General features: G+C 41.1%; 130 protein-coding genes, 2 riboswitches and 1 other annotated feature (2 of these 133 cut by a window edge). Of the genes, 104 read left to right on the top strand and 26 right to left on the bottom strand.

Features of this window, described 5'->3' with window-relative positions; all coding sequences use genetic code 11:
* From NSQ64_RS12815 to NSQ64_RS12800, 4 genes are all read left to right on the top strand, one after another.
* Positions 1–935 carry the 3' portion of a thiamine pyrophosphate-dependent dehydrogenase E1 component subunit alpha gene (locus tag NSQ64_RS12815; RefSeq protein WP_039165916.1) on the top strand. 58 nt of this gene lie to the left of the window's left edge, so 935 of the gene's 993 nt are visible here — the last part of the coding sequence; its start codon lies beyond the left edge, outside the window; its stop codon occupies positions 933–935.
* Between the two features lie 12 nt (positions 936–947).
* Positions 948–1931, top strand: a complete 984-nt coding sequence (locus NSQ64_RS12810; RefSeq protein WP_007501148.1) for an alpha-ketoacid dehydrogenase subunit beta — start codon at positions 948–950, stop codon at positions 1929–1931.
* Between the two features lie 19 nt (positions 1932–1950).
* Positions 1951–3207, top strand: a complete 1257-nt coding sequence (locus NSQ64_RS12805) for a dihydrolipoamide acetyltransferase family protein (protein ID WP_341016832.1) — start codon at positions 1951–1953, stop codon at positions 3205–3207.
* Positions 3208–3275: 68 nt separating this feature from the next.
* Positions 3276–3569, top strand: a complete 294-nt coding sequence (locus tag NSQ64_RS12800; RefSeq protein WP_008342236.1) for a YesK family protein — start codon at positions 3276–3278, stop codon at positions 3567–3569.
* A 13-nt stretch (positions 3570–3582) separates the two neighbouring features.
* Here NSQ64_RS12800 and NSQ64_RS12795 read toward each other — a convergent pair whose 3' ends face one another.
* Positions 3583–4476: a YegS/Rv2252/BmrU family lipid kinase gene (locus NSQ64_RS12795; protein ID WP_024718893.1), complete on the bottom strand. Its 894-nt coding sequence runs from the start codon at positions 4474–4476 to the stop codon at positions 3583–3585.
* Positions 4477–4643: 167 nt separating this feature from the next.
* Between NSQ64_RS12795 and NSQ64_RS12790 the strand changes: the two genes are divergently transcribed.
* The 6 genes from NSQ64_RS12790 to NSQ64_RS12765 all read left to right on the top strand — a co-directional run bounded on the left by NSQ64_RS12790 (position 4644) and on the right by NSQ64_RS12765 (position 9158).
* A complete protein-coding gene (locus NSQ64_RS12790; RefSeq protein WP_024718894.1) occupies positions 4644–5081 on the top strand; it encodes a BrxA/BrxB family bacilliredoxin in 438 nt (145 codons plus the stop codon).
* A gap of 196 nt (positions 5082–5277) precedes the next feature.
* Positions 5278–6045, top strand: coding sequence for a transporter substrate-binding domain-containing protein (locus tag NSQ64_RS12785; RefSeq protein WP_171465565.1), 768 nt, complete (start codon positions 5278–5280; stop codon positions 6043–6045).
* A 117-nt stretch (positions 6046–6162) separates the two neighbouring features.
* The gene (locus tag NSQ64_RS12780) at positions 6163–6816 is read left to right on the top strand and encodes an amino acid ABC transporter permease (RefSeq protein WP_081105433.1); all 654 of its coding nucleotides are present in this window, start codon (positions 6163–6165) and stop codon (positions 6814–6816) included.
* Positions 6809–7531 carry an amino acid ABC transporter ATP-binding protein gene (locus tag NSQ64_RS12775; protein WP_008342240.1) on the top strand — a complete coding sequence of 241 codons (723 nt, stop codon included), beginning with the start codon at positions 6809–6811 and terminating at the stop codon, positions 7529–7531. The genes NSQ64_RS12780 and NSQ64_RS12775 overlap by 8 nt, the downstream gene beginning before the upstream one ends.
* A 111-nt stretch (positions 7532–7642) precedes the next feature.
* Complete coding sequence (locus NSQ64_RS12770; RefSeq protein ID WP_024718896.1) at positions 7643–8596, top strand: aromatic acid exporter family protein; 954 nt, start codon at positions 7643–7645, stop codon at positions 8594–8596.
* A 52-nt stretch (positions 8597–8648) separates the two neighbouring features.
* A complete protein-coding gene (locus NSQ64_RS12765) occupies positions 8649–9158 on the top strand; it encodes a L,D-transpeptidase (protein ID WP_008342241.1) in 510 nt (169 codons plus the stop codon).
* Between the two features lie 39 nt (positions 9159–9197).
* Here NSQ64_RS12765 and prli42 read toward each other — a convergent pair whose 3' ends face one another.
* The gene (gene prli42 / locus NSQ64_RS12760; protein ID WP_017357951.1) at positions 9198–9290 is read right to left on the bottom strand and encodes a stressosome-associated protein Prli42; all 93 of its coding nucleotides are present in this window, start codon (positions 9288–9290) and stop codon (positions 9198–9200) included.
* Between the two features lie 101 nt (positions 9291–9391).
* On the opposite strand from prli42, the gene mce reads away from it, so the two are divergent.
* The 4 genes from mce to NSQ64_RS12740 are packed head-to-tail and all read left to right on the top strand — an operon-like array spanning position 9392 to position 12887.
* Entirely contained in the window at positions 9392–9814 is a 423-nt protein-coding gene (mce, locus tag NSQ64_RS12755) for a methylmalonyl-CoA epimerase (RefSeq protein WP_217967007.1), read from the top strand.
* Positions 9807–11270: an acyl-CoA carboxylase subunit beta gene (locus tag NSQ64_RS12750; protein ID WP_341016820.1), complete on the top strand. Its 1464-nt coding sequence runs from the start codon at positions 9807–9809 to the stop codon at positions 11268–11270. Before mce ends, NSQ64_RS12750 begins: the two co-directional genes overlap by 8 nt.
* Positions 11271–11286: 16 nt before the next feature.
* Complete coding sequence (locus NSQ64_RS12745) at positions 11287–12408, top strand: tripeptidase T (protein WP_035390776.1); 1122 nt, start codon at positions 11287–11289, stop codon at positions 12406–12408.
* A 14-nt stretch (positions 12409–12422) separates the two neighbouring features.
* Positions 12423–12887, top strand: coding sequence for a chemotaxis protein CheW (locus NSQ64_RS12740; RefSeq protein WP_008342245.1), 465 nt, complete (start codon positions 12423–12425; stop codon positions 12885–12887).
* A gap of 126 nt (positions 12888–13013) precedes the next feature.
* On the opposite strand, the gene NSQ64_RS12735 is transcribed toward NSQ64_RS12740, so the two are convergent.
* The gene (locus tag NSQ64_RS12735) at positions 13014–13832 is read right to left on the bottom strand and encodes a membrane protein insertase YidC (protein ID WP_024718902.1); all 819 of its coding nucleotides are present in this window, start codon (positions 13830–13832) and stop codon (positions 13014–13016) included.
* Positions 13833–13857: 25 nt separating this feature from the next.
* Positions 13858–14139 carry a hypothetical protein gene (locus NSQ64_RS12730; RefSeq protein WP_341016817.1) on the bottom strand — a complete coding sequence of 94 codons (282 nt, stop codon included), beginning with the start codon at positions 14137–14139 and terminating at the stop codon, positions 13858–13860.
* 120 nt (positions 14140–14259) lie between these two features.
* Here NSQ64_RS12730 and NSQ64_RS12725 point away from each other — a divergent pair, with 120 nt between their 5' ends.
* From NSQ64_RS12725 to NSQ64_RS12710, 4 genes are all read left to right on the top strand, one after another.
* Positions 14260–15516 carry a DNA polymerase IV gene (locus NSQ64_RS12725; RefSeq protein ID WP_007501120.1) on the top strand — a complete coding sequence of 419 codons (1257 nt, stop codon included), beginning with the start codon at positions 14260–14262 and terminating at the stop codon, positions 15514–15516.
* 98 nt (positions 15517–15614) lie between these two features.
* On the top strand, positions 15615–17024 hold the full coding sequence (gene gndA / locus NSQ64_RS12720; RefSeq protein ID WP_099496597.1) for an NADP-dependent phosphogluconate dehydrogenase: 1410 nt from the start codon (positions 15615–15617) through the stop codon (positions 17022–17024).
* 255 nt (positions 17025–17279) lie between these two features.
* Complete coding sequence (locus NSQ64_RS12715; protein WP_201297802.1) at positions 17280–18125, top strand: GRP family sugar transporter; 846 nt, start codon at positions 17280–17282, stop codon at positions 18123–18125.
* A 13-nt stretch (positions 18126–18138) separates the two neighbouring features.
* Positions 18139–18924, top strand: coding sequence for an SDR family oxidoreductase (locus tag NSQ64_RS12710; RefSeq protein WP_041091776.1), 786 nt, complete (start codon positions 18139–18141; stop codon positions 18922–18924).
* A gap of 125 nt (positions 18925–19049) precedes the next feature.
* On the opposite strand, the gene NSQ64_RS12705 is transcribed toward NSQ64_RS12710, so the two are convergent.
* Entirely contained in the window at positions 19050–20039 is a 990-nt protein-coding gene (locus tag NSQ64_RS12705; protein WP_341016812.1) for a hypothetical protein, read from the bottom strand.
* Positions 20040–20463: 424 nt separating this feature from the next.
* Here NSQ64_RS12705 and NSQ64_RS12700 point away from each other — a divergent pair, with 424 nt between their 5' ends.
* The 5 genes from NSQ64_RS12700 (at position 20464) to NSQ64_RS12680 (ending at position 24769) form a co-directional block, all read left to right on the top strand.
* Entirely contained in the window at positions 20464–20775 is a 312-nt protein-coding gene (locus NSQ64_RS12700) for a PTS sugar transporter subunit IIB (protein ID WP_008342261.1), read from the top strand.
* A 3-nt stretch (positions 20776–20778) separates the two neighbouring features.
* On the top strand, positions 20779–21111 hold the full coding sequence (locus NSQ64_RS12695) for a PTS lactose/cellobiose transporter subunit IIA (RefSeq protein WP_017357943.1): 333 nt from the start codon (positions 20779–20781) through the stop codon (positions 21109–21111).
* 25 nt (positions 21112–21136) lie between these two features.
* Positions 21137–22483 (top strand): PTS cellobiose transporter subunit IIC, encoded by a 1347-nt coding sequence (gene celB, locus NSQ64_RS12690; protein ID WP_039165893.1) that lies wholly within the window; start codon positions 21137–21139, stop codon positions 22481–22483.
* Positions 22467–23873, top strand: a complete 1407-nt coding sequence (locus tag NSQ64_RS12685; RefSeq protein WP_039165890.1) for a glycoside hydrolase family 1 protein — start codon at positions 22467–22469, stop codon at positions 23871–23873. Before celB ends, NSQ64_RS12685 begins: the two co-directional genes overlap by 17 nt.
* 173 nt (positions 23874–24046) lie before the next feature.
* Positions 24047–24769, top strand: coding sequence for a GntR family transcriptional regulator (locus NSQ64_RS12680; RefSeq protein WP_008342268.1), 723 nt, complete (start codon positions 24047–24049; stop codon positions 24767–24769).
* A gap of 50 nt (positions 24770–24819) precedes the next feature.
* Here NSQ64_RS12680 and zwf read toward each other — a convergent pair whose 3' ends face one another.
* The gene (gene zwf / locus NSQ64_RS12675) at positions 24820–26295 is read right to left on the bottom strand and encodes a glucose-6-phosphate dehydrogenase (RefSeq protein WP_008342269.1); all 1476 of its coding nucleotides are present in this window, start codon (positions 26293–26295) and stop codon (positions 24820–24822) included.
* Between the two features lie 222 nt (positions 26296–26517).
* Here zwf and rnz point away from each other — a divergent pair, with 222 nt between their 5' ends.
* Together rnz and NSQ64_RS12665 are read left to right on the top strand one after the other, a co-directional pair.
* Entirely contained in the window at positions 26518–27447 is a 930-nt protein-coding gene (gene rnz, locus NSQ64_RS12670; protein ID WP_039165882.1) for a ribonuclease Z, read from the top strand.
* A 139-nt stretch (positions 27448–27586) separates the two neighbouring features.
* Positions 27587–28894 carry an aminotransferase class I/II-fold pyridoxal phosphate-dependent enzyme gene (locus tag NSQ64_RS12665; protein WP_039165881.1) on the top strand — a complete coding sequence of 436 codons (1308 nt, stop codon included), beginning with the start codon at positions 27587–27589 and terminating at the stop codon, positions 28892–28894.
* Between the two features lie 44 nt (positions 28895–28938).
* On the opposite strand, the gene NSQ64_RS12660 is transcribed toward NSQ64_RS12665, so the two are convergent.
* Together NSQ64_RS12660 and namA are read right to left on the bottom strand one after the other, a co-directional pair.
* Positions 28939–29703, bottom strand: coding sequence for an alpha/beta fold hydrolase (locus NSQ64_RS12660; protein ID WP_041091946.1), 765 nt, complete (start codon positions 29701–29703; stop codon positions 28939–28941).
* A gap of 119 nt (positions 29704–29822) precedes the next feature.
* The gene (gene namA / locus NSQ64_RS12655; RefSeq protein ID WP_024718910.1) at positions 29823–30839 is read right to left on the bottom strand and encodes an NADPH dehydrogenase NamA; all 1017 of its coding nucleotides are present in this window, start codon (positions 30837–30839) and stop codon (positions 29823–29825) included.
* Positions 30840–30979: 140 nt separating this feature from the next.
* Here namA and NSQ64_RS12650 point away from each other — a divergent pair, with 140 nt between their 5' ends.
* From NSQ64_RS12650 to NSQ64_RS12630, 5 genes are all read left to right on the top strand, one after another.
* Positions 30980–32593: a M20/M25/M40 family metallo-hydrolase gene (locus NSQ64_RS12650; RefSeq protein ID WP_341016803.1), complete on the top strand. Its 1614-nt coding sequence runs from the start codon at positions 30980–30982 to the stop codon at positions 32591–32593.
* 368 nt (positions 32594–32961) lie between these two features.
* Complete coding sequence (locus tag NSQ64_RS12645; RefSeq protein WP_041506990.1) at positions 32962–34311, top strand: coproporphyrinogen-III oxidase family protein; 1350 nt, start codon at positions 32962–32964, stop codon at positions 34309–34311.
* Positions 34311–35567 (top strand): MFS transporter, encoded by a 1257-nt coding sequence (locus NSQ64_RS12640; protein WP_017367550.1) that lies wholly within the window; start codon positions 34311–34313, stop codon positions 35565–35567. The genes NSQ64_RS12645 and NSQ64_RS12640 overlap by 1 nt, the downstream gene beginning before the upstream one ends.
* Positions 35536–36075: a DinB family protein gene (locus tag NSQ64_RS12635; RefSeq protein ID WP_017367549.1), complete on the top strand. Its 540-nt coding sequence runs from the start codon at positions 35536–35538 to the stop codon at positions 36073–36075. The genes NSQ64_RS12640 and NSQ64_RS12635 overlap by 32 nt, the downstream gene beginning before the upstream one ends.
* Positions 36076–36089: 14 nt before the next feature.
* Positions 36090–36233, top strand: a complete 144-nt coding sequence (locus NSQ64_RS12630; RefSeq protein WP_017367548.1) for a hypothetical protein — start codon at positions 36090–36092, stop codon at positions 36231–36233.
* 51 nt (positions 36234–36284) lie between these two features.
* On the opposite strand, the gene proC is transcribed toward NSQ64_RS12630, so the two are convergent.
* On the bottom strand, positions 36285–37112 hold the full coding sequence (proC, locus tag NSQ64_RS12625; RefSeq protein WP_024718913.1) for a pyrroline-5-carboxylate reductase: 828 nt from the start codon (positions 37110–37112) through the stop codon (positions 36285–36287).
* A 41-nt stretch (positions 37113–37153) separates the two neighbouring features.
* Positions 37154–37365, bottom strand: a binding site (T-box leader).
* Between the two features lie 169 nt (positions 37366–37534).
* On the opposite strand from proC, the gene NSQ64_RS12620 reads away from it, so the two are divergent.
* Together NSQ64_RS12620 and NSQ64_RS12615 are read left to right on the top strand one after the other, a co-directional pair.
* The gene (locus NSQ64_RS12620; RefSeq protein WP_341016799.1) at positions 37535–38497 is read left to right on the top strand and encodes an MBL fold metallo-hydrolase; all 963 of its coding nucleotides are present in this window, start codon (positions 37535–37537) and stop codon (positions 38495–38497) included.
* Positions 38498–39274 (top strand): SDR family NAD(P)-dependent oxidoreductase, encoded by a 777-nt coding sequence (locus tag NSQ64_RS12615; protein ID WP_058336677.1) that lies wholly within the window; start codon positions 38498–38500, stop codon positions 39272–39274.
* 16 nt (positions 39275–39290) lie between these two features.
* Here the strand turns inward: NSQ64_RS12615 and NSQ64_RS12610 are convergent, their stop codons facing one another.
* On the bottom strand, positions 39291–39713 hold the full coding sequence (locus NSQ64_RS12610) for a VOC family protein (RefSeq protein ID WP_253718723.1): 423 nt from the start codon (positions 39711–39713) through the stop codon (positions 39291–39293).
* Between the two features lie 8 nt (positions 39714–39721).
* Complete coding sequence (locus tag NSQ64_RS12605) at positions 39722–41050, bottom strand: CoA-disulfide reductase (protein WP_341016793.1); 1329 nt, start codon at positions 41048–41050, stop codon at positions 39722–39724.
* Positions 41051–41239: 189 nt separating this feature from the next.
* Between NSQ64_RS12605 and coaA the strand changes: the two genes are divergently transcribed.
* Positions 41240–42199 carry a type I pantothenate kinase gene (coaA, locus tag NSQ64_RS12600; RefSeq protein ID WP_008342294.1) on the top strand — a complete coding sequence of 320 codons (960 nt, stop codon included), beginning with the start codon at positions 41240–41242 and terminating at the stop codon, positions 42197–42199.
* 50 nt (positions 42200–42249) lie between these two features.
* Here the strand turns inward: coaA and NSQ64_RS12595 are convergent.
* The 5 genes from NSQ64_RS12595 to NSQ64_RS12575 all read right to left on the bottom strand — a co-directional run bounded on the left by NSQ64_RS12595 (position 42250) and on the right by NSQ64_RS12575 (position 47322).
* Positions 42250–43601, bottom strand: a protein-coding gene (locus NSQ64_RS12595; RefSeq protein WP_268356789.1) for an IS3 family transposase whose coding sequence is annotated in 2 segments (ribosomal slippage) — positions 42250–43157 and positions 43157–43601 — 1353 coding nt in all. Because the reading frame shifts where the segments join, the coding sequence is not laid out codon by codon here.
* Positions 43602–43671: 70 nt separating this feature from the next.
* Positions 43672–44907 carry an MDR family MFS transporter gene (locus tag NSQ64_RS12590; RefSeq protein WP_008343828.1) on the bottom strand — a complete coding sequence of 412 codons (1236 nt, stop codon included), beginning with the start codon at positions 44905–44907 and terminating at the stop codon, positions 43672–43674.
* Between the two features lie 231 nt (positions 44908–45138).
* On the bottom strand, positions 45139–45483 hold the full coding sequence (locus NSQ64_RS12585; RefSeq protein WP_017367544.1) for a YolD-like family protein: 345 nt from the start codon (positions 45481–45483) through the stop codon (positions 45139–45141).
* 15 nt (positions 45484–45498) lie between these two features.
* Entirely contained in the window at positions 45499–46731 is a 1233-nt protein-coding gene (locus NSQ64_RS12580) for a DNA polymerase IV (protein WP_341016790.1), read from the bottom strand.
* Between the two features lie 141 nt (positions 46732–46872).
* Positions 46873–47322 carry a YfmQ family protein gene (locus NSQ64_RS12575; RefSeq protein ID WP_024718948.1) on the bottom strand — a complete coding sequence of 150 codons (450 nt, stop codon included), beginning with the start codon at positions 47320–47322 and terminating at the stop codon, positions 46873–46875.
* 282 nt (positions 47323–47604) lie between these two features.
* Here NSQ64_RS12575 and NSQ64_RS12570 point away from each other — a divergent pair, with 282 nt between their 5' ends.
* Both NSQ64_RS12570 and NSQ64_RS12565 read left to right on the top strand, forming a co-directional pair.
* Positions 47605–48084 (top strand): GNAT family N-acetyltransferase, encoded by a 480-nt coding sequence (locus NSQ64_RS12570; RefSeq protein WP_007501073.1) that lies wholly within the window; start codon positions 47605–47607, stop codon positions 48082–48084.
* Positions 48081–49055 (top strand): GNAT family N-acetyltransferase, encoded by a 975-nt coding sequence (locus NSQ64_RS12565; RefSeq protein ID WP_341016784.1) that lies wholly within the window; start codon positions 48081–48083, stop codon positions 49053–49055. The genes NSQ64_RS12570 and NSQ64_RS12565 overlap by 4 nt, the downstream gene beginning before the upstream one ends.
* A gap of 17 nt (positions 49056–49072) precedes the next feature.
* On the opposite strand, the gene NSQ64_RS12560 is transcribed toward NSQ64_RS12565, so the two are convergent.
* Complete coding sequence (locus tag NSQ64_RS12560) at positions 49073–49780, bottom strand: expansin EXLX1 family cellulose-binding protein (protein ID WP_286108388.1); 708 nt, start codon at positions 49778–49780, stop codon at positions 49073–49075.
* 212 nt (positions 49781–49992) lie between these two features.
* On the opposite strand from NSQ64_RS12560, the gene NSQ64_RS12555 reads away from it, so the two are divergent.
* The 3 genes from NSQ64_RS12555 (at position 49993) to NSQ64_RS12545 (ending at position 52134) form a co-directional block, all read left to right on the top strand.
* Positions 49993–50319, top strand: coding sequence for an iron-sulfur cluster biosynthesis family protein (locus NSQ64_RS12555; RefSeq protein ID WP_039165847.1), 327 nt, complete (start codon positions 49993–49995; stop codon positions 50317–50319).
* 12 nt (positions 50320–50331) lie between these two features.
* The gene (locus NSQ64_RS12550) at positions 50332–50571 is read left to right on the top strand and encodes a YqkC family protein (RefSeq protein ID WP_008343836.1); all 240 of its coding nucleotides are present in this window, start codon (positions 50332–50334) and stop codon (positions 50569–50571) included.
* A gap of 300 nt (positions 50572–50871) precedes the next feature.
* Complete coding sequence (locus NSQ64_RS12545; protein ID WP_268382865.1) at positions 50872–52134, top strand: response regulator aspartate phosphatase; 1263 nt, start codon at positions 50872–50874, stop codon at positions 52132–52134.
* 24 nt (positions 52135–52158) lie between these two features.
* Here NSQ64_RS12545 and NSQ64_RS12540 read toward each other — a convergent pair whose 3' ends face one another.
* Positions 52159–53088 (bottom strand): alpha/beta hydrolase, encoded by a 930-nt coding sequence (locus tag NSQ64_RS12540; RefSeq protein WP_268382863.1) that lies wholly within the window; start codon positions 53086–53088, stop codon positions 52159–52161.
* 119 nt (positions 53089–53207) lie between these two features.
* Here NSQ64_RS12540 and NSQ64_RS12535 point away from each other — a divergent pair, with 119 nt between their 5' ends.
* Positions 53208–53432, top strand: a complete 225-nt coding sequence (locus NSQ64_RS12535; RefSeq protein ID WP_100325350.1) for a YqkE family protein — start codon at positions 53208–53210, stop codon at positions 53430–53432.
* Between the two features lie 298 nt (positions 53433–53730).
* A complete protein-coding gene (locus NSQ64_RS12530) occupies positions 53731–54018 on the top strand; it encodes an LCI fold-containing protein (protein WP_057079335.1) in 288 nt (95 codons plus the stop codon).
* Positions 54019–54206: 188 nt separating this feature from the next.
* Here NSQ64_RS12530 and NSQ64_RS12525 read toward each other — a convergent pair whose 3' ends face one another.
* Entirely contained in the window at positions 54207–55133 is a 927-nt protein-coding gene (locus NSQ64_RS12525) for an aldo/keto reductase (RefSeq protein ID WP_008343842.1), read from the bottom strand.
* 168 nt (positions 55134–55301) lie between these two features.
* On the opposite strand from NSQ64_RS12525, the gene NSQ64_RS12520 reads away from it, so the two are divergent.
* The 23 genes from NSQ64_RS12520 (at position 55302) to lysA (ending at position 73461) form a co-directional block, all read left to right on the top strand.
* On the top strand, positions 55302–55859 hold the full coding sequence (locus tag NSQ64_RS12520) for an NUDIX hydrolase (protein WP_024718940.1): 558 nt from the start codon (positions 55302–55304) through the stop codon (positions 55857–55859).
* Positions 55856–57037 (top strand): TIGR00375 family protein, encoded by a 1182-nt coding sequence (locus NSQ64_RS12515; protein WP_341016773.1) that lies wholly within the window; start codon positions 55856–55858, stop codon positions 57035–57037. The genes NSQ64_RS12520 and NSQ64_RS12515 overlap by 4 nt, the downstream gene beginning before the upstream one ends.
* Positions 57024–57476, top strand: a complete 453-nt coding sequence (locus NSQ64_RS12510) for a GNAT family N-acetyltransferase (RefSeq protein WP_115139288.1) — start codon at positions 57024–57026, stop codon at positions 57474–57476. The genes NSQ64_RS12515 and NSQ64_RS12510 overlap by 14 nt, the downstream gene beginning before the upstream one ends.
* A 267-nt stretch (positions 57477–57743) precedes the next feature.
* The gene (locus NSQ64_RS12505; RefSeq protein ID WP_024718937.1) at positions 57744–57965 is read left to right on the top strand and encodes a hypothetical protein; all 222 of its coding nucleotides are present in this window, start codon (positions 57744–57746) and stop codon (positions 57963–57965) included.
* A gap of 111 nt (positions 57966–58076) precedes the next feature.
* Positions 58077–59207, top strand: coding sequence for a S8 family peptidase (locus tag NSQ64_RS12500; RefSeq protein WP_024718936.1), 1131 nt, complete (start codon positions 58077–58079; stop codon positions 59205–59207).
* 115 nt (positions 59208–59322) lie between these two features.
* Positions 59323–59967 (top strand): stage II sporulation protein M, encoded by a 645-nt coding sequence (gene spoIIM, locus NSQ64_RS12495; protein WP_017367532.1) that lies wholly within the window; start codon positions 59323–59325, stop codon positions 59965–59967.
* A 121-nt stretch (positions 59968–60088) separates the two neighbouring features.
* On the top strand, positions 60089–60541 hold the full coding sequence (gene fur / locus NSQ64_RS12490) for a ferric iron uptake transcriptional regulator (RefSeq protein WP_003215577.1): 453 nt from the start codon (positions 60089–60091) through the stop codon (positions 60539–60541).
* Positions 60542–60658: 117 nt separating this feature from the next.
* The gene (locus NSQ64_RS12485) at positions 60659–60886 is read left to right on the top strand and encodes a YqzK family protein (RefSeq protein WP_024718934.1); all 228 of its coding nucleotides are present in this window, start codon (positions 60659–60661) and stop codon (positions 60884–60886) included.
* A 6-nt stretch (positions 60887–60892) separates the two neighbouring features.
* Positions 60893–61783: a site-specific tyrosine recombinase XerD gene (xerD, locus tag NSQ64_RS12480; RefSeq protein ID WP_007501057.1), complete on the top strand. Its 891-nt coding sequence runs from the start codon at positions 60893–60895 to the stop codon at positions 61781–61783.
* Positions 61784–61936: 153 nt separating this feature from the next.
* The gene (gene deoB, locus NSQ64_RS12475) at positions 61937–63121 is read left to right on the top strand and encodes a phosphopentomutase (protein WP_025207568.1); all 1185 of its coding nucleotides are present in this window, start codon (positions 61937–61939) and stop codon (positions 63119–63121) included.
* An 11-nt stretch (positions 63122–63132) separates the two neighbouring features.
* The gene (locus NSQ64_RS12470) at positions 63133–63945 is read left to right on the top strand and encodes a purine-nucleoside phosphorylase (RefSeq protein ID WP_268382858.1); all 813 of its coding nucleotides are present in this window, start codon (positions 63133–63135) and stop codon (positions 63943–63945) included.
* Between the two features lie 158 nt (positions 63946–64103).
* Positions 64104–65258 carry a D-alanyl-D-alanine carboxypeptidase family protein gene (locus NSQ64_RS12465; protein WP_396484708.1) on the top strand — a complete coding sequence of 385 codons (1155 nt, stop codon included), beginning with the start codon at positions 64104–64106 and terminating at the stop codon, positions 65256–65258.
* A 157-nt stretch (positions 65259–65415) separates the two neighbouring features.
* A complete protein-coding gene (spoIIAA, locus tag NSQ64_RS12460) occupies positions 65416–65769 on the top strand; it encodes an anti-sigma F factor antagonist (protein ID WP_008344431.1) in 354 nt (117 codons plus the stop codon).
* Positions 65766–66206: an anti-sigma F factor gene (gene spoIIAB, locus NSQ64_RS12455; RefSeq protein ID WP_007501052.1), complete on the top strand. Its 441-nt coding sequence runs from the start codon at positions 65766–65768 to the stop codon at positions 66204–66206. Before spoIIAA ends, spoIIAB begins: the two co-directional genes overlap by 4 nt.
* A gap of 12 nt (positions 66207–66218) precedes the next feature.
* Positions 66219–66986, top strand: a complete 768-nt coding sequence (gene sigF, locus NSQ64_RS12450) for an RNA polymerase sporulation sigma factor SigF (protein WP_007501051.1) — start codon at positions 66219–66221, stop codon at positions 66984–66986.
* Between the two features lie 114 nt (positions 66987–67100).
* Positions 67101–67721, top strand: coding sequence for a stage V sporulation protein AA (locus NSQ64_RS12445; RefSeq protein ID WP_024718931.1), 621 nt, complete (start codon positions 67101–67103; stop codon positions 67719–67721).
* Entirely contained in the window at positions 67711–68127 is a 417-nt protein-coding gene (locus NSQ64_RS12440) for a stage V sporulation protein AB (protein WP_007501049.1), read from the top strand. The genes NSQ64_RS12445 and NSQ64_RS12440 overlap by 11 nt, the downstream gene beginning before the upstream one ends.
* A gap of 20 nt (positions 68128–68147) precedes the next feature.
* The gene (gene spoVAC, locus NSQ64_RS12435) at positions 68148–68600 is read left to right on the top strand and encodes a stage V sporulation protein AC (protein WP_024718929.1); all 453 of its coding nucleotides are present in this window, start codon (positions 68148–68150) and stop codon (positions 68598–68600) included.
* A 12-nt stretch (positions 68601–68612) separates the two neighbouring features.
* Positions 68613–69629, top strand: coding sequence for a stage V sporulation protein AD (gene spoVAD / locus NSQ64_RS12430; RefSeq protein WP_341016763.1), 1017 nt, complete (start codon positions 68613–68615; stop codon positions 69627–69629).
* Positions 69629–69979 (top strand): stage V sporulation protein AE, encoded by a 351-nt coding sequence (spoVAE, locus tag NSQ64_RS12425; protein WP_007501045.1) that lies wholly within the window; start codon positions 69629–69631, stop codon positions 69977–69979. The genes spoVAD and spoVAE overlap by 1 nt, the downstream gene beginning before the upstream one ends.
* A 6-nt stretch (positions 69980–69985) precedes the next feature.
* Positions 69986–70594 carry a stage V sporulation protein AE gene (locus NSQ64_RS12420; protein ID WP_007501044.1) on the top strand — a complete coding sequence of 203 codons (609 nt, stop codon included), beginning with the start codon at positions 69986–69988 and terminating at the stop codon, positions 70592–70594.
* Entirely contained in the window at positions 70548–72020 is a 1473-nt protein-coding gene (locus tag NSQ64_RS12415) for a spore germination protein (protein WP_007501043.1), read from the top strand. The genes NSQ64_RS12420 and NSQ64_RS12415 overlap by 47 nt, the downstream gene beginning before the upstream one ends.
* 115 nt (positions 72021–72135) lie before the next feature.
* Positions 72136–73461 (top strand): diaminopimelate decarboxylase, encoded by a 1326-nt coding sequence (gene lysA / locus NSQ64_RS12410; RefSeq protein WP_061419519.1) that lies wholly within the window; start codon positions 72136–72138, stop codon positions 73459–73461.
* 40 nt (positions 73462–73501) lie between these two features.
* Here lysA and NSQ64_RS12405 read toward each other — a convergent pair whose 3' ends face one another.
* Positions 73502–74386, bottom strand: coding sequence for a DUF1002 domain-containing protein (locus NSQ64_RS12405; RefSeq protein ID WP_008344446.1), 885 nt, complete (start codon positions 74384–74386; stop codon positions 73502–73504).
* Between the two features lie 321 nt (positions 74387–74707).
* Here NSQ64_RS12405 and NSQ64_RS12400 point away from each other — a divergent pair, with 321 nt between their 5' ends.
* Positions 74708–75145: a peptidylprolyl isomerase gene (locus tag NSQ64_RS12400; protein WP_007501040.1), complete on the top strand. Its 438-nt coding sequence runs from the start codon at positions 74708–74710 to the stop codon at positions 75143–75145.
* Between the two features lie 30 nt (positions 75146–75175).
* On the opposite strand, the gene NSQ64_RS12395 is transcribed toward NSQ64_RS12400, so the two are convergent.
* Positions 75176–76435, bottom strand: coding sequence for an MFS transporter (locus tag NSQ64_RS12395; RefSeq protein ID WP_341016758.1), 1260 nt, complete (start codon positions 76433–76435; stop codon positions 75176–75178).
* Between the two features lie 251 nt (positions 76436–76686).
* Here NSQ64_RS12395 and NSQ64_RS12390 point away from each other — a divergent pair, with 251 nt between their 5' ends.
* From NSQ64_RS12390 to NSQ64_RS12360, 7 genes are all read left to right on the top strand, one after another.
* Positions 76687–77268, top strand: coding sequence for a TetR/AcrR family transcriptional regulator (locus NSQ64_RS12390; protein ID WP_341016756.1), 582 nt, complete (start codon positions 76687–76689; stop codon positions 77266–77268).
* Between the two features lie 200 nt (positions 77269–77468).
* Entirely contained in the window at positions 77469–77705 is a 237-nt protein-coding gene (locus NSQ64_RS12385; protein ID WP_017359788.1) for a DUF2164 domain-containing protein, read from the top strand.
* 234 nt (positions 77706–77939) lie between these two features.
* A complete protein-coding gene (locus NSQ64_RS12380; protein WP_008344451.1) occupies positions 77940–78284 on the top strand; it encodes a hypothetical protein in 345 nt (114 codons plus the stop codon).
* Between the two features lie 113 nt (positions 78285–78397).
* Positions 78398–78539, top strand: a riboswitch (FMN riboswitch).
* Positions 78540–78791: 252 nt separating this feature from the next.
* Positions 78792–79442, top strand: coding sequence for a riboflavin synthase (ribE, locus tag NSQ64_RS12375; RefSeq protein WP_341016754.1), 651 nt, complete (start codon positions 78792–78794; stop codon positions 79440–79442).
* Positions 79443–79453: 11 nt separating this feature from the next.
* A complete protein-coding gene (gene ribB / locus NSQ64_RS12370; protein ID WP_017359786.1) occupies positions 79454–80077 on the top strand; it encodes a 3,4-dihydroxy-2-butanone-4-phosphate synthase in 624 nt (207 codons plus the stop codon).
* A gap of 26 nt (positions 80078–80103) precedes the next feature.
* Entirely contained in the window at positions 80104–80568 is a 465-nt protein-coding gene (ribH, locus tag NSQ64_RS12365; protein WP_007501031.1) for a 6,7-dimethyl-8-ribityllumazine synthase, read from the top strand.
* Between the two features lie 113 nt (positions 80569–80681).
* A complete protein-coding gene (locus tag NSQ64_RS12360) occupies positions 80682–81035 on the top strand; it encodes a GNAT family N-acetyltransferase (RefSeq protein ID WP_017359785.1) in 354 nt (117 codons plus the stop codon).
* 24 nt (positions 81036–81059) lie between these two features.
* Here the strand turns inward: NSQ64_RS12360 and NSQ64_RS12355 are convergent, their stop codons facing one another.
* Both NSQ64_RS12355 and NSQ64_RS12350 read right to left on the bottom strand, forming a co-directional pair.
* On the bottom strand, positions 81060–81584 hold the full coding sequence (locus tag NSQ64_RS12355) for a DUF309 domain-containing protein (protein ID WP_024718923.1): 525 nt from the start codon (positions 81582–81584) through the stop codon (positions 81060–81062).
* A gap of 88 nt (positions 81585–81672) precedes the next feature.
* Positions 81673–81765: a YjcZ family sporulation protein gene (locus NSQ64_RS12350; protein WP_008359694.1), complete on the bottom strand. Its 93-nt coding sequence runs from the start codon at positions 81763–81765 to the stop codon at positions 81673–81675.
* Positions 81766–81975: 210 nt separating this feature from the next.
* Here NSQ64_RS12350 and NSQ64_RS12345 point away from each other — a divergent pair, with 210 nt between their 5' ends.
* From NSQ64_RS12345 to NSQ64_RS12275, 15 genes are all read left to right on the top strand, one after another.
* The gene (locus tag NSQ64_RS12345) at positions 81976–82734 is read left to right on the top strand and encodes a segregation/condensation protein A (protein ID WP_268382848.1); all 759 of its coding nucleotides are present in this window, start codon (positions 81976–81978) and stop codon (positions 82732–82734) included.
* Complete coding sequence (scpB, locus tag NSQ64_RS12340; protein WP_008344462.1) at positions 82724–83317, top strand: SMC-Scp complex subunit ScpB; 594 nt, start codon at positions 82724–82726, stop codon at positions 83315–83317. The genes NSQ64_RS12345 and scpB overlap by 11 nt, the downstream gene beginning before the upstream one ends.
* A 113-nt stretch (positions 83318–83430) precedes the next feature.
* Entirely contained in the window at positions 83431–83910 is a 480-nt protein-coding gene (locus tag NSQ64_RS12335; RefSeq protein ID WP_024718922.1) for a YpuI family protein, read from the top strand.
* Positions 83911–84020: 110 nt separating this feature from the next.
* A complete protein-coding gene (locus NSQ64_RS12330; RefSeq protein WP_017367523.1) occupies positions 84021–85172 on the top strand; it encodes a D-alanyl-D-alanine carboxypeptidase family protein in 1152 nt (383 codons plus the stop codon).
* Positions 85160–85747: a nucleoside recognition domain-containing protein gene (locus NSQ64_RS12325; RefSeq protein WP_007501015.1), complete on the top strand. Its 588-nt coding sequence runs from the start codon at positions 85160–85162 to the stop codon at positions 85745–85747. The genes NSQ64_RS12330 and NSQ64_RS12325 overlap by 13 nt, the downstream gene beginning before the upstream one ends.
* A 4-nt stretch (positions 85748–85751) precedes the next feature.
* Complete coding sequence (locus NSQ64_RS12320; RefSeq protein WP_017359781.1) at positions 85752–86288, top strand: spore maturation protein; 537 nt, start codon at positions 85752–85754, stop codon at positions 86286–86288.
* 134 nt (positions 86289–86422) lie between these two features.
* On the top strand, positions 86423–87157 hold the full coding sequence (gene rluB, locus NSQ64_RS12315; RefSeq protein WP_341016748.1) for a 23S rRNA pseudouridine(2605) synthase RluB: 735 nt from the start codon (positions 86423–86425) through the stop codon (positions 87155–87157).
* A 90-nt stretch (positions 87158–87247) separates the two neighbouring features.
* Positions 87248–87778 carry a thiol-disulfide oxidoreductase ResA gene (gene resA, locus NSQ64_RS12310; RefSeq protein ID WP_159145787.1) on the top strand — a complete coding sequence of 177 codons (531 nt, stop codon included), beginning with the start codon at positions 87248–87250 and terminating at the stop codon, positions 87776–87778.
* Position 87779: 1 nt separating this feature from the next.
* Positions 87780–89459 (top strand): cytochrome c biogenesis protein ResB, encoded by a 1680-nt coding sequence (resB, locus tag NSQ64_RS12305; RefSeq protein WP_268382845.1) that lies wholly within the window; start codon positions 87780–87782, stop codon positions 89457–89459.
* Positions 89443–90621, top strand: a complete 1179-nt coding sequence (gene ccsB / locus NSQ64_RS12300; protein ID WP_017359778.1) for a c-type cytochrome biogenesis protein CcsB — start codon at positions 89443–89445, stop codon at positions 90619–90621. The genes resB and ccsB overlap by 17 nt, the downstream gene beginning before the upstream one ends.
* Positions 90622–90707: 86 nt before the next feature.
* Positions 90708–91430, top strand: coding sequence for a response regulator transcription factor (locus NSQ64_RS12295; RefSeq protein WP_003215596.1), 723 nt, complete (start codon positions 90708–90710; stop codon positions 91428–91430).
* Positions 91427–93208 carry an ATP-binding protein gene (locus tag NSQ64_RS12290; protein WP_096881584.1) on the top strand — a complete coding sequence of 594 codons (1782 nt, stop codon included), beginning with the start codon at positions 91427–91429 and terminating at the stop codon, positions 93206–93208. Before NSQ64_RS12295 ends, NSQ64_RS12290 begins: the two co-directional genes overlap by 4 nt.
* A gap of 202 nt (positions 93209–93410) precedes the next feature.
* Entirely contained in the window at positions 93411–93971 is a 561-nt protein-coding gene (gene sigX / locus NSQ64_RS12285) for an RNA polymerase sigma factor SigX (RefSeq protein ID WP_007501006.1), read from the top strand.
* A complete protein-coding gene (locus NSQ64_RS12280) occupies positions 93931–95037 on the top strand; it encodes a sigma X negative regulator (protein WP_268373048.1) in 1107 nt (368 codons plus the stop codon). Before sigX ends, NSQ64_RS12280 begins: the two co-directional genes overlap by 41 nt.
* Positions 95038–95137: 100 nt before the next feature.
* Positions 95138–95785, top strand: a complete 648-nt coding sequence (locus NSQ64_RS12275; protein WP_268382842.1) for a M23 family metallopeptidase — start codon at positions 95138–95140, stop codon at positions 95783–95785.
* A 32-nt stretch (positions 95786–95817) separates the two neighbouring features.
* On the opposite strand, the gene serA is transcribed toward NSQ64_RS12275, so the two are convergent.
* Complete coding sequence (gene serA, locus NSQ64_RS12270) at positions 95818–97392, bottom strand: phosphoglycerate dehydrogenase (protein WP_268382840.1); 1575 nt, start codon at positions 97390–97392, stop codon at positions 95818–95820.
* 287 nt (positions 97393–97679) lie between these two features.
* Positions 97680–97812, top strand: a riboswitch (FMN riboswitch).
* 149 nt (positions 97813–97961) lie between these two features.
* On the opposite strand from serA, the gene NSQ64_RS12265 reads away from it, so the two are divergent.
* A complete protein-coding gene (locus NSQ64_RS12265) occupies positions 97962–98543 on the top strand; it encodes an ECF transporter S component (protein WP_008344490.1) in 582 nt (193 codons plus the stop codon).
* 34 nt (positions 98544–98577) lie between these two features.
* On the opposite strand, the gene NSQ64_RS12260 is transcribed toward NSQ64_RS12265, so the two are convergent.
* Complete coding sequence (locus tag NSQ64_RS12260) at positions 98578–98826, bottom strand: ferredoxin (RefSeq protein ID WP_008344492.1); 249 nt, start codon at positions 98824–98826, stop codon at positions 98578–98580.
* 268 nt (positions 98827–99094) lie between these two features.
* On the opposite strand from NSQ64_RS12260, the gene NSQ64_RS12255 reads away from it, so the two are divergent.
* From NSQ64_RS12255 to fni, 17 genes are all read left to right on the top strand, one after another.
* Positions 99095–100147, top strand: coding sequence for a helix-turn-helix domain-containing protein (locus NSQ64_RS12255; RefSeq protein WP_041091652.1), 1053 nt, complete (start codon positions 99095–99097; stop codon positions 100145–100147).
* A complete protein-coding gene (locus NSQ64_RS12250; protein ID WP_058336694.1) occupies positions 100140–101648 on the top strand; it encodes a RecQ family ATP-dependent DNA helicase in 1509 nt (502 codons plus the stop codon). The genes NSQ64_RS12255 and NSQ64_RS12250 overlap by 8 nt, the downstream gene beginning before the upstream one ends.
* A complete protein-coding gene (locus NSQ64_RS12245) occupies positions 101645–102286 on the top strand; it encodes a CPBP family intramembrane glutamic endopeptidase (RefSeq protein WP_017359770.1) in 642 nt (213 codons plus the stop codon). The genes NSQ64_RS12250 and NSQ64_RS12245 overlap by 4 nt, the downstream gene beginning before the upstream one ends.
* Complete coding sequence (locus NSQ64_RS12240; protein ID WP_017367515.1) at positions 102231–102992, top strand: LysM peptidoglycan-binding domain-containing protein; 762 nt, start codon at positions 102231–102233, stop codon at positions 102990–102992. The genes NSQ64_RS12245 and NSQ64_RS12240 overlap by 56 nt, the downstream gene beginning before the upstream one ends.
* A 64-nt stretch (positions 102993–103056) precedes the next feature.
* Positions 103057–103509 (top strand): DUF2663 family protein, encoded by a 453-nt coding sequence (locus tag NSQ64_RS12235; protein ID WP_007500988.1) that lies wholly within the window; start codon positions 103057–103059, stop codon positions 103507–103509.
* A gap of 87 nt (positions 103510–103596) precedes the next feature.
* Positions 103597–104385, top strand: a complete 789-nt coding sequence (locus NSQ64_RS12230) for a metallophosphoesterase (RefSeq protein ID WP_144679406.1) — start codon at positions 103597–103599, stop codon at positions 104383–104385.
* A 164-nt stretch (positions 104386–104549) separates the two neighbouring features.
* The gene (locus NSQ64_RS12225) at positions 104550–105128 is read left to right on the top strand and encodes a genetic competence negative regulator (protein ID WP_007500984.1); all 579 of its coding nucleotides are present in this window, start codon (positions 104550–104552) and stop codon (positions 105126–105128) included.
* A 196-nt stretch (positions 105129–105324) separates the two neighbouring features.
* Entirely contained in the window at positions 105325–106599 is a 1275-nt protein-coding gene (locus NSQ64_RS12220) for a Glu/Leu/Phe/Val family dehydrogenase (protein WP_007500982.1), read from the top strand.
* A 124-nt stretch (positions 106600–106723) separates the two neighbouring features.
* The gene (locus NSQ64_RS12215) at positions 106724–107695 is read left to right on the top strand and encodes a YpdA family putative bacillithiol disulfide reductase (protein WP_039165767.1); all 972 of its coding nucleotides are present in this window, start codon (positions 106724–106726) and stop codon (positions 107693–107695) included.
* 155 nt (positions 107696–107850) lie between these two features.
* Positions 107851–108507: a glutamic-type intramembrane protease PrsW gene (prsW, locus tag NSQ64_RS12210; RefSeq protein WP_008344507.1), complete on the top strand. Its 657-nt coding sequence runs from the start codon at positions 107851–107853 to the stop codon at positions 108505–108507.
* Between the two features lie 132 nt (positions 108508–108639).
* Positions 108640–109551: a spore cortex-lytic enzyme gene (gene sleB, locus NSQ64_RS12205; protein ID WP_008344509.1), complete on the top strand. Its 912-nt coding sequence runs from the start codon at positions 108640–108642 to the stop codon at positions 109549–109551.
* Positions 109552–109567: 16 nt separating this feature from the next.
* Positions 109568–110917: a germination protein YpeB gene (ypeB, locus tag NSQ64_RS12200; RefSeq protein ID WP_008344510.1), complete on the top strand. Its 1350-nt coding sequence runs from the start codon at positions 109568–109570 to the stop codon at positions 110915–110917.
* Positions 110918–111019: 102 nt separating this feature from the next.
* On the top strand, positions 111020–111667 hold the full coding sequence (locus tag NSQ64_RS12195) for a flagellar brake protein (RefSeq protein WP_007500975.1): 648 nt from the start codon (positions 111020–111022) through the stop codon (positions 111665–111667).
* Between the two features lie 63 nt (positions 111668–111730).
* Positions 111731–111913 (top strand): YpfB family protein, encoded by a 183-nt coding sequence (locus tag NSQ64_RS12190; protein ID WP_008344514.1) that lies wholly within the window; start codon positions 111731–111733, stop codon positions 111911–111913.
* A 71-nt stretch (positions 111914–111984) separates the two neighbouring features.
* A complete protein-coding gene (cmk, locus tag NSQ64_RS12185) occupies positions 111985–112662 on the top strand; it encodes a (d)CMP kinase (RefSeq protein WP_017359766.1) in 678 nt (225 codons plus the stop codon).
* 223 nt (positions 112663–112885) lie between these two features.
* Positions 112886–114037 carry a 30S ribosomal protein S1 gene (gene rpsA / locus NSQ64_RS12180; RefSeq protein WP_008344519.1) on the top strand — a complete coding sequence of 384 codons (1152 nt, stop codon included), beginning with the start codon at positions 112886–112888 and terminating at the stop codon, positions 114035–114037.
* A 14-nt stretch (positions 114038–114051) separates the two neighbouring features.
* Positions 114052–115119, top strand: coding sequence for a type 2 isopentenyl-diphosphate Delta-isomerase (gene fni / locus NSQ64_RS12175; RefSeq protein ID WP_341016729.1), 1068 nt, complete (start codon positions 114052–114054; stop codon positions 115117–115119).
* Between the two features lie 176 nt (positions 115120–115295).
* Here fni and NSQ64_RS12170 read toward each other — a convergent pair whose 3' ends face one another.
* A protein-coding gene (locus NSQ64_RS12170) for a YpzI family protein (RefSeq protein ID WP_008344525.1) crosses the window boundary here: on the bottom strand, positions 115296–115343 show its final stretch. Its footprint extends 84 nt past the window's final position; the window shows 48 of its 132 coding nt (coding positions 85–132); its start codon lies beyond the right edge, outside the window — the gene reads right to left on this strand; its stop codon occupies positions 115296–115298.

Raw genomic sequence — 115343 nt, 5'->3', positions numbered from 1 at the left:
ATAGAACCATGCTTTTAGCAAGAAAAATTGATGAACGGATGTGGCTTTTAAACCGTTCTGGAAAAATTCCATTCGTCATCTCTTGTCAAGGACAGGAAGCGCAGCAAGTCGGTGCCGCTTTTGCCCTCAATAGGGAAGAGGATTACGTTTTACCTTATTACCGTGATATGGGGGTTGTCCTTGCATTCGGGATGACGGCGAAAGATTTAATGATGTCTGGTTTTGCGAAAAAAGACGATCCAAGCTCAGGCGGGAGACAGATGCCAGGTCATTTTGGGCAAAGGTCAAACCGAATTGTGACTGGATCATCACCTGTGACAACACAGGTTCCTCATGCGGTTGGAATCGCACTTGCCGGGCGTCTAGAGCAAAAGAATTTTGTTAGCTTTGTCACGTTCGGTGAAGGCTCTTCAAACCAAGGAGACTTCCACGAAGGCGCCAACTTTGCTGCGGTGCATAAGCTGCCAGTTATTTTCATGTGTGAAAACAATAAGTATGCGATTTCTGTCCCGTATGACAAACAAGTGGCATGTGAGCGTATTTCAGATCGTGCAATAGGGTACGGAATGCCTGGTGTGACGGTTGATGGAAATGATCCGCTTGAAGTGTATGCAGCGGTCAAAGAAGCGAGAGACCGTGCGGCAAGAGGCGAAGGCCCAACATTGATCGAAACCATTTCTTACCGGTTAACTGCGCATTCAAGTGATGACGATGATTCTAGCTATCGAGAAAAAGAAGAAGTGCTCGAAGCAAGAAAGAAAGATCCGCTCATTCAATATGAAACGTACTTAATCGAAGGAAATGTCATGACTTCTGAAATGAAAGAAGAGATGACAAAAGAAATCATGCAAATCGTAAACGAAGCCACTGATGAAGCGGAAAACGCAGCTTATGCCGATGCAGAAAGCGCACTTCGTTACGTGTATGCGGAGTAAGGGGGAAGAAAAATGCCTGTTATGTCATATATAGACGCTATCACATTAGCGATGAAAGAAGAAATGGAGCGAGATCCGAAAGTGTTTGTGCTCGGAGAGGATGTCGGGAAAAAAGGCGGCGTATTTAAAGCAACAGCGGGTCTTTACGAGCAATTTGGAGAAGCGCGCGTCATGGATACACCTCTTGCCGAATCAGCGATTGCAGGTGTAGGTATTGGGGCTGCTATGTATGGAATGCGTCCGATCGCGGAGATGCAATTTGCGGATTTTATTATGCCAGCCATCAACCAAATCATTTCAGAGGCTGCAAAAATTAGATATCGTTCCAATAATGATTGGAGCTGCCCAATGGTCATTCGTGCTCCTTACGGGGGCGGCGTACACGGGGCGCTTTATCATTCACAATCGGTCGAAGCCATTTTTGCCAATCAGCCAGGCTTAAAGATTGTGATGCCTTCTACACCTTATGATGTCAAAGGGTTGTTAAAAGCCGCAGTGCGTGATCCAGATCCTGTATTGTTCTTTGAACACAAACGTGCATACCGTCTCATTAAAGGAGAAGTGCCTGAAGAGGATTATACGCTCCCTATTGGAAAAGCGGATGTGAAACGAGAAGGCGATGACATTACGGTCATTACATATGGCCTTTGTGTTCATTTTGCCCTCCAAGCAGCAGAGCGCCTTGCGAAGGACGGAATTTCTGCTCATATTCTCGATTTACGTACGGTGTACCCGCTTGATCAAGAAGCGATTATTGAAGCGGCATCAAAAACAGGGAAAGTACTCTTGTTAACAGAAGATACAAAAGAAGGAAGCATCATGAGTGAAGTAGCTGCCATCATTTCAGAGCACTGCTTGTTTGATTTAGATGCGCCAATTAAACGTCTAGCAGGACCTGATATCCCTGCAATGCCTTATGCACCGACAATGGAGAAATTCTTCATGGTTAATCCGGATAAGGTAGAAGCTGAAATGAGAGAACTAGCGGCGTTTTAAGAAAGAGGAGGGTTTCAAAGTGGCAACTGAACAAATGAAAATGCCTCAGCTTGGTGAAAGTGTAACAGAAGGAACCATTAGCAAATGGCTCGTTTCACCTGGCGATCATGTGAATAAATACGATCCGATTGCGGAAGTCATGACAGATAAAGTAAATGCAGAGGTTCCATCATCCTTTACAGGAACAATCACTAAACTAGCGGCTGCAGAGGGTGATACACTTCAAGTAGGAGAAGTGTTTTGTGAAATTGAAGTAGAAGGCAGTGCGCAGCAGAGTGCGAAAGCAGAAGAGGCGCCTGCGCAAGATGAAGCACCAGAACCTGACCAAACAAATGTGGATCAGAGTCAAAAGAAACGATACTCTCCGGCAGTCCTGCGTTTAGCAGATGAACACGGAATTGATTTAACGGCTGTTCGAGGAACGGGAGCTGGCGGCAGAATCACAAGAAAAGATTTGCTGAAGCTTATCGAAAGTGGAGGCGTAAAAGAAGCGGCAGCACCTGTGAGTGAAGGTACGGGTCAAACAGAACCTACGCAACCGTCACAAGCAAAAGCGGCTCCTTCCATCTCTTCAATGCCTGGAGATGTTGAACTGCCGGTCACGCCGATTAGACAGGCGATTGCCGCAAACATGCTAAGAAGCAAGCATGAAATTCCACATGCCTGGACGATGATGGAAGTGGATGTGACAAACCTTGTGACAAGAAGAAATCAGCTAAAAGATCAATTCAAAGCAAAAGAAGGCTTTAATTTGACGTTTTTTGCATTCTTTGTCAAAGCAGTGGCTCAGGCCTTAAAGGAATTCCCTGAAATGAACAGCATGTGGGCTGGTGATAAAATTGTTCAAAAGAAAGCGATCAATGTCTCCATTGCTGTTGCGACAGATGACGCTCTTTTTGTCCCAGTGATTAAAGATGCGGATGAGAAAACGATTAAGGGAATCGCCAAAGAAATTCATGAACTTGCTTTCAAGGTCAGACAAGGCAAACTGAAGCAAAGTGACATGGAAGGCGGCACTTTCACTGTGAACAACACAGGCTCATTTGGTTCGGTTCAATCAATGGGGATTATTAACTATCCGCAAGCAGCCATTTTACAAGTAGAATCTATTGTAAAGCGCCCGATGATTGTAAATGGTATGATTGCCGCAAGAGATATGGTGAATCTTTGTCTTTCATTAGATCATAGAGTACTCGATGGTCTTGTATGCGGTAGATTCCTGCAAAGAATTAAACAAATTCTTGAAGGCATTGACGAAGAGACGTCCGTCTATTAAGCTCATTTATATGTCCCCTTCTCACAATGAGAGGGGGATTTCCATATCAATCAGAAAGGAGCGATGAGATGTCTGGACTAGATTTTTTTGCTTTTCTTACGATCGGTCTGATGTTTATCACAGCCATTGCGTTCGCTTTTCTTCGGTATATTTCCAAATCACGCAATCATCCTGAACGCTTACTACTCATCATATCGATCGTTTCAATCATTCAAATCGCCTATTGCTTGTTGATGATAGGAGGATTTAAAGGAGTCGCCAATAGTTTATTAGGCATTTCCCTTCTGATAGGTACACTGCTAGGGTATGCACTTGAATATTTATACAGACGTTATATCAAAAAAACGCCCGCATCGAAATGATGCAGGCGCTTTTTTATTCTGGTGGAACAATAAAGGTCAAATGCTGTTTTAATACTTCAAGGGAAGAAGGAGCGGTCATGTATACTTCACCATCTGTATCTGCATCCATTTCCTCTTTAGTATGAATATGAATGCGGGATGCTTGTATAAGAGACAGGTCACCTTTAAAATCTTCTAGCTCTTCGCGGTTCATTGAAAAAATCTCTTTTAAAGCAGAGAAACTCGTATTTCTGCAAATTAAAATTTCGGCTTTTCCATCATCAATTGAAGCATTTGGCAGATCTAATTTATTTGTACCGATAAAGTGCCCATTCATGACAAGGACAATCACAGCTTCTTCTTCCCAGTTTTCCTCTTCAGTTTCAATGCGTACGTAGAAAGGTTCTGTCTGCTGAAGGGTTCGAAGAGCGCTCGTGAAGTAGCTGATTTTTCCGAGGACAGCTTTTTCTTTATCATTAATATTGTTTGAGGTATCTGCGATGAGACCAATCCCCCAAAAATTTAAAAGGTATCGATCCTCTGCTTTGATTAAATCGACCTTTTTTTCAGTGCCATCTATCACCATTTGAGCGGCCTTTGGCATCTGCTGAGGGATGCCAAGCGTTCTAGAAAAGTCATTGCACGTCCCGCCAGGTAAGATCGCTACAGTCGGCCTTTTTTCTAAACCGCCAATTCCATTCATACATTCATGGACGGTTCCGTCTCCGCCGAGTATAATCAGCAATTCAACCGACTCATCCATTTCACGGCAGAAATGATAGGCATCATTCGGCTGTTTTGTAGGCTTAAGGATGAGTTCATCAATATGTAAAGAAAGAAGAGGCACTGTTTGACCTAGTGTTTTTTCCATGTTTTTTTGTCCAGCATTTCCGTTATAAATGAGTATCGCTTTTTTGAATTGTGCCATCACGCAGTTCTCCCTTTCATCACTTTACTATCACTTTTCCCCAATTCCACAGGTCATAAACGACGTTTGAAAAAAGTGAAGGGGGCGAAACAAGACATTTGCCCGCCGGCGTTTTCCTTGATATGATGTAGTTAAAATGGTTTGGTACGTAGAAGGAGTGGACGGTTATGAATATTGATTTTAATTTATTTATGAATGATATTGTGAAACAAGCACGAGAAGAGATTAAACAGGCAGGTTATACGGAACTGACAACAGCTGAAGAAGTCGATGAAGCGCTGACGAAAAAAGGAACGACACTTGTCATGGTGAATTCAGTGTGCGGCTGTGCAGGCGGTATTGCTAGACCAGCGGCTGGTTATTCTGTTCATTACGATAAGCGTCCAGATCAATTGCTCACAGTGTTTGCTGGACAGGACAAAGAAGCAACCGCAAGAGCACGTGAATACTTTGAAGGCTTCCCGCCATCTTCACCATCATTTGCTCTATTAAAAGACGGAAAAATCATGAAAATGGTCGAACGTCACGAAATCGAAGGACATGAACCGATGGAAGTGGTGTCAAAACTTCAAGCCGCTTTCGATGAGTATTGCGAAGAAGTGTAACATGTTACTTTTGAATGAATCATTTAGAGGCAGTCCGGTCTTTTGATCGGTCTGTTTTTTTGTTTTATATGACATACGAATCAAAATAATTTTAGCAAAATACTATTGCATATCAAAAAGAAAGTGTTTAAAATACATTATAGTGAATAAATATTCAAATCTACTCATGATTTTAAATACTAGGAGGCATTATCATATGAAAAAGTGGTTATTATTACTTATGACAGCTGGTCTTGCAGCTGCATTAGCAGCATGCGGAACTTCTTCTAATAATTCAAACGCATCAGGAGACGACAAAACACTCATTATGGCGACTTCAGCAGATTATCCACCATTTGAATCAAAAGACGGTGATAAAATTATCGGTTTTGATGTCGACCTTGCTACAGCTCTAGCGAAAAAGAACGGCTATAAGCTAGAAATTCAAGATATGGACTTTGCAAGCCTCGTGTCAGCTCTTAAAACAAATAAAGCTGATATTGTGCTTGCAGGCATGACACCAGATGAAAAGCGAAAAAAACAAGTAGACTTCTCTGACATTTATTACAATGCTAAAAACATGGTTGTGACGAAGAAAAATAGTGGTATTAGTACGGAGAAAGATTTAAAAGATAAAACTGTGGGAGTTCAACTAGGTTCTATTCAACAAGATGAAGCAAATGGAATGCAAAAGAAATATAATTTGAAGGTAGAAGATCGTAATAAAATCGCCGATATCATTCAAGAGATCAAGGCAGGCCGTTTTGATGCAGCTATTATTGAAGATAAAGTAGCAGCAGGATATTTAAAGAAAGAGAAAGACTTTCAAGCTTTTGACCTTAGTGGGTCAACAAATAATGGTTCAGCCATTGCATTCAAGAAAAATAGCGACTTAACAGCGAAATTTAATAAATCATTAAAAGAAATGAAAGATAATGGTGAACTTGATAAATTAATTAAAAAATGGTTTGCTGATGAAAAGTAAGTTAGGAAAAGGATCAGCGTCATTCATGAAAATCAAGTAGAAAAAGCGCTGAAAAGTTCAACTCGTGTTGAACTTTTTTCCTGTTTTGTATGAAGGCAAAAAAAGGAGAATATCATGATGGATTTTAAAGAAGTAATACCTCAGATGCCCTTTATTTTAGAAGGTCTTAAAGTAACGCTTTCTATTGTTGTGGTATCACTGTTCCTTGGTTTTATTTTAGGGATCTTATTAACGCTCTGTAAAATTAGTGTATTTAAGCCGCTTATCTGGCTTGCCGATTTTTATACGTCAATCTTCCGAGGCACACCGCTTGTGCTTCAGCTTTTGATTATTTATTTTGGTCTTCCCCAGCTGCTCGGCTTTCAAATTGATCAATACTGGGCTGCTGTAGCCGCCTTTTCACTAAACTCGGCGGCGTACGTTTCTGAGATCATTCGTGCGGGTATTAATGCCATTGATAAAGGGCAAAAAGAAGCGGCCGTTGCTTTAGGTATTCCGTATGCTAAAATGATGAAGGACTTATTGCTTCCGCAAGCATTCAAAAATATTTCCCCAGCACTAGTGAACGAAACGATTACACTGACAAAAGAATCAGCGATTGTCACAGTCATTGGACTTGGCGATGTCATGAGACGAGCCTATCAAGCAGGTGCCGTCACCTATAACTATCTTGAACCGCTTATTTTTGCGGGTCTCATCTATTATGTCATCGTGCTTATTCTTACCTTCGTCGGCAAATCGGTGGAAAGGAAGTTAAAATCAAATGATTAAAATAGAGAAACTCACAAAATCTTTCGGTAAAAATGAAGTGTTGAAAGGGATTGATACCACGATTAAAGAAGGCGAAGTGGTAGCTGTCATCGGGCCCTCTGGTTCAGGAAAATCAACATTTCTTCGCTGTATTAACTTACTTGAAAAACCGACTTCTGGAGTGATTACGATTCAGGGGACGGAAATTACCAATCCAAAAACAAATGCACTAAAAGTGCGCGAGAATATTGGTATGGTATTTCAGCATTTTCATTTATTCCCGCACAAAACAGTGCTAGAAAATATTACGTATGCGCCAATGAATGTAAAGAACCAATCGAAGGAAGACAGCATCAAGCAGGCAGAGGATCTTTTAAAAAAGGTCGGACTTTTAGAGAAAAAAGATGATTATCCGAACCGGCTGTCAGGTGGCCAAAAGCAGCGTGTCGCCATTGCACGTGCCCTTGCGATGACACCAGACATCATGCTTTTTGACGAGCCGACGTCTGCTCTTGATCCAGAAATGGTAAAGGAAGTATTAGAGGTCATGAAAGAGCTCGCTCAATCTGGGATGACGCTGATGATCGTCACACATGAAATGGGATTTGCAAAAGAAGTAGCAGACCGTGTGATCTTTATGGATGATGGGAAAATTGTAGAGGATGCAAATCCTGTAGAATTCTTTGAATCTCCGTCTTCACAGCGTGCTCAAGATTTCTTGCAAAAAATATTATAATGAAAAAAACGAGGGGGAGACTTAACATCTCCTTCTTTTTTTGATTATAATGGGGAAAGTAAAAAAAGTTCATCATTTCACAAAAGTAGACAGAAAAGAGTGAATCACATCATGTTTAAAATCGGCTACCGAACGCTGAAAACAGCATTAGGAACAGCTCTAGCCATTTATATTGCACAAATGCTTGGTCTGCAAAACTATTCAGCTGCCGGCATTATTACGATCCTTTGTATTCAGGTGACGAAAAAAAGGTCACTCCTCGCATCTGGGGCCCGCTTTGCCGCATGCAGTCTTGCCATCTTATTTTCTTATTTGTTTTTTGATCTAATTGGGTATCACCCTTTCGTCATTGGACTGATGCTGCTCGTCTTTATTCCAACAACGGTCTTACTTCGGATTAAAGAAGGGATTGTCACAAGTTCAGTGATTATCCTTCATTTGTATATGTCTGGAGGCATTACGCTTCAACTCATCTGGAATGAGCTTTTACTTATCACCATTGGTGTAGGGGTCGCACTCATTATGAACCTGTATATGCCTAGCGTTGATAAAAAGCTGAAACAATACAGTGAACAAATTGAGGCGAATTTTGCGAAAATCTTTGAAGAAATCGAGCAATATTTAATGACCGGAAAACAAGACTGGACAGGAAAAGAAATTCCAGAGACGCATCAATTGATTAAAGAAGCGAAAGCTCTTGCATACCGTGATGTTGAAAATCATGTCTTAAGACATGAAAATCTGTATTATCATTATTTCAACATGAGACAAAAGCAATTTGAAATCATTGAGCGGGTGCTTCCGAAAATTACGTCCATATCTGTTACAACGGAGCATGGGCAAATCATTGCAGAATATATTAGAGATTTACGAGAACATATTCACCCAGGGAACACGGCGCATAAGTTCTTAAGACGCCTGATTGATATGAAAGAAGAGTTTGATGCACTGCCGCTTCCGCAAACACGTGAAGAATTTGAGGCTAGAGCCGCACTCTTTCATTTTCTCGGAGAAATGGAACAATATTTGGTGCTGAAAAGTTATTTTAAAGGGATGAAAGAATAAAGACGCATGAGTTCCTCCTTCATTGGTCAATCTAATGAAAAAGGAGGAGCCTATGCGTCTTTTATTTTATACTGTGCTGACCATGTCCCTTTCACCCATCTGGCCGCTCGGGCAAAACCCGCTTCCAGGAGATCCGTATGTCATTATTAATAAACAAACGAACGAGCTTGCGTATATTGATCATGGGAAAATTCAAAAAGTCTACCCGGCTTCTACTGGCAAAACAGCTGATTTAACGCCAGAAGGTGAATTTACGATTATGATCAAAGCGAAAGATCCTTATTACAGAAGAAAAAATATTGAAGGTGGCGCGAAGAATAACCCACTCGGCCGAAGGTGGATTGGATTTGATGCGCGAGGAACCGACGGGAGAACCTATGGCATTCATGGAACAAGTGATGAGACATCGATAGGGAAATTTATCACGGCAGGCTGTGTACGTCTTCATAATCAAGATGTAGAACGGCTATTTGATCAGCTTCCAGTTGGTACAAAGGTATGGATCACGACATCAAGCGATGCATTTGAAAAGCTGGCCAAAGACAAACAGGCCATTCGTTAAATAAACGAATCACCTACTTGTCTGCTTTTTTTCAACACTTTATAAAAAGGCTGCCGCTCCTGCTAAAAGTGAAGAAATCAACAGTAAGCTAATCATGAGCAATACCATAAATTTCATGAATTTCTGAGACATATCGCACCCCTATAATCAAATGTTTTTGCGACGAGCGCACCTTTCTTTATTCTAGCTCGTTTTTACGCAGGCGACAAGTGATGTACAAAGGAAGTGAACGGATGAATCAAATCGATCATATAGCCATTGCCGTTTTTTCTATTCAAAAAACAGCACGTACGTTCTCTAGGCTGTTTAACTGGGAATTTTCAGACATAGAAGTACTTCCGAATCAAGGGGTCAAAGTATCTTTTGCTTCCCTAGGTGATCTGCACATTGAGTTGATTGAACCGATGTCAAATCACAGCACATTACATACCTTTTTAATAAAAAGAGGAGAGGGGCTTCATCATATTGCATTAAAGTCAGGTGACATTCAGGCTGATCTCAGTCAACTTGACGAGCTCGGTGTACAGCTCATTCAAAAGGGCGCACAAAATGGTGCGAACGGAAAGCGCATTGCGTTTATTTCACCAAAAGAAACGTCAGGTGTGCTAATTGAATTGTGTGAGCCTTTGAAAGGAGAGAAACAGGAAGATGCATGAATCGTTCAATGACTTGTCTGAATGGCGCCAGAAAGCTTTAAGGGGCGGCGGTGAAAAACGAGCAGCGGCTCACCGAAACAAAGGAAAGCTGACTGTTCGTCAGCGGCTTCATGAACTTCTTGATGAAGGCAGCTTTATGGAAATCCAGTCATTTGCTAAAGGCTGCCGCTCAGAACATTTAGGGGATGGCGTTGTCACTGGGACGGGACTGATTCATGGGAGACAAGTAGGCGTTTATGCACAAGATGCGACCGTGTACGGGGGTTCGCTAGGGGACATGCATGCGAAAAAAATAGCGGCTTTAATGGATTTGGCTGCTAAAAATCAAATGCCTGTTATCGGTCTAAAAGACTCAGGTGGTGCGAGAATTCAAGAGGGTGTGGTATCATTAGAGGGATACGGTCAGATTTTTAAACGGAATGTGCTGTACTCTGGTCAAATTCCGCAAATATCCGTTATTTTAGGCTCCTGTGCGGGAGGTGCAGTATATTCACCTGCATTGACGGATTTTGTATTCATGACGGAGCAAACAGCTCATATGTTTTTAACTGGTCCGAAAGTGATAGGAAAAGCAACAGGAGAGACGGTCTGTCCTGACCGGCTTGGAGGTGCAGCAGTTCAGCATCAAACAAGCGGGAATGTGCACTATACAGGGAAAGATGAGAGAGACGTGTTAAAAGCAGTTCGAACGCTTTTAACGTACATACCAACGAAACGACGGCCTGTCATTCATCGTAAGGTGCAAAAGCATGATGCGAGCGATCTTGGGAACATCTTGCCAAAGGAGCCATCACGTACTTATGATGTCAAACAAGTGGTGACAGCGATCACCGACCACGGCTCATTTTTTGAAACGCAGCGTTGTTTCTCCAAAAATATCGTCACAGGTTTTGCCAGATTACAAGGGTCTTCCATTGGTCTTGTAGCCAATCAGCCTAAGGTGCTGGCAGGAAGCCTTGACCTCAATGCTGCTGATAAAGCGGCTCGGTTTATTCGATTTTGCGATGCGTTTCATATTCCCATTTTAACCCTTGTGGACGTTCCTGGTTTTTTGCCAGGTGAGAAAGCTGAGCATGCAGGCATTATCCGCCACGGCGCAAAGCTTCTGTATGCGTACGCTGAGGCGACTGTTCCAAAGATCACTGTGATTTTGAGAAAGGCGTTTGGCGGTGCATACGTTGCGATGAATAGTAAGGGCTTAGGTGCTGACTTTGTGTATGCATGGCCAGAGGCAGAAATTGATGTCATGGGAAAATCGTTTGCAGACGAAATTGTTCATCCTGCTTTGCGTGAGGTGGACAATGAACCTAGTGTCATGAAGGCAGCACAATTAGGATTAATCGACGATATTTTAATGCCAGATGAAACGAGAGAGCGGCTCATTCGCTCATTTGACCTGCTTCGCAGTAAGGAAGAAGATAGACCGTTAAAAAAGCATGGAAACATGCCGCTATAAGAGGAGGAACATCATCATGATCAATGAGAAACGCTTATTAGACGAATTTTTAGAACTTGTTCAAATCGATTCAGAAACGAAACATGAAGAAAAAATTGTTGAAGTCCTAAAAGAGAAATTTACTGGTTTAGGGCTTAATGTAGTTGAAGATGATTCAAAAGAGACAACCGGCCATGGAGCAGGCAATCTTATTTGCACACTTGAAGGGAATCAAGAGGCAGATACGATTTATTTTACTTCTCATATGGATACAGTTGTACCAGGTAATGGTGTTAAGCCAGTCATTGAAGACGGCTATGTCAAGACAGATGGCACAACCATTCTTGGTGCTGACGATAAAACAGGGCTTGCCGCGATGTTTGAAGCAATCCGTGTCCTAAAAGAGAAAAATGTACCGCATGGCAAGATTGAATTTGTCATTACAGCTGGTGAAGAATCAGGACTTGTAGGAGCAAAAGCGTTAGATCCGAAACTGATGACAGCAAAATATGGTTATGCCCTTGATTCAGATGGCAAGGTCGGCACCATTATCGTGGCTGCGCCAACACAGGCGAAAGTACGTGCAACCATTTACGGAAAAACAGCTCACGCAGGCGTGGCACCTGAAAAAGGCGTCTCTGCGATTACGATTGCATCAAAAGCGATCGCGAGCATGCCGCTTGGCCGTATTGATGAAGAAACAACGGCGAATATCGGCCGCTTTGAAGGCGGAACACAAACGAATATTGTCTGTGATCAAGTGGATATTTTGGCAGAGGCACGTTCTTTAGAACCGGCAAAAATGGAAGCGCAAGTAGCGAAAATGAAAGAAGCCTTTGAAAAAACCGCTAAAGAAATGGGCGGAAGTGCCGATGTACAAATTGACATCATGTATCCAGGCTTTAAATTCTCACACGGCGATCAAGTCGTTGAAGTGGCGAAAAAAGCGGCTGCGAAAATTGGCCGTCCTTCAGAACTACAGACAAGCGGGGGAGGCAGTGATGCAAACGTCATTGCTGGAAACGGCATCCCGACCGTCAACCTAGCTGTTGGATATGAAGATATTCATACGAAAAATGAGAAAATGCCGATTGAAGAATTAGTCAAGACAGCTGAAATGGTTCTCGCCATTATCGAAGAAACGACAAATCCATCGTAAAGGCAGGAGACTCTGTGAGCACGCAAAAGATCATTATTTTCCAAGTGGGACAAGAGGATTTTGGTATCAGCGTAGAACATATACGCTCAATTGAGAAGGTCCCTTATTTACAAGAAGTATCGAACCTTCCAAAAGAGATTAAAGGACTCATGTCGTTAAGAGGAGAGGTCATTCCAGTCAGTGACACAGGTGTCATGCTGCACGGAAAACCTCTGGATGTAACCGAACAGTCTAAGGTTCTACTATTTGAATTAAACGATCAAATGATTGGCTGCCTTGTTTCTGATGCAAAAGATATCATAGATATCGAGCTAAGTGAGATCAAGCCATTTCATATGAACACAAAAGCATCTGAATATTTCTTCGGCGTCGTTGAGAGAGAGAACAAGATGATTTTACAAGTGGACCCTAATAAGTTTCTAGGGAAAATTGAGGATCTTGATCAATTGCCTGAGCGATTGAAAGAGGAATTAGCATAAACAAAGGCCCCTTATCCATGGATAAGGGGTCATTTTGCGTGCCGGAGCTCACGCATCTTTTATTTGTTGCGCTCTACAGAAGACAAATAAAGCCTCCTTACCATGTTCGGGTAAGGGGGCAATCATTTATTCAGCTGCTGGGTTAATTGAATCGTTTGCCGCAGCTTTTGTTTTTGATTTTTGGTACATCACATTTAATATAATCGTTTGAATGGTGAGTAAAAGTCCGCTTGTCATCCAATATAAAGGAAGAGCAGCGGGAGCATTAATTGATAGAAACAGCATCATGACTGGGAAAATCATGCCCATGATTTTTGCTTGTTTCAGTGCAGCTTCTGTTTGGGTGCCTGATTGCTTTGCGAATTTTTGTGTGACATAAAATTGCAAGAAATACATGGCCCCTGCAAAGATCGCCACCAAAAGATCAGTTTGTCCTAAGTTAAACCATAAGAACGAATGTGTTGCGATCTCAGGTGTTGAGCGGATTGCCGAGTAAAAGCCAAGAACAATTGGGATTTGAATCAGCATCGGCAGACAGCCCATTGCCAGCGGGTTCACATTGTTGTCTTTATATACTTTCATCATTTCCATTTGCAGTTCTTTTTGTTTTTCAGGTTCTTTTGTTTTTTTCAATTTGCTTTGTATTTGGTCAATCTGAGGCTTAACGAGTGCCATTTTCTCTTGCATCACTCTCTGCTTTTTAAATTGGTTTGCAAAAAGCGGGAAAATAAGCAGCCGGACAATCAATGTTACGAACATAATAGATAAACCGTAGTCATCATGGAAAAAGTTCGCAAGCCAGATAATCAACTCAGAAAAAGGCTGAACAAAATAATGATGGAAAAACCCATCAGAGCTTGTATTTGTTTGCGCACTTGCAGCAAATGCAGGTGACGCTACCATCATAAAAAATAAAGTCGTACAAATTGTCAATAAACGTTTCAATTCGTTTCCTCCTCAATAATAAAATCTAATAAGAGAGAGGAAGCGAATGGTCTTCATCATCATTTGATGATCTTTTCATTCGAATGACTTTACTAATCCAAGTTGTAATGCGATCATATATGATAAACAGAAAGTCTGTTCGATTCAAACAAGATGCATCCAACTCTTCTAAACGATGTCCTCCGAGGTGCTCGTTCATTCGGCAGTCTTTTAATAAGAAAGCAATACCGATGGCGGTCAGCGCTGGAAGAATAATCGTAAAGAATTCAACAAGGAAAAAGACTTCATTGAATATATCAATAATCATGATTATCACATCCATTTCATTACTCACAGTGTACTATACACCATATGAAATGTCTAATGGAACAAACAGGTGAAATTACGGTGAAGTGAAGGAAAGTAGATCACCTAAGGAGGCAAGCAAATGGCTGATTCTCAAAAGAAGGGGCGAATCATTTTTCATATTGATATGAATAGTTTTTATGCATCGGTAGAAATGGCGTATGATCCTTCTTTGAGAGGGAAACCTTTAGCCATTAGCGGAAATGCAAAAGAGCGCAAAGGGATTGTTGTGACCTGCAGCTACGAGGCAAGAGCACTCGGGGTGAAGCCGCCGATGCCACTCTGGGAAGCGAAGCGGCTATGTCCGGGACTGATTGTGCGTACACCCAACTTCGACCGGTACCGCAGCTCCTCACAAGAAATGTTTACCATACTAAGAGAATATAGTGACTTAGTTGAACCCGTTTCAATTGACGAAGGCTATATTGATTTAACCGATACACCTTATGCTGAGCATGCCGTGAAAACCGCTCATGATATTCAAACGAGGCTCGTAGAAGAGCTCATGCTTCCTTCGAGTATTGGCATTGCACCAAATAAATTTCTAGCGAAGATGGCGTCTAATTGGAAAAAGCCAATGGGCATTACCATTTTGCGTAAACGAGATGTCCCGACAATGCTCTGGCCGCTCCCTGCAGGTGACATGCATGGGGTTGGACAGAAAACGGCAGATAAGCTGAAAACCATCGGAATTCATACAATTGAAGATTTAGCGAAAGCGAATGAATATGCGCTGAAAGAGTTATTAGGCATCAATGGACCGAGGTTAAAGCAAAAGGCAAACGGAGAGCATGACGGCATTGTCGATCCAGAAAGAATATACGAATTTAAATCTGTCGGCAATTCTTCCACTCTTCCTCACGATTCTGATGATACAGATGAACTCGTCTCATTAATAGAGAAACTGTCGCAATCGGTGAGTGCCAGATTACGAAGAAAAGAAGTGATGGCAAACCGGCTGCTCATTATGATTCGGTATGCAAGCTGGAAAAATATCACACGGAGCGTCACACTCACGAATCCTACTGATCGAAAGGAAGATCTATTTGAGGCGGCAAAGCAGCTATTCCTAAAGCATTGGAATGACCAGCCAGTAAGACTTTTAGGCGTGACGGGGACCGATCTTGTGGAACGAAAATCAGCCGTCAAGCAGCTTGATTTATTCTCTTATACAGAAGATGCAAAAGACGAACCGCTCCAATCTCTTTTAGACGGACTGAAAGAAAAATACGGTAAACCACTCATTCAAAGAGGAGTGACCATTAAGGAAAAAGAGAGCAAAACAAGTGGTACAAGTTTTAATAAAGACTTTTTTCAGGACGAAAGAGGAAATGACTAGCCTGAAAACTTGATAAAAGAGGTGATGTTGTGGTAATTTCAAAGGGTACATCATTTCAGCAGTAATCAATATAGTGTGTTAGAAGGGACGTCAGAATTATGTCAAAACAACAAATCGGTGTCGTTGGACTAGCCGTTATGGGGAAAAACCTTGCCCTAAATATTGAAAGCCGCGGTTTCTCCGTGTCCGTTTATAACAGATCTAGCAGCAAAACAGAAGAGTTTCTTCAAGAATCACAAGGGAAAAACGTTGTAGGCACATACAGCATTGAAGAATTTGTTCAATCGCTTGAAACGCCGCGTAAAATTCTTTTAATGGTAAAAGCAGGCGCAGCAACAGATGCAACCATTCAATCATTACTTCCTCACCTAGAGAAAGGTGACATTTTAATTGATGGTGGAAATACATATTACAAGGATACACAAAGACGTAACCAAGAGCTTGCGGAAAGTGGTATTCACTTCATTGGTACAGGTGTTTCTGGCGGTGAAGAAGGCGCACTTAAAGGTCCTTCTATCATGCCTGGCGGTCAAAAAGAAGCGCACGAGCTAGTGAAACCAATTTTAGAAGCCATCTCTGCGAAAGTAGATGGTGAGCCTTGTACAACGTATATCGGTCCAGATGGAGCAGGACATTATGTCAAAATGGTTCATAACGGTATCGAGTACGGAGATATGCAATTGATCTCTGAATCATACTTTATCTTGAAGCATGTCGCTGGTTTATCAGCAGATGAGCTTCATGAAGTATTCTCAGAGTGGAATAAAGGCGAACTTGACAGCTACTTAATCGAAATCACAGCTGACATTTTCACAAAAGTGGATGAGGAAACGAACCAGCCGCTAGTAGATGTCATCTTAGATAAAGCTGGCCAAAAAGGAACTGGAAAATGGACAAGCCAAAGCTCACTTGATTTAGGTGTCCCGCTTCCAATCATTACGGAGTCTGTTTTCGCTCGTTTTATTTCTGCGATGAAAGATGAGCGTGTGGAAGCAAGTCAATTAATTCAAGGGCCTGAGCCAACTCAATCAGCTGAAGATAAACAAGCATTAATCGAAGCTGTTAGAAAAGCTCTCTTCATGAGTAAAATCTGCTCATATGCACAAGGTTTTGCGCAAATGAAAGCAGCGTCTGATGAGTATAACTGGGATTTGAAATACGGTGAAATTGCGATGATCTTCCGTGGTGGATGTATCATTCGTGCAGCCTTCCTGCAGCAAATCAAAGAAGCATATGACCGTAACCCTGAATTGAAAAACCTATTGCTTGATCCTTACTTCAAGGATATCGTAGAAAGCTATCAATCATCACTTCGTAAAGTGATTTCACTTGCAGTAGAACAAGGTGTTCCTGTTCCTTCATTCTCAAGTGCACTAGCTTACTTTGATAGCTATCGTACAGCTGTCCTTCCAGCTAACTTAATTCAAGCACAGCGTGACTACTTCGGCGCACATACGTATGAGCGCACAGATAAAGAAGGCGTCTTCCATACTGAATGGATGAAATAAGTATAAAACCTCAAAGACCTTACCTTTGGTAAGGTCTTAGATTGTTGACAAAGGGCTAAAATGAACTTGATTTTAGCCCTTTGTCTTCTTTTTAGCGTGATAGAAAACCTTTGCAGGACTGACACCGAATGCGAGGGTTTGTCTACACGCTGTGACCTTACCTTTGGTAAGGTCTTTTTTGTGTTTATATCTATTCGGCTAAAAATCCGAAAAAGAGGGATGCTAAGTAAAAAAGAACAGAAAGTAGGGATAGAAGTGGGCATTTTATATGCACTTCTCCCAGCGATATTTTGGGGAAGTATTGTTCTCATCAGTGTCAAACTTGGCGGGAATGCCTATCAGCAAACACTCGGCATTACCCTCGGCGCTTTTTTGTTTTCAATCGGCGCCTATTTGATCAAAATGCCGGAACTGACACCGCTTATTTTTGCGGTTTCCGTTATCTCTGGGATCTTTTGGAGTATTGGGCAAATGAATCAGCTTTCAAGTGTCGCCTTTCTAGGGGTGTCAAAGGCTGTTCCTTTATCAACGGGTATGCAGCTTGTGAGCACGACATTATTTGGTGTCATCGTTTTCAAAGAATGGCAAACCATGACGGTCATACTTATTGGTTCTTGTGCCATTTTATTTATTATTGCTGGCGTTGTCATGACATCCCTCGGTCAAAGAAAGAGTGGCGGGAACGAAGGCGGCAATTTTAAAAAGGGAATCATCATTTTGCTCATCTCAACCGTAGGCTACGTCGGATATGTCGTCATTTTAAGATGGTTTCATATAGATGGCTGGTCTGCGCTCGTTCCGCAATCTGTCGGCATGCTGCTTTCATCGTTAGCGATTAGTCTAAAGCAAGACCCGTTTAGCAAATATACGTTCAGAAATATCATTGCTGGTCTTGTGTGGTCGACAGGAAATCTAGGACTTCTTTTGGCGATTCCACTCATTGGCGTAGCAGTAAGTTTTTCCATGTCTCAAACAGGAATTGTCATCTCGACTTTAGGCGGTATTTATTTATTAAAAGAGAAAGCATCAAAAACAAGCTTTGTCATTGCAGGCTGCTTGATGATTATCGCAGGCGGTGTGCTACTAGGTTTTACAAAATAGGAGGTTTAAGCGAATGTATCCAGATTTGGAAGGAAAAACAGTTCTCATCACAGGAGCAGGTACAGGGATAGGTCAGGCGATGGCACGCCGGTTTGGACAAGAAAAAGCCAATGTAGTGATCAATTATTTCTCAGATAAAGAAAACCCGGACGACACGATTGCTGAGATTCAAAAAAGTGGCGGACAGGCTGTCAAAATTCAAGGGGATGTTTCAAAAGAAGAGGATATGAAGGCGATGATTGATCAAGCTGTCAATACATATGGCAGTCTTGATGTCATGATCAATAATGCAGGAATTGAAAATGAAGTTCCTTCAACTGAAATGACGCTAGATAACTGGAACAAAGTGATGTCCACCAATTTAACAGGTATGTTTTTAGGATGCCGTGATGCATTAAAGTATATGACAGAACACGGGATCGAGGGGTCGATTATTAATATGTCGTCGGTCCATCAGCAAATTCCGTGGCCTCATTTTGTCCATTATGCAGCAAGTAAAGGAGGCGCCAAGCTTTTGACGGAAACGCTGGCACTAGAATATGCCCCTAAAAAAATTCGCGTAAACAGCATTGCACCAGGCGCAATTGATACCCCGATCAATGCCGAAAAATTTGATGATCCAGCATTGAAAAAGGGCGTCATTGAGCTGATACCGATTGGTTATATCGGAAAACCGGAAGAAGTGGCAGCATGTGCTGTCTGGCTTGCATCAAAAGAGGCGAGCTATGTGACAGGGTTGACGTTATATGTAGACGGCGGTATGACCAAGTACCCTGGATTCCAAGCAGGAAAAGGATAATCGTGATGATCACGGGCTGGGCCCAGAGGACAACACAACATCAAATTATGATCTAGTATGTGCATGTGAAGACTAGTGAAAAGCGTGTGTATAAACATTCACACGCTTTTATCCGTTTATACGCCTTATTCAAATATGGCTTCTTTGTTCTTCACGATGATGCCTACTTTCGTTTTGACACGAGGAACGCCATCTTTTTGAAGATAATCATATAAAATAGGTTCTATTTCATTTATATCTGTACGAAGTATTTTAGGAGATAACTCCTCGATAAATGGATCGTTTTTAACTGCTAGACAGTTCGCCATTGTATCGAGTGCAATTAAACTGAAAGGTCTTCCTTTGTTTAGCCATGATTTCATTCTGAGCCATGTTGGAAAGCATGCTGATGCCAACCTGCCCCAACTGTCGTTAAAAGAGGAGCAATGAGACTCCATCCAATCAAGTATGTGATGTGAACGGAAACGAAATAGGCTGGAGAGAGCCGTCATTGGCAATTCCTTTTCACTTACACATTTCAATTGATCAAAAATACGTCTCATTCCTTCCTCGGCTGGTAAACTACTGGCTGCTGCCCAAGAAAGCGGATGAAAAAATTTATCGGCATCATTCTCCCAAAGCTCTCTTACCCAATCCGAAGCTGTAGTACCTAAAACATCAGCTGCGATCTCCAGCATTCTTGATTTAACTTCATGATTTTCCGTTCCATAAAATCTAGATTTTACAGACATCAAAATTTTTTGTGTATCGTGTTTTTTCAGGGCATTGATGACATCGTATTGAAGAAACCATCTTGTGATTGAGAAATCTAATAAAGACTCCAAATCGTGTTGAAGCGCTTGTAATGTGGGTATTTTCTCTTCTGCTGTGACCAATACATCTTCTTCTGGCTGACAAGCCTCTCCGTCTTCTTCATAAAAATCATCGTGCAATAAAAATTTCTTTGGAGAGTGGATGATCGCTAAGTGATACCATTCAATTGGACGTAAAGAATAGGTTAAGAGCCGCCTGTGACAATCATTGCATAAACGATAAGGCTGAGCTGGTTCATCAGAAGTTTTTACAACATCAATCTCATTTCTTTTACAGGCTTCACACAAATGAGTGACTGCCATGATATCGACTCCCTTTGATTGCAAAGATATGAATAGATTCGAAAAGTAGCAGCAAAAGACGTTTACCTATCTATCAAATTGAGTGGGAATAGAATCTGTTTCCATCTCGGGGCAGTTACTTCTCATGATTTATGGGTTTTTGAATGAGCTAAGTCATTAGCACTTATTTTAACAAAGTTCTCAAAGACTGTCTTCTGAAGAAGAAGCTACTTTATGGTTCATTCGGAGAGTATTTTTTAAAAGAAAAGGGGTCTCGTTCATATCTGGATGAGATCTCTTTCGTTCTGAAAGCTTGTTATGAAAAATGATACGGTCATTTATAAAATAAAATACATACATATAAAATTAAATGTCTAGACATTTAAAAATAAAAATATATAATATTAACTGGAAGCGCTTTTATTACAACAATGGGGTGAGAGAAATGAAACGTATTTTATTAGCATGCAGTTCAGGTATGTCTACGAGTTTACTAGTCACAAAGATGAAGGCACATGCTGAGTCTATAGGGGAGGAAGCAGAGATTTGGGCAGTCGGACAAGACCAAGCGAGAAAAGAAATGGCACATGCCGATGTTGTATTAATTGGACCGCAAATGAGCTTTTTAAAAGGGGATCTTCAAAAAGAAGCTCAAAAATATGGGATTGAAGTAGAGGTCATCGATATGCAGGCGTATGGGCTAGCAGATGGACAAAAAGCGTATGAACAAGCGGTTTCATTGATGGGGGAATCTTAAAGGATGGAAAAGAAAACGCTCGAAGGACTCACGGAAGAACAAATCAGTTTTCAATTGATCTTACACAGCGGAAATGCACGAAGCAAATTGCTTCAATCTCTTAAACAATTTAGAGAAGGTCATGAAACAGTAGCATCTGACCTTCTCAAAGAAGCGGAAGATGACTTGCGGAATGCACATGATATCCATTTTCAGATGGTACAGCAAGAGGCAAGCGGAGAAACGATTTCATTCTCCTTGCTGCTCATGCATGCCGAAGATCATTTCATGTCAACGATGACAATAAAAGAGCTTGTGGGAGAGCTCTTACCGATATTGCAATCACTGAAACAATAAAGGGTGTAAACAAGGGGGGAAACCAATGTTTGATAAAATAAGTGCGATTTTGGTTCCGATTGCTGGGAGATTGAACAACAATCGCTATCTAGGGGTATTAAGGGATGCCTTTATGCTTGCGTTCCCATTAACAATTTTTGGTTCCATCATGGTCGTATTAATGAATTTGCCATTTTTAGATAAGATCATGAGTCAAACAGCACTGGAAGGTGTTCAGTCTGCACTGAATATTGCACCTAGTGCGACCATCAGCATTATGAGTGTGTTTGTTGTATTTGGGATTGGCTACTATTTATCGAAAAGCTATGATGTGGAAGCTGTCTTTGGCGGTGTGATCGCTTTAGCCTCTTTCCTGCTCCTTACGCCATTTTTACTAGAACAAGAGGGCGGTGCATCCATTGCAGGCGTCATCCCAGTCGATCGTTTAGGCGCAAAGGGAATGTTCCTTGGAATGATCACAGGCTTTTTGTCAGCTGAAATTTATCGCTATTTTGTCCAAAAGAAATTTGTCATCAATATGCCGCAAGGGGTTCCGCCAGCTGTTTCTAAGTCTTTTGCTGCACTTATCCCGGCTACTTTGACACTTACAACCTTTTTACTGATCAATATCATCATTACACAAGGGTTCAAAACCAACATGCATGACTTGATTTACAATGCGATTCAGGCGCCGCTTGTCGGACTTGGGAGCGGTATCATTCCGACCTTGATCGCTATTTTCTTTATACAAATTCTTTGGTTCTTTGGGCTCCACGGCCAAATTATTATCAACTCTGTCATGGACCCGATTTGGAATACATTGTCCATTCAAAATCTAGAAAGCTACACAAAAACAGGTGAGGTTCCGAACATCATCAGCAAGCAGTTTATCGAAATCTATACAGTGGGTATGGGTGGAACCGGTATGACGCTAGCTGTTGTGTTTACGATTTTAATTTTTCTTAAAAGTAAGCAATTGAAACAAGTAGCAAAGCTCGGCTTAGGACCAGGTTTATTTAACGTCAATGAACCCATTATCTTCGGTTTACCGATTGTGATGAACCCGCTTATTCTCATTCCATGGATTTTGGCGCCAATGGTGATTACTTGTATTTCTTATTTTGCGATGGCCGCAGGTATTGTGCCGCCTCCGACAGGCGTGAATATTCCTTGGACAGTCCCGATCTTTATTAGCGGAGTCATGGCAACAAATTCATTAGCGGGCGGTCTGCTTCAGCTGTTTAATTTAATGATTGTGTTTGTCATTTGGTTCCCGTTCCTAAAATTTATTGATCGTATGAATGTGAAAAATGAAAAAATAGTCCCGACAGAAAAAACGAAACAAACAAACATCAAAGGTGAAGGAGACTCAATACATGTCGATGGAAACTAACAGTCAATCATATACATTTCCAGAAGGTTTCTGGTGGGGATCTTCTGCCTCTGCTACGCAAACAGAAGGCAGTTATCCAGGAGATGGAAAGGGACCGAACATTTGGGATCACTGGTTTGAAAAAGAGCCGAATCGTTTTTTTCAGGGCGTCGGTCCAGGTGTAACCTCGCAATTTTATCGTAAATACAAAGAGGATATCCGCCTCATGAAGGAGATTGGGCACAACTCGTTTCGTCTATCTATTTCATGGTCACGCCTTTTACCTGAGGGAAAAGGGGCTGTTAATGAAGAAGCTGTAGCTTTTTACAATGATGTGATCAATGAACTGATAGCGAGTGACATTGAACCGTTTGTGAACTTGTATCATTTTGATATGCCAATGGCGTTGCAGGAGACGGGAGGATGGGTAAACAGGCAGGTTGTAGACGATTATGTCAGCTATGCGACATTGTGTTTTCAGCTATTTGGCGACCGGGTGAAAAAATGGTTTACCCATAATGAGCCGATTGTCCCTGTAGAGGGTGGATATATGTATAGCTTCCATTATCCAAACGAAGTTGATTTCCAAAAGGCAGTGCAAGTTGGATTTCATGAGATTTTATCAAATGCTAAGGCCATTGCGGCTTATAAAGAGATGAAGCAGGATGGGAAAATAGGCATTATCCTGAACCTTACTCCTTCGTATCCACGAAGCCAGAATCCGCGGGATGTCGAAGCAGCTGAGATGGCTGACGCCTTCTTTAACCGGTCCTTCCTAGATCCAGCAGTGAAAGGACATTTCCCTGAGAAGCTAGTGGACGTGTTAAAGAAAGAAGGATTGATGCCGGCTATGGAGGAAGGAGACCTTGAACTCATTCAAGAGAACACGATCGACCTTCTCGGCATCAACTATTATCAGCCAAGAAGAGTGAAAGCAAAGGAACATATGCCTCACCCTGATGCACCATTTATGCCAGATCATTATTTCGATTCTTTTGAAATGCCTGGCAGAAAAATGAATGTGTACCGCGGCTGGGAAATCTATGAAAAGGGTATTTACGATATATTGAAAAAAGTCCAGACAGACTATGGGAATATTGAATGCTTTATTTCTGAAAATGGAATGGGTGTTGAAGGAGAAGAGCGGTTTCAGGATGAAGAAGGAATGATTCATGACGATTACCGCATTGATTTTATTTCTGAGCATCTTAAATGGGTGCATCAAGCCATTCAAGAAGGAAGTCATGTAAAAGGCTATCATCTGTGGACGTTTATGGATAATTGGTCATGGTCGAATGCCTATAAAAATCGCTATGGATTTGTCTCAGTGGACCTTGAGGAAGACGGGAAACGTACCATCAAAAAAAGTGGCTACTGGTTTCAATCGGTTTCAGAGAATAATGGTTTCTAATCAAGATACTTGCTCTTTCCTTGAAAAGGGCAAGTATTTTTCTTATGTAAAGATGAAAGGGTTGAAATGAAAGTGGCGAACCTTTTAAGCGCACTAGGCTTAGTGTAGAATGAGAGGAAGGCTAGAAAGCGCTATAATAGGATATGAAAAAACAAGTCAGTTGGTGGTGTGAGATGACAAAGTACGAACTCATTTCAGAAGAAATTAGAAAAAGAATAGGAACAGCATATTATCCAGAAGATCAACCCATTCCAGATGAAAACTCGCTTGCCGCTGAATTTAAATGCAGCAGAATGACGATGAAGCGTGCGCTCGATCTTTTAGTGGCGGAAGGTCTGCTCTTTAGAAAAAGAGGTCATGGCACATTTATTGTGAAGGCAGCACTAAATCAAGGTGCGATCAACGTATCAGGTCATGAAAATAAAGGGTTCACGAAAGTGATGGCAGATAAAAACGTGACGAGCCAAATCATTCGCTTTGATGTGCATTTTCCAAGTGAAGAGGTGGCAGCTCATTTATCCATTGACTCAAGCACACCTGTCTATGACATTATTCGGCTCCGTTTGGTAGAAGAAGAGCCATATGTATTAGAAAAAACCTTTATGCCTGTCAATGTCATTAAAGGAATAGATGAAGAGGTTTTATTGGGTTCCATCTATAGCTACATTACAAACACACTGCAATTAAAAGTAGCAGGAGCGCACAAAAAAATTAGAGCGGCTAAATCAGATCAGCTTGATCAGCAATATTTAGGCTGTGACCCTACGGATCCGGTGCTAGAAGTGGAGCAGGTGGCTTATTTAAACACAGGCCGTCCGTTTGAATATTCCTTTAGCCATCATCGCTATGATAAATTTGATTTTTCAACGGTTGAAATTACGAAAACACGACTTTAAAAAAAGAGCAGAACCCCCTCAATCGGGAGACTGCTCTTTTTTTGTTGATTTTATATATTCCACCAGTGATATCCATCTTTTTCAAGAAGCTGATCTGCTTCTTTTGGTCCCATAGAACCAGCAGGATAATTTGGTTTTAACGTTTTGGTTTCAGCCCATTTTTCTGAAATTGGATCAACAAAGTTCCAAGACAGTGCTACTTCATCCCAGTGGGCAAAGTTTGTTGCGTCACCTAGCAAACAGTCATGAATTAGCTTTTCATACGCTTCTGGTGTATTCATGATGTCGTTGTAATTTGTTTGATAGTCAAGCTTAATTGGTTTAGCATACGTTCCGCCATCAAGCTTGCGAGCATTCAGGTGAAGGGTGATGCCTTCGTCTGGCTGAATGTGAATCACCAGTAAGTTTGGATGCATGGAATTCCCGTTTCCGTAGTACAGGTTCATCGGAATGTCTTTAAATTGCACCACGATTTGAGTGGATTTCTTTTCTAGACGTTTTCCTGTACGAATGTAAAATGGTACCCCGGCCCATCTGAAGTTATCGATGAGAAGTTTTCCTGCAACGAATGTTTCTGTGTTGGAGTTTGGGTCCACATTTTGCTCTTCAAGATAGGAAGGAACCATATTGCCATCAATCGTTCCTGCATCATACTGTCCGCGGACAAAGAATTGATCCACTTCATCTTTCGAGAATGGACGAAGCGCACGTAATGCTTTCCGTTTTTCGCTACGGATTTCCTCTGTATTGAGCTTAATCGGTGGCTCCATGGCTAGTAGTGCAACCATTTGAAGCATATGGTTTTGTACCATATCTCTCAGTGCACCAGAACTCTCGTAATATCTCGCACGGTCTTCGACACCTAATGATTCACTCGATGTGATTTGAATGTTTGAGATATAGCGGTTTGTCCAAAGCGGTTCAAAGATCGCATTCGCAAAACGAATTACCTCAATGTTTTGCACCATCTGTTTACCAAGATAGTGGTCAATACGATAAATTTGATCCTCTGTAAATGCATCTCGGATCTCTTCATTTAATGTTTTGGCACTAGGCAGGTCATGACCAAACGGTTTTTCAATAACAAGTCGAGACCATCCAGTCGTTTCTGATACGCCTTCACTTTTTAAAAACTTCGCAATGGTTCCGAAGAATTCTGGTGCCATCGCTAAATAGAACATCCGGTTATTCGGGATACTGTATGTATCTTCAAGACCAGAAAGAAGCGTGTTCAGTGCTTGATAGGAAGCAGGGCTTGAGACATCAAAATCATGGTAATAGAAATGAGAAATAAATTCCTCTGCTTTTGCTTCTGCATCATCAGAAGAGACCGACTCTTTTACCACAGCTCTTAGGTCTTCATGAGACCAAGGGCGACGTCCAACACCTACAACGGCGAATTGATCTCCAAGCTTTCCGCTATGATAAAGTCTATGTATAGAAGGGTAGAGCTTGCGTTTTGCAAGGTCTCCTGTTGCGCCAAAAATGACAATGACTGCTTTTGGATAGTTAGTTTCTGTATTCACGAAAAGTACCTCACTTTATTCGTAGCATTGTTGTAAAAACCGAGAATGTATGTACATTTTCTTTATTTTAAAGGTTCATTGTTCGTAAAGCAAACATTTGATTCGACTTTTTCTGCCCGAGTTTGACTTTTTTCAAAAATTCCGCTGAATTCACATTTATCCTGTCTTCATGTATTCTATATGAATGAAGAGATTGTATACCGGCTGTAGGAGGAAATCGTAATGGAACTGCTCTTTTTAGGAACAGGTGCAGGCATTCCTGCAAAAACAAGAAACGTCACTTGCACTGCGCTGAAGCTTTTAGAAGAGAGAAAAGCCGTGTGGCTTTTTGATTGCGGAGAAGCGACGCAGCATCAAATATTACATACAACGATTAAACCAAGAAAAATTGAGAAGATCTTTATCACGCATATGCACGGTGATCATGTATATGGTCTCCCGGGTCTGCTTGGCAGCAGGTCCTTTCAAGGCGGAGAGGATGAATTGACGATATATGGTCCAAGCGGCATTAAAGCTTTTGTAAACGCGGCACTTTCAGCGACACAAACGCATTTGACTTATCCGCTGCATATCATAGAAATAGAGGAAGGGATCGTTTTTGAAGATGAGACCTTTCAAGTAGAAGCAAGACGAGTGTCTCATGGGATCCCAGCTTACGGTTATCGGGTCGTGGAAAAAGATGTACCAGGCGCACTAAAAGCCGAAGACCTAAAAAAAATCGGTGTAAAACCTGGACCTTTGTATCAGAAGTTGAAAAATGGGGAAACCGTTACACTCGAAGATGGAAGAATGATTGATGGAACCGATTATTTGGAACCCCCTAAAAAAGGGAGAATCGTTGCATTTTCAGGAGATACCCGTTTGTGCGAGAATATAACAAGGCTTGCCAAGAATGCGGATGTGTTAGTCCATGAAGCAACATTTGGGAAAGAAGATGCAGAACTAGCCTATAATTATTATCACAGTACGACAGAACAGGCAGCAAAAACAGCGCAGGAAGCAGGCGCAAAAAGACTGATTTTGACCCATATTAGTGCACGGTACCAAGGGGAAGAGTCACTGAAACAATTACTCAAAGAAGCCCGCGATATATTCCCGCTGACTGAAGCTGCACATGATTTCTTTTCTTTTCCTATTGACCGTACCCTGTAAAAATTGGATGAATCGTCAAAAAAAGTTGTGTGATTTTTTTGATATTTATGATGACGCTCTTTTTCAGGTAGTGGTAAAATGGTGAAGAAAAAACAAATGACGAATTACACTATGAAGAATACGGGAGGCACAATCAAAGATGAGCGGTTTTACAGCGTTAAGTGAAGCAGAATTAAATGACCTATATGCAGCACGACAAAAAGAATATGAAACGTACAAAAGTAAAAACTTACACTTAGACATGTCTAGAGGGAAACCTTCACCAAAACAGCTCGATTTATCTATGGGCATGCTCGATGTCGTGACATCAAAGGATGCAATGACAGCTGAGGATGGTACAGATGTGCGAAACTATGGCGGCTTGACAGGCCTTCCTGAAACAAAGAAATTTTTTGCAAGTGTGCTCAATCTGAAGCCAGAACAAATCATCATTGGCGGTAATTCTAGTCTGAATATGATGCATGACACAATTGCACGTGCTATGACTCACGGCGTATATGGCAGCAAAACACCTTGGGGAGAGCTTCCAAAGGTAAAATTCCTTGCACCAAGCCCAGGATATGATCGTCATTTTGCCATTTGTGAGCATTTTAACATAGAGATGATTACGGTAGATATGAAGTCGGATGGACCTGACATGGATCAGGTGGAAAAATTGGTTGCAGAAGATGAAGCCATCAAAGGGATTTGGTGTGTACCGAAATATAGTAACCCTGACGGCATTACGTATTCAGATGAGGTTGTTGACCGTCTTGCTTCTATGCAGACAAAAGCAGACGACTTCCGTATTTTTTGGGATGATGCCTATGCAGTCCACCATCTAACAGATACGCCTGATACGTTAAAAGATATTTTTCAAGCAGTAGACAAAGCAGGACATGCAAACCGTGTGTTTATGTTCGCCTCTACTTCTAAAATTACGTTCCCAGGCTCAGGTGTTGCACTAATGGCATCTAGTCAGGACAACGTCAGCTTTATTCAAAAACAGCTATCAGTTCAAACCATTGGGCCAGATAAAATCAATCAATTAAGACACCTTCGTTTCTTCAAGAATCCAGAAGGATTGAAGGAACATATGAAAAAGCATGCAGCGATTATTAAGCCGAAATTTGACCTCGTTCTTTCGATCCTTGATGAAAAGCTTGGTGGAACAGGCATCGCTGAGTGGCACAAACCAAATGGCGGATATTTTATTAGCTTAAATACACTCGATCATTGTGCAAAAGCTGTTGTGCAAAAAGCGAAAGAAGCCGGTGTGACACTAACAGGTGCAGGGGCGACATATCCTTATGGAAACGATCCGCTTGATCGTAACATCCGTATTGCGCCAACGTTCCCAACACTTGAAGAACTAGAGCAGGCGATTGACATCTTTACGTTATGTGTTCAGCTTGTCAGCATTGAAAAGTTGCTGTCTGAGAAAAGTCAATCAGCACCAACGGTATAATGAAAAAACTCCTTGACTGATGTCCGGTCAAGGAGTTTTTGTTTTTAGTTAGCTGTTTGATAATAAGAGACAGGCTGTTTTGCTGCACACCACACATCATAAATCGCAAGCTGCACAATATGTGGTTCATCGTGATGAATATAGTGCGAGCTGTTCTGCGCCTGAATCCATCCGCTTTGGGATGACAATGTGAGCATTCGTTTATGAAGCCTGAGCCAAGCTTCATGTGCTGGATGAAACAAGCGGCTTTTGCCTGATGAAATGACAAGAAGGGGCATCATCCCATAATGCGTTTGCTCCTCTTTGATCGTACGCAGCATTTGCTCAAAGTCCTCATGTGTACATTCTGCTGTGAACTGCGCCATATATGAAGTGCGTTCTTCCTTTGATAAGAGCGGCAGAATGACCTGCTCTTGCTCCTCACTTGCTGGGTCTAGAAGGACCATACCGATAACATCTTCTTTTCTGCGGCTTGCCCATAAGCGGCTGACAAGAGAGCCAAATGAGTGCGCCACAATGAGAAATGGCGGCTGAATATTGGCTTGATGTAAGAGTGTATCTAAATCATCCGCAAGATCATGCAAAGTTCTTCCTTCTTTGCTTTCACTGCTTTTTCCATTACCTAAACGGTCATATAAGAAAACACCAAGCTCTGGGTCAATATCACGAGCGATATTCGCCCACGTATCGCCTGAAATTCCATATCCTGCTTCAAAAATAATGGTGGCTTGCTTTTTTCCTTGACGATGCCTTGTATAAAAGTGATGTCCATCTATATGATACGTTCTTTCAATCAATGCCGAGTTCATTCTTCCATCTCCTCTAAGTGGTTCTTTAGCTAAAAGACGGCACAAAAGGCAAAGATGTTTCTCTTAAAAACAAAAAAGATGCCTATTTCAAAAAATAGACACCTTTTTGCTTAAAGATGTTACCAAGCGCGATCGTATTGGCGCGGGCTTTCGATGGATGTACGAAGCTCTTTAGCGGCTGTTTTTGGGAAATACGGATCCCGTAAAAATTCTCTGCCGATAAAGATCAAGTCAGCACGCTGATTTTGTAAAATTTCTTCGGCCTGTACACCAGATGTGATCATACCAACAGCGGCTGTTTGGATGCCGGCACCTTCTCTTATTTTCTCAGCAAAGGTGACTTGGTAGCCGGGGAATGTTTTAATACTGGCTTGCACCACAGCGCCTGAGCTCACATCAATTAGATCGACTCCTTGCTCTTTCAGCCATGCGGCAATGCCAATATAATCTGCAATATCTAGTCCCTTTGTTGTGTAATCAGAAGCGGATACACGGACAAATAATGGTCCATCCCACACTTCATTGACTGCATCAACAACTTCTCTCAAGAAGCGATAACGATTTTCTGGTGAACCGCCATATTCATCTGTCCGGTGATTGGCAAGCGGTGAGAGAAATTCGTTAATCAAATAGCCATGCGCACCATGAATCTCAATGATGTCAAATCCAGCTTTCTTGGCGCGGACAGCGGCATCTTGAAACGCCTGAACTGTGTCTTTTATTTGATCGATAGACATCTCAAGAGGTGTTTTAGATTGCTCGTCAAATGGAATGCTGGATGGAGCAAGAATGTCACCATCTAGCTCAGCCTTGCGTCCTGCATGGGCTAGCTGGATGGCCGTTTTTGTTCCGTACGCTTTGATTTGTTCGTTTAATGAGGCAAACCCTTCAATGTGCTCATCACTCCAAATTCCGAGGTCCTGATCACTAATTCTTCCCTCAGGTGAAACAGCACTTGCCTCGACCATAATTAATCCGGCCTGACCTTGCGCACGGGAAATATAATGTGCAAAGTGGAAAGGCTGTAATTTTCCATCACGGTCATAGGATGAATACATACACATCGGGGACATGACGATGCGGTTTTTGAGTGTGACACCTTTTAATGTCCAAGGTGAAAAAAGCTTTGTTTCCAATTACCTTCGCCTCCTCATAGAATGGTATAGCCGATTATAACAGTCATTCAAACATTCGTCATAAAAGGTGCTCAAATCATATAGCTTTTGAACATGATTTTGTATAATGAAAGATATGGACATCAAAGGGGGATAAACGGATGAAATGGCAAACGGAAAGTGAACTAAAGGAGCTACTCACAGCTCTGATGCAGTATGAAAGCATATCTGGTACAACGGGAGAAGTCGCATTAGCGGAATATTTATATTACTTGCTGAGGGAGCGGCCATATTTTGAGCAGCATCCTGATCACTTGGCTTTGCATCCAATGAAAGATGGCCGGTATTTTTTAACGGCACTTGTCAAACGAAGTACGCTGCCACGTACTGTTTTACTCCTCAGCCATTTTGATGTCGTCGATACAGAGGATTACGGAGAATTTCAAAATATGGCGTGTAAGCCCGAAGAGTTAATGGCGTCCTTTTCTCAAAAAAGTGCACTTCTTCCAAAAAGGGCAAGAGAGGATTTAGCTTCAGGTGACTGGCTGTTTGGACGAGGGTCCATGGATATGAAAGCAGGCCTGACTGTCCAGCTTTCCATGCTGGAAAGAGCGATGGCGGGCAGGTTTGAAGGAAATATTCTGCTCGTCACAGTGCCAGATGAAGAAGTGAATTCACAGGGAATGCTGGAGGCTGTTCCGAAACTAAAGGAAATCAAGGAGACGTATGACCTTGAGTATACCGCGTGTTTAAACAGTGAGCCGATGTTTGAAAAGTATCCCGGGGATGCGCACCAATACATCTATACAGGTAGTATAGGGAAGGTACTTGCGGGATTTTTCTGCAAAGGAATTGAAACACATGTAGGTGAGCCCTTCTCAGGATTAAATGCAAATTTTATGGTATCTGAATTAAACAGGCTGTTAGAACTGAATAGTGATTATTGTGAGGAAGTAGATGGTGAAGTGACACCGCCTCCGACCAATTTGATGCAAAAGGATTTGAAAGAAGCTTACTCTGTTCAAACGCCTCATACGGCTGTTTCTTTATTTAATGTGCTGATGATGAACCGCTCTAGTGAAGAGCTTCACGGCCTCCTCTATGAAACTGCGAAACAAGCAGCAGCCCAAATCGAAGCTAATCTCAAACAGAAAACGGCTGCATTTCAACGCTTTAAACATTTTACACCCATCGATACAAACATCACGGTGTTAACGTATCATGAGCTGTACGAAAAAGCTGCTGAACGATCCGGCAAGCAGGAGGTCGAGCGAATTGTCAACTACGCCTTTGCCAACCGGGGTGAGCTTGGGGATCGTGATTTTTCAACCAAAATTGTATCGGAACTGACGACCCTTTGTAAGGAAGATGGAGCACTGATTGTGTTGTTTTATAGTCCGCCATTTTACCCATCAGTTTCTTCAACAAACGATCTGCATATTCAAACGACCTTAAAGAAGATTCAAAGAGAAGCAAAAGAGATCTATGGAATCGAAGTAGAAGAAGTCAAATATTTTCCTGGTTTATCTGATTTAAGCTACTTACAGCTTGAAAATCAAGATATAGCCGATTATACAGCCAACATGCCGCTATACCAAAAAGGCTACTCGTTACCACAAGGAGAAAAAGAAGCTCTTAACGTTCCTGTCATCAACGTTGGTCCATTAGGAAAGGATGCGCACAAATGGACAGAACGGCTGCATGTCCCATTCTCTTTTGGCGTTTTGCCGTCGCTCTTAGAATCAACAATTCATTCGTTATTAGAGAAAGAGTAAGCATATGTGGTGATAAGCCCTATCGTGATGATAGGGCTTTTAGTTGTGAATATATATTCTTTTTATTCTTCATTATGCCAGAAGTTATAGATGGAAATGGCAATGTAAAACGATAGAACTAACAAAAAATAGTTAAAATGATTGAAATATTCAGAAAAGTCTATTATAATCAATTATGTAATTAAATTACAATTATCCTAATTGTAAGGAGGTGATTTAAATGAAACGTAACGAATGGATTGCGATCTAAAAAATTACCGAATACTTACAAAACAGTGTGTACCGCAGAGAAGCGAATGATTTAGCTTCTCTGTGAATTTGTATAAGGACTAAAAATAGATGAGAGTTGGGTGAGAGAATTGTCAAATATGAAAAATTATTATGAAGAGCATCCGCCTTTATGGAATTTTCTTTATCCGTTTTTTGGTCAATCTAGCCAAGAAGGAGCACAATCTCGTGTGACAGAATTCATCCAAAAAGAACGAACATTTCAAAAAGGGAAAAATGCTTTATATTTACATATCCCTTTTTGTGATACCATCTGTTCGTTCTGCCCCTTTATTAAATCCACAAAATATGAGCCTTTGATCGGAAAATACATTGATGCTTTAATCAATGAGATGCGTATTCTATCACAATCAACTAATATTCAAAAGATGACTTTTGATGTGGTATTTGTTGGTGGAGGGACGCCTTCCATTATGCCTCCTGAGCTTATTTATCGACTTTCGACTGCAATAAAAGAAAACTTCACATTATCACCTGACTATGAATGGACTTTTGAGTGTGAAGCAAAGACAGCTACACCAGAAAGAGTCGCTGCCATGTCTGAAGGTGGAGCAAATAGAGGGAGCTTTGGTGTCCAAACATTAAACGAACATTATCGGAAAATGTTCAATTTAACAGCTAGTTTTGATCAAATCTCTCAGACGGTAGACTTAATGAAGCGGCATTTCCAATCCTATAATATTGATTTATTATATCAGCTGCCTGGGCAAACGAAAGAAGAGATGATAGAGGACATAAATGGAGTGATGGCATTAGGAAGCACCAGTATTGATACGTATCCATTAGAATACATTGCATGTTCAAAGGGATGGTTATCAAAAATAAATAAAGGCAAAGTTCCTATGCCTCCCAATCCTAAAGAAAAGTTTGAGTTTAGCGATACACTCTATCGTCACTTAAAAACGAAGGGCTGGCATCAAAATTATGTCTATACATTTATGGCTCCTGAGCATCAAAATAAACGTTTTCAATATGGCGAAGTGATTTACGGTGGTTATGAAGATCAATATATTGGACTGGGCACAGGTGCCATCTCGTACATGCAAGGTATGATTTGGGCAAATGAAGCAAATACCCAAAAATATATTGAAAACCTGACAAATCAAGAGTTACCTATCGTCAAATCTAGAGAGTATCATGCTTTTGATAGAAGACTTGTCTTTTTCCCTAAAACAATGAAAATAGAAAAAGCACATCTCAATCAAATGCCAAAGCGTGAAGAGATTTATCGTAAATTAGAATTACTCATGTTAAGAGGGATAGTTGAGGAGGCGGAGCAATATTTTGTGATAAAAGAAGAAGCCAAACCTTGGTATCCTGCGATTTTAGTTGATCTTATACCAGAAAAAGAAAGAGCTAATTATGATCAAGCCGTCGAGTTTATGCAAAAAGAATTAGGCTGGTATGAGACGACAGAGGTGCTCCTCTAATGATTTTAAAGAAAGAAACGACATCGCTTTTTAAAAATCAGAACTTTGTCAGTTTCTTTATTGGACAAAACTTATCTGCTTTTGGAGATTGGTTTAGAACGATTGCTACGATTGGCTTAATCTATGAACTTACTGGCAGAGCGACCCACCTAAGTATTCTATTTATTTGTTCAATGCTTCCTCTCATTTTAACATCTATGCTTTTAAGCCCAATTATAGATAAGTTTTCTTATAAGAAAGTTGTGATTTTTGCAGATTTGGCACGATTTATAATAGGACTAGGCTTTGTTTTAGTAGTTACATTGAATGTGACACCGTTTATCCTTTATTTTTTACTAGCGTTAAATGGTGCTTTTTCAGGTATATACTTGCCTGCTCGTTCATCTATGATACCTGAAATCCTAGATAAAGAGCAGCTTTCTAAGGGAAATAGTATACTGGCAACGTCTTTTAGTGCCTCAATGCTGATTGCGACAGGTGTAGGCGGGTTGGTCACAGAAATCTGGTCCGTTTCCACCATTTATTTGGTGGATGCGATGACATTCTTATTATCGGCAATGCTGCTAATCCCTATTAAAGCGAAAGAAACATCTGAAAAAAAAGAGTATGTGTCATATGTTCAAAGCTTTAAAGAGGGCATTGAAGAAATCAAAGGGTCACCCAAAATTCAAAGTGCCATATGGATATTGATGTCTAGAGAATTCGCTTTAAGCATTGTTTATGTCATGTTTAGTTTGTACATTTTAGAAGTAGCAAAGGAAGGGAATTTTGGCTTGGGCCTTGGACATACAATAAGTGGACTAGGACAAATAATCGGAGGAATTACACTCGCAGCTTATTTTAAAAAAGCGAAATTCTCCTTTCAGTTTTATAAAAGATGGTCAACGGTATCGATCATATTGTTAGCGATATTACATGCACTGTCCTATCAACAAACAAATTTTATTGGATTTTTATTTGTTGTTTTATTAGCGAATCTATTATACAGCCCAGTCGAAGTTTTGTACTCTACAAATATTATGACATATGCAAGCAGTCATTTAAGAGCCCGGGTTTTTTCGGCAGGTCTTGCATTATCACGCATATTTTATATTAGTGGATTTATCATTATGGCGTTCATCGGAGATCTGATTCCTATTCATGTCATTGCTATGTGTATGGCAGGTCTTGTGATATTAGCTGGTTTGATGAACAACTTATTGTTACTAAAAGAGAAACAGCAAGATGAATCCAAAAGAGAAATGCATTCACTATAAAGGAGACTTTGATTACGCAATGGAAACCGGAAAATTAACAAAAACAGAAATCGTCACATCACTTCGAGAAAGTATTCGTGAGCTTGAGGAACTAGTGCAGGCATGTGATGAGCGCACATTAGATCAATCTTTAGAAGAAGGCAAGTGGACTATTAAACAAATCACTGGCCATTTGTATGATACAGAGGAAGTCTGGTCGAAGCGGATAGAGCAGGTACTTTCAAATGAGAACATACCTTTCCAATCGTATGATCCTGAGATTTATGTGAAGGAAAGAGCTTATGAAAGGTACACCGCACAAGAGATTCGTGCTTTGATTGAGCGCCTAAAAGAGAGCAGAAACAACACACTCCAGCTATTACACGAGGATACATGGGATTGCTCTGGCTTTCATCCTGAAGAAGGGGCGATGACAGTCCAAATTTTAGCTGAAACCATTGCTTTACATGAAAATCATCACCTCGCCCAAATAAAAGCCATCCTATCCATGAGCAAATCATCTATATGAGGAGGTGCTAATCAATGAAGCACCAAGAATTGTTGATTGATGTTCATTTTTATCAAGCGCGTGATTATCTAATAGAACAAGCCGCTTTAAATAAAGAACAGAAAGAACCAAAAGATCAATCACACTGCTTGAATTCAATGACGAGCGAGGAAAAATAGATGGACATATGTAAAAAAAGCACCTGTCATCAAAACAGGTGCTTTTTCATATCACTTATACGTACTCGCTGAAAACATATCGTTTAATTCTGCTGCGCGTTTTGTCGCTGTTTTCACACAATCGACAATCGCTTCTTCAAATTGATAGGAAGCAAGGGTATTCAGTCCTGCTTCTGTCGTTCCGCCTTCGCTCGTAATTTCTTTGCGCAGTTCAGCAGGTTCCTTTCCGCTATCCTGCAGCATGTTAGCAGCCCCTGCAATCATTTGACAAATGAGCAATTTCGCTGTCTCTTGGTCCATCCCAAGTTCCGATGCACCTCGCTCCATTCCTTCAATCAAATGATAAATAAAGGCAGGACCGCTGCCTGCAATGGCTGTGACCGCATTCAGCTGTGATTCATCTAAAACCGTCACATGACCGATCGTTTCAAACAGCTGAACTGCTTTTTCCTTTTGCGCCTCTGTGACTTCATCACTGACAGCAATGCCAGTAGCTGATTGTTGTATGGCTGCTGATGTATTTGGCATCGCACGAACCACCGCCGTTTTTGCGCCAGCATAATGCTGAATGGTTTCAATAGAAATGCCCGCTAAAATAGAAATAATCAGCTGTCCATTTAAATGGGGCCTTACTTCAGAAATGCCACTTTCCGCATCTTTTGGTTTTAAAGCAAACACCAGCATATCGGCTTCTTCATAAATAAAGGAACGAGCGAAATCTGTTTTGACTCCATAACGTGCATTTAATTCTTCTAATCGTTTTTCATTTGTTTTATTTGTGACAATGATATCTTCATTTGACATAATGCCGCTCTTTAAAAGACCTTTAATCATAGACTCGGCCATTGAGCCTGCACCAATAAATCCAATTTTACTCATAAGCTGCTCCTCCTTGTAGAAAATAAAAAAACCTCTCGTCTGCAAAGGACGAAAGGTTTTTCGCGGTACCACCCTCAATTAGCATGCAATGTTGCATACTCAGCTCTAGTCCCTTAACGCGGGAAACGTTTAGGTTTGCCTAACAGCTCAAAGGGCAGGTTCAGCAAATAAGAGGATGGTGAAGTCTTACAGCCGGTGGACCTCACTCTCTTGCATCGTTATTTTGCTTACTAATCCTTGTCATCGCGCATCTTATATTTGTTGTTCATTATGCAACGATGGACAAGTTTGTGTCAATAGGGATAGATAAAAAAATTGACCATCTAAACCGCATGACAGTCTGCCCTTTGCAAGATACAATGAATAAAGAAGAGTGAGTTCAGATGATCTATGAGTCAAAAATCAGGAGATGACGTATAAAAGTGAAAGAAGAAATGATTCAATTATCCATCCCCACACCGTTTGCGGTGGGGGATGTCCATGCATATGTATTAAAAGGCGATGCCGTGACCTTAGTCGATTGCGGACCGATGACACAAGAGGCGCAGCATGCCTTTGTCACGCAATTAAAGGAACATCATTTATCAATAGATGATATTGATCAAGTGGTTTTGACACATCATCATGCAGATCATGTCGGTCTTTTAGATCTGATGAAACCCCATGTCCGTGTCATCGGACACGAGTTGAATGAGCCCTATATTAGTCAGGATGAAGCGTTTAAACAGCGTCAAATCCATTTTATGAATGATTTTTTTCAGCAGTTAGGTGTGCCGCTTCGTCAAGGTGAGTGTGAAAGAATTGTGAGGCAGTCCTATACATATTCATGTACGGCACATGTCGATGACGTCATAAAAGAAGGCGATCGTTTGAAGGGACATGAGCACTTCCAAGTGCTAGAGACCCCGGGACATGCACAATCTCATCTTTCTTTTTTAGATGAAACAACAGGGAATTTCATCGGCGGTGATCTGCTGCTTACGACCATTTCTTCCAATCCGTTAATGGAAGCGCCAATGAAAGGAACAGAACGTCAAAAATCGCTGCTTCAATATAAAGCATCACTCAAGCGTTTATTGCATTTGCCCATTCAGGCGATTTATCCAGGGCATGGCCAGCTCATTACCTCTTATCACGAATTGATCGAAGAAAGATTTAAAAAACAGGAAAAACGGGCCAATACGATGTATCAGCTGCTTCAACGAAAGGAAATGACCGCCTTTCATCTTTGTCGCACCCTATTTCCGGGCCTGTATGAAGAAGCATTATTTCTGACAATGTCTGAGACAGTCGGACAGCTTGATGTGCTTTTAGCGGCTGGACAAATTGAAGAAGTGCAAAAAGACGGAACCCTCTACTATCGAGCAAATGAAGGAGTGAAATAAATGGGGCGACTAACAGGAAAGAGAATATGGATTACAGGTGCTTCAGGCGGTATTGGTGAAAAGATGGCGTACTTGGCAGCAGCCGAAGGAGCAGAAATCATTGTGTCGGCAAGACGAATTGAAAAGCTCACAGGTGTACAAGAAAAGATTATAAGTGCTGGCGGCGTATGTCACATCGTTCAGCTTGATGTCAGTCAGCTTGAGGACATTGATCAAGCCTATCAACAAGTGGGTGCTGTTGATATTTTGGTGAACAATGCCGGCTTTGGTGTGTTCGATCTCGTCGAAGACGCATCCATTGAGGAAATGGTGTCGATGTTTGAGGTCAATGTCTTTGGTTTAATTGCCTGCACAAAAAAGGTCCTTCCTGAGATGAAACAAAGAGGGAAGGGACATATTATCAATATAGCGTCACAGGCAGGCAAAATTGCCACCCCTAAATCCGCCATCTATTCCGCATCAAAACATGCGGTTCTCGGATTTTCAAACAGCCTCAGAATGGAGCTGGCAGACAGCGGGATTCATGTCACAACCGTCAATCCAGGACCGATTGCCACAGACTTCTTTACCATTGCAGATCGCAGTGGTGAATATGTGAAAAATGTTGATTTTATGATGCTCAGTGCTGACAAGGTAGCAGGGAAGGTCGTATCCGCCATGATGACAAAAAAAAGAGAGATTAATTTACCAGGATGGATGAATGCTGGCAGTAAATTGTATCAATTATTCCCGTTTTTATTTGAAAAAGCAGCACGTAAAGCGATGATGAAAAAATAACAAAAAAAGAAACCGGTCACAGGCTGGTTTCTTTTTTTGTTTGATGGGGCTTAATATTGGTGACGCCAAAGACATTGCCATCAACATCTTCGAAGCTAAAACCGCCTAAGTTTGGGTCAGCTAATATTTGAATAACCGATACGGTCACTTCATGCTCGCTTAAATACTGGTGAAAGTTTTTTAAATCCTTCACAAATAGATCAATCATACTATGCCGAACTCCTGTAAAAGAGTTCATAAAGTAGATTCGTTTCTCGTGTTTTGTTTTGACGAGATAAAAAGAAGGTCCCTCGCCATGAGTAAAAGTGAGCATGGCGGCTTCTTCTGATTGATGTAGAACGATCATCTCTAAAATCTGTTCATACCAAGAGACAGCCCGGGGGATATCAGTCACAGGAATTTCAATAGTAGCAATTTGTTGAATGGTCAATGGCTTCACTCCTTTTTCTATATTCGTCTTGCCGCTTGCTGAAGTGGATCCCATACACTGTTAAAAGGAGGGGCATAGCTAATATCTAAATCTTCAAGGTCTGTCACAGTCAGCCCTTGATAAAGAGCAGTTGCCATGACATCAATTCGTTTATCAACACCTTCTTTACCGATGATTTGTGCGCCAAGCAAGGTGTGATCATCGCTTCTGTAAATCAGTTTCACTTTCATTTTCTCTGCATCTGGGTAATATCCAGCGTGGTCAGTGCTGTCGATGGTGATGGTGGAGAAAGGAAGGCCCGCGTCTTTTGCTTCTTTCTCTGACAAACCTGTTCGTCCCGCCGTCACGTCCATAAATTTCATCACCGCTGTGCCGGTTACGCCTTGAAACGCGCGGTTTGTTCCTGTCATATGAAAGCCTGCGATTCTTCCTTGTTTATTTGCTGTCGTGCCGAGCGGAATATAGTCCAGTTCCTTTTTGATACGGTGATAGGTTGCTGCGCAGTCACCCGCCGCATAGATATCTTGTACATTGGTCTGCATGTATTCATTCACAACAATTGCGCCATTTTGAAGTCGCTGAATTCCTGTGCTGTCTAAAAAGGATGTTTGCGGAGTGACGCCAACGGCAATGATGACCATATCTGTTTCAATGGTCTGTTTGTCTGTTTGAACAGCTGTTACATGTGTCTTACCCCTTAACTTTTGCACTGTTTCACCAAGTACCACGTGAATGCTTTGATTGTCCGCTTCTTCTTTCAGATATTTTGCCATATCGGGATCAAAGCCTGGGCCAAGTGTTGCACCCCGCTGAATGATATGAACGTCTTTGCCTAGCCCTTTTAAATTTTCTGCCATTTCTAAGCCGATATATCCTCCGCCGATAATCGTGATATGTGTGACGTCTTTTTTTAGATTGTCTAAAATAGACAGCGCATGCGGGATTGTTTTTAATACGTGGACACCTTCTAATGAATGACTGTCTAGATTAAGTGTGACGGGGCTTGCTCCTGTCGCAATTAACAGGCGGTCATACGTTTCTGTAAAGGGCTCTTTTGTTTTAGAATGAATACCCGATACTGTTTTTTGCTCCGGGTCAATTGAGGTCACTTGGTGTAAGCATCTGGCATCAATTCCGTATTTGTCACGAAAAGTTTCAGCGCTACGTGCGATGAGTTTTCTGTGATGATCAATGAGACCGCCGATCAAGTAGGGGAGTCCACACTGTCCATATGAGAAAATATCTCCTTTTTCAAAAGCTACAATTTGCGCGTCTGGATCCTCTCTATATATTTGCATAGCGCAGCTCATTCCTGCTGCATCTCCGCCAATCATCACATATTTCATTTGGTGTGCTCCCTTCTATCTATCAAACTGAATACTCTTATTTACCCTCATTTTCCTTTATTTAATGCTTTTTTTTTCGCAAAAGAAGCAAACTTTCGTTGAAAAATAAAGACAGCGCCTTCATTTTAAGCTACAATCGGATTATCGTCTTTTTGGTTATGAGTTTAGTTTAGATTGGTGGGAAAGACTTTGGGTGACGAACGACTAGATTTTAATACACTATATACACGCCATACGAGAGAGGCATGGGCCGCTCTTGGAGAATATATGCCGGTATCTGTTTCAGAAGAAGAAGTGAGAGCACTTCAAGGATTAAACGACTACTTATCGCTAGAAGAAGTTCGAGATATTTACATACCGCTTATTCGGTTTCTGACATTACATGTCTTTGCAGAAAAACAAAAAAATCAGCATGTCAATGCTTTTTTAAACTACCCGCATCATGCGAAAATCCCTTTTTTAATTGGGATTGCAGGAAGTGTGGCCGTCGGAAAAAGCACGACAGCACGTATCATTGAAACGCTTTTATCAAGGCTTGGAGATGGGCTGAAGGTGAGTCTCGTAACAACGGACGGCTTTTTGTATCCTCAAAAAGAGTTAAAAGATCGGGGGCTGATGGAAAAGAAAGGCTTCCCGGAAAGCTATGATGTTAAAGCGCTACTTTCGTTTTTAAATGAATTAAAATCAGGGAAACAAACTGTGCATGCACCTGTATATTCACATCTGACCTATGATCGTCTTGAAGGGGTGTATGAAACAGTAGAAGATGCAGATATTGTCATCATTGAAGGGATCAATGTGTTGCAATCACCGGCACTGGATGATCTGAAGGATGAGCCGCGCGTGTTTGTATCAGATTACTTCGATTTTTCGATTTATGTAGATGCCGCTGAGACGCAAATTCAATGCTGGTATAAAGAACGGTTCCGTTTGCTGCGGGAAACAGCCTTCCAAGACCCTGAATCTTTCTTTCATCAATACAAAGATTTGACGGATGAAGAAGCCGATCAGATGGCAAGCACGATTTGGAATACAGTGAACCGACCAAATTTATATGAAAATATTTTGCCGACAAAATATAGAGCCGATTTGATTTTAAAAAAAGGCGATCAGCATAAGGTGGAAGAGATCGCCATCCGCAGGGTATAAAGAAAACCGCTCAAATTGTGAAGTGACCCCCTAAATTTAGACGCGTTTTTTTATGAGACAGCTTTCGAGGCATGAGTTCGATATTGTATCGGACTCATGCCTTTTAGTTTTGTCTTTATACGTGTGTGATTGTAGTAATCAATATATTGTTCAAGTTCTTGCTTGAAGTGTTCGATGTTCTCAAATTTTTTTAGGTATAGAAATTCAGACTTTAAGATACCAAAAAAGTTCTCGATAACTGCGTTATCGTAACAGTTACCTTTTCGGGACATACTCTGTGTAATCCCACGCTTTTTTAAGGCGTGTCTATATTGCTTCATTTGGTAATGCCATCCTTGATCAGAATGTATCATTGGTTTCTCCTCTTCATCTAAACGGTTGAACGCCTGATGAAGCATCGTTGAGACGAGTGAGTAAACAGGTCTTGAACCGACTGTATAGGTAATGATTTCACCATTAAATAGATCTAATATGGGCGAAAGATAGAGCTTCTGACCAAATAACTTGAACTCCGTTATATCTGTGACCCATTTCTCATTTGGTCTATCAGCTTGAAAATGACGAGCCAAAATATTAGGCGCTATTTTGTTCACTGTGCCTCTGTATGAACGATATTTCTTCACTCGGACCATGCATTTTAGCCCTAGAACTTTCATGATGCGCTGGACTTTTTTGTGATTCACCTTTTGTCCTCGGTTGATTAGTTCATCACGAATCCGGCGATATCCATAACGTCCTTGATGTTCCTGATAAATGGTTTGAATCATCTTTTTCAGTTCGACATCCTGATCAGGACGATCTAAATGCTTGATCAAGTAATAGTAGGTACTGCGTGGAATACATGCGAGCTTAAGAAGTGATTTCACCGGATATTGATGCCTTAAATCATAGACTACTTGCGCTTTGTCTTGTTTGGTGATTGTTCCTTGTTTTGAACTAAGGCATTCAACTTTTTTAAATACTCATTTTCCATGCGCAAATGTTCTACTTCTGCCTGTAACGCTTCCATTGATCCTTTCGTTATTTCTTGTTTTCCAGTTTTCTTTTTCATAGACGGACGCCCCTTTTTCTTAGATTGAAGGGCGTCTACTCCTTGTGTTTCCAAGATGCGCTTCCAGTTCCAAAGCGTTGTATCAGAAGGCAGGTTAAAGAGTGCAGCTGTTTCCAAGATAGACGTCCCATGTTCATTCATATAATCAAGTACGTCTAGTTTATATTGGACTGGATAATTTGTATATGACTTTGAAAAAGCTTTTTCGCCATGATATTGATACTTTCTGACCCAATATTGAAGTATGCTTTTGTGCACGCCAATCTGTTTTGCAATTCCAAGCAGGGGTTCGCGGTCAATGAGGTATCGTTTTACCGCTTTGATTTTATCTTCAATTGTAAATTTAGCCAAAAGAAAAGCACCTCCAAATGTTAGACTGTGTCTAATATTTGGGGTGCACTTCAAATTGAGAGCGGTTTTTTTAATGACCTCCACTTACTTTCACAGCCACGGCAGCCGCCGTTCGTTTTTTTAGGCGGTAGTATCCGATGAGTAAAAACGGAACGCCTGCAGCGGTGACAATCGCCAAGACTGAAAAAATAGAAAGGGGATGGGCTGCGCCAAATAAGTCAATACACAATCCTCCGACAAACGGTCCGACGACGCTGCCGAGCTGAGAAAACCCCATTGCGCCGAAGTATGACCCTTTCACTTCAGGTTTTGCAATATTGTCTACAAACAGATCCATCATCGCAAAGAGCAGCACTTCACCAATCGTAAACACGACAATGATAAAAGCAAGCGTACCGAGACTTTGTGAAAAAGCAATGGCAAATAAACTGCCTGCTAGAAGCACGTTCCCAGTCGTTAATGACAAAATCGTTGAATAGCGCTTAGCGATCATAATCAGCGGGTACTGAACGACAATGACAACCACTGCGTTTAAGGATAAAAGATACCCAAACAGTTTAGGGCCATCCTCAATCATAGGGGATGCCGATAAATATTGAGGCAGTGTTGAGCTTAGGTGTGAATAGCCAAATGAACATAAAGTAACGCCAATGAGGATGATGCTAAAGACCGTATCTTTCTGAATAATGGAAAGAGCTTTTTTGACGCCGATTTGTTTGGTGCTTTCTGGAGCAGCCACTGGGTGCTTTTGAAATTGCCATGCCAGCGTTAACCCGTACAACAAGTAAATGAGGGCAGCGACGAGAAATGGAAAAGTCGTTTTTGATGACCCGAGATATAAGCCAAGCAGCGGGCCGAAAATGACACCAATGTTAATGGCCGTATACCGTAAGTTAAAGACAAACAACCGAATGCTCGATGGGGTGACATCGGATAGGAGTGCTTTAGACGTTGGTTCAAACAGCGCCCGGCACAGTCCATTTAAAGCATTCATAAAAAAGAAGACCCAAATGGCATCTGCAAACGCGAAGCCAACAAAGACAAGTGTCCAGCCAAAGATGGATAAAAGCATGACCTTTTTTCTGCCGATTCGGTCGGAAACATAGCCGCCGTAAAAACTCGCAACAATCCCAATAAGAGAGCTGACGGCAATGATCAATCCAGCTGAAGAGGCTGAGGCGCCTTTGACTTGTGTCAAATAAACGGCTAAAAAGGGAATGCTCATGGATGTCGCCATTCGGCCAAATATCGTGCCGATGATGATCGTCCAACTAAGTGGATGTAAAGTGCGTAAGTTATTTTTCATGCTGTGTCTCCCCTGAGTTTGTAAGATGTTCCAATCATACATGAAAAATTGTGCAAATTAAATACACAATTTGATGGAGGAGTCATCCGTCAAATGACAGAGAAGCTTGAACCGTTCCGTTCATTCGAAGAGCATATGCCTCGTTTTCAAGGTTTTAAGCCTTGATGGGTCATAATTTTTTCGGGAAAACGAAGCGGGTTTTTCAATGATCATGTTTTCGTTTTGCGAAAATCAATTGAGATCGATGGCAATAATTTGATGTAAGGAAAGGTTTAGAACATCTTCGTCATTCACGATTTTCATTTGGCGTGTTTCATAATGAATGGCTTTCACCCAGCCCCAAAACTGTGCTTTCATGCCTGATGAGACATATGTCACGCAAATCGCTTGATCCTCGGTAATCGACTGTGTGATCAAAACATTCATTTCCTCTAGCTGATCGGAGCTGAGCGGTAGAGGTGTATATTCTTTTTTCTTTCGTTTTTGAGCAAGTAGTTGCTCCCGGTGCTCTGGTAGCATCATTCGGCTTGATTCCCACATGATGTTGTATCCAGGTGTTAATTTATTGGGATTCATGCTTGTTCGCCTCCGTTATTTGTAATGCCCGCCAATTTTTTCGGCGCGGTGATATGCCTGCCCAGCGCTTGTCAGTGACGAAGCATGTAATAATGCCGCAGGTCCATATTTCAGATGGATTTCATCAAATACTTTGCTGAGTTGATCTTTCTTCAAATGATGATCAAATAAAGTCAGCTGATAGTGGCTGTCAGGCTGCAGCTGTGAGAGGGTAATGCCTACACTGCGAATGGGCTGGCCATCCCAGTGCTGCTGGCATAGCTGAATCGCTGCCTCTGCAATATCTGAGCCATACTGTGTCGATGAATGAAGCTTCATTTGTCGATGAAAGCCTGTTGGATGTGAAAAATCAGCCCCTCTTACACCAACAGACACCGTTTGACCGAGATAATGCTTAAAACGTGCCCGCCTAGCGACTTCCTCACTCAATTCAAGAAGAGCGACTTTGATCTCCTCAAAAGATGCGTAATCACGGGGAAGGGTCATATGGTGCCCAACGGCTTTTTGCTGATCATGTGTGTGAATAGTGACTGGGGAGGGATCGTGTCCTAAAGCTGTTCGCTGCAGAAGCTCCCCATTGATTCCCCAGCGTTTTTTTAATCGGTCTAACGGATAAGTAGCAAGTGTGCCAATAGTACTGATGCCCATTCGTTTCAAATGATGCTCCATTCGTTTGCCGACGCCAAATAATTTTCCAATTGGAAGCGGCCATAAATCAGCAGCAAGCCGGTCGGCACTCAGTTCATAGATGCCGGATGTGTTTTTTTTGGCAAAATGGTCACAGGCCATTTTAGCGAGCACTTTATTAGGACCGATGCCCACACGTGCGTAAATGCCAGTCTGATTCATAATCGTTGTTTGTATATGTTGAGCGATCTCATGTGGAGAGCCGAATAGTGTAAGACTGCCTGTAATATCAAGAAACTGTTCATCAATGGAATACGGCTCGACAAGGTCTGTGTATTGTTCAAGCAGTTCTGTAATCATGACAGAGACATCGAGATAGCGCTGCATACGTGGACGTACAACCACTGCTTCAGGACATTTCTCCTGTGCTTCCCATAACCTTGATGCATTTTGTACGCCACGTTTCTTCGCGAGAGGGCAGGCTGCCAGGACGACTCCGCTTCTTCGTTCTGGATCTCCAGAGACAATGAGCGGCACATTCTCCAAATGAGGCGCCTCCACCTTCTCAACTGATGCATAAAATGACTGCATATCCACAAGCAGAATGGCTCGTTCATTCATTGTACTTCACCTCTTAGAACGTATGTTCTGTATCTATTGTAAACAACATGAGGTGAAATTCATACTGGTAAATCATTCAAAAGCTGTCCATACAAAAAAGACGAAGTGGTGAACACTTCGTCTCGTCTGCTGCAACGATTGTTAGGCATGTGCCATGTTGTGGAATGTTTGGAGCGGTTCAGAACGCAGACGATAAGCCATCAGCTTTTTCTTTGGCTTATGTGTAAACTGCCGAACCACATCCACATGGTCATCATAATGGAACAGATAAAGGGTGACATCATGTTTCCCATGCTTTGTTTGCATAGTAAGCGGCGCTGGCCCTTCATTCGGATGAAGAAAGCGTTCTTCATCACCAGGGTAAATATAATAGCGTTCAATAAAGATCGCATCATTAAAATGTTGAATGATTTCAGATGCTCGCTGCTCATCAAGCGAACGACCTTGAAAAGTAATATTTGTTTGCTCACTTGTTACTTTAGCATGTACGGCGTAGCGGCTAAAAAGGCGCTCAACAACACCAGAAGGCAAAGAGGTGACAAGCAGCTTTAAAAGACTAAATACAACAAGCGAAATAACAACCCAAACCAATCTCATCATCTCCAATAAACATTTGTACCATTTCCTATATGAACCATCTTAACATAACAAATGAATGAAACTTTCGCACAAAAAGTGAACTTTTTGAAATAAGTGTGAAGATTTAAAAGGAGATGACGGCTGAAAGACGAAGAACCAACAAGTGAATATGAAAAAAGACAGGCATACTGTCTTTACAACCATTTGATCAGACAGTAGACTATTGAAACAATCGCATTTTTGAGAAAAAACGAATCAAAGGAAAGCCAAAAAGGAAAAAGGGGCGAGGCCATCATGATACGTCAAGTGAAACCGTCAGATTTTTACGCAGTCACATCCGTCATTCAAAGCTGGTGGGGAGGCAGAGATTTGCGTGCAAAATTGCCAAAGCTCTTTTTTGAACATTTCCAGCAAACAAGTTTTGTTGTCGTTGAAAAGGGAGAGCTGATCGGCTTTTTGGTTGGTTTTTTATCGCAATCTCATTCGGATGAAGCCTATATTCACTTTGTTGGCGTCCACCCAGATCACCGTAAATTAAAGATAGGTAAAATCCTCTATCAAGCTTTTTATGAAGCGGCTGAAAAGGAAGGAAGAACAACAATTAAAGCTGTCACAGCTCCTATCAATAAAGTCTCCATTGCTTACCATACAAAACTCGGGTTTCAGATAGAAAAGGGAGATAAAACAGTAGATGGCATCTCAGTCTTTTCAGATTACGATGGCATTCATGAAGACCGTGTGTTATTTGTGAAGAAGCTGGAGGCAATGAAATGATTGTTTATTTAGATCACACAATAAGTGATGTAGCAAAGCAGATCTTACATATTCAACTAGCTGCATACCAACAAGAAGCTGAACAAATTGGCTATGCTGATCTTCCGCCATTAAAAGAGACCATTCAAGATGTCATGAAAGCAAAAGAGCAATTTATTGGTTTTCAGCAACATGATCTCTTATTAGGTGTAGTCTCTTATGAAGAGCTGAAAGATTGTTTGATCATTAGTCGATTGGCTGTGCATCCAAAAGCGCTAAAGCAGGGTATTGGAACAAGACTTATGTCCACAATCATAGAGAAGAATGTTCCGATAGAACTGACCACAGGGCAGGAAAACACCCCTGCAAAAAGGCTATATGAAAAATTAGGGTTTTTTGAAACAAATGTCATTCATGTGGAAAAAGAGCTCACCCTATCAAAAATGAAATGGACACCGCGACGCAAGGTTGAGGTTGTCGAATTCAAAAAAGAATGGCATGAAGAATTCCGTCAAGAAAAGCAGCGACTCAAGCAAATCATTCAAAAGATCTGGATAGAAGGATATCATATTGGCAGTACGTCAGTTACAGGACTTGTTGCCAAACCAATTATAGATATATTAATAGAAGTAAGCGATATAGAAGAGATTGATAGAAAAAAAGAGAGATTTGAACACCTTGGATACGAAGCGCTCGGTGAAAATGGTATAAAAGGGAGACGTTTTTTTCAAAAGGGTGGCTTGAATCGTACGCATCATGTCCATGTGTATGAAAGGAATCATCCTGATGTGAAAAGACATTTATTGTTTCGAGATTACTTAAGACTCCACCCAGAACGATCTGAAGCGTATGCGTCTGTCAAGGAACAATTAGCAAAGCAGTATCCGGAAGATATACAAAGCTATATGGCGGGAAAGAATGAAATCATAAAAGAAATAGAAAATGAGGCATATCACTGGGATAAAGAAGGAAGAGAGGAAGCTCTTAAATAAGCTGCCTCTTCATCTCGTTAATTAGGAAACTGAACATTGCCTTTTACAATATAGGCCTGTGAAGCAGCAGTAGATGGAAGAGCGGGTAATTGATCCTTTACTATGACCCCGCGAATATCTGTGATTCGAACAGGAAGAGATGTAGACCCCATATGAAAGCCAAGGAAATGGTTGTAGTCTGTCTTTTCCATGTTCACCCATTGTCCATCTTTGTAATATTCCATTTTCATAACCGGATATTTATGATTGCGCACTTGAATCGCAGCCCACCACTCACTGCTACCTTCTTTTATTCTGTAAGCTACATTTCCGCTAATCGGTGCTTTTATAATTTTCCAACTAATTGGGATTTTCCCATCTTCCATATTGCCAATTTTGGCAAAGGCATTAGGAGAAAGATCAAGAGCTCCTTTTGCTCCTTCTGGATATTTATCGGTTACATATACAACGGTTTTTCCTTTTGGCCCCGTTACTTCAAGGTAAGCTCCTGCAAGTGCCGCATTTACCCCTTTATAGTTATAGTCATGGGGATTTAAAGCCGTAATTTTCATGTCAGATGGAATAGGATCTAATAAAGCGGCGCCCCCTGAGTAACCAGATCCCGTATAAGTCGCATAGCTTTCTCGTACTTCATCAAGGATAGATGCCGCTTTCATGTTGGGCATAGTGAAACTCAACATCAACATCAGCGCCCCGATAAAGCAGAGAGATAATCTTTTTTTCACGATCTAAAACCTCCTGTTTTTTCTTTTAAAATTGATAGCGTCATCAGTATAATTCTAAAAAACAGGATGCAGAAAGAGCCAATAGATAGATATAATCCTAGTGAGAAGAGCGTGTATTTCAAAGAGTATGACTTTCGGATTTAGTCGTGTGTCATGTTTTATGGTGTTTTATGTGTTACAATGTAAGCATCAATTTAAAAAGGATGTTCGCCATGTATATTCACATCACAGAACTGGCTAAAACGTATATAGAAAAACAGCAAACAGGAAACGGAACGAAGGAATTACTGCTTCGCTACGATTCAGAAGGTTGTGGCTGTGCAGTGAGTGGCGTACCGATGCTTTGGTTAACAAGTGAAAGAACAGGTGAATGGGAACCACTTAAAAATAGTCAACATTTAAAACTATATATACACACAGCACAAAAGGTGTTTTTTGACGAGGAAATGACGATTGATTTTAATGAAAAAGCCAATACACTTATGTTGAAAAGTCCTCAACAAATACTCAGCCCGAGAATGGGTATACTTGTAAAGTAAGGTGGAAACGTAGTGGATCAAAAGCTGAAAGTGATACAAAATACGGCACAAAATAAAACGTGGGTGTCGTTTTTAAATAATAATCATCCATATAGCCTTTTGCACTGGTCAATCGGTGGAATGGATTCAGTAAAAAAGGACGTCTGGCTTCTCCAAGATGAAGTCACATTTGAAACGGAAGAATTTCCAACGCTTGAATTAGCAGTCAGTTGGATAAAAGAGAATATGGAACACGTAACAGATGTGTTATAAGCCCTTTGCTGAAGAGGGCTTTTTTTGTGCCATCATCATCTCATCAAACAGGAGAACTGTCTAATTTGAAAAATGAGATTTTTCAACGATAAAAAGTCATTTTTAACAAACATTTCAACAAAATGAGAAAAATAGAAAGAGAAAAATAGAGACTGTAAATGCCGAAAAATCGGCAATGAAAGCGGTTATTGCGGGATACCGAAAACTTTACGAAAAACGACATTTCATATTTCTTCCATTCGAGGAAATATGATAGAATACAACATGTATCGTACATGAGGAGGGAGGTGCTAAGGTGAATTGAAGCTCAAGCTGTCATCGCCTCAGGTTGGAATCAAAATAAACGAATGGTATAGGCAGATTTGCGGATTTCATGTCATGAAAGCAGAGAAGCTAAAGGCCGAGATCGAGCAGGAAATCCTTGAGATGGAGCAAGATCAGAACTTGCTGCTTTTTTACCAGCTGATGGATTTTCGACATAAGGTCATGCTTGAATATTTTGAACCGGCAAAAAAAGCCTCGAATGATGAGGAGATTAAGAAGCTTCTAGAAACAATTGAACATTCGCAGACCAAATTAACAGATATGCTTGAATACTATGTTCATTTTTTTACAGGAATGTTTGAATTTGAACAGAGAAACTATTTGAGCGCCATTGCTTATTACCGTTCCGCAGAAAAAAAGCTCAATCTCATATCAGATGATATAGAAAGAGCAGAATTTTATTTTAAATTAGCAGAAATATACTACCACATGAAACAAACCCACTTTTCGATGCACTATGCTTTGCAAGCGTTAGATACGTACTCTGCCTACAGAACGTACACGCTGAGAATCATCCACTGTGAATTTGTCATCGGTGCAAACTATGATGATTTGAAATGCTATGAACATGCATTGCCCTACTTTGAAAATGCTCTAAAGCGAGCACGCTCAATTGGAAACCCTCGAGTCATAGGTTCGGCCCTTTTCAACTTAGGTAACTGCTATTACCAAATGAACGATCTTGCTACAGCAAGTCGCTATCTCAAAGACTCTCTTGAAGTGTTTGAAAAGGAGAATTTAACCCATCTGAATCGCTCTCTAGACCCACTATTTATGCTGACCCAAATCCTGTTTAAACAAAAACAAATAGAAGAGTCGTTAACCCTCTATCAACAAGGTATTATGAAAGCCTGTGAATTAGAAGATGAAATTTACATCTGCAAGTTTCAGTTTTTAAAAGCATTATACGTTGATGCAGAAATAAAAATCATAGACGATACATTAGATTTGTTGGAGGACAAGCGTTTATACCCAGATATTGAGGAACTGGCACTTGATGCGGCTCATTATTATAATGAGCTTGGATTATTTGAAGTTTCTACCCGGTATTACGAAAGGAAAATTCAAGCCATATCAAAAATTCAAAATGGAGGTCATTTATATGAAAATGAGTTTGATAGTTCTTTTATTGGCAGCAACTGCAGGGTTATCGGTCATGAGTCAGCAGCAATCGGAAGAGAGCCATATGGAGCTGGCGGGCAGACACCATACAACAGTGGTGACTATCGTATAAGTTAGCAAAAAGAGGAGACGAACGGCTGTTCATTCTCCTCTTTCATTTTGATTGAATTGAAATGCTTCCAAAAATGCTTCGACCTCTTGTTCATAGACTTCCCTATTGTCACTATAAGACATCGCATGCGCACCATGTGGCGCAATAAATAGCCGTTTATCACCCTTTTTGCGTGCGTATAACTGCTCGCTTTGTTCACAAGGGATATAGTCATCATGGAGGCTATGAATAAAAAGGATAGGTTCTTTCACCTGGTCGATGACATCAAGTGGAGAAACTTGCCGAATGCTGTATCCGTCCCGCCATTTCAACACTTGATCACTTAGTGGAAGAATCCACTGTCCTGAAAGACGAAAATCTGTTTTTAATCGATACAGAAGCTGATCCTCAAAAGAAGCAAAAGGACAATCAGCGATGTAAAAATTGGCGTTTGCATCCGGTTTTGCAGCATATAATAAAGTTGTGACTGCGCCCATCGATTCTCCGTGTATCCCAATGATTGTTTTTTCCCCAAGCCTTTTTCTCAGCCACTTGACGACTTGAGCCAAATCTTCTTTTTCATAATATCCATAGCTCGTTGTTTTTCCGCCGCTCATCCCATGTCTTCTATGATCATAAAGCAGCACATTCCATCCAAGCTTTTGGAATAATTTCATATACTTCACAGAATTGATCAAACTGACTGTAACCCCGTGACAAAGAACGATGGTGCGTGTTGTATGAGGGATCGGTACAAAATAGCCATGAAGATCATAACCAAATGTTGAAGGAATACAAACTTTCTCTTTTTGCAGCTGTTGAAACTCCTCGTGATGATAGTGCCCTTCATCTGATTCTCGTTTGATGAGCTCTTCATCCGTTAATTTTCGTATATACATCATTTTATTGGTAAAAAAAATGCCGATTGCAGCGAGTGGAAATAATACCAAGGCGAGTATAGCGAGCCATTTCTTCTTCAAGCTGATTCTTCCTTTCCGATGGGTTTCTATGAAGATCATACCACATGTTGGGAGTTTGGCGTGACTCTTGCTGAGCAAATAAAACGGATGATACACTAAAGCAAAAGGAGAGAGGCAAAGTGAAAAAGAGCAATCAAGATCAAGCAAAGCTAAAGGACGGCATAAAGGATGATGTGAAACAGCAGCTCCTTCAAATGAAGCAGAATCTGGCCACCGAGACAGAAAAAAGAGAAGAACAAAAACGACAAGACCTCCTTCGGCAACAGAAAGAAAAAGAAAAAAATAAAAGCTTCTCAGAGCTGCTAGATGAAAGTCATTTAGACTGGAGAAAGTATAAAAGTTAAAAAGGGAGCTACGATGCTCCCTTTTTTTGTTATATCATTGAGATGAATACATACTACATAAGCCTGAGAGAAAACACGTCTAACTCCCTCGTATCACTTCATTTCAGAATCCCATCAATAGGATTTTACGTTCAAACCAAAACAAAACGTATTTTATAAACGATAAATTAAAACGAGGAGTATTGATTTATTTAAATTCCTTTTTATCCCAAAAATAGTAGTTAAGACCCTTTTGGAAAAGAGCCATTTCTCTTATAATTAAGGTGTATTACAAAATTTGGGAATGGAGATGATTCACATGAAATTGAGAAGAACAATGACTGGAGTTGCTTTATCTTTAGGCTTGCTTTTACCTATTTCTGGACAAGCTCTTGCTACAAATCATTCAACGGATGCAGATCTGCGTACGAAGGCTACTAAAATTGTAGATTGTTCCGAAACTCCTTTTAAAAAAGAAACGAATAGATTATGTATGTACTCAGATAATGGTGTTTTTGCAAATAGTTTCAATAATTTCGGTACTACATTTTATTTTAAAGGCAAAGCTGGAAATTATGGATATTATGAAAGTAGCAGCAAAAGTTAATTAGTCAACGGGGGCTTTTAGCCCCTCAGTCTTAGAGGGAATCTTGATTAGCTCGCTGCTGTTGGATGAACGGGAAACAAAACGTAAGTGGCAAGTTGTTCTCCTATTTGCATGTAGAACATGAAAACGAACATCCATATATACATACGCTAAAAAGAGATCACATACATGTGATCTCTTTTTGCTTTCTATTGATTCAAACGATGCGTCTCATACACAGACTGTTTTGTGAAATATGACAAAGCTTTTACTTCTTGGTCGCTTAATGAACGTGCATTTGCCGCTGCCACATTTTCTTTTAACTGTTTCACCGAGCTTGCGCCAAAAACAACAGAGCTGACTGCAGAATGCTTGAGCAAGTATTGAATGGACAGCTCTGTCAGTGATAGGTCATAAGCGACTTTCTTTAACGAAGGAATGATTTGCTGGAGCTCTTCAAATGAATATTCAAGATACCCGTTCTTTTGAATCGCCGCACTTGCTTGCGAAAGGGGTTTTTCAGTTAATAATCCTTTTGCTAAAGGACCTCTTGCCACGACACTAATGCTTTGTTCTTCAAGAAGAGAAAACCATTCTTCTGGGCGGCGATCGAGTAAACTATATTGCATCATCACACTCACGATATTTGATTTTTTGGCGTATTCTTTAATGACATTTGGACGGATTGACGATATGCCGTAATAGCGAATGACACCTTCTTCAACCAATTCTTCAAATGCCTCGATGGTTTCGTCAATTGGATCGTCAATTGTGCCGCCATGCAATTGATATAAATCAATATAATCTGTTTGAAGTCGTTTCAGGCTTTGTTTCACTGCCTCTTTTATATATGCTTTTGAAGGATCCCAGTCCCAGCCAGGTTTGCCTTTTTCAAAGCGGTTGCCGCCTTTTGTGGCCAAAATCAAATCTTGGCGTCTGTTCTTAATGGCTTCCCCGACGATTTCCTCATTTGTTCCAAAATCATATAAGTCGGCTGTATCCAAATAGTTAATCCCAAGATCAATGGCTTCATCTAATAAAGAGAGCGCTTTTTCTTTTTCAGTCCCAAGGGACATACATCCTAGTGCCGCCTCACTAACCAAGAGATCAGAGGTGCCAATTCGTCTTTTTTTCAATTCAATCACACTCCTATCCTTTCACATTAAGTGAAACAATTCTGGAATTCAAGCTAGGTGATTTCAAAAGGCGCATTGAAGCAGGCATCCGCATTTTGGCTTCTCCTAAAACATCTATGTTAAAATGAATGAAGTAAAAAGTGAAAGTAGAACGAGGAGCTGACAAAATTGAAGGACTTTGAAGAAAAAACATTATCGTCAAAAACATTATATAACGGAAAAATCATTGACTTGGTTCTTGAAGATGTAGAATTGCCGAACGGAAAACCAGGCAAACGCGAAATCATTAAACATCCAGGTGCAGTAGCCGTCATTGCACGTACAGACGAAAATAAAATCATTTTGGTCAAGCAATACCGTAAAGCACTGGAGAGAGCCATCGTTGAGATTCCGGCTGGAAAACTAGAAAAAGGGGAAGAGCCGGCACATACAGCACTGAGAGAATTGGAAGAAGAGACAGGCTATACTACTCAGGCGCTCCAAAAACTGACCGCCTTTTATACATCACCAGGGTTTGCGGATGAAATTGTTCATATCTACCTTGCCGATCAGCTGGTCCCGCTTGAAGAGAAACGAGAGCTGGATGAGGATGAATTTGTCGAAGTGATGGAAGTTTCATTAGAAGAAGCGCTGCACCTCATCGAAAAACAGCATATTTATGATGCAAAAACAGCCTATGCCATTCAATACTTACAATTGCAAGAGGTACTTAAGTCTACAAAATGAGGGAATTCTTTGCAGATATCCATATTCATATTGGTCGAACAAGAACAGGCAGGGCTGTCAAAATTACAGGTGCAAGGTCACTGACCATTGACCAAATTCTCATTGAAGCGTCTCAAAGTAAAGGGATGGGGATGATTGGTGTCATTGATGCACAATCTCCCGAAGTACTAGAAGAACTGATAGAAGGTGTAGAGGAAGGCACGTACACTGAACTAACCGATGGCGGTTTATCATTTGGAAAGACCGTTTTGCTTTTAGGCAGTGAGCTAGAAATCAATGATGACCAATCAAAAGGTCCGATTCATGTGCTTGCCTTTATGCCCACGCTTCGTAAAATGTCTGAGTTTTCCGCATGGCTGTCTCTTCATATGAAAAATGTGCATTTGAGTTCACAGCGGTTATATGTGGATGGGAGAACGCTTCAGCATAAGGTGAAGGAACTAGGGGGATTATTTATTCCTGCCCATATTTTTACGCCGCATAAAAGTTTATACGGCAAAGGGGTCAATACGTCTTTAACCGAAGTATTCGATCCAGAACTCATTGATGCTGTTGAGCTTGGCCTTAGCTGTGATACGTCTATGGCCTCCCAGTTAAGTGAGCTAAACCGTTATCCTTTTTTAACAAATTCAGATGCCCATTCTTTAGGGAAAATTGCGCGAGAATATACTAAGATTCGAATGGATCATGCCTCCTTTGCTGAATTCGAGCTAGCGCTTCAAGGAAAAGATGGCAGAAACATCATTGGAAATTATGGGCTCGCTCCGCGGCTCGGAAAGTATTATCATACGACTTGTGAGAAATGCGGAGTAAGACCTGACAGTCAGGAGCAAGAACAGTGCCAAGCATGCGGCCATACCCGAATGACAAAAGGGGTGAGTGAGCGGTTAAAGGAGCTTGCTGACCAAGAAAGTGACAAAGGAATAAGGCCTCCTTATGTTCACCAGCTTCCCCTTCAATTTATTCCGGGTGTTGGAGCCAAAACGTTAGAAAAGTTAAAAGCTGTCTTTCATACAGAGATGAATATTCTTCATCAAGCAACAGAACAAGAATTAAAAGCGGTCCTGCCTGAGAAAACAGCCGATTACATCATCAAAGCAAGAAGAGGTGAAGTTGGACTGATCGCTGGCGGAGGCGGGGTCTACGGTAAGGTGGATATCAATCATGAATCAACTTAAATGGACATGTCACACATTTGAACAACTGTCTAAAGAGGACCTTTACCTGATTTTAATGGAAAGAGTGAATGTGTTTGTTGTAGAACAAACATGTCCTTATTCTGAAATTGATCATCGTGATCAAGAGGCGCTGCATGTAATCGCCAAAGAGAACGGCACGATTGTGGCTTATTGCCGCATTTTCCAAAGCGGGATCATGTACAAAGAGGCATCCATTGGCCGTGTCCTTGTGACGAAGACCGGCCGGAAAAAAGGTTACGGGAAGATCCTGCTCGATCAGGCGATAAAAAAGCTCAGTGAATTAGGCGAAACAAAGATTAAAATCCAAGCACAGGCTTATTTGAAATCGTTCTACGAATCGTTTGGCTTCGAAGCTGTCTCAGATTGTTATGATGAGGATGGAATTCCGCATCTTGATATGATGAGAATAGAAAGATAGGCGTGTATACGTCTATCTCAGCGTGTAGACAAACCCTCGCATTCTTTGTCAGTCCTGCGCTCCGGTGCTCACGAATGTCAAATTCGCTCCGTGAAAGTAGCTGTCCTTCCTAGACTGCAAAGGTTTTCTATCACGCTGAAAAGAAGACAAAGGGCTAAAATCAAGTACATTTTAGCCCTTTGTCAACAATTTGAGATAGGCGTGTATACGTCTATCTTTTTTAGGTGCTTTCATGTATCATAACGACAATGAAAGGGGTTTTGCGAAATGGGAAAAAGCAAAGCAAAGAAAAAGAGAGAACACCTTCAAAGGCAGCACAGTCGAAATCCAGAACAATCGAGAGGAAATATACCGCATTTTAGTACACACGAAAGAAAGACAAAAACAAAACAAGAAGCCTTGCAGCATATGATGAAAAAACATAAAGGTAGGAATGCTTATGATCGCTATGAACAGGATCATAAGCATTTTTATTTTGCTTTTTTGTGACAAGTAGATCAAATAATTGGAAAAATTTTAAAAAATAGGACAAACGGTCGTTTCTTTTTGTCTAAAAATGTAGTTAAATGACAAAAAGAAATGAAAGGGAGAGTGGGTATCGTGAAGGTCAAATCATTTGGAGCAGGGCTTTGTATGGCAAGTATGCTGCTGGCATCGATGACATTCGGCGCATCAGATGTATCTGCAAAGGATCAAGCAAAAAAAGAGTATATGATCGGTTTTTCTTCTTCCGTTCAAGACAAAACACAAAAACAGCTTGTTGAAAAAGCTGGCGGTCATGTGAAAGAATCAATAGATAAAATAGATATGATGAAAGTTTCGTTGAACGAAGCATCAAAAGAAAAACTACATCAAGCAAAAGAAGTTACTTTTATTGAGGAAGACCAAAAAGCAAAAACAAGCGGTCAAAGCGTCCCTTATGGTATCAAAAGCATTAAAGCACAAAAGGTACATAAACGAGGATATGCCGGACAGAATGTCAAAGTAGCTGTTCTTGACAGTGGAATCGACGGCAAGCATGAAGATTTACATGTAACTGGTGGTGTCAGCTTTGTTCCAACAGAGTCCGATCCGCTCGTTGACCCGCATGAACACGGAACACACGTTGCAGGCACGATCGCAGCATTAGATAATAAGGTAGGCGTGGTTGGTGTGGCTCCAAAAGCTTCGATCTATGCGGTGAAAGTGGCAGATGAAAATGGTGACGGCTACTATAGCTGGATCATTAAAGGCATTGAATGGGCGATTGAGAATGAGATGGATGTCATCAATATTAGTATGGGGGGAGCAAGTGAATCAGAGGCGCTGAAAGAAGCGGTCGATCGAGCATATGACAACGGGATTCTCATTGTCGCATCTGCAGGAAATGCTGGGAGCTACGGGTCACTTAATACGATAGATTACCCGGCCAAATACAGCTCTGTCATGGCAGTCGCATCAGTGGATCAACGAAAGCAAAGAGCCTTTGATTCCTCTGTTGGGGAGGAAGTGGAAGTATCAGCACCAGGTGTTTCAACATTAAGTACCATTCCTCATAACGAATATGGATATAAGAGTGGAACGTCTATGGCATCACCTCATGTAGCTGGTGCTGCGGCAGTCATTCTATCAAAACATCCGAATCTCACAAATGATGAATTGCGTGAAAGGCTGACAAAAACGGCCACAAAACTTGGCGAACCTTTTTATTATGGGGCTGGGCTTGTGAACGTACAAAAAGCTGCACGATAAAGGAAACGAGAAAGCAGTGTACAGTTGCTTTCTCGTTTTTCTTTTCATAAAACTGTCATGTTTCGTCTGCTCTCTCATAGAATCTAGTAACCTTTACTATTTGGGAGGAAGGCGCATGCGGAAAAAGTCTTGGAAAGAACATCTTCTTCAGCACGTGAAAGATCATTTATCAATTTATTTGTTTGTTTCTGTACTATTTTTAATGGGCGTCATTTTTGGAGCCATTATCGTCAATAGTATGACAATGAGTCAGAAAGAGGATTTATTCTACTATTTAAATCAATTTTTTGGTCAACTGACGAATGAGAAAGCAGCAGAATCAAAAGAAATGTTTTTGCAAAGCTTTTTGCATCATATGAAATATTTGGGTCTCATGTGGATACTCGGAATTTCCATCATTGGCCTGCCGCTTATTTTTCTGATGATCTTTCTAAAAGGGATTGTAGTTGGGTTTACTGTCGGTTTTTTGGTCAATCAAATGGGGCTTAGCGGTTTTTTTCTATCTTTTGTCTCGGTGCTTCCTCAAAATATCTTGCTCATTCCTGCGTATTTAGTGATCGGAACTTGTGCGATTGCGTTCTCCATTCGTTTAATTGGTCAGCTTTTTATGAAAAAAACCATCAGTCAAGCGCCAATCCATTGGTTTGGCCGGTATGCTTCTGTTCTACTGATGATTTTAACCCTCGCTGCTCTTTCGTCCTTTTTTGAATCATACTTATCATTCATGCTGATGAAAAAGCTGGCAGGTGTTCTGTTTTGATGATTTTATAATCGTTATTAAATAATAATCAATTTATTTATCAATTTAAAATGATTATAGTTGGCTCTCTGCACATCATTTGATATAATGATCAAGTAATGTGGCGTAGGAGGGAAAGTCAATGGAAAATCGGATTGATCGAATTAAGAAACAGCTTCATTCTTCCAGCTATAAGCTCACGCCACAGCGTGAAGCAACAGTAAGAGTACTGCTTGAGAATGAAGAAGACCATTTAAGTGCAGAAGATGTATACCTCCTCGTAAAAGAGAAGTCTCCTGAAATTGGTCTTGCTACTGTTTATCGGACGTTAGAATTGCTTACTGAACTGAAAGTTGTTGATAAAATTAACTTTGGAGACGGCGTTTCGCGATATGATCTTCGCAAAGAAGGAGCCGCTCACTTCCATCACCATCTTGTCTGTATGGAATGCGGAACAGTCGATGAGATAGAAGATGATTTATTAGAAGATGTTGAAGAAATTATTGAACGCGACTGGAAATTTAAAATTAAGGATCATAGATTGACATTCCATGGTATTTGCCACCGGTGTCATGATGATGAATCCGGCAAATAATCCGAATTGGAACCTTTTCATTCAAAATGAAAAGGTTTTTTGCATGTTCGCTGTATATTCCTTGTCCCACCTGGCATATGCTGAAGTAATGAGAACACGAGAAAGGACATGAAGAACATGCGAAAATGGCTCAAAACAACAGGTGAAGTAATGAAAGTATTTATCTTGTTCACTGGTTTTACCGTCCTGTTCTATTATGCTATGATATGGATAAATTCAGAATATGAAAGCTATCATCGTTATGATAAACCAGAAGGTGCAGCGATAAAAGTGATGGAAATGGATCAGCCGAAACAAGACAGGTGGCAGGATCGATTGATTTATTTTTATCAAAACGGGGAGTAGAAACCATTGAAGGATCAATTATCCGACTTTATTCATTTTATGACAGTAGAGAGAGGACTCTCTGAAAATACCATTGTCTCTTATAAAAGAGATTTACAGAACTATTTGTCTTTTTTAATGACGCATGAACAATTGACAGATGTAAAAGACGTCACACGCCTTCATATTATTCATTATTTAAAACAGTTAAAAGACGAGGGGAAATCGAGTAAAACGTCCGTCCGTCATCTATCATCGATACGCTCCTTTCATCAATTTTTGCTCCGTGAAAAAGTGACAACAGATGACCCGTCATGGAACATTGAATCACAAAAAACAGAGCGGAAATTACCGAAAGTTCTATCATTAGATGAGGTAGAAAAGCTGCTCGATACACCTAAGCAGCAAACACCATTTGACTACCGTGACAAAGCCATGCTCGAACTTTTATATGCAACAGGTATTCGCGTAAGTGAAATGCTTGATCTGACTCTTGCAGATGTGCATCTGACCATGGGGTTTATCCGCTGTTTTGGAAAAGGAAGAAAAGAGCGAATCGTGCCTATTGGTGAAGCTGCTGCAAGTGCGATTGAAGTGTATATAGAAAAAGGCAGAAACAAGCTGCTCAAAAAACAGCCGGCCGATGCCTTGTTTCTGAATCATCACGGAAAAAAAATGTCGCGGCAGGGCTTTTGGAAGAACTTAAAGAAACGAGCCATAGAAGCAGGTATTCAAAAAGAACTGACGCCTCATACGCTCAGACATTCATTTGCGACACATTTGCTTGAAAACGGTGCGGATCTTAGAGCCGTACAGGAAATGCTCGGACATGCCGATATTTCTACTACACAAATTTACACACATGTCACAAAAACAAGATTAAAAGACGTGTATCACAAATTCCATCCAAGGGCATAAGTAAAGCATGGCACGGTGAACGTGTATCATGCTTTTTTATGTTTGGACCGTTTATGGTTGTCAATTGACTTGAAAACGGTTTATACTTGAGATGTCTGACCTCTCCAGTTGTGAAAGGTGAAAGGACAAGAATATTGAAGGAGGCGCTTTTTTATGCCTGATTATCAGTATAAACGTATTTTCCTCATTGTGATGGATTCAGTAGGGATCGGGGAAGCACCTGATGCTGCTGATTTTAATGATGTAGGTGCAGATACACTTGGACATATTGCTGAAAAAATGAACGGGCTTCATATGCCGAATATGGCGAAGCTTGGGCTAAGTCATATTAAAGAAATTAAAGGAATTCCAGCGGACGAAAAACCGCTTGCGTATTATGGGAAAATGCAAGAAGCATCCAACGGTAAAGACACAATGACAGGGCATTGGGAAATCATGGGTCTGTACATCGACACACCATTTAAAGTCTTTCCAGACGGCTTTCCAGATGAACTGTTAAATGAATTAAAAGAAAAAACAGGGCGCGGCATCATTGGAAATAAACCAGCGTCTGGTACAGAAATTCTAGATGAGCTTGGCGAAGAGCACATGAAAACAGGCGATTTAATCGTTTATACTTCAGCAGATTCTGTGCTGCAAATTGCTGCACACGAAGAAGTTGTGCCATTAGACGAACTTTACCGCATTTGCGAAATCGCACGTGAACTGACTTTAGATGAAAAATATATGGTAGGGCGCATCATCGCTCGTCCATTTGTCGGAGAGCCGGGGGCATTTGTTAGAACACCAAATCGTCATGACTATGCATTAAAACCATTCGACCGTACCGTCATGAATGAATTGAAAGATGATGGACTTGATGTCATTGCGATCGGAAAAATCTCTGATATTTATGATGGTGAAGGAATCACCTCTTCACTCAGAACGAAATCCAACATGGATGGAATGGACAAGCTAGTGGAGACGCTGAAAACAGACTTTACTGGGCTGAGCTTCTTAAATCTTGTCGACTTTGATGCGCTTTATGGACATAGAAGAGATCCAGAAGGCTACGGTAAGGCACTAGAGGAATTTGACGCACGTCTACCTGAAGTGTTTGATCTATTAAAAGAGGATGATCTGCTTGTGATCACAGCAGATCACGGAAATGACCCGGTTCATCACGGAACAGATCATACAAGAGAATACGTTCCGCTTATTGCTTACAGCAAAAAGCATCAAGAAGCGAATGAGCTGCCAACAGCGAAAACATTTGCTGATCTTGGGGCAACGGTAGCAGATAATTTCAAATCAACGCTGCCAAAATACGGAACGAGCTTTTTATCTAAACTCAAATAGGGGGAAATCACGTGGGAGCACAGTTTTCAGAAGCGGCGGCATATATTAAACAAGCATCGACATATGTACCAACAGTTGGATTGATTTTAGGTTCAGGTCTTGGCATTTTAGCAGATGAGATTGAAAATCCAATCAAATTGAAATATGAAGATATTCCTGGATTCCCTGTTTCAACAGTAGAAGGGCATGCAGGCCAGCTCGTCATTGGAACGCTGAAAGGCACGGTCGTTTGTGCCATGCAAGGACGTTTCCATTACTATGAAGGGTATGATATGAAGCAGGTGACATTTCCTGTCCGTGTGATGAAAGAAATCGGCATTGAGACATGTATTGTGACAAATGCAGCGGGCGGTGTGAATACGTCCTTCCATCCTGGCGATCTTATGTTGATTACAGATCATATCAATATGATGGGAACCAATCCGTTAATTGGACCAAACGACAGTCAAGGGGTTCGTTTCCCTGATATGTCTGCACCGTATGATAAAGATTTGTTGGCACTTGCAGAGAAAACGGCTAAACATTTAGGCATATCTGTGCAGCAAGGGGTTTATGCAGGAATGACAGGCCCTTCATATGAAACACCGGCAGAGGTTCGTTTCCTCAGAACGCTAGGCGCTGATGCAGTCGGTATGTCGACTGTGCCAGAAGTGATTGTGGCACGTCATGCAGGCATAAAAGTACTTGGTATTTCATGCATCTCTAATGCGGCTTCAGGTATTTTAGATCAGCCGCTTTCTCATGATGAAGTGATCGAAGTGACGGAAAAAGTGAAAGCAAGTTTCCTTGATTTAGTGAAAGATGTTATCAAACAACTCTCATAGATCGTGTGAAAAAGCCTTCTGTTCATAAACAGAGGGCTTTTTTTTATGGCAATCAAACGATCTCTGAATAAAACGGCCTTTATGAGGAAAAAATAGAAAGGATTACGATAATGGAGGTCTGCCACTTGAAACGTCATATATGTGCATTGTTTACTTTAATGATCCTTATCTCAATGGTTTCACCATCAGCGATGGCAAAAGAAAAGATTGAAAAGCCAGGAGAAAAACAAACATCAGAATTGGCGCATGAAGCCAAATCAGCAATTTTAATGGAACGTGACACGGGAAAAGTGCTTTACAACAAAAACAGTGATGAAAAACTTGCCCCTGCAAGTATGACCAAAATCATGACGATGCTTCTCATCATGGAAGCGATGGATCAAGGGAAATTAAAAATGACTGATAAAGTAAGAACGAGCGATCATGCAGCATCTATGGGAGGCTCACAAATTTTCCTTGAACCGGGAGAAGAAATGACGGTTAAAGACATGCTAAAAGGCATTGCGATTGCGTCAGGAAACGATGCTTCAGTTGCCATGGCAGAACATATTGCTGGATCTGAAGAACAGTTTGTTGAGCAAATGAACAAAAAGGCAAAAGAGCTTGGGCTCACCTCAACGGTCTTTCAAAATCCAACAGGACTTCCTGAAAAAGATCATTACAGCACGGCTCATGATATGGCGAAAATGGCGAAAGAGCTGTTGAAATATGAAGAGATCACCAAGTTCACAGGTGTATACGAAGACTATCTTCGTCAGAACACGGATAAAAAATTCTGGCTTGTGAATACAAACCGTCTCATTAAATTTTATCCAGGTGTGGATGGGGTGAAAACAGGGTTTACAGGCGAGGCGAAATACTGTCTAACTGCATCTGCTAAAAAAGGCAACATGCGCGTGATTGCTGTTGTATTCGGCGCAAGCACACCAAAAGACAGAAACGCCCAAGTCGTCAAAATGCTGGATTACGCCTTTAGTCAATATACAACGCATCCTCTGTACAAGCGTGGTCAAGATGTAGCAGAGATCAAAGTGAGCAAAGGGAAAAAGAAAAAAATTCAGCTTGTCACGTCTGAACAGATTTCTCTTCTAACGAAAAAAGGCGAAAATGTCGATCAGATCAAAAAAGAAATTAAATTAACTCAAGATGTCACAGCTCCATTTTCAAAAGGAACGAAACTTGGCACCATCATCTTGAAAAAAGATGGAAAAGTGCTTCATGAAAGTCCTGTTGAAGCGAAAGAAGATATGGAAAAAGCCGGTGTTTGGACGTTCTTCAAACGGGCTATGGCCGAATTTGTTAAATGGAAGTAAAAGGTGAAAGACTGCTGCAACTGGCAGTCTTTTTTGCTTTGAACGAAAAGAACATCTAAATGTGACGAATGATCACTAGTTTTGTCATGGTGAAGGATTTGCATGTGAAGAAAGAGAAACATTCTTTATCCGAAAATAGAGCAAGGAGGAAGAAAAGATGAGCCTTGGTATTGATTTTCAAATAAAAGAGAGCGTACTTTGCATTCGGTTGACAGGGGAGCTTGATCATCACTCCGCAGAGACATTGAGACAAAAGGTAACGAATTATTTGGAAACAGAGGACATTCGCCACATTGTGCTGAATTTAGCTGATTTATCGTTTATGGACAGCTCTGGGCTCGGAGTGATTTTAGGAAGATACAAAGAAATTAAACAACTTGGCGGTGAAATGGTCGTCTGTGCGATCTCGCCAGCGGTGAACCGCTTATTTGATATGTCCGGCTTGTTTAAAATTATTCGTATGGAGCCTTCAGAGCAAACTGCGCTGCAAACATTGGGGGTGGCATCATGACAAATGAAATGAATCTGACTTTTTCTGCTTTAAGTCAAAACGAATCTTTTGCGAGAGTAACGGTGGCAGCATTCATCGCTCAGCTTGATCCAACATTAGATGAGCTAACAGAAATCAAAACCGTTGTATCAGAGGCGGTCACGAACTCGATCATTCACGGGTATGACGGGAATCCAGACGGCAAGGTGCACATTAGCGTCACGCTGGATGACCATATTGTGTATCTGACGATTCGAGACGAAGGTATGGGCATTTCAGATCTTGAGGAAGCAAGGCAGCCGCTTTTTACGACGAAACCAGACTTAGAGCGCTCCGGGATGGGCTTTACGATCATGGAGAACTTTATGGATGATGTCATGGTGGACTCATCTCCAGAAATGGGCACAACGATCCGCTTAACAAAGCATCTATCAAAAAGCAAAGCGCTTTGTAATTAAGGAGCTGCTCATATGGATGTGGAGGTAAAAAAGCAAGCAAAAAAAGCACAGCTGTCTAATGATGAAGTGAAACAGCTCATCAAAAAAAGCCAAGACGGAGATCAACAAGCAAGAGACCTCCTCGTAGAAAAAAACATGCGTCTTGTTTGGTCCGTTGTTCAGCGCTTTTTAAATAGAGGATATGAACCAGATGATCTATTCCAAATAGGTTGTATTGGCCTGCTGAAATCTGTTGATAAATTTGATTTGTCTTATGATGTGAAGTTTTCGACGTATGCCGTTCCAATGATCATTGGTGAAATTCAGCGTTTCATTCGTGATGATGGAACCGTCAAAGTCAGCAGGTCTTTAAAGGAACTTGGAAATAAAATCAGGCGGGCAAGGGACGAATTGTCTAAATCTCATGGAAGAATGCCGACTGTTCAGGAAATCGCTGAATATCTGGACATCACACCTGAGGATGTCGTCCTTGCTCAAGAAGCGGTCCGCTCACCATCATCTATTCATGAAACCGTGTATGAAAATGACGGCGATCCGATTACGTTGCTCGATCAAATTGCCGATCATTCAGAAGAAAGATGGTTTGATAAAATTGCGCTAAAAGAGGCGATTAAAGAATTAGAAGAGCGTGAGAAACTGATTGTCTATTTAAGGTATTATAAAGACCAAACACAATCAGAAGTAGCAGAAAGACTCGGAATTTCCCAAGTGCAAGTCTCACGGCTTGAAAAGAAAATTTTAAAACAAATTCAAATGCAAATGGATCAAAAGGACAGCTAGCCAATTCGGCTGGCTTTTTTTGTGTGGTAATTACCGGTAAATTAAGTTCTTTCAGTATGAGAACCATTTTTCACCACATACTATTTTTAACCCATCGTATAGGAAGTGACTTGGATGGACGGACAAATCTTTATTCGGCTGCGCCATCGGATTAAGACTGGTAATGATCAGCTTATTTATTTAGAGGATATCGCCCAAATCACTGGAGATGACAGTGCTGTGCAAAAGCTGAGCAAAATGCCGATATACCATGTCAGCAAAAAGGATCGTCACATCGTTGTGTTAGATATCATGCATGTGGTCAAAACGATCAAAAAAACATGGCCTGACATCGACATTCAAACGGTCGGAGGCTCAGAAGCCATTGTTGAAATAGACACAGGCAAACGCCAGCTGTCCCCCGTATTATTCGTGTTTGTATGGCTCCTCTTATTTGTCGGAGCGGCCCTTGCCATCATGAATTTCCATGAGGATGTTAGTATGCGGCTTGTTCATATCCGCCTTTACGAGATGATTACTGGAAACACGGTTGAGCATCCGTATTTATTACAAATTCCATATAGCTTTGGACTCGGTTTTGGCATGATTTTATTTTTCAATCATGTGTTTAAAAAGCGTTTAAACGAAGAGCCAAGCCCGCTTGAAGTGGAAATGTTTAAATATCAGCTCGATCTTGATCATTATGTCGCACTCAATGAAAACAAAGAAACATTGAAAGATATCCATGATCGGTAAATGGCTTTTTGTGGTGCTTGTTGGGCTCGGCGGCGGTTTAACGGTAGGGGCAGGATTTGTGGCGTTTCTCACAGTGCTTGGTATTATCCCTCGATTAATGCAATTAACGAAAACGCAGCGTTTTATTCAAGGATATGAGGCTGCCGTGATAAGTGGAGCGGTCGTTGGCGGCTGGGCTACTTTAAGTCAAGTCCATTTGCATTTATCCAAATGGCTGGCGCTACCGATCGGTCTTTTATCTGGCATTTTTGTCGGCATGCTTGCTGCCGCACTCACTGAAGTGTTAAATGTACTTCCTATCTTAACGAAAAGAATTGGAATGGACGGGAAAATTGTGCTGCTACTCATGGCCATCGTCTTAGGAAAGGTGTTTGGCTCGCTATTTCATTGGCTTATTTATATTTAAAAATGTGGAGGGAACAACACGTGTCAAGTTTAAAAGAGAACTATCCATCTAAAGTGAAAACGTATCAGCCGAAACCTCCTTATGTACTGAACTGCATCAAGGCTTTTCTTGTCGGCGGTTTGATTTGTGCGATAGGCGAGGGATTGCAAAATTTCTATATTACTTTTTTTGATTTTAATGAGAAGACAGCAGGGAATCCAACGGTGGCGACCCTTATTTTAATTTCTTCTATTTTAACTGGTATTGGTATTTACGATAAAATCGGCCAGTTTGCTGGAGCGGGATCAGCTGTCCCGGTGACAGGATTTGCAAATAGCATGACAAGTGCGGCTCTTGAGCATAAAAGTGAAGGGCTTGTGTTAGGTGTAGCGACCAACATGTTTAAACTAGCTGGGAACGTCATTGTGTTTGGTGTCGTCTCGGCATATGTCGTAGGGATTATTCGATACGTCTTGGAAAAGATGTTTTCGTAGGAGGAATAAAACGTGAAACTAACAGGTAAGCAATCTTGGGTATTTGAACACAAGCTTTATGTGAATGCGGAAGGAACAGCAGCAGGACCGAAAGAAAAAGAAGGCCCAATCGGTCATCTCATTGATAAAACCTATGATGAAATGCACTGTTATCAAAAGAACTGGGAAATGGCTGAAAGGCAGCTCATGGATGATGCCATATCAATGGCCTTATCAAAAGCGAATTTGCAAAAAAGTGATATTGACCTTCTGCTGGCAGGAGATTTACTGAACCAAAACGTGACAGCCAACTATGTGGCAAGAGAACTCAAAATCCCGTTTCTTTGTTTATTTGGTGCCTGCTCCACATCTATGGAATCAGTCGCCATTGCCTCAGCGTTAATAGATGGTGGGTTTGCCAATAGAGCACTTGCTGCGACAAGCAGTCACAATGCGACGGCAGAGCGGCAATTTCGTAATCCAACAGAATATGGCGGGCAAAAACCAGATACAGCCACAAGTACAGTGACAGGGAGCGGTGCTGTCGTCATCAGCCAAGAACCTTCCCAAATTCAAATTACAAGTGCCACCGTCGGACGGGTGATGGATCTTGGGATTACAGATCCATTCGATATGGGTTCGGCTATGGCGCCTGCAGCGGCAGACACAATCAAACAACATTTAGAAGACTTAGGAAGAACAGTAGATGATTATGATCTCATCCTAACAGGAGATCTATCTGGAATTGGATCGCCTATTTTAAAGGATCTTCTGAAAGAAGATGGCATTCAGCTTGGGCGGAAGCATGATGATTGCGGATTAATCATATACACACCTGATCAAAATGTATTCGCTGGAGGCAGCGGCTGTGCCTGCTCAGCTGTCGTGACATTCAGTCACATCTTTCAAGAAATGAAAGCAGGGAATTTGCAAAGAGTATTGGTTGTAGCAACCGGGGCGCTTCTCAGCCCAATGATGGTTCAGCAAAAAGAGACCATTCCAACCATTGCGCACGGAGTTGTATTTGAGCGTGTAGGAGGAGAAAGCTAATGGATTATTTGATTGCTTTTGTTGCAGGCGGACTGATTTGCGTGATCGGCCAGCTTTTACTTGATGTACTGAAACTCACACCAGCACATGTCATGACGACCTTTGTTGTGGCGGGGACGATTTTAGACGGGTTTGGTATTTATGATAAATTTATTGAATTTGCAGGAGCGGGTGCTACCGTCCCTATCGTAAGCTTTGGTCATAGCTTGCTTCATGGGGCGATGCATCAGGCCGATGTCCACGGATTTATTGGAATCGGAATTGGGATTTTTGAGTTAACCTCTGCTGGAATATCAGCTGCGATTTTATTTTCATTTATCATTGCACTTATCTTTAAACCGAAAGGATAACCTAATATGGGGCAAAGACGCAAAGTCATTTTAGTGACAGACGGAGATATATATGCTGCCAAAACGATTGAGCTTGTCGCAAAGAAAGTCGGCGGAAGATGTATTTCCAGCTCAAAAGGGAATCCGAGCAAACGAACAGGGCCAGAACTGGTCCAGATGATTTTAAAAACGCCGTATGACCCAGTGTTTGTCATGTTTGATGATTCTGGCCTAACAGGTGAAGGAACAGGGGAGACGGCTATGAAGCACGTAGCACGTCACCCTGAAATTGAAGTGATTGGCGCCATTGCAGTGGCATCTAAAACCCATCAAGCGGAATGGACAAAGGTACATGTCTCCATTGACCGGGAAGGTGAACTGACAGAATACGGCGTTGACAAACATGGACTTCCAGAAATGGAACCACACAAAATGAGTGGAGATACAGTGTATTGTCTCGATTCACTACAGCTTCCGATTGTTGTCGGCATTGGAGATATTGGCAAGATGGGACGGAAAGATGATCTAAGCAAAGGGTCTCCCATCACAATGAAGGCAGTCGAATTAATTTTAGAAAGGAGCGGTTTCCATGAAGAAAGACAAGGTGCACGTGTACCGAGATCCGAAGAAAAATGAAGATTTTTTCAAAGACAATGTCGGGATGGGTCTCAGCTTTGACCTTGGCGTTCGGAAAATTTATGTCCATGATCAGGAAATCCAGCTTTACTATGTAAATGGATTATGTGATACACAATATGTGATCTATTTATTAAAAGAACTGATTGAAATCAATGACAACGAACCTGAATCAGATGATCTTGCACGTGTGGTAGAAAACCGTCTTGTCAATCAGCAAGTCTCAAAAGTTGAAACACTTGATGAAGCAGTGGATCAAGTGTTGTCTGGACTTGTGGCAGTCGTTGTCGAAGGTGAAAATTACGCATTTATTATTGACGTCAGGAGCTACCCTGGCAGAATGCCGGAGGAACCGGATACAGAAAAGGTTGTCAGAGGTGCAAGAGACGGCTTTGTTGAAAACATCATTGTGAACACAGCACTCATTCGCAGAAGAGTGCGGGATGAAAAACTGCGATACAAAATGCTTAAAGTAGGCGAGCGTTCTAAAGCGGACGTTTGTGTTTGTTATATTGAAGACATAGCTGACCCTGATCTTGTTGATATTATCGAAAAAGAAGTGTCTGGGATTAAAGTTGACGGACTGACGATGTCTGATAAAACAATAGAAGAATTTATCATTAAGCAAGGATATAATCCCTTCCCGCTTGTGCGATACACCGAGCGCCCAGATGTAGCCGCTAACCATATATTAGAAGGGCATGTCATCATCATTACGGATACATCCCCTAGTGTCATCATTACGCCAACCACTATTTTTCATCACGTTCAACATGCTGAAGAATACCGCCAGGCGCCAGCAGTTGGGACTTTTTTAAGATGGGTGCGTTTTTTAGGCATCTTATGTTCTACTTTTCTTTTGCCGATCTGGTTTCTTTTTATTCTAGAACCGAATCTTCTGCCAGACAATCTAAGCTATATTGGATTTAACAAACCTTCTCATATCCCTGTCATTCTCCAAGTATTCCTTGCTGATTTTGGGGTGGAATTTTTACGAATGGCGGCGATTCATACGCCGACCGCCTTGTCGACTGCCATGGGTTTGATTGCAGCCGTCTTAATTGGACAAATTGCGATTGATGTCGGTTTATTTACACCAGAGGTCATATTATACGTCTCGCTAGCAGCCATCGGTACATTCACCACTCCAAGTTATGAACTGAGTGTCGCTAATAAAATCATCCGACTGATCATATTAGCACTAGTAGCGATCTTTAAGCTGAATGGACTGATCATCGGTTTTACGCTGTTACTTATTTATTTAACATCCATTCGTTCCTTACAGACGCCTTATATGTGGCCGTTCATTCCTTTTAATGGAAAGGCTTTGTGGCAAGTGCTCATTCGGACGTCTGTTCCTGGCTCAAAAGTAAGGCCAAGCATCGTTCACCCTCAGAACAGATCAAAAATTCCGCCAAATTCTTAACGCTCGTTGAAAGTGGCTGAAGATTGTGATATTGTATTTTTAACTTTGAGAAACGGCAAAAGGCAGCTTGTGCAGCTGTCTTTTTTCAGCCGAGGCGGAGAAAGAGGGAATGACATTGTATTTACACGGCACTTGCAGACAAAATGAACTCGGACATTTAGAAATTGGTGGTGTTGATGCCGTTTCTTTAGCTGAAACGTATGGGACACCACTTTATGTATATGATGTGGCTTTAATACGGGAGCGTGCAAAAAGCTTTCAGAAAGCATTTATTGAAGAAGAACTAAAGGCTCAGGTGGCATATGCGAGTAAGGCTTTTTCTTCTATTGCCATGTTCCAGCTGGCAAAAGAAGAAGGCTTATCACTTGATGTCGTTTCAGGCGGGGAGCTGCACACAGCCATTTGTGCCGGGTTTCCAGTAGAAAAAATTCATTTCCATGGTAACAACAAAAGCAGAGAAGAATTAAAGATGGCATTAGCGCATGGAATCGGTTGTATTGTTGTTGATAATTTCTATGAAATCAACCTCATTGAACAGCTTGGGCAAGAGCTGTCAAAACAGGTGAAAGTACTCCTCCGCATCACGCCGGGCGTTGAAGCACATACGCATGACTATATTACAACAGGTCAAGAAGATTCAAAATTCGGTTTTGATCTTCATAATGGACAAGCAGACGAAGCGGTCAAACAAGTGCTTAAATCAGAAGTGATCGAGCTCTTAGGTGTTCATTGTCATATCGGCTCACAAATTTTTGATACAGCTGGTTTTGTCCTTGCGGCAGATAAGATTTTCTTGAAGCTAGATGAATGGAGAGAATCATTTGGATTTATTTCCACAGTGCTGAACTTAGGCGGAGGTTTTGGCATCCGTTATACAGAAGAGGACGAACCACTTCCAGCAACTGAATACGTGGAGAAAATTATTCAAGCGGTGAAAGAAAATGTAGCCCGCTATGAATTTGAGATGCCTGAAATTTGGATTGAGCCAGGCCGCTCACTTGTTGGAGATGCGGGAACCACTCTTTATACGATTGGTTCATCAAAACATGTACCTGGCATTCGCGATTATGTAGCCATTGACGGCGGAATGAGTGATAACATTCGACCTGCTTTATATCAAGCAAAATATGAAGCAGCAAGCGCCAATAAAATGAGTCAAACGCATGATCAAACTGTGTCCATTGCAGGAAAATGCTGTGAAAGTGGAGATATGCTCATTTGGGATATTGATCTGCCAGAGTTATCACAGGGAGACTTGTTAGCTGTCTTTTGTACAGGAGCTTATGGCTACAGCATGTCAAACAACTATAACCGCATCCCTCGCCCGGCTGTAGTATTTGTAGAAGATGGGGAAGCGCAGCTTGTCGTTGAGCGTGAGACATATGAGGACATTGTCAAATTGGATTTACCTTATCAATCAAAAGTGAAATCATCGACTTAAAAAAAGCTGCCTGATCATCAGGCAGCTTTTTCTATGACATTTATTTTCCACCAGTAAATACAGAGACGATCGCGTTCCAAATGGAGACAAAGAAATCCCAAATCTTCTGTAGAAGGTTTTTCCCTTCATCTGATTCTATGAATTTTGTAATCTTGTCTTTTGCTTTATCAATTTGAGATCCGACTTGTTTCCAATCGATATTGATATTTTTCATCTTATCAAAGAGAGAGACAAGTTGATCTTTTTGGTCTTGTGTTAGATTTAAGTTCAAATCAGAAGCGGCTTGATCTACTTTTTCTTCCACTTCTTTTGTTGTTTTAGGAACTCCATTTTTGGCAATGTCATCTTTGATTTTTGCAATCAGGGCAGAAGCATTGTCTTTTCCAATAGAGTCTCCCAGTTTAGATGTTGTTACAAGCTCTTCGTTTGCTACCTGTTTCACATCTTCAGGAATGGCTTTGTCGCTTGACACTTCATAGGCTTTTAATAGACCTGTCAGTGCTGCTGTACCAGATACTTCAAACGGCGCCGTCACGACAACCTTTGCATCTTTCACGCCTGCGGTCATTAAAGCATTTAAATACATCTCATCTGTAATGGTCTTAATGTTATGTGTATCCACGGTCAGACCCGTACCTGATTTTTCAATGGTGATGGATGAAGATGATAATGCTCTCGTCCCGATAGAAGAACGAGGGATATACTTTCCTAAATATTCGTGCTCTTCTTTATTGGTTACTTCAATTTTTGTCGCATTTTCAGGTGGATTCAACTCGTCAAGCACCTTCTGGCGATCAGCCGGTGTTAAGTCTTGCCCAAGTGTGACGATGACATCGCCGACAGCTGCATCCGCTAAGCTGACTTTTGGCGCACCAATCAGTAAAAGGAGCGCTGCCATCATACCAAGCATTGTTTTTTTAAACATGTTGACCTCCTTCAAGTCGAAAGCGTTTCTCGATGGTGAGAAACTCATCTTTTGAGTACATGATTTGAATCGTACTCCATCATATAGACGTAACAAATCAGTCTGACGTTTCAATTTTCTTTTAAAGATGTTTGAAACCTCCAATATGATGAAGTGATTTGCTCAGTCTGTGATCATTTCCTTAGGAGAAAAGGATCAAGCTCTTTTATTTTATCAATGATGGCAAAAGAGGTAAATCACATTCGACAAGCAGGGGATGTTTAACATCACCGAAAATGTGCTATAATGAGCGTTGTTTAACCTGAAAGGAGAATGTGAAAAATGGCGAAAAAAGGATACATACAATTAACGAATGGAAAGAAAATTGAGTTTGAACTTTACCCAGAGGCTGCTCCAGGTACAGTAGCAAACTTTGAAAAATTAGCGAATGAAGGCTTCTACGATGGATTGAAATTCCACCGCGTGATCCCAGGGTTCGTAAGCCAAGGCGGCGATCCAAACGGTAATGGAACTGGAGGACCTGGTTACACAATTAAATGTGAAACAGAAGGAAACCCTCATCAGCACGAGAGAGGTTCATTATCAATGGCACACGCTGGTAAAGACACTGGCGGCAGCCAATTCTTTATCGTACATGACCCACAGCCGCACTTAAACGGTGTTCACACTGTTTTTGGTAAAGTAACATCTGGTATCGAAGCTGTTCTTGATATGGAACAAGGACAAGGCATGGAAAAAGTCGAAGTTATCGATGCTTAATCCAAAACACCGCTTAATTGCGGTGTTTTTTTATTTTACATCTGATGTTCCTGTGATCTGTGCCGTGAAGCGGTAGGTGATCATCCAATATAAAAGGGCTAAGGCGCTGATAGAGGCTCCAAATAGACATACCCCATTCCAGCCAGCGTTTGCGTATATGTTAGTTGATACAATAGAACCGAGCGCACTGCCGAGGGAATAAAAAATCATATAAGCAGCAGTCAGCCGGCTTCTCGCCTCAGGCCGGACCATGAAAATCATACTTTGATTGGGCACGTGAACGGCCTGCACAGATAGGTCAAGAATGACTATACCAACGATTAATAAAATGAGGGAATATTCAGTGAAAAAAATAAAACACCATGAAAAGAGTAATAGGACAAGGGCGATGCACGATGTTAACTGTCCTAAGCCTCGATCAGCAAGGCTTCCAGCTCGAGCGGCACCTAATGCTCCGGCAACTCCAGCAAGGCCAAATGCACCAATTGCCGTATGTGACAGATTGTATGGCGTAGTGCTGAGAGGCAGCACAAGTGAAGTCCACAGCGTGCCAAACACAACAAAGATCAGAAAACCCAGTACGCCACGAATACGTAGAATTCGTTCTTGTCTGAACAATATAAACATTGAAGCGAGCAAGTTCACATAGGATATGGAGACTCTCTTGCTGTCAGCACGCGGAAGATACCGGTACAACACGCCAGTTATGATCAGCATCATCACGCCGGAAACGAGATAGACTGATCTCCAGCCGGCGAGATCGGTTAGTACACCAGTAAACGTTCGTGCGAGAAGAATACCAATCACAATTCCACTTTGAACCAAGCCCACTATGCGGCCACGTTCTTCAGGAGCGGCCCATGTCGCTGCGAATGCTACGAGTACCTGAGTGACTACAGCGAGCAGTCCCACCGCAGCTAGTCCTATGAACAGGACGGTGGCGGTAGGGGCGATACCGACTAGAATGAGAGATAACACGGATACTAGCATTTGAGCTACGATGAGCCGCCGTTGGTTGAACAGATCACCAAGTGGTACGATCAGTAGCAGTCCTAGCGCATAACAAAGCTGAGTAATCATAATGACCATACCAACGGATGAATAGCTGATACCAAACTCGGCTGCGAGGGAGTCTAATAATGGCTGTGCAAAGTATATGTTTGCAACTGCCATCCCTGAGGCTGTCGAAAACAGTAGAGCCATATTGCGAGTCATCGTTGATCGGGTGTTTATTTGTAAATGAGTCGTTTCCAGATCAGAATGTTCAACGGCATTCATTTTTTCATGCATGTCATCAGCTCCTTTCCTTTTGTGCTGAAAAGTATAATATACTGATTGGTATAAAATGATTCCTGTTAAGGATAACCAGAGAAACGTTTTAAAGTCAAGATGATGTAGTGGAGATCTTGAGAGGGGCAGTCGGTTTGACAATGATACGTCAATAAAATAAAATGATAATATACCGATGAGTAAAAAATCCTTATAAGAAATAGATGATTGATTTAGTGAAGAGATTTTTATGATAGAAATGAGGGTTGATGATGGTTCGACAACGGGAATTTGATGAGGAAAAAGCGTTAGATGAGGCCTTGTTGCTTTTTTGGGAGAAGGGGTACAGAGCGACTACATTAAGCGACTTAACTGCAAAAATGGGAATACAGCGGCCAAGCTTATACTCAGCGTTCGGTGATAAAGAGGAATTGTTTGAAGCGGCATTACGCAAATATACAACTCAGCATGCTGCCCACATTCGAACCAAACTTCAAAACAATCTATCTACAAAGGAAGCATTTCATACATTATTTGCTGAATTAGTAGAAGAGGAATATGGAAATGGGCCGAGTAAAGGGTGCTTCTGCATCAATACAATAGTCGAGCTTGCCCCCCACGAAGAGAAATTTGAAATTCTCACAAGAGAGCATCAGATGTATCTTTCGGTCATTTTTGAAGAAAAAATTGTACAAGGTATTCGCTCGGGTGAGCTCGAAAGCAGTCTGAATGCCAAAGCCTTAGCACAGGCGCTGGTTGTTTCTTTTATTGGACTTACAGTCCTCATGAAATCTCGCCCAGAGCGTTCGTTTGTAGATCATTCTGTAGCGACGATCCTATCCATATTGAAATAAATAGTCTATATAAAGAAAGCGTATTTTGATCAATTGATTAAAACACGCTTTTTCTTTTAGGGTGTGATGGACACGTTTTTGTGATATGATAAGAGAACAAACATTCGTATTTGTGAGTGTCACCATTTGCAGCTCTAAAAATAAGTGAAAGTGCACATCTAAAAAGCGTGTGATCATGCTGTAAGAAAGCAGGAGATACTTTGAAACCATTAACAAAAGAAGAAAAAAATCAGATGATGATTGCCATTCAGCGTTACTTTGCTGAAGAACGAGAAGAGGAGATTGGTGAATTAGCAGCCATCAATATATTAGAATTTATCACAAAACATCTTGGAAGCTACTATTATAATCAAGGGGTTCGTGACAGCCGAAATATCGCTGTTCAAAGATCTCAATTGTTAGAGGAAGATCTATTCGCATTAGAGAAAAGAATATAATCAAAAAGCTCGTCTTTCTTGTTCACCCTGCTAACAGATAAAGAGGAAAAAAGACCCCCTTAATAAAGAACGCATATTCGTATCATATGTAATGATGAAAAGGTGGAACCAAAAGTCCACTTGAATCGTTATATAAGTAACCATTAATGAAAATCAGCTTTTTTGGTTTTATTTCATCAAAAGAAGGAATAGAACATACAAATAGGCGAAGTGCAGATGATGGAGGTTCTAAATATGGGGAAAATCAAATTAAAAATCGCAATCTTATTTGTTTTACTGCTTTGTTTAGGCGCAGGTTATTTATACATGAATGGCATGAAAATTGAAGATGTACCAACAGCCATTGGCGAAAGTTTAACGAATAATGATAAAGATTACACCATCTATGAATATACCATTACAAAAATTGATGGTGATGAGTATTACGGTCAAGCCAAAAATGGCACGAAAATCATTTTTAACGGAAAGAAATTTGAAGATGATGTGGCCGATCTGAAAAAAGGCGATCGTATTAAAGCATACTTTAGTAATGAAAAAAGAATAGACGGTCTTATAAAAGTAGTAAAAGTCGTCAATTAACAAGTCTCCTTTCCTATAGGGAGGCTTTTTTTATGAACAGGTGATAAATCTTGATTGTTGCATTTGACCACAAGGATCGCTATAATAGCCCCTAAGGACAGCTAAATATCGATTGTATCCTTCGGGGCAGGGTGAAAATCCCGACCGACGGTAATAAAGCAAATGCTTTACAGCCCGTGACCCGTTAATTTATTAACGGTTGATTCAGTGAGAAGCTGAAGCCGACAGTGAAAGTCTGGATGGGAGAAGGATAACGAGAGCTATGTATGAACAAAAAATATGTGTTGATCATAGTTTTATTTCTAATGCAAAAAAACCAAAGCCCCGGAATTTTTCCGGGGCTTTCTGTATGTCAATATAGTCATCGCATGCAGTGTTTATTAGGTGATCCCTCATTTACCTTGTATGGACCATAAAAAGCGACGAAGGTGTTCAATCGATCACATGTCCAAAACATCGCTTTTTCATAAAGTGAGAAGTACAAAAGAAAGAGAAAGGGAGGATCACATGTTTACGGGGATTATTGAAGAAGTGGGTACAGTCCAGTCATTAAGCAAAAGATCCGCAGATGCCATGGAAATTATCATCAAGTGCAGTCGTGTACTAGAAGATGTTCACCTAGGCGATAGTATCGCCATCAATGGCGTTTGTCTCACTGTCACAAGCTTCACAAAAGAACAGTTTGTGGCAGATGTGATGCCTGAGACGGTCAAAGCGACATCACTTGATCAGCTTGCGCCAGGCAGCCAAGTGAATTTAGAGCGAGCGATGTCATCAAATGGACGATTCGGCGGTCATTTTGTTTCAGGCCATGTTGATGGAACGGCTGTGATTACCCGTGTAGAAAAGAAGAGTAATGCCATTTACTATGATTTGAAAATGGACAAGACCCTCACAGATATGCTCACAAAAAAGGGATCGATCGCAATAGACGGCGTCAGCTTGACTATTTTCGATTTGCGAGATGCTCATGTGACAGTTTCTATCATTCCACATACGCTTGAAGGAACTATTTTCCCGACTAAAACTATGGGGGATGTAGTAAATATTGAATGTGACATGATCGGTAAATACATTTATCGCTTTTTAACAAAAGAGCAAAACGAAAAGCAGCCATCACGATTAACCCCATCATTTTTAAAAGAGCACGGATTCTAGGAGGCGATTGTATGTATCATTCAGTTGATGAGGCAGTAAATGCCCTGAAACGAGGAGAAATCATTATCGTAGTAGATGATGAAGACAGAGAAAATGAAGGAGACTTTGTGGCACTTGCTGAGCATGCAACGCCGGAAGTCATTAACTTCATGGCTTTACATGGAAGAGGTCTTATTTGCACACCAGTTCATGCCTCGATTGCGAAACACTTGGATCTGCATCCCATGGTCGAGCGAAATACGGATGCACATCATACAGCATTTACAGTGAGCATCGACCATACGTCAACGACAACTGGTATAAGTGCTTTTGAGCGCTCAACGACCATATTGGCCATGTTAAATAAAGAGTCAAAACCAGAAGATTTTGCCCGACCAGGTCATGTTTTCCCTCTTATTGCGAAAGAGGGAGGCGTAGTAGAAAGACCAGGTCATACAGAAGCGGCCGTTGATCTTGCTAAACTTGCGGGTTCAGTGCCAGCGGGTGTCATATGTGAAATTATGAATGCAGATGGAACCATGGCCCGCGTACCCGAACTACAAAAAATTCAAAAAGAACACGATTTAAAGATGCTGACGATTGAAGCATTGCAGGCATATATAAACAAGCAAACAACGACAATGAAAACAAAATAAAAATCACAAAAAAGGATGATGAACATATGAATACAATACAAGGTAATGTAGTAGCAGAAGGATTAAAGTTTGGAATCGTCGTCGCTAGATTTAATGATTTTATTACAAGCAAATTGCTAGATGGAGCAGAAGATACATTGCTCAGACACGGAGCAAACGGTGACGATATTGATGTCGTGTGGGTGCCGGGGGCTTTTGAAATTCCGTATATGGCAAAAAAACTAGCAGAAACAAAAAAATATGATGCAGTCATTACACTTGGAACCGTGATTCGCGGGGCAACATCACATTACGACTATGTTTGTAATGAAGCGGCTAAAGGAATCGCACAAAGTGCCATCTCGACAGGGGTGCCGATTATCTTTGGTGTACTGACAACAGAATCTATTGAACAAGCCATTGAAAGAGCCGGTACAAAGGCTGGAAATAAAGGCAGTGAATCGGCTGCAGCGGCTATTGAAATGGCCAACCTAAATCGAACGTTTCGTTAATTTGATGAAAAAGAGTTTAAAAACAACCTAAAAGTGTTTATAATGTGTGATGAGCAAGTGATTCATAAGACATTTGCTGGAGAATAGGATAATTTTAATATTGAGGGGTATATATGTTAATTCGTTACAAGAGGTCTTTTGAAAAAATTGCCATGGGACTCCTGTCCTTTATGCCGGGTGAGAAAGACGTCAAACAGCTTCAGCAGACGATAAAGTCGTATGAAATGGATGAAGATCGGCAGCTGTTCCTTTGGAAAGATGGTGAGGATATCGTCGGTGCGATTGGTGTGCTGAAAACAGACGACCAAGTACAAATCGAACATATTAGTGTCAATCCGTCCCATCGTGACCAAGGCATCGGCAAGGAAATGGTATTAGCCGTGGAAGAAGTATTCAAAACGAAAACACTCATTCCAAATGAATTAACGCAAGGCTTCTTTCATAAGTGTCACAATGAAACAAACTAAATATCACACATGTAAAAGCAGAGGTTATATGCCTCTGCTTTTTTTACGTTCCATCTGCTTTTCACGTTCAAGCAATACGTCCGTCCGATCACGCAGTCTATGCTTTTCAATTAAGAATGTATGGGATAAGTTGCTCTCCTGTCCGAAGGTTAAGCCTTCTTTTTCCGCCATCTCTTTGCATAAAGAAAGAAGCGTTTCATCTCGGATTGGCAGCATCACACTTTCGTAGGGCATGTCTTCATCGATTTTCTTTTTCAGTGTTCTCAGCAGTAAAAGAAATGCCTCTTCATCAAGACCTAATTCTGTTAGTACGTTCCGGTCCGAATCTAATATATGAAGGCTGTTTGAAATCAGCCGTTTTGCTCCTTTTCCATTTCCTCGTCTTTGATGATACAAAGCAACAGCAAGCTGAATGAGACCCACCCAGTACTTTTTGCGCTGATGAGGAGGATCTTCTTTCCAAAATTCTTCAAGAATTTCATGACACTCAAAATAATCTCTTGTCGTATGAAATTCATGTAAAAAAGCCACGTACGCTTTAGGATACACAGCGGTCATCTCCTTTTCCACTATCAGTCTAACATACCGAAAAGAAAAGAAGAAAGAGCGTCCCTTTATGAAAGGACGCTCTGTTTCTTTAATAAACCCAAGCCGCGCCAACGATGATCAGCAAGATGAACAGCACAACAATAAGCGCAAATCCTCCGCCGAAGTAATAACCATCTCCCATAATGTTACGGCCTCCTTTTTCATCAGTTCTGATTACAATGGTATTCTATGTATAAATGCCCTCATTGGTATGGGCGAATCCACTGTTTTTCTTTTTTTGCCTGCTGCCTCATGGTCGAAATTATATTGGACGAGAGCTTTATCGTGTCTTATACTAAAGGTTAGCCGATGAAAAAGGTACTTAGAAGACAGTAGAAATGGTGAGAAAAGAATGCTGGAATATCAGGTGAAAATAGATTCGTTTGAGGGTCCTTTGGACTTGCTTTTACATTTAATTAACCGTTTGGAAATTGATATTTATGATATTCCCGTCGCTAAAATTACGGAGCAGTATTTATTATATGTCCACACGATGAGGGAGCTTGAACTGGATGTTGCAAGTGAGTATTTGGTGATGGCTGCAACTCTCCTCAGCATTAAAAGCAGAATGCTTCTTCCAAAACAAGAGGAAGAGCTGTTTGATGAAGACCTGATGGAAGAAGAAGAGGACCCTCGTGATGAGCTGATTGGCAAATTAATTGAATACCGCAAGTATAAAAATGCAGCGCAAGAACTGAAGGAACGTGAAGAAGAGCGGCAAAACGCCTTCACAAAACCACCAAGTGATTTAAGTGAATTTGCAAAAGAAGCAGAAGCGAAGGACACAAACTTACACGTCACGGTGTATGATATGTTAGGTGCGTTTCAAAAGGTTTTGAACCGCAAAAAAATAACAAAACCAGCACCATCAAAGATTACAAGACAAGAAATCCCGATTGAAGACAAAATGAATGAGATTATGAACCACTTAAGAAAAACAAAAAAGCGAACCAATTTCATTACTTTATTTCAACATGATCAAAAGGAACACCTTGTCGTGACGTTTCTTGCTGTTCTCGAATTGATGAAAAGCCATCAAATCATGCTGGAGCAGGAAGGAAACTTTGAAGATATTTATATCATAGGGAGTGAAACGATTCATGACGCTTGATATCGTGAATTGGAAAGCCATCTTAGAAGCGCTGCTATATGCAGCAGGTGACGAAGGCTTAACAAGAAAACAGCTCATGTCTGTTCTTGAAGTTGATGAGGCAGCGTTGCTTGATATTATGTCTGCCGTAAAGGAAGAATATCAAAAACAAGAACGAGGGATTGAGCTTATTGAATATGCAGATTCATATATGCTGCTGACGAAAAAAGAATACAGCGTATATTTAAAAAAATTAGTAGAGACACCATCGAAAGGTTTGTCACAGGCAGCGCTAGAAGTGCTCGCCATTGTCTCGTATAAACAACCGATTACACGCAGCGAAGTCGAGGAGATCAGAGGCGTTAAATCAGAACGAGTGCTGCATAGTTTAGTTGCCAAAGCACTGCTCTGTGAAGTAGGACGTGCCGATGGTCCGGGACGAGCGATTCTTTATGGGACAACACCTACCTTTTTAGAGCAATTTGGTTTAAAAGCCTTAGATGAATTGCCGCCACTTCCAGAGAATGTGGAAGCAGATGGGGTGCAAGAAGAGGCTGATCTCTTTTTTGAAAACTTCAATCAAACATTTGAAGAGATAAAATAGTTCAAAATAAGGAAAAATGTATGATAAAATATAAAAAAGATTTTAGGTCTAAAATCTTTATTTGAAAGATAAAATGGTGACAAAGCCATGAGGGGAAGGTAAACACGAAACAAATGGCACATATGAATGTAAAGGCTCAAGTTGATCAAGCAGGCGTTTTTTTATCAAAGGTTGCAGTTGAAGTGAATGATTTTCTGAACGAAGCTACCTTATCAAGCTTGAAACGATTAAACCCGGAAGCGGAAGCCTATTATTGTGACATATTAAGTACATTGCGGAAGCTTGCAGTTTATAGCGAGGATGCCGCGGCGGTTTGTAGGAAAATCAGGCAGCAGCAGACATTCCCGCAGCAAGCCGCCCAGCAGACGCTTCATCGTATTTATCATCAATGTATTGAAGAATTTTTTACACCAAAAAAGGATACATGGTATGAAAATAGCCGTTCAGCCTACACAGGAAAAAGCTGCATTGTTTTCCATCATGAAGTATCGGCTGAGGTCAAACGTTTGTTTTCTTCATTAGAAAAAGATTTTTTAACGATGAGAGAAGAGCTGGAATATACAACATCTCATCAGCAAATGAAAATGGTATAAAGAAGACAAGGCAACTCTCATATGAGAGTTGCTTTTTTTTATGGACGAGGCATCATAACTTTTTCAGCCGCGCATACACTTGTACAAAACGGACAAGGACGTGAATGAACATGCCCTATTTAAAAATTGGAACAGCAGTCCTTCTTCTATTAACACTCTTACTGCCTTTTTCCTCACACGCTCAAGCAGACGTCTCATTATCGGTGAGTGCGAGAAGCGCCATTTTAATAGATGGACAGTCAGGCAGAGTCCTATTTGGAAAGGACGAGCACGAAAAAAGAAGAATCGCCAGTATCACAAAAATTATGACGGCTGTATTAGCCATTGAATCAGGAAAAATGAACGACATGGTCAAAGTGTCAAAACGTGCGATTCAAGCGGAAGGTTCTTCGATTTATTTAAAGGAAGGACAGAAGGTGAGTTTAGAAGACTTGACATACGGGCTCATGCTGCGCTCTGGAAATGATGCAGCTGTTGCCATTGCAGAACATGTTGGCGGCAGCTTAGAAGGCTTTATTTTTATGATGAACCAAAAGGCCTCTGAACTAGGCATGGAGAATACGAATTTTCAAAATCCGCATGGACTCGATGATCATAAAAACCATTATTCATCAGCTTATGATATGGCGATCTTAACGAAGTACGCCATGAAGCATCAGCAATATCAAAAAATTGCCGGTACCACCTTTTATAAAGCAAAAACAATCGAGGGTTATTGGAAAAATAAAAACAAGCTGCTCACGGGTTTGTATCAATATTCGACTGGAGGGAAGACAGGGTATACAAAACTTGCAAAACGCACACTTGTCTCCACAGCTGCAAAAGGAGATGCTGCGCTCATTGCTGTGACGATTAATGCACCGGATGACTGGAAGGATCATATCTCAATGTTTGAGTATGCATTTGATCACTATAAAACGTATGTGCTTGCTGAAAAAGGCAGGCTCGCTTCGTTAAAAGGGACTTTTTACGAAAAAAAAGCGTTTATTAAGCGGGATGTGGACTATTTACTAAATGAGGATGAGAAAAAACTAGTGGAAATCGAAACGGAAATGCTGACGCCTGAAAAGAAATGGGAGAAAAACAAAGAAGCGATCCCAGATGTAGTAGGGAAAATGACGTTTTTACTGGATGGTCAGGTAATTGAGCAAGTCCCCATTTTTTATGAAAACAAACGCAACCGAATGCCCCAAAAAAGCTTTCAAGAAATGTTTAAGTCTGTCTTTCAGACATCGATAGGCGGATCTTCATGGTCAATCTGATTTGGGTATTCCTCACGGTCATCGGTCTTGTCTATGCAATGTTTAACGGAACGATGCATGAAGTGAATGAAGCGGTCTTTAAAGGATCAAAAGAAGCGGTCACCATTTCAATAGGGCTGATTAGTGTTCTTGTATTCTGGCTAGGATTGATGAAGATCGCAGAAGAAGCGGGGTTGTTACATTTCTTTAGTAAATTATGCCGGCCCTTTATCTCAAAACTATTTCCTGAGATTCCTGCGAATCATCCAGCGATGGGGTATATTCTGTCCAATCTCATGGCAAATTTCTTTGGCCTTGGGAATGCCGCTACACCACTTGGGATTAAGGCGATGGAGCAGATGAAAGCATTAAATGGCGGAAAAAATGAGGCGAGCCGGTCTATGATCACTTTTTTAGCAGTCAATACATCTTCTATCACACTTGTGCCAACGACTGTCATTGCCATTCGTATGACCTATGGCGCAGATCAGCCAACAGATATTGTAGGCCCAACCATTTTGGCGACACTTATTTCAGGTATCGGTGCGATTATGATTGATCGCTATTTCCACTATCGCAGAAGCAGGCGGGGGTGATCTTGTGGCATTTATTAACTGGCTGTCACTTGCTTTGATTCCACTGATCATCGCAGGAATATTGATTGCAGGGACGATTAAAAAAGTACCGACGTATGAAACATTTGTAGAAGGCGGGAAAGAAGGCATTCAAATTGCCTTTTCAATTATTCCGTATTTAGTCGGTATGCTTGTCGCCATTACGATTTTCCGAGCATCAGGTGCCCTTGATTTTGTCATGGAATTATTGAAACCTGTGTTTACAGCGATTGGTGTTCCTACAGAAGTGGTGCCGCTTGCGCTTATTCGTCCTATATCAGGAACAGCGGCGCTTGGTATGACATCGGACTTAATTGCGACTTATGGTCCAGACTCTTTTATCGGCAAGCTTGCCGCCGTTATGCAAGGGTCAACGGATACGACCCTTTATATTTTAACCGTCTATTTTGGAGCAGTTGGTATTAAAAAAATGGGAGATGCACTGAAAGTGGGGCTGCTTGCAGACCTGATTGGGATCATTGCATCGATTATTATCGTCAGTTTGTTATTTAGCGGCGCCTAATCAGGTGCTTTTTTTATTTCGTGGATGGAAAACAGCTTTTTTGTTGAAATTAGACAGATGAAACGCTTATTTTTCCACGAATGCTTGTTTGTTTCAAGCCAAGCAAGTAAGATAGTACATGAGGTGAAAGACAAATGGAACGTTTACAGAAAGTAATTGCCCATGCCGGCGTCGCTTCTAGACGAAAGGCTGAAGAATTAATTAAAGAAGGACGAGTTACCGTTAATGGTGAAACAGTGACAGAGCTCGGAGTAAAGGTGGGCTCTTCAGATAAAATTGAAGTCAATGGCTTAAAGCTTGAAAAAGAAGAACCGGTTTACTTTATGCTTTATAAACCGCGCGGCGTCATTTCAGCTGCCGAGGATGATAAAGGACGCAAAGTCGTGACAGACTTCTTTGATGATGTTCCGCAGCGTCTGTATCCGATCGGCAGGTTGGATTATGATACGAGCGGTTTAATTTTGATTACAAATGATGGCGAATTTGCCCATAAGCTCATGCATCCGAAATATGAAATTGATAAAACGTATGCAGCGAAACTAAAAGGCATCCCTTCAAAAGAATTGCTTAGAAAGTTAGAAAAAGGAATCATGTTAGACCATAAAAAAACAGCACCTGCTCGTGCCAAAATGCTCTCGATTGATAAACGAAAGCAAACATGTATTGTGCAATTAACCATTCATGAAGGCAGAAATAGACAGGTTCGCCGCATGTTTGAAGCAATCGGCCACGACGTTTTAAAACTCAAAAGAGAGCAATATGCTTTCCTTCATATTGAAGGCATGAGACCAGGAGATCGCATAGAATTGACGCCGCATGAAGTAAAACGCCTAAGAGCGATTGCGGATCATGGGAAAAGCGCTTTTTAATTTTCACATAAACTTCAAAAAATGAAGAAGCATCAAAAGAAGGAGAATGCTATAATTTACCTGAATGTCTATGGGGAAGGGGTACTTCAGATGAAGAAAAGACGATTTTTCATACGGACGGGCATTCTCCTCGTGATGCTTGCTGCACTGTGTTATACGATGTATAACTCAGTATTTGCCAAACAGGATCAAATCAAAGAAGGATCTATTGCGCCGAACTTTGTCCTTCAATCGGTAGATGGGGAACGGATTGAATTAAAGGACTTAAAAGGCAAAGGTGTCTTTCTCAATTTTTGGGGTACATGGTGCGGTCCATGTAAGCAGGAATTCCCTTATATGGCAAATCAGTATGAAGTGTTCAAGGATCGCGGTGTCGAAATTGTTGCCGTAAATGTGGCAGAATCCAATATTGCTGTGAAGAATTTTATGAATGCTTATGGCGTGAATTTTCCTGTTGCCATGGACAAAGACCGTCAAGTGACAGAGGCATATGATATTGGGCAGCTGCCAACTACACTTTTAGTTAATCCTGAAGGCAAGGTAATCAAAGTCATAAAGGGAACGATGACAGAACGTCAAATCTATGAATATATGAATTTGATTAAACCAAAGGGGTCATAGAATGAAAGAGGTAAAGTGTGAGTGTGGACATATTAATCCAATCGGTACTGTTCTATGTGAATCATGCGGGAATCCCATTGCAGCAAAAGAGAAAAATTCATCAAAGCTGCTTGATATGAGATATGACGGAAGTGCAAGACGCTCGCAAACATACAACAAAACGATTGTTGATAAAGTATGGAACTTTTTTTCTTCCGTAAAAGTGGGTGTGTGGCTCATTGTCATCACACTGTTAGCTTCTTCGCTAGGAACTATTTTTCCGCAGGAGCGGTTTATTCCGCCAGGTGCATCAGCTTCCACTTATTATGAGGAACAATATGGGTCGTTTGGCAAGTTATATTACATCCTTGGATTCCATGATCTTTATAATTCTTGGTGGTTTTTAGCCCTTATCGCATCTATCGGAATTTCCCTTGTGATTTGCAGCCTTGATCGAGTGATTCCACTTTATCGTGCACTCAAAAATCAAGGGGTTGTCAAAAAAGAAGGCTTTATGAGAAGGCAGCGTCTTTTCAGCGAAACAAACCAAACATTAGATCAACATACATATGAAGGCATCGTTAGTAAAATGAAACAAAAGCGTTACCGCGTTCGAGAAGAAGATGGACATATTTTAGCTGAAAAAGGCCGCTTTTCCCGCTGGGGACCTTACGTCAATCATATTGGATTAATTATATTTCTCATTGGATCCATGCTCCGGTTTGTCCCAGGAATGTACGTGGATGAAACATTATGGGTAAGAGAAGGCGAAACGGCACCAATCCCAGGGACGGGAGGCCAATACTTCTTAAAGAATAACGCGTTTTCAATTGATCGCTATGAATCTGAAAAAGAAAAAGAAGTCTTTGAAAATGCTATTGAAAAGGCTGGCGATGGTCAAGTCGTCAAAAGTTATAAAACCGATGCCGTTTTATACAAACGTGAAGGGGAAGTTGTTTTTGGTGAAAAGCCCAAGCTGAAGCAGGTAACAGAACACGATATTAAAGTGAATGAACCGCTTAAGTTTGACAATTTCTCATTATATCAAGTGGATTTTAAACAAAATGAACTCGATCAAATGGTCTTTCAGCTGATTCGAAAAGATACTGAGAAATCTTTCGGAACAGTGAAGATTAATCTGTTGGAGCCTAAGTCAGAATATGATCTTGGTAGCGGTTACAAAGTCAAGGTGATGAGTTATTTGCCTGATTTTTATTTTGACGAAGATGGCACACCTAGTACGAAAACGAGGAATCCGAATAATCCTGCGTTCGTATTTGAAATGATCTCTCCTGAAAAACCAAAAGGTGAAAAAAGTTTTGTCGCGATTCAAGAGACAGTAGAGGGTTCTGATAACAATCTTTATAAAATGAAATTTGACCGGGTTGAAACAAAAAACGTGACAGGGTTAACGGTGAGAAAAGACTTAACACTTGGGGTACTCATTGTTGGCGGAATCATCTTTATGATTGGGGTCATACAAGGGATGTACTGGCAGCATAGAAGAATCTGGCTGTCGGTAAAGGATGGAAAAGTGTTTGTGGCAGGACATACAAACAAAAACTGGTTCGGCTTAAAGTCTGATCTCAAGGTGTTACTGCACGGCAGTGGCATCAAACAGCCAGTGGATCAAAAAGAACTGCCTGATACAACAAGTATCAGCAAAAGCAAGGGGGAAGGATTAGATGGCGGCAGTCAGTGAAAACCTGTTATTTGCAGCTTTTCTATTGTATTTAGCGGCAGTTCCTTTTTTTGGAGGGGCCATTAAAGGAAAAAAGAAAGAAGAGGGTCCGCGCAAAAACAAGGCGGCACTTATCGGCATAACGCTCACCATCATTGGTTTTTTGAGTCAATTTGGCTATTTTATTTCAAGGTGGATCGCATCTGGTCACGCACCAGTCAGTAATCTGTTTGAATTCACCACAGCCTTTGGCATGATGCTGGTGCTCGCATTTATTATTTTATATTTTGTCTATCAAGTGTCTGTGCTAGGTTTATTCACACTTCCAATCGCTTTATTAATCATTGCTTATGCAAGCATGTTTCCATCGGATATTTCACCGCTGATTCCTTCGCTTCAAAGTAATTGGCTATATATTCACGTCACGACAGCAGCGCTTGGTCAAGCCATTTTGGCGATCAGTTTTGTGGCAGGTGTGATTTTTCTTTTGAAGCATGTCGATCAAACAAAACCGGGGAAGAAAACCTTTGGCTTAGAGCTGGTCATGTTTATGATTGTGGTCACCCTTGCATTTATCGCAGTCACGTCCATTTTTAGAATGACAGGGTATGAAGCGAAATTTAATTGGGTAGATAAAAATAAAGAAGAGAGCGTCATGGTCTATGAGCTTCCTGCCTTAGTAGGACCTCATAAAGGAGAACTTATCACAAAAGATCGTTTAGAGCCTGTAGTTGATCTGCCGCCTGTTTTTTCAGGTAGAAAGGTGAATACAGTGCTGTGGTCATTTGGCGTTGGGCTGATTATTTATGGACTGCTAAGATTGATCATTCGCAAACGACTAAGTGCGCTGCTTCAGCCGCTCGTAAGACAGGTGAATCTCGATTTAGTCGATGAAATTGGATACAGGGCTGTTTCCATAGGATTCCCTGTATTTGCGTTAGGCGGTCTTATTTTTGCGATGATCTGGGCACAAATTGCATGGACGAGATTCTGGGGATGGGACCCGAAGGAAGTATGGGCTTTAATTACATTTTTATTTTACGCCGCCTATCTCCACCTTCGGTTATCACGAGGCTGGCATGGTGAAAAGTCCGCTTGGCTTGCTGTAATCGGATTTGCGATCATTATGTTTAACCTCATCTTTGTCAACCTAGTGATTGCGGGGCTTCATTCTTACGCGTAATCGCATGAAAAAGGCCAACTTTTATGATTCGATTCGGCTTTTTGTTAAAATGTATGTAACAACGGAGAAAGCAGGAGGATTGTCTAATGGAACACACAACTCAAACGAAAATATTAGTCGTCGATGATGAGGCAAGAATTCGTCGCCTTTTAAAAATGTATTTAGAACGGGAAAATTATGAAATTGATGAAGCGGAAAATGGGGATGAAGCCATTCAAAAAGGACTTCAAACCGATTATGACCTCATTTTGCTTGATTTAATGATGCCTGGGACAGATGGGATTGAAGTGTGTAATCAAATCCGAGATAAAAAAGCCACCCCAATTATTATGCTGACAGCAAAAGGTGAGGAAGCTAACCGTGTGCAAGGCTTTGAGGCAGGAACGGATGATTATATCGTCAAACCTTTCAGCCCGCGTGAAGTGGTTCTTCGTGTGAAAGCACTGCTAAGAAGATCGTCTCAAACGTCATACCTTAATACTGGAACAACCACAAAAGATGTTCTCGTGTTTTCTCATCTATCCATTGATCATGATGCACACCGGGTCACAGCAGATGGAAAAGAAGTCAGCCTCACGCCGAAAGAATACGAACTTTTGTATTTCTTGGCAAAAACGCCGGATAAGGTCTATGACAGGGAAAAGCTTCTCAAAGAAGTGTGGCAGTATGAATTCTTTGGGGATCTGAGAACAGTGGATACCCACGTCAAAAGGCTTCGCGAAAAACTGAATAAAGTGTCACCAGAAGCAGCGAAAAAAATCGTGACAGTATGGGGTGTCGGGTACAAATTTGAGGTCGGCGCTGAATGAAGCTGTGGAAAAGTGTCGTAGGAAAGCTATGGTTAACCATTCTTTTCCTCGTGCTCATTGTTTTATCGATTTTAACTGTGCTTCTTTTAGAGTTCATTGAGAATTACCATGTGGAAGAAGCAAAGTCTGATTTAACACAAATGGCCAACAAAGTAGCAGTCATTTTAGAAAGCCATGAGGATCAATCACTTGCAAGATCGATTACATCAGAACTAGCTGATAAATTGACAAGTATCGCGATTGTTCAAGAGGATGGACTAGAATGGTATTCGTCTGAAAAAGGCGGGAAGCTTCCTGCGATCACAAAAGAACAAATTGAAGCAGACAAAGATTTGAACAGGGCACTGACACAACGAAAAAAAATCAGTAAACGAGCTGAATCTGATACAGGCAATCAGAAGGATGAACGCATTGTAGTAGGTGTTCCTTACGAGGCGAACGGAAAGAAAGGGATGGTCTTTCTTTCTCAATCCCTCCTTGCTGTAGAGCAGACAACAAAACATACGACGCGTTATATCTTCCTTGCAGCCGGAATTGCGATTGTGCTGACGACGATTTTCGCTTTCTTCTTATCCACTCGTGTCACCTATCCTCTCAGAAAGATGAGAGAGGGAGCACAAGATTTGGCGAAAGGGAAATTTGATACAAAGATTCCTATTTTAACGCAAGATGAAATTGGGGAACTGGCGATCGCCTTTAATCAAATGGGTAAGCAGCTTAAATTTCATATAACCGCTTTAAATCAAGAAAAAGAACATTTGTCCAACATTCTCAGCAGTATGGCAGACGGCGTCATCACGATCAATATTGATGGAACGATCCTCATGACAAACCCTCCTGCAGAAAGATTCTTGCAGGCTTGGTATTACGAGCAAAATATGAAGATCAAAGATGGGGATGAACTGCCGCCAGAAGCACGTGAATTGTTTCATACTGCCGTCAGTACGGAAAAAGAGCAAATGATCGAAGTCACGCTGCAAGGGCGTACTTGGGTTCTTCTCATGTCTCCGCTTTATAACCAGCAAGATGTCAGAGGGGCGGTAGCGGTACTTCGCGATATGACAGAAGAGAGAAGACTGGATAAGCTCAGAAAAGACTTCATTGCAAATGTCAGTCATGAACTCCGTACACCTATTGCTATGCTCCAGGGCTATAGTGAAGCGATTGTCGATGACATTGCCGGATCAGAAGAGGAAAAGAAAGAGATTGCCCAAATTATCTATGATGAATCACTTCGAATGGGGCGTCTTGTGAATGATCTTCTCGATCTCGCACGTATGGAAGCTGGTCATATTACACTGAATCTTGAATCAACTGATACAGAAGAGCTGACTGAAAAAATCTACCGTAAATTCCTTGGAATTGCGAAAGAAAAACAAATCAACCTGACGTATGAAATTCAAGTAGAAGAACCGTATTTTGTATTTGATCCAGATAAAATAGAACAGGTTTTTACAAATCTCATCGATAATGCCATTCGTCATACACCAGAAGGCGGAGAAGTTCACTTCTCAGTTCAATCGGTGGAAAATGGGCTCAAGATGGATGTGAAAGATTCGGGAAGCGGCATTCCTGAAGAGGATCTCCCGTTTATTTTTGAACGGTTCTATAAAGCAGATAAAGCAAGAACAAGAGGACGTTCCGGTACGGGGCTGGGCCTTGCGATTGTGAAGAACATCGTAGAAGCGCATCAAGGCTCCATTCATGCACATAGTAAAGCTGGAACAGGTACTCACTTCACTTTCTATATTCCGAAAAAAAAGCAGGAACTCGTCTAATCTTGACGAAGAATCTTGTTACATGAGAAACACTTCTTTTCGAAAGAAAATGAAGTGTTTTTTCTATTTTCATATTTTTAAGGAGAAGTTAAACTAAAAGCCCTTTCCAAATTGTCGATCTTGTAATATATTTGTCATAAAGTTGTAATGTAACGTTTTGTGAGAGTCACTCGACAAAAATAAGTGAACGGAGGGGTTTCCTATGCATGAAACCTTTCAAAAAATATATGATTCGTACCATCAAGATTTGTACCAATTTTTATTTTATATGGTAAAAGATAAAAATCAGGCAGAGGATCTCGTGCAGGAGGTTTACATTCGGGTACTTCACTCATATAAAACTTTTGAAGGAAGAAGCAGCGAGAAAACATGGCTGTTTTCAATTGCAAGGCATGTGGCAATTGACTGGTTTCGCAAACAGCAAACCATCAGACAACGGGTGCTCGGCACGTTTGATTGGGATAAACAGGATGTAAAAGATCCAGACCTGCTCCCAGATGAATTGGCTGTACAGGATGAAAATATCAAAGAAATTTATGCCGCGCTTGATCATTGCACCATTGATCAACGAGCCGTCATCATTTTAAGGTTTATCCAAGGCTACTCAATCATGGAGACGGCCAAGGCGCTAAAGTTCTCGGAAAGCAAAGTCAAAACAACGCAGCACCGAGGCCTGAAAGTGCTCCGAAAACATATGGAGCTTTTGAAGGAGGAGCTAGTGAATGAAAACGAACAGGTCCAATTGGAGCGAAGAACGAATTAAAGTATTACTCAGTCAGCTTCCAAAGGTGGAGGACAACCGTTCATCTAAGCAGATTTACCAGCAAATGCTGATGGCAAGCGGGAAGAAAAAGAAAAGTGCCAGATGGATCGGTCCAGCGGTCGCAACCGTTGTGGTCTTATTTATGGCGTTTTTGATTTCTCCTCATTTATTTCAGCCGGCTGCTCAAGATATAAAGAAAGTGAAAATGGACTCGAGTGCTGAAAAAGGACAGGTGAATGCTACATTAGAGGCGGTAAAAAACACAAATGATCCTTCACATGTTGCTTACGCATCTGACAAAGAAAAGTATATGACGATTTCATACATAGATGAATCGACTTCTCAAGTTGTCCCAATCAGTATTCAAAAAGAAAATAAGCATGACGATGTGCAGGCGCTTCTTGATACATATGAAAAACTGGAGCTGCCTGAAATGACAAAACCCCTTCAAGCCTATATGGATATGGTGGATGTGAGTGAAAAAGGGGACACACTGATTTTTCAGCTGAAAAATGATTTGTCTCTTGATACATTAAAAGAAGCCAACCGTTTTAAAGACATGGTCAAAGAAACGTTAAAATGGAGCCAATATAAACAAGTACAGGTCAAGTCTGTCAATGGCTCGCACCTTCAATTAGGGACGAATGGCCGTCTTGGTACCATTTCAATTAATAAACAAACAAAGCACGCTTACTACGTTTTAGAAAATAAGAGCGGGACATTTTTGGTGCCGTCAAAAGATGATTATCCTTCTTATAAAGATGCGGTAGAGGCGATGAAGCGGGCGAATGATGCAGGACTCGATCCACTCATTAAAGAAGAGCCTATTCAAAAGGTGACATCAAAAGGAAACCATGCAACCATCACGTTTGGAGCATCAGCACAATTAACGGACTCAATTGATCATATTTTACTTATTGAAGGACTGCTGCTCACAGCGAAAGATTTCGGTTTTACAGATGTCACGATACAAAATGCAGGAACAGATCAAGTAGGCCCATATGAATTAAAAGAACCGCTAGAGGTACCGGCATTGCCAAACCCAGTTGTTATCAAAGAACGCTAAAGGACGCAACTTATTGCGTTCTTTTTTCATGTATAGAAAAGGGCTTCCTTGAGGTATACTATGCTGTCATGAAAAGAACTTCAAAGAAGGGAAGTCACTGATGAAAAGGTATTGCTACATATGTGCTAGCTGTTTCTTGTTCTTGACCTTATCACCGTTTGCCCGTGCAGAGAAAACAACCGAGTGGGTGGAACCAATCAGAGGTGAAGTCACTGATTTGTTTGGGACAAGAGGGGGTTCGCATAAGGGGTTAGACATTGCTGCACCGGAAGGAGAATCCATTTTGGCTGCTAGCGAAGGTGTGGTCACTCGTTCCTATGTATCTGCTACATATGGTGAAGTTGTATTTATTCGGCATCCAAATGGATATGAAACCGTCTATGCGCATTTAAATGCGCGTTTTGTGAAGAATGGTGACCATGTACAAACAGGACAGCCGATCGGCATCATAGGCAACACAGGCGCTTCTAGGGGCACTCATTTGCATTTTGAGGTGCACAGGGGTAATTGGTCAGTCAGTAAAGAAGATGCAGTAGATCCGCTCACAATCATTGCAAGAGATCGTTTCCAAGAGCCAGCCCTTCATGTAGATGGATATGAGAAACATACATATGTCATACAACAAGGTGACACGCTCTGGTCCATTGCTAAAGCACATCAAATGACCGTTGATCAATTGAAGAAAATCAATGCACTGACAACGCATCTCATACGTACAGGTGAACGTTTAATCGTTTCAAAAAAATAAACCTCATGCTTTTGCATGAGGTTTACCATTTTTTATAGGTCAATCAGACGCACAGAAATAATATCGCTTACTTCAGTTAACGTTTGGACAATTTCATCTTCAAGGTGCTTGTCAAAAGAAAGCATCATGATGGCTTCGCCGCCTTTTTCTTTACGGCCTACTTGCATTGTCGCAATGTTCACATCGTGGTCGCCTAAAATCTTTCCAACTTGACCGATCACACCAGGTGCGTCAGTATGCTGAATATAGACAAGGTGCCCATCTGGGTAAAAGTCAATATTGAAACCATTAATAGAAACGACACGTTCACCTAGATGCGGGATATACGTTGCTTTTAATGTAAAGGTGGAAAGGTCACCTTTGACTTCAATGGAAATGCTGTTCTCATAGCCAGATTCGCTTGAAGAAATTTTCTCGCTAAAGCTAATGCCGCGTTCTTTTGCCACCATACCTGCATTGACTTCATTTACAGTCGAATCGACGCGCTCTTTCAAAAAGCCAGAAAGCAGACTTTTTGTAATAAATGATGTTTCGAGTTTTGCGATAGATCCTTCATATGAAATGCTGACTTCTTTTACAGGTTCTCTCATCGATTGAGAAACAAGACGTCCAAGTTTTCCAGCAAATTGATGATAAGGCTGGATTTTTTTGAACTCGTCTTTTGTCATCGCTGGTAGATTAATAGATGACATGACCGGGAGTCCTTTTGCAAATTGAAGAACTTCTTCAGAGACTTGTGCCGCCACATTTAATTGTGCTTCTTTTGTAGATGCACCAAGATGCGGAGTGGCAATGACGTTTGGATGATCCACAAGTGGATTTTCAGTAGGTGGTTCCACTTCAAATACATCGAGTGCAGCCCCTGCGACATGACCATTTTCAAGTGCTTCAAGAAGGTCTCGTTCGTCAATGATGCCGCCGCGTGCACAGTTCACTAGACGAACACCTTTTTTCGTTTTTGCGATTGTTTCTTTATTGAGAAGTCCTCTAGTTTCTTTTGTTAAAGGTGTATGTACCGTAATAATATCTGATACTTCAAGCACTTCATCAAGTGATTTTGCATTGACACCAATTTTTTCGGCACGTTCTTTTGTGAGGAAAGGGTCAAATACGTTGACCGTCATGCCAAATGCTCTTGCACGTTGGGCGATTTCACTTCCAATTCTGCCTAAGCCAACAATCCCAAGAGATTTTCCGTAAAGCTCAGCACCAACATATGCGCCTCTGTTCCATTCTTTTGATTTCACAGAAATATTCGCTTGAGGAATATGACGCATGAGAGATGAGATCATCGCAAACGTATGCTCTGCCGTTGAAATCGTATTCCCATTTGGTGCATTGATGACAATCACACCGTGTTTTGTCGCTTCATCAATGTCAATGTTGTCGACTCCCACACCGGCACGGCCAACAATTTTTAATGAAGTCATTTTTTCATAAAGTTCTTTTGTCACTTTTGTGGCACTTCTGACAAGTAAGGCATCAAACGTGTGTAATTCATCTTCTGCTTCTGTTACATTTTTTTGAACAATTTCAACAAAATCTGATTCTAATAGTGGTAAAAGACCATCATTGCTCATCTTATCTGAGACTAATACTCGAAACATCGTAAGATTTCCTCCTAAAATAAACGTCATAAATATCTGATAATTTACCATATTCCTTTTCACTGTGTCAATCAAATTAAAGCAGTAAAGCGAAAAAGAAAACACGAACATTTTTTAGTGTCTTGATCAAGAATGGACACCTTTAAACAAAAGATAACCAATTTTTACGCATTTGTCATTATAAATTTTAGGTTTTTTACGATTTCTTAAAACTGATGAATTTGCTCAGGATTTTTATCTGTACAAATGCTCATATATCATATATAATGATGTCGAATTGAATAATGATCAATCTTCGGGGCAGGGTGTAATTCCCTACCGGCGGTGATGAGGCATAGTCTCTAAGCCCGCGAGCCTTTTTTGGCAGGATTCGGTGTGATTCCGAAGCCGACAGTATAGTCTGGATGGGAGAAGATGGAGGTTCGTAAACGTTGAAAACATGTCTGTTTATACGTTTATTTGTGTAGCCTAAATTTCCCGCTCCTGTGTATGTATTCAGAGCGGTTTTTTTGTGGCTAAAATTGAACAATCCTCTTTTCGAAAGATTTGATCGAAAAGGAGAGAGAATATTGAATCAAAGTAAAGTAAAACGTTTAGTTGTCATCAGCATGCTCAGCAGTATCGCATTTGTATTAATGTTATTGAATTTCCCTTTCCCTGGGCTTCCTGGGTATTTAAAAATTGATTTTAGTGATATTCCTGCGATTATTGCGATTTTAATTTATGGGCCAGGTGCTGGGATTGCTGTTGAAGCTTTAAAGAATCTACTGCACTACCTCATTCATGGTAGCATGTCCGGTGTTCCTGTGGATCAAGTAGCGAATTTTACAGCAGGTGTACTATTCATCTTACCGGTGGCTTTTATTTTTAAAAAGATTAAATCAGCAAGAGGGTTAGCGTGGTCCATGATTCTCGGAACATTACTCATGACAGTCATGATGAGCATCTTAAACTATTTCTTGTTCCTACCTGCTTATACATGGTTTTTGAATGCACCCGTCCTATCAGATCATGTGCTAAAGGCAACCATTACAGCAGGGATCTTGCCTTTTAACCTGATTAAAGGAATCATCATCACCATCGTTTTTAGTTTCATTTTTGTCAAAATGCGTCCATGGTTTGAAAATAAACGCCGACTTCAAAATAGTTAATATAAAAAAAGCCCCTTTTAAAGGGGCTTTTATCCTATTCATGCTTAAGTGGATCACCATCGAAAGTTTCGTCCGCAACTTTAATTGAGTCAGTTGGGCAACCTTCAAATGCATCAAGCATATCTTCTTCAAGTACTTCTGGAACTTCTACAGTCCCCTGATTGTCATCAAGCGTGACAAATGCAATGCCTTCATCATCATAATCATAAATGTCTGGAGCAGCTGCACCGCATGCGCCGCAAGCAATACATGTGTCTTTGTCTACAATTGTATATTTTGCCATGTTAAAAAAATACCTCCCAGATTGTTCGATGGAACAAATGGTTTAACCTTTTTAGTTTCACCGATAAAAAACCAATTTCCTCAAACCTTATTGTAATGATTTTAAATTCACATTTCAACTGTAAAGTGATTGAGAATGCTTATCACATAAGGGTTTGTTCATAACTTTCCCCCATTAATTGAGTTTAAACATTTCTTCTTCAATGAAATCTGTTAAAATAAAGGGAGAAAATATTCGAATTTTGTCAGGAAGACAGGTGCTTTGGTCAATGACGATTCATTACTTGGATGTCATGTTGATGGACAGCGTACATAAATTGAACGGCGAACGCTCCATTAGTGCTGTCTACCATCTTTTTAAAGGAAAAAAGTCATCGCAAACGATACAGGATGCAAGTTTGTTTCAGCTTTCTAGCTACTTCGGCTGCTATCCAGCTTTTACGAGGGATCAGCTGAATCGCTCTGTAAAAAGGCTGCTAGAGCAACACTTTATCAGAAATACAGAGGATACATTCATTGCCACAGATGAAGGAATAAGTATGCTAAGTCAGCGTTTTGCTGAAAAACCGATGCCAGTTTATTTTGATGGTGCCAAGTATCATGATAAAGCAAAGGTGTTATGGATGAGGCTGTCTTTACTTGTGCAGGTCCTTTCACATCATGCAGCGCGGTCACAACACTATGTGCCGATTCAAAGAGATATATCGGTTCAAAACTGGACGAAATCCTTCTTCTCGCAATATCACCAGAAGAAAAAGCTTTCTGAAGATATCCATCATGAGCTTGAAACACTTCTTGCTCATTTAACTGATCAAGAGGCACTGCTTTTTGTTTATTCATTGACTTCCAATGAAAGAATCGGACGGACGTACCAGCAAATGGCGGAATGGATGAAAGAAGATGTATGGTATGTTTACTTGCTTTTTTGGAATGTGCTCCATTATTTTATTCAATGTGCGCAAAAAGGTGAGGCACCGATCATCCAGCGAATGATAGATGATCTTCAATTCAAACGTGTGCTGACCACCTCTACCCATAAAACGCTTGAGCTTGTTCAAAAAGGGTTCAGTATTGATCAAATTGCTCATATTCGTTCATTAAAAAAAGCGACAATTGAAGATCATATTGTGGAGCTCTCGATACATGAGCCGAGCTTCTCGATCGAACCATATGTCAGCAGTGAAGCTCAAAAGGCGATACATGAGGTAGCCGGTCAGCTCCAAACCAACAAGATGAAGCTGATCAAAGAAAGTCTCGAGCATTCATTTACTTATTTTCAAATACGATTGGCATTGACAAGGATGGTGAAAGCAAGTGGATAAGCTTCATCAGACGCTGATGCGATACTTTGGTTATGATGCTTTCAAAACAGGTCAGGAGGACATTATTCGAAGTGTACTTCAACAAAAAGATACGGTTGCCATGCTTCCTACTGGTGGCGGGAAGTCACTTTGTTATCAAATTCCGGGCTATTTGACAGACGGGTTAGTGCTGATCATTTCACCTCTTTTATCACTCATGGAAGATCAAGTGGAACGCATGAAAATGCGCGGTGAAAAGCGAGTGGCTGCGCTTAACAGTACACTGTCCTTTCAGGAAAGAAGACATATTATTCGACATTTGCCATCATATAAATTCTTATTTGTCGCACCTGAGGCGCTTATGTCAGAGGTGTTGTTGGAGCAACTCAAAGCGATGCATGTGGGTCTATTCGTTGTAGATGAAGCTCACTGTATATCGGAATGGGGACATGATTTCCGCCCGGAATACTCCAAGCTTGGGGAATGGAGGGAAGCGCTCGGCAATCCTGTCGCCTTAGCACTAACGGCAACTGCAACGAAACAAACCTTAAAAGATACTGTGCAAACGTTGCGTCTAGAGCATCCAGATGTTCATATTCATTCAGTCAACCGGCCGAATATTGCACTATTAAAAGAGGCGCATGAAACGAAAGAAGCAAAAGAGAAACGAGCACTGGAGCTTGTGGAAACCCTTCAAGGGCCTGGGCTGATTTATTGTCCGACCCGGCAAATGACAGAAGATATTTCACGTTTGGTGAAACAAAAAACGCATCAGCGTGTAGAGTTTTATCATGGTGGAATGGAGTCAGGAGACCGCATGCTGATCCAGCAGCAATTTATCAGTGGTCAAATTGATCTCATTTGCTGTACAAGTGCTTTTGGAATGGGAATTGATAAAGCAAATATACGCTTTGTGATTCATATGAGTCCGCCTCAGTCAATTGAAGCATTTATGCAGGAAATTGGAAGAGCTGGACGGGACGGGAAAAATAGTGTGAGCGTTCTTTTATATACAGAAGAGGATGCGGATATTCAAAGTCATTTGATTCAAGCAGAAGGTTTTGATGATCCAGAAATTGATTTTTTCTTAGCCCGAGTATCACATATGCCGATAAATGATGAAAAGAAATTACGTGAACAATTGATGGAAGCAGGGCTTCAGGAGACGCGCGCGCGAATGCTCTCGCATTATTACACGATGTACCAAACTGAACAGCCCCGTTTGCTCATGAAGAAGCTGAAAGAAAAGCTGCAGGATAGACAAACAGAAAAGCTAAAAAAAGTGTGGCAGTTTAAAGAGCATATCACTGGCCATCGCTGCTTTAGGCAATCTCTGTTATCATACTTTGATGAGCAGCTTGATCTAACGGAGGACGCTTCCTTTGGGAACTGCTGCTCTTCATGCGGACTTGACCTGTCTGATTACGAAAAAAAAGATCAACCATTGGAGCTGAATGAAATGAAACACTGGAAGACCGAGCTGGATCGTCTGTTTCACCTGACAAAAGAGGCGCAGCATTGATTGAACAACATCGCCGTATTATTGAAAAATTAACCGATCGACAAGTAGTAGAACAGTTGTATTTCACACAGCTGCTCATGCTGATTGTCTCTTTTTTACTAGGGATGTTTATGTTTGATCATTGGACTGATTTTACAGCCTTATGGCAGATCCGAGATATGCGTATCCTGACTTACGGAATTGGCGGCGCTTTGCTTGTGATTATTGTCGACGCTATTGTCATGAAGGTGTTTCCGGCTCATATGTATGATGATGGCGGATTAAATGAAAAAATGTTCAAAAACCGCAGCATCCTGCATATTGTTTGGTTAACGCTGCTCATTGCCTTTTCAGAAGAAATTTTATTTCGCGGGATCGTTCAGCAGCAATTTGGACTGGAGATTGCAAGCATTGTGTTTGCACTTCTTCACTTTCGCTACTTGTCAAAAATACTCTTGTTTATCCTTGTGGTTTCTATTAGTATTTTTTTAGGACTTTTATACGAGTGGACAGGAAATTTATTCGTTCCTGTCATGACACACTTTGTCATTGACCTAGTCTTTGCATGTCAAATTCGTTTTAAATATTGGGGGAGGGATGAACATGGAAGAAATGTCGAGAATGAAGAGAAAAAAGCAGCAGCTGACAAACATCCATGATGATGTAGAGGAAAATCTTGAAGAAGAAAAAGTGCATCCTTCAGATGACTCTCACTTTCCTACACGAGAAGATTTTCATGAATATAAAAAGCAGCGAACCAAAAAGGTGCGTAATCCATTGTTTACGACACTGGCTATTATCTTTCCTATTATTGTCGTCACGGTTTTCTTCCTGTTGATTTATTACACATCAAAGGAAATTAACGATAACAACAATCAAGGTGTTTATATTGATAAAACATCGAGTGCTGACACAGATCCAGTCCCGTCAGCACTTGTTGAAACAAAAAATGATTCAAGCGCTGACAAAGCGGATGCGTCTGATGATGAGAAGAAAAAGAAAGATGCTGATAAAGAAAAGCAGCGTTCAAAAGAAAAAGCAGAGCAAAAGAAAAAAGAACAAGCCGCTAAAGAGAAGGCTGAGCGTGAAAAGGCCGAAGCTGCAAAAAAGCGTGAGCAGCAACAGCTCGCTCTTCAAAAACAGCAGGAAGAGAAAAAGCGAAAAGAAGCAGAAGAGAAGAAGAAGCAAGAAGAAAAGCCTGTTCGTGTCGTGCAGCATACTGTTGGACCAGAGGAAAACTTGTATCGAATTTCCATGAAGTATTATCAAAACCGATCAGGGGAAGAGAAAATTCGAGCTTACAATCATTTAAAAGGAAATAGCGTGTACAGCGGGCAAGTATTGAATATCCCATTAGAAAATTAATATTTGACATGAATGAATCGAAAAGCACATACATATGTAGAAAAAAGGGACAAGGGTGTATGTGATGACTTTGCACGCAATCAGCCGCTATATGGATCAGCCGACACAGAAAATGATTGAAACATTGATCAAAAGGAAACGCAAATACGAGGGATTTGCAAAACAATGCAAAAGGTGGCAATGGACAGCCCTTTTATCACTTGCGATTCTTCTGTTTTATTTTGTGATAACAGCTAATAGCGGGGGCTCTCTGCAGCCGGAAGCGATGATTGCCACATTGCTTGGCCATGAGGTGTTTCTGTTTTGGATCATGGCTGAAGTGTTTGCTTTTTACGCATCGTATTATTATAAGAAAAAAGAAGAAAAGGCTGAGGATGAATATCATAAGCTCAGATGTGAAATTATACAGAAAAGCACAGATTTATGGCCTCAATCAAATCAGTGGAAAGAGCGCGAGGCCGTTTTTCACTTCATGCAGACGCAATATGACATCAACCTCTATTATGAAAGTAAATAAATGAGCAAAAGACGTTTAAACAGTTGAAACGTCTTTTTTCATTCAAGCGTCCTATAAAAGAAAGCTGATACAAGGGAGTCATTCATAATGAAATATGCCATCGGATTTACTGCTGCCATAGCGGCTGTGACAACAGGTGTGTGTGTAACAGCGAAAATGGTGAAAACGGCAAAACAAAACAACATCAAAAAGCATTACTTTACAATAGAAGGACTTCAGTCAGATCGACCTGCAGTCATTTTCTTTATTTCTGATACCCATCGCCGTCTAATTAGTGATACTTTATTAGCGGAAGTGGAAGAGAAGCAGCCTGATGTCATTATGATCGGCGGGGACTTAGCTGAAAAGGGAGTCCCATATGCTAGAGTCGAAGAAAATGTGAAACGTTTAGCAAGGATTGCCCCGGTGTATTTTGTGTGGGGGAATAACGACCATGAGCTGCATCAGCAAAAACTCAAAGACATCCTCCATACCTATCAGGTGACGACATTGCAAAATGAGACGGCTGTGTGGAATTTTGAAGGACAGCCCATTAAAATAGGCGGAATTGATGATATCCGGCTTGAAAAAGCAGATTATGAAGCGATACGGCCGGAGTTTGTCAAAGAAGACGTGAATATCCTTTTATCACACAACCCAGATGTGCATCACTTGATGAGTGAAGAAGAGGGAATTGATCTCGTTTTGAGCGGTCATACCCATGGGGGTCAAATTCGCATTGGGAAATTTGGTCCGTATGAAAAAGGAAGAACAGGCCAAGTCAAAGGTGCTTTCTTTCTGATTAGTAATGGTTACGGAACAACAAAGATTCCGATGCGTCTTGGAGCAGAACCAGAAACCCATCTGATCTATTTAATGCCGCTAAAAACGCGCTAAGTTGATGCCCCATCAATATTTTCCATAAAAGTCACCGTAAGCATAGCTTCATGCTTGTCTTCCGTCTTGACACAGTGTAAACTGAATACAAAATTAAGAACCTATGACTCATCATCTCATATACTACAGTATGATGTGTGTTAGAAGAGGCAGGAGGGAACGTTATGCGGCTAGAGCGTCTGAATTATAATAAAATCAAAATTTTTCTCACACTAGATGATCTGACAGACCGAGGTCTTACGAAAGAAGACCTTTGGAAAGATTCGTTCAAAGTTCATCAGCTGTTTAAAGACATGATGAACGAAGCGAATCAGGAGCTCGGTTTTGAAGCGAATGGACCGATTGCTGTTGAAGTATTTTCTCTTCAGGCGCAGGGGATGGTCGTCATTGTGACAAAGAGTCAGCAGGAAGATGCTGATGATGAGTTTGATGAAGATTACATTGAGATGCAAGTCAAGCTCGACGAGAGCAAGCATGTGCTCTATCAATTTGCCTCGTTTGAAGATGTGATTCAACTGTCCCATAGTTTAAGTCGTATTGGACTTTTAGGGGGTACAGTTTACCATTATGAAGGTCAATATTTTCTCAGCCTAGATGATTTCGAAGAACTGTCTGCAGATACGGTCATTTCTATTTTAGCGGAGTTCGGTTCACCGACGACATTAACCATTCACCGGTTAAAAGAATACGGAAAAGTGATCATGCAGGAAGATGCAGTGAAAACGATTCAACTGTATTTTTAATCACTTTTTTCTATTATATTTAATACTGTTGTGATGAAACAACAGTATTTTTTTATATCCATTTTTATATTTATAAACGCTGATATTTTATTTTGATAAAAAACGCTTTTTACCTTTGCTTTACCAGTACGAAGGTGTATACTATTGCTTGAAAGGGAGCAGTAGATCATGAAAGATTTCTAGGGGGTTTATTTTAATGGCAGCCGATCAAAACGCCGCTCATAACGCAGAAGATAAGCTAGATGTTTTAAAGTCAACTCAAACCGTCATACATAAAGCGCTTGATAAATTGGGCTATCCGCAAGAAGTGTATGAATTGCTGAAGGAGCCAATTCGCCTATTAACGGTCAAAATTCCAGTACGTATGGATGATGGATCGGTGAAAATTTTCACTGGTTATCGTGCGCAGCATAATGATGCTGTCGGTCCAACAAAAGGCGGAATTCGATTCCACCCGAACGTTACTGAAAAAGAAGTAAAAGCGCTTTCAATTTGGATGAGTTTAAAATGTGGTATTGTGGATCTTCCTTATGGCGGAGGAAAAGGCGGTATTATCTGTGATCCAAGAGAAATGTCATTTAGGGAGCTTGAAAAACTAAGCCGCGGATATGTTCGCGCAATTAGTCAAATCGTTGGACCAACAAAAGATGTTCCAGCGCCAGATGTGTTTACAAACTCTCAAATCATGGCATGGATGATGGATGAGTATTCTAGAATTGATGAATTTAACTCGCCAGGATTTATTACAGGAAAACCAATTGTTCTTGGAGGCTCACATGGACGTGATACTGCAACGGCAAAAGGTGTAACGATCTGTATTAAAGAAGCGGCGAAGAAAAAAGGAATTGACATCAATGGGGCTCGTGTTGTCGTTCAGGGATTCGGAAATGCAGGAAGTTACTTGGCTAAATTTATGTATGATGCCGGAGCGAAAATTGTAGGAATTTCAGATGCTTACGGCGGTTTGTATGATGAAGATGGTCTCGATATTGACTACTTGCTTGACCGACGTGACAGCTTTGGAACCGTCACTAAATTATTTAATGATACAATTACAAACCAAGAGCTGCTTGAGCTAGATTGTGATATCTTAGTACCTGCAGCCATTGAAAATCAAATTACAGAAGATAATGCGGCGAACATTAAAGCCAAAATTGTCGTAGAAGCAGCAAATGGACCAACGACATTGGAAGGGACAAAAATTCTTTCAGATCGTGGTGTACTGCTTGTTCCAGACGTACTTGCAAGTGCGGGTGGAGTGACTGTTTCTTACTTTGAATGGGTTCAGAATAACCAAGGGTTCTACTGGACAGAAGAAGAAGTAGAAACTCGTTTAGAAGATATGATGGTGAAATCATTTAATAATATTTATGAAATGGCGCAAAACCGCCGTATTGATATGCGACTAGCAGCATATATGGTCGGTGTACGTAAAATGGCTGAAGCTTCTCGATTCAGAGGCTGGATTTAAGCGACTTATTTGCATCGCGCCTTAAAATCTCCTATCCTTAAATAGGAGATTTTTTTATGGAATCATGCAAAGAATCAAACAGCCCAGCAATTGTTATTGCAGTGAAACGACAGGAGTGGAACAAATGAAACAAGAAAAAGCGATCATAATAGGAGGCGGCCCGTGCGGTCTATCAGCTGCCATTGCATTCAAGCAAATTGGGATTGATGCACTTGTGATTGAAAAGGGCAATGTGGTCAACAGTATTTATCATTACCCTACACACCAAACCTTCTTCAGTACAAGTGAAAAGCTTGAGATCGGTGACGTCGCTTTTATCACTGAAAATCGGAAACCCGTTCGTATTCAGGCGCTTTCCTATTACCGAGAGGTGGTCAGACGAAAAAGCCTTCGTGTGAATGCTTTTGAAAAGGTAAACGCTGTGACGAAAAAAGATGGCCGTTTTACGGTAAATACATCAAAAGACGACTATACATGTGAATATGTTGTGATTGCGACTGGCTACTATGATCATCCTAACTATATGAATGTAAAAGGGGAAGACCTTCCTCATGTGTATCATTATTTTAAAGAAGGACACCCCTACTTTGATAAAGATGTGACGGTGATCGGCGGGAAGAACTCTAGTGTTGATGCTGCCCTGGAACTTGTGAAATGCGGAAGCAGGGTGACGGTTTTATATAGAGGAACTGAATATTCATCCAGCATCAAACCTTGGATTTTACCAGAGTTTGAAGCGCTTGTTCGAAATGGCACCATTCGAATGGAGTTCGGTGCAGAGGTGAAGGAAATCACAGAACAGGATATTGTCTTTACAAACCAGCAGGGCCAAACGGATCGAGTGAAAAGTGATTATGTGTTTGCGATGACAGGTTATCATCCTGATCATTCATTTTTAGAAAAAATGGGTGTAACAATCGATCCAGAATCAGGCCGCCCAGCATTTGATGAACAAACAATGGAAACAAATGTAGAAGGTATTTTCATTGCAGGGGTCATTGCAGCTGGTAACAACGCCAACGAAATTTTCATTGAAAATGGAAGATTTCATGGTGGGTTAATTGCAGAAGAAATCAACAAAAGAATCAACGGGTAAAAAAAGAACTGGGTCCTTCTAAGGGATTCAGTTCTTTTTTATGTAAATTGGGATTATATAGAAGATTATTTTTGGGAAAATGGGCTCGAGTCATATAAAAAAGGGGTGATTCGTGGTACGATAATAAAGGATAATGTAGGGAAAGAGGTCTGATTATGATCGCAATCATTTCAGCAGGTTTAGCTCCCGGCATCGCACTTTTAAGTTATTTTTATTTGAAAGATCAATACGACAATGAGCCGGTTCATATGGTCATCAGATCTTTTATGCTAGGTGTCATACTTGTGTTTCCAACCATGTTTATTCAGTATGTCCTCCAAGAGGAAAATATCGCTACGAATCCTATCGTGATTTCATTTGTGACATCGGGTTTTTTAGAAGAATCATTAAAGTGGTTTATTTTAATGGTCAGTGTCTATGCGCACGTACAGTTTGATGAACACTATGACGGGATTGTCTATGGAACAAGTGTCTCGCTTGGATTTGCGACACTTGAAAATATTCTGTACTTAGTGGGTCATGGGGTAGAGTACGCGTTTACACGTGCCTTGCTGCCTGTATCAAGCCACGCTTTATTTGGTGTGGTGATGGGATTTTATATAGGTAAAGCTCGCTTCTCTGATAAAAAAGAGCAGCGAAAATGGCTGATTCTCTCTTTAATACTTCCTATTCTTTTTCATGGCTTATATGATTTCATTCTTCTTGGCATGAAAAATTGGGGATATATTATGTTGCCGTTCATGATTTTTTTATGGTGGTTTGGTCTGCGGAAAGCCAAAAAAGCCCGTGCGGTGAAGATGGTACAAATTTAAATTGGAAAACGTCCTATACGTCTTTAGGGCGTTTTTTGTCTTTTCCATCCAATTCCCTCCTGTGATGAATGTATAAAAATAGGGATCGGAAGAAACATATATTCAAACATCAAAAGTACAGGAGGATCAAATATGGACAAAGCTCGTTTTATGAAACAAATCGTCCTTATCTTCTCAATTGTTCTGCTCGCGTCTTCATTGATGACAGCTGAAAAAAGTGAAGCTTTCACGAATCAAGTGATTCAGCGAGGAGCTACAGGAGAAGATGTCGTCGAGCTCCAGGCAAGGCTCCAATACAATGGTTTTTACAATGGAAAAATAGACGGGGTGTATGGCTGGGGAACTTACTGGGCCGTGCGCAATTTTCAAAGCCAGTTTGGTGTAAAGAAAGTCGATGGACTCGTAGGGGAAAAAACAAAAAGCCTATTAGTTCAAAAGACGAAATACTATAAAGAGTTTGTGCAGCAGCAGCTGCAAAAAGGAAATCAGTTTACGCATTATGGCGGGAAACCTCTTGATCAGCAAACAAAGGCTCCTGCGCAAAGAAACACGCAAAAAAAGACAGCACAAGGTGCAAAAGAGAATCAAAAAAGTCAAAGCGGAGGAAACAGCTCGTCTGGAAAGCAGTCAGGAAATGGTCAAGCAAATCAAACGCCGAAACAAACAGCAGCCAACATGCCAGGTGGTTTTTCAAGCAATGACATTCAGCTTCTTTCACAAGCTGTTTATAGTGAAGCGAGAGGTGAACCTTATGAAGGACAGGTAGCGATCGCAGCCGTCATCTTAAACCGTTTAAACAACCCGACCTTTCCAAACACGATTGCTGGTGTCATTTTTGAACCGCTTGCGTTTACTGCTGTAGCAGATGGACAATTTTATATGGCGCCAAATGAAACCGCTAAAAAGGCAGTATTTGATGCCATTAATGGCTGGGACCCATCTGAAAGCGCCGTTTATTACTTTAATCCTGATACAGCGACAAGCCCATGGATTTGGGGAAGACCACAAATTAAACGAATCGGGAAACATATTTTCTGTGAATAAAAAGAGGTGTAAATAAATGATCAGAGGAATATTGATTGCTATTTTAGGAATTGCTGTCATCTCAACAGGATACTGGGGCTATAAAGAGCATCAAGAAAAAGATGCAGTACTGCTTCATGCAGAGAACAACTATCAAAGAGCCTTCCATGATTTAACGTATCAAGTCGATCAGCTGCACGATAAACTTGGCGCAACACTTGCGATGAATAGCCAAACATCTATATCTCCAGCACTGGCAGATGTATGGAGAATGTCATCAGAAGCGCATAACAATGTCAGTCAGCTTCCGCTCACATTGATGCCTTTTAACAAAACAGAAGAGTTTCTAGCGAATGTCGGTGACTTTAGCTACAAATCGTCACTTAAATCTTTATCAGATGAACCATTAAACAAAGATACACACAAAACCATTACCACTTTATATGATCAAGCGGCAGATATTCAAAACGAACTTAGACAAGTGCAGCATCTCGTACTCAACAAAAATTTAAAATGGATGGATGTTGAAATGGCACTGGCTGATGGAGATCGAAAAAACGACAACACCATCATTGACGGATTAAAAACCGTTGAAAGAAATGCTGATGCGTTTGCAGATGTTGATCTTGGCCCTACAAATGTGTCAACTGAATCAGAAACGCAAGGCTACAATCACTTAAAAGGGCAAAAGATTTCAAAAAAAGAAGCGATTCGTATCGCCCAGCAATTTGCGCCTGACCATAACAAAGATTTCAAGGTGAGAAAAAGTGGGAGTAAAACGAACCGTGATGTCTACAGCCTGTCAATGTCTGACCCAGACAACCGGGCAAACTTTTATTTAGACTTGACTGAAAAAGGCGGCCATCCTGTCTATCTTCTTCAGAACCGTGAAGTGAAAAAACAAAAAATCAGTTTAAATGATGCCTCAGAAAAAGCACTAAGTTTCTTAAAGAAGCATGGATTCGATACCGAATCATTTCATTTAGATGAGAGTGCGCAATTTGATAATATCGGCGTATTTACCTATGTCCCTTTACAGAATAACGTATTGCTTTATCCAGATAGCATTCGAATGAAAGTCGCTTTAGATGATGGTGAGGTTGTGGGATTCTCAGCGAAAGACTATTTAATGAATCACAGAAAACGTGACATAAAAGCACCAAAGATTTCTCGAAAAGAAGCTGAAAAGACCTTAAATAAACATGTGAAGATCGAGGATACACATGTAGCTCTTGTTCAAAATGATATGTCAGAGGAAGTTCTCTGCTATGAGTTTTTAGGAACCATTAAAAACGACACGTACCGAATGTTCATTAATGCAGATACTGGAAAAGAAGAAAGAGTAGATAAACTAAAAAATGCAGAACCTATATATAAAGACCTATAGAAAAGGGAGCGAGGAAAAGGCGAATAAGCCTTTTCCTTTTGTTTTATACATGGTTTAATATAAGAGAGGATACGATTTCACAGATGAAAAGAGTGATGAGGAATGTTACAAATAGGGGATGCAATCACAATTGAGTATGTCAATGAGAACAAAGAAGTGAAAACCGCAAAATCGAAAGTTTTGGAAAATAATAACGATGATATTTGCATTAATTATCCAGCTGATAAAGAAACGGGGCGCACGATCTATTTAAATCAAGAAACAGAAATCACCGTCTTCTTTTTCGATGAAAATCAAATTCCATACAAATGTACAAGCAAAGTCATTGGGAAAAGAAAAGAAGATATCCCGATGATTGTCGTTTCGATTCCGCCAAAAGAAGAAATGATTCGGCTTCAGCGAAGAGAATATCTTCGAGTGGATACGATGGTGAAAGCGTCCATTACGCAAAATGGTGAAGAAACCTTCGACACATTTATTGTCAATATGAGTGCTGGCGGTGTAGCAATTGCTGTTCCAGAAGGTGTCTCACTAAAAGAATATGGCGAGGTCGTCACAGAGTTTGAACTTTCACTTAAAGAACCAGTGAAAATTAAAGCGATTGCAGAAATGAATCGTGTTTATCAAGATGAACAGACGGGGAAAACAAGAGCGATCATGGAATTTACTGAAATCACAAACGACCACCAGCAACACATCATGAAGTATTGCTTCCAGCAGCAGCTTCTAACACGTGTGAAAAAAGTATAAGAATAAAGGTTGTCAAAAGCTTCCATACTAGAGAGAAAGAATCTAGCGTTGGAGGCTTTTTGTATGAAAACAATGGAAAGATGGCTATTCAAAGCAGTGCTCATTCAGCTCATTCTGCTTTTGGCGGTTCAGGTCACCCTTCACTTGACGAAAGGAGAACTATTTTTGTCAAAAGTCGTACAATACGAGGGTGTGAATAACATGAGCATTGAAGATTGGATTGAGACATTTAAGCAAAAGGATTGATAGAAAATTCCCCCGTTTGAGCAGTGATCGTGTTACAATTCATAAGGGAGATTCAATCAAGGAGAGGTATTATGAAAAAGAAATTATCTATCGCAATTGACGGTCCTGCTGCAGCAGGAAAAAGCACTGTGGCAAAAATTGTCGCAGCGAAAAAATCATATATTTATATCGATACAGGTGCGATGTACCGCGCAATTACACTTGCAGCACTCAATCAAGGCGTAGACCTTGAAGACGAACAGGCACTTGATGCGTTATTGAAAAACACAGTCATTGAACTTGTGTCAACTGACGAAGGTCAAAAAGTACATTTAGACACGATCGATGTCACAGAAGACATCAGAACAGACCGCGTAAGCAATCAAGTCTCTGTTGTTGCAAAGCATAGAGCTGTCCGGGAAGAAATGGTCCGCAGGCAGCAAGAGCTGGGGAACCGAGGCGGTGTCGTCATGGATGGAAGAGACATTGGCACGCATGTTCTTCCAGATGCAGAAGTGAAAATTTTCTTGCTTGCGTCAGTAGAGGAAAGAGCAAAACGTCGTTTTGAAGAAAATCAGAAAAAAGGCTATGATGTCAATTACGATCAGCTGATCGAAGAGATTGCAAGACGTGACAAGCTTGATTCTGAGCGGGAGGTATCACCGCTGAAGAAAGCAGATGATGCCATTGAAATTGACACGACTTCCCTTTCTATTCAAGAGGTTGCAGGTAAAATTTTAGATGCAGCAGAGCGTGTAGAAAAACAGTAAGAAATTTTAGAAAACTTTTATAAGTTAGAGGTTTATCTCTTGACAAACAAGGTCTTTTATTAGAAGTTTATACTAATACTATTTTTATTGATCATTCAAGCAATTCTGTTGATTTGAATGTTTCTATAATACATATTCGGCTGGCAATCATCATGCTAAGGACACATATTCACCCAGTCGTTTTAACTAAGCTGTGTAGGTTTGGACCAAGGAGGTTATCGAAATGACAGAGGAAATGAATCAAATCGATGTTCAGGTACCAGAGGTTGGAGATGTAGTGAAAGGGATTGTTTCTAAAGTTGAGGACAAGCATGTCAATGTAGATATCGTCAATGTGAAACAACCTGGGATCATCCCAATCAGTGAATTATCAAGTCTTCACGTTGAAAAAGCATCAGATGTCGTGAAAGATGGCGACGAGTTAGAGCTTAAAGTAACAAAGGTCGAAGACGATGCTTTGATTTTATCGAAACGTGCTGTTGATGCAGACCGCGCTTGGGAAGACCTAGAGAAAAAGTTTGAAACAAAAGAAGTATTTGAAGCAGAAGTAAAAGACGTTGTCAAAGGTGGTCTAGTGGTCGACATTGGTGTTCGCGGATTTATTCCTGCGTCTCTTGTTGAGGCACACTATGTAGAAGACTTCACTGACTACAAAGGAAAAACACTCTCGCTTGTTGTGGTAGAGCTTGACCGCGAAAAAAACCGCGTGATTCTATCGCATCGTGCAGTCGTTGAGCAAGAACAATTAGACAAGAAGCAAGACTTCCTGCAAAAGCTTGCAGTAGGCAGTGTGATTGATGGAAAAGTGCAGCGCCTGACTGACTTTGGTGCATTTGTTGACATTGGCGGCATTGATGGATTAGTTCACATTTCTCAACTATCCCATGCGCATGTCGAAAAGCCATCTGACGTTGTTGAAGAAGGACAGGAAGTGAAAGTCAAAGTTCTTGCTGTTGACCGCGATAACGAACGTATCTCACTATCTATTAAAGAAACATTACCAGGACCTTGGAGCCAAATTGGCGAAAAGGTAAAACAAGGTGATGTTCTTGAAGGAACCGTTCAACGCCTTGTGAGCTTTGGAGCATTTGTTGAAATTCTGCCAGGTGTAGAAGGACTTGTGCATATTTCCCAAATTTCACACAAACATATCGGTACTCCTCAAGAAGTCCTTGAAGAAGGGCAGACTGTGAAAGTGAAAGTGCTTGATGTCAATGAAGATGAAGAGCGCATTTCACTTAGCATTCGTGAATTAGAAGAGAATCCTGAAAAACAAATCGAAGAGGATTACCGTCAATATCAGGCGAAAGAAGAAAATACAAGCGGATTCCAGCTTGGTGACCTGATTGGTGATAAACTCAATAAACTAAAATAATTTGGTGATCAAAATTGACGCGAGCAGAAAGAAAGAAACAGCATATTGAGCATGCTTTGTCGACTGGCCAGCATGCAACAACAGGTTTACAAGATGTTTCCTTCGTTCACGCCAGTTTACCAGATCTTGCGACATCACAAATTGATACACATACGACAATTGGCGGACTGACTTTCGGTTCGCCAATTTTTATCAATGCAATGACTGGTGGAGGCGGAGAATCGACCTATGAGATTAATCGCTCTTTATCTATCGCAGCGAAGGAAACCAATATTCCAGTAGCAGTCGGATCACAAATGGCTGCACTGAAAGATGCAGACGAACGTCGTACGTATGAAGTGGTTCGAAAGGTGAATCCAGATGGACTCGTTTTTGCCAATTTGGGCAGTGAGGCGACAATTCAGCAAGCACGGGATGCCGTTGACATGCTGGGGGCAAACATGCTCCAAATTCACTTAAACGTGATTCAAGAGATCGTCATGCCTGAAGGAGATCGTGATTTCAGAGGTGCTGTTGAGCGGATCTCAGCCATTACTGAATCAATTGAGGTGCCTGTTGTCGTCAAAGAAGTTGGATTTGGGATGAGTAAGGAAACAGCAAAGAAATTATTTGATGCTGGAGTTGCTGGTGTTGATGTAGGTGGATTTGGGGGAACGAATTTTTCTAAAATCGAGAACCTGCGCCGTCAAAAAGCACTTCGCTATTTTGACCAGTGGGGAATTCCAACTGCAGCGAGTCTGGCTGAAGTACATACAGCCTTTCCAGATCAAACCGTCCTAGCTTCTGGAGGCATTCAAGATGCTCTTGATGTGACAAAATCAATTGCTCTTGGTGCGTCTGCCGTTGGATTAGCCGGCTTTTTCTTAAAATCCCTGACGAGTGGAGGAGAAAAGGGCCTCATCTCTGATATCATTGATCTACAAGATGATGTGAAGATGTTGATGACAGTACTTGGCATGAAAACAATTGAGGAGCTAAGGCAAGCTCCGATTGTGCTTACAGGGGAAACAAGTCATTGGCTAAAAGAAAGAGGCGTGGATACTACGTACTATAGTTTAAGAAATAAGAAGACAAAGGACTAAATGAAATGTAGCCCTTTGTCTTCTTTTCAGCGTGAAAGAAAACTTTTTTTGTCTATGAAAGACAGCTCCTTTTTGCGGAGCGAATTTGACATTCGTGAGCACCAATGCGCAGGACTGACACTGAATGCGAGGGTTTGTCTGCACGCTGAGACATGTGGTAATCACATGTCTTTTTTTTATTGATTTCTTTTACGAGCGTCTTCCGGGCCTTCTAAAGTTGTTGC

Source organism: Bacillus sp. FSL W8-0183 (assembly GCF_038006825.1).
GTDB lineage: Bacteria > Bacillota > Bacilli > Bacillales > Bacillaceae > Bacillus > Bacillus altitudinis.
This window is presented reverse-complemented; position numbering and strand designations above follow the sequence as displayed.

Coding starts and splice junctions, on each gene's coding strand:
- NSQ64_RS12810 (WP_007501148.1), top strand. CDS start 948: ATGCCTGTTATGTCATATATAGACGCTATCACATTAGCGATGAAAGAA.
- NSQ64_RS12800 (WP_008342236.1), top strand. CDS start 3,276: ATGTCTGGACTAGATTTTTTTGCTTTTCTTACGATCGGTCTGATGTTT.
- NSQ64_RS12795 (WP_024718893.1), bottom strand. CDS start 4,476: ATGGCACAATTCAAAAAAGCGATACTCATTTATAACGGAAATGCTGGA.
- NSQ64_RS12790 (WP_024718894.1), top strand. CDS start 4,644: ATGAATATTGATTTTAATTTATTTATGAATGATATTGTGAAACAAGCA.
- NSQ64_RS12785 (WP_171465565.1), top strand. CDS start 5,278: ATGAAAAAGTGGTTATTATTACTTATGACAGCTGGTCTTGCAGCTGCA.
- NSQ64_RS12780 (WP_081105433.1), top strand. CDS start 6,163: ATGGATTTTAAAGAAGTAATACCTCAGATGCCCTTTATTTTAGAAGGT.
- NSQ64_RS12775 (WP_008342240.1), top strand. CDS start 6,809: ATGATTAAAATAGAGAAACTCACAAAATCTTTCGGTAAAAATGAAGTG.
- NSQ64_RS12770 (WP_024718896.1), top strand. CDS start 7,643: ATGTTTAAAATCGGCTACCGAACGCTGAAAACAGCATTAGGAACAGCT.
- NSQ64_RS12765 (WP_008342241.1), top strand. CDS start 8,649: ATGCGTCTTTTATTTTATACTGTGCTGACCATGTCCCTTTCACCCATC.
- prli42 (WP_017357951.1), bottom strand. CDS start 9,290: ATGTCTCAGAAATTCATGAAATTTATGGTATTGCTCATGATTAGCTTA.
- mce (WP_217967007.1), top strand. CDS start 9,392: ATGAATCAAATCGATCATATAGCCATTGCCGTTTTTTCTATTCAAAAA.
- NSQ64_RS12750 (WP_341016820.1), top strand. CDS start 9,807: ATGCATGAATCGTTCAATGACTTGTCTGAATGGCGCCAGAAAGCTTTA.
- NSQ64_RS12745 (WP_035390776.1), top strand. CDS start 11,287: ATGATCAATGAGAAACGCTTATTAGACGAATTTTTAGAACTTGTTCAA.
- NSQ64_RS12730 (WP_341016817.1), bottom strand. CDS start 14,139: ATGATTATTGATATATTCAATGAAGTCTTTTTCCTTGTTGAATTCTTT.
- NSQ64_RS12725 (WP_007501120.1), top strand. CDS start 14,260: ATGGCTGATTCTCAAAAGAAGGGGCGAATCATTTTTCATATTGATATG.
- gndA (WP_099496597.1), top strand. CDS start 15,615: ATGTCAAAACAACAAATCGGTGTCGTTGGACTAGCCGTTATGGGGAAA.
- NSQ64_RS12710 (WP_041091776.1), top strand. CDS start 18,139: ATGTATCCAGATTTGGAAGGAAAAACAGTTCTCATCACAGGAGCAGGT.
- NSQ64_RS12705 (WP_341016812.1), bottom strand. CDS start 20,039: ATGGCAGTCACTCATTTGTGTGAAGCCTGTAAAAGAAATGAGATTGAT.
- NSQ64_RS12700 (WP_008342261.1), top strand. CDS start 20,464: ATGAAACGTATTTTATTAGCATGCAGTTCAGGTATGTCTACGAGTTTA.
- NSQ64_RS12695 (WP_017357943.1), top strand. CDS start 20,779: ATGGAAAAGAAAACGCTCGAAGGACTCACGGAAGAACAAATCAGTTTT.
- celB (WP_039165893.1), top strand. CDS start 21,137: ATGTTTGATAAAATAAGTGCGATTTTGGTTCCGATTGCTGGGAGATTG.
- NSQ64_RS12685 (WP_039165890.1), top strand. CDS start 22,467: ATGTCGATGGAAACTAACAGTCAATCATATACATTTCCAGAAGGTTTC.
- NSQ64_RS12680 (WP_008342268.1), top strand. CDS start 24,047: ATGACAAAGTACGAACTCATTTCAGAAGAAATTAGAAAAAGAATAGGA.
- rnz (WP_039165882.1), top strand. CDS start 26,518: ATGGAACTGCTCTTTTTAGGAACAGGTGCAGGCATTCCTGCAAAAACA.
- NSQ64_RS12665 (WP_039165881.1), top strand. CDS start 27,587: ATGAGCGGTTTTACAGCGTTAAGTGAAGCAGAATTAAATGACCTATAT.
- NSQ64_RS12660 (WP_041091946.1), bottom strand. CDS start 29,703: ATGAACTCGGCATTGATTGAAAGAACGTATCATATAGATGGACATCAC.
- NSQ64_RS12650 (WP_341016803.1), top strand. CDS start 30,980: ATGAAATGGCAAACGGAAAGTGAACTAAAGGAGCTACTCACAGCTCTG.
- NSQ64_RS12645 (WP_041506990.1), top strand. CDS start 32,962: ATGAAAAATTATTATGAAGAGCATCCGCCTTTATGGAATTTTCTTTAT.
- NSQ64_RS12640 (WP_017367550.1), top strand. CDS start 34,311: ATGATTTTAAAGAAAGAAACGACATCGCTTTTTAAAAATCAGAACTTT.
- NSQ64_RS12635 (WP_017367549.1), top strand. CDS start 35,536: ATGAATCCAAAAGAGAAATGCATTCACTATAAAGGAGACTTTGATTAC.
- NSQ64_RS12630 (WP_017367548.1), top strand. CDS start 36,090: ATGAAGCACCAAGAATTGTTGATTGATGTTCATTTTTATCAAGCGCGT.
- proC (WP_024718913.1), bottom strand. CDS start 37,112: ATGAGTAAAATTGGATTTATTGGTGCAGGCTCAATGGCCGAGTCTATG.
- NSQ64_RS12615 (WP_058336677.1), top strand. CDS start 38,498: ATGGGGCGACTAACAGGAAAGAGAATATGGATTACAGGTGCTTCAGGC.
- NSQ64_RS12605 (WP_341016793.1), bottom strand. CDS start 41,050: ATGAAATATGTGATGATTGGCGGAGATGCAGCAGGAATGAGCTGCGCT.
- NSQ64_RS12590 (WP_008343828.1), bottom strand. CDS start 44,907: ATGAAAAATAACTTACGCACTTTACATCCACTTAGTTGGACGATCATC.
- NSQ64_RS12585 (WP_017367544.1), bottom strand. CDS start 45,483: ATGAATCCCAATAAATTAACACCTGGATACAACATCATGTGGGAATCA.
- NSQ64_RS12580 (WP_341016790.1), bottom strand. CDS start 46,731: ATGAATGAACGAGCCATTCTGCTTGTGGATATGCAGTCATTTTATGCA.
- NSQ64_RS12570 (WP_007501073.1), top strand. CDS start 47,605: ATGATACGTCAAGTGAAACCGTCAGATTTTTACGCAGTCACATCCGTC.
- NSQ64_RS12565 (WP_341016784.1), top strand. CDS start 48,081: ATGATTGTTTATTTAGATCACACAATAAGTGATGTAGCAAAGCAGATC.
- NSQ64_RS12555 (WP_039165847.1), top strand. CDS start 49,993: ATGTATATTCACATCACAGAACTGGCTAAAACGTATATAGAAAAACAG.
- NSQ64_RS12530 (WP_057079335.1), top strand. CDS start 53,731: ATGAAATTGAGAAGAACAATGACTGGAGTTGCTTTATCTTTAGGCTTG.
- NSQ64_RS12515 (WP_341016773.1), top strand. CDS start 55,856: ATGAGGGAATTCTTTGCAGATATCCATATTCATATTGGTCGAACAAGA.
- NSQ64_RS12510 (WP_115139288.1), top strand. CDS start 57,024: ATGAATCAACTTAAATGGACATGTCACACATTTGAACAACTGTCTAAA.
- NSQ64_RS12505 (WP_024718937.1), top strand. CDS start 57,744: ATGGGAAAAAGCAAAGCAAAGAAAAAGAGAGAACACCTTCAAAGGCAG.
- spoIIM (WP_017367532.1), top strand. CDS start 59,323: ATGCGGAAAAAGTCTTGGAAAGAACATCTTCTTCAGCACGTGAAAGAT.
- fur (WP_003215577.1), top strand. CDS start 60,089: ATGGAAAATCGGATTGATCGAATTAAGAAACAGCTTCATTCTTCCAGC.
- NSQ64_RS12485 (WP_024718934.1), top strand. CDS start 60,659: ATGCGAAAATGGCTCAAAACAACAGGTGAAGTAATGAAAGTATTTATC.
- deoB (WP_025207568.1), top strand. CDS start 61,937: ATGCCTGATTATCAGTATAAACGTATTTTCCTCATTGTGATGGATTCA.
- NSQ64_RS12465 (WP_396484708.1), top strand. CDS start 64,104: ATGATCCTTATCTCAATGGTTTCACCATCAGCGATGGCAAAAGAAAAG.
- spoIIAA (WP_008344431.1), top strand. CDS start 65,416: ATGAGCCTTGGTATTGATTTTCAAATAAAAGAGAGCGTACTTTGCATT.
- spoIIAB (WP_007501052.1), top strand. CDS start 65,766: ATGACAAATGAAATGAATCTGACTTTTTCTGCTTTAAGTCAAAACGAA.
- sigF (WP_007501051.1), top strand. CDS start 66,219: ATGGATGTGGAGGTAAAAAAGCAAGCAAAAAAAGCACAGCTGTCTAAT.
- NSQ64_RS12445 (WP_024718931.1), top strand. CDS start 67,101: ATGGACGGACAAATCTTTATTCGGCTGCGCCATCGGATTAAGACTGGT.
- NSQ64_RS12440 (WP_007501049.1), top strand. CDS start 67,711: ATGATCGGTAAATGGCTTTTTGTGGTGCTTGTTGGGCTCGGCGGCGGT.
- spoVAE (WP_007501045.1), top strand. CDS start 69,629: ATGGATTATTTGATTGCTTTTGTTGCAGGCGGACTGATTTGCGTGATC.
- NSQ64_RS12420 (WP_007501044.1), top strand. CDS start 69,986: ATGGGGCAAAGACGCAAAGTCATTTTAGTGACAGACGGAGATATATAT.
- NSQ64_RS12415 (WP_007501043.1), top strand. CDS start 70,548: ATGAAGAAAGACAAGGTGCACGTGTACCGAGATCCGAAGAAAAATGAA.
- NSQ64_RS12405 (WP_008344446.1), bottom strand. CDS start 74,386: ATGTTTAAAAAAACAATGCTTGGTATGATGGCAGCGCTCCTTTTACTG.
- NSQ64_RS12400 (WP_007501040.1), top strand. CDS start 74,708: ATGGCGAAAAAAGGATACATACAATTAACGAATGGAAAGAAAATTGAG.
- NSQ64_RS12395 (WP_341016758.1), bottom strand. CDS start 76,435: ATGCATGAAAAAATGAATGCCGTTGAACATTCTGATCTGGAAACGACT.
- NSQ64_RS12390 (WP_341016756.1), top strand. CDS start 76,687: ATGGTTCGACAACGGGAATTTGATGAGGAAAAAGCGTTAGATGAGGCC.
- NSQ64_RS12380 (WP_008344451.1), top strand. CDS start 77,940: ATGGGGAAAATCAAATTAAAAATCGCAATCTTATTTGTTTTACTGCTT.
- ribE (WP_341016754.1), top strand. CDS start 78,792: ATGTTTACGGGGATTATTGAAGAAGTGGGTACAGTCCAGTCATTAAGC.
- ribB (WP_017359786.1), top strand. CDS start 79,454: ATGTATCATTCAGTTGATGAGGCAGTAAATGCCCTGAAACGAGGAGAA.
- ribH (WP_007501031.1), top strand. CDS start 80,104: ATGAATACAATACAAGGTAATGTAGTAGCAGAAGGATTAAAGTTTGGA.
- NSQ64_RS12360 (WP_017359785.1), top strand. CDS start 80,682: ATGTTAATTCGTTACAAGAGGTCTTTTGAAAAAATTGCCATGGGACTC.
- NSQ64_RS12350 (WP_008359694.1), bottom strand. CDS start 81,765: ATGGGAGATGGTTATTACTTCGGCGGAGGATTTGCGCTTATTGTTGTG.
- NSQ64_RS12345 (WP_268382848.1), top strand. CDS start 81,976: ATGCTGGAATATCAGGTGAAAATAGATTCGTTTGAGGGTCCTTTGGAC.
- scpB (WP_008344462.1), top strand. CDS start 82,724: ATGACGCTTGATATCGTGAATTGGAAAGCCATCTTAGAAGCGCTGCTA.
- NSQ64_RS12335 (WP_024718922.1), top strand. CDS start 83,431: ATGGCACATATGAATGTAAAGGCTCAAGTTGATCAAGCAGGCGTTTTT.
- NSQ64_RS12330 (WP_017367523.1), top strand. CDS start 84,021: ATGCCCTATTTAAAAATTGGAACAGCAGTCCTTCTTCTATTAACACTC.
- NSQ64_RS12325 (WP_007501015.1), top strand. CDS start 85,160: ATGGTCAATCTGATTTGGGTATTCCTCACGGTCATCGGTCTTGTCTAT.
- rluB (WP_341016748.1), top strand. CDS start 86,423: ATGGAACGTTTACAGAAAGTAATTGCCCATGCCGGCGTCGCTTCTAGA.
- resA (WP_159145787.1), top strand. CDS start 87,248: ATGAAGAAAAGACGATTTTTCATACGGACGGGCATTCTCCTCGTGATG.
- resB (WP_268382845.1), top strand. CDS start 87,780: ATGAAAGAGGTAAAGTGTGAGTGTGGACATATTAATCCAATCGGTACT.
- ccsB (WP_017359778.1), top strand. CDS start 89,443: ATGGCGGCAGTCAGTGAAAACCTGTTATTTGCAGCTTTTCTATTGTAT.
- NSQ64_RS12295 (WP_003215596.1), top strand. CDS start 90,708: ATGGAACACACAACTCAAACGAAAATATTAGTCGTCGATGATGAGGCA.
- NSQ64_RS12290 (WP_096881584.1), top strand. CDS start 91,427: ATGAAGCTGTGGAAAAGTGTCGTAGGAAAGCTATGGTTAACCATTCTT.
- sigX (WP_007501006.1), top strand. CDS start 93,411: ATGCATGAAACCTTTCAAAAAATATATGATTCGTACCATCAAGATTTG.
- NSQ64_RS12280 (WP_268373048.1), top strand. CDS start 93,931: ATGAAAACGAACAGGTCCAATTGGAGCGAAGAACGAATTAAAGTATTA.
- NSQ64_RS12275 (WP_268382842.1), top strand. CDS start 95,138: ATGAAAAGGTATTGCTACATATGTGCTAGCTGTTTCTTGTTCTTGACC.
- serA (WP_268382840.1), bottom strand. CDS start 97,392: ATGTTTCGAGTATTAGTCTCAGATAAGATGAGCAATGATGGTCTTTTA.
- NSQ64_RS12260 (WP_008344492.1), bottom strand. CDS start 98,826: ATGGCAAAATATACAATTGTAGACAAAGACACATGTATTGCTTGCGGC.
- NSQ64_RS12255 (WP_041091652.1), top strand. CDS start 99,095: ATGACGATTCATTACTTGGATGTCATGTTGATGGACAGCGTACATAAA.
- NSQ64_RS12240 (WP_017367515.1), top strand. CDS start 102,231: ATGGAAGAAATGTCGAGAATGAAGAGAAAAAAGCAGCAGCTGACAAAC.
- NSQ64_RS12235 (WP_007500988.1), top strand. CDS start 103,057: ATGACTTTGCACGCAATCAGCCGCTATATGGATCAGCCGACACAGAAA.
- NSQ64_RS12230 (WP_144679406.1), top strand. CDS start 103,597: ATGAAATATGCCATCGGATTTACTGCTGCCATAGCGGCTGTGACAACA.
- NSQ64_RS12225 (WP_007500984.1), top strand. CDS start 104,550: ATGCGGCTAGAGCGTCTGAATTATAATAAAATCAAAATTTTTCTCACA.
- NSQ64_RS12220 (WP_007500982.1), top strand. CDS start 105,325: ATGGCAGCCGATCAAAACGCCGCTCATAACGCAGAAGATAAGCTAGAT.
- NSQ64_RS12215 (WP_039165767.1), top strand. CDS start 106,724: ATGAAACAAGAAAAAGCGATCATAATAGGAGGCGGCCCGTGCGGTCTA.
- prsW (WP_008344507.1), top strand. CDS start 107,851: ATGATCGCAATCATTTCAGCAGGTTTAGCTCCCGGCATCGCACTTTTA.
- sleB (WP_008344509.1), top strand. CDS start 108,640: ATGGACAAAGCTCGTTTTATGAAACAAATCGTCCTTATCTTCTCAATT.
- ypeB (WP_008344510.1), top strand. CDS start 109,568: ATGATCAGAGGAATATTGATTGCTATTTTAGGAATTGCTGTCATCTCA.
- NSQ64_RS12195 (WP_007500975.1), top strand. CDS start 111,020: ATGTTACAAATAGGGGATGCAATCACAATTGAGTATGTCAATGAGAAC.
- NSQ64_RS12190 (WP_008344514.1), top strand. CDS start 111,731: ATGAAAACAATGGAAAGATGGCTATTCAAAGCAGTGCTCATTCAGCTC.
- cmk (WP_017359766.1), top strand. CDS start 111,985: ATGAAAAAGAAATTATCTATCGCAATTGACGGTCCTGCTGCAGCAGGA.
- rpsA (WP_008344519.1), top strand. CDS start 112,886: ATGACAGAGGAAATGAATCAAATCGATGTTCAGGTACCAGAGGTTGGA.